The following is a 112,919-nucleotide window of genomic DNA, read 5'->3' as shown; positions in this document are numbered from 1 at the left end:
GCCAACGTGGTGTTCGTGCGCAGCCGGCTGACGCATCAGCCTCTGCTCGATCTCGTGCTGTATTATGCCGGCAATACCCAGAGAGCGGTCAGCCTGCCCGAAGCCGACCTGCTGGCGCCGGAGATGATGGTGCCGTCGCAGCACGGCCTGGACGAACCGCCGCTCCACGCGACGGACGAGGCGCCCGAGCCCGCACATACCGTGTTCGAGGCCCCGCTGTCGGAACGGGAGCCCGACCCCGTCCCGCATGTGGACGCGGCGTTCGATCATGCCGTCCACGCGGAACAGGTTCCGGTGTCCGAAGAACCGATCCGGACCGGCGTCCGCCCCCCTTCCCCCGCGCCTTCCGCGCCGCCGCCGAAGCAGAACTGGTGGCAGCGTCTGCTCGGACTCGGTCATTCCTGATGCGTGCTTCCTTGCGACGGGCCGCCCTGCCGGCCGGCTTCGCGGCCCTGCTGCTTCTGTCCGGTTGCGGCGGCAGCGACGCTCCGCCCACCGTGTTCAAGCAGCCCTCCTACGACTATCTGACCAAGCTGCGCCTGAATGTCGGCCAGGTGCAGATCAACGATCAGATACCGCCGCCGGGCCCGTCCGATCTGTCGGCGCAATCGCCGGTACAACCGGTCGATGCCATGCGCACCATGGCGCAGCAGCGTCTGGTCGCCGCCGGCAACAGCGGCACCGCCGTGTTCACCATCGATCAGGCCGCCATCACCGGCGAGCCGGGCGGCACGCTGAACGGGACGCTGGCGGCGCATCTGGACATTCTCGGTCCGAGCGGCGGCCATAACGGCTATGCGGAAGCGCATGTGCTGCGCCAGTTCGTGCCCGGCGCCACCACCGACAATGACGGTCTCAAGACCCAGCTCTACAATCTGACAAACCAGATGATGAGCGACATGAACGTGGAGCTGGAATACCAGGTCCGCCGCACCCTCGGCGACTGGCTGCTCGATGCCTCCGGCGCTCCCGTGGGCGCCACGGTGGAGCAGCAAAGCCTGGCACCCGTTTCCGGCAGCTCCACCCCCGCCGCCGCGCCTGCTCTGGTGCCGAACTCCAATTCCGTGGGCGCACCGGTGCAGCTCGCCCCCACGAGCACGCTGCCCCCCACTACGACGCCGACGCCCGCTGCGACATCGGCACCGGCGATCGCGGATCCGAACGCGTCCGGCCCGACCCAGCTCGCGCCGCCGCCGCAGAACGTCCCGCCCGCCGCGGCGACGAGCCCGGCGCCCACCACCGGCACATCGCCACCGGCCGGTTTCCTGCGCCTGCCTAACGGCTATCTCGCCCCCGGCGGCGGCACCCCGTAACCGGCATCCCGAAGAGGTTCGGGAACGGCGCCCGGCTGTCCGGGCGCCGTTTTCTTTCGTCGCCCGGACAACCGATGTAAACCGGAGCTCTTGTCCCCGGCATCCGCGCAATCGCGAACAAGGTGCGACGCGCTTCGCCCGCACTCTCGTCTCCGATCACCAGCGCCGAAGGATCCGGCTGCCCGTCACGCGAACGCGGACGGCACACAGGACAGGGCCGATCCGCCGTTCGCGGACCTCAGCACCGTCCTGCGGCGGCGACCGCGCGGATCGCCACCCTCCGGCTCATTTTCCGTCGATGCTGTCCACCACCAGCGTCGGCGTGAGGATCTGCGGCCAGACGATCCCCTCCTTGTGCGGCGGGTAGTAGATGTAGAACGGCACGCCGTCGCGGCCATGCGCACGCAGGAAGCGGGTGATGCCGGCATCGTAGCGGGTCCAGTCGCCCCGCAGCAGCGCCACGTCATGCTGGGCGAACGCCTTGGTCACGGCGCTCGAATGGAACGCCAGACGCTCGTTCACCAGACAGCTCACGCACCAGGCGGCGCTCATATCCACCAGCACAGGCCGGCCGCTCGCCCGCAGCGCATCGAGACGCGCTTCGGAGAAACTCTCCCAGCCCGGATCGTTCGCGGCCTGCTGCGCGCCCGGCTGCAGACGCGCCAGCCCCGGCAGCAGCGCCAGCGCCGCGAACAGGAACGCGACCGCCAGGAAACCGGCGAAACGCGGGCCACGCCGTCCGGGCTCTCCCTGCGCGCTCAACCGCTGGCCGAGACCGAACAGCCAGGATGCCGTGCCCAGCAGAACCAGTCCGGCCACCATCGCCAGCACGCCGGTCGACCCGCCATTCTGGCTCGCCACCCAGACCAGCCAGCCCACGGCGGCGAACATCGGGAAGGCCAGGGCCTGCTTCAGGATCTCCATCCACAGGCCGGGACGCGGCAGCAATCCGGCCAGACGCGGGATCATCGCGATCAGCAGATAAGGCAGCGCCAAGCCGAGACCCAGCACCAGAAACACCACGATCCCCACCAAAGGCGGCGAGGAGAACGCGCCGGCCAGCGCCACGGCCATGAACGGCGCCGTGCAGGGCGTCGCCACCAGAACCGCCAACAGGCCGGTGGCGAAATCGCCGAGATGCCCGCCCCTGGACGCCAGCCCCTGCCCCGCTCCCATCAGGCGTCCGCCGATCTCGAACGTACCCAGCAGGTTGAGCCCGACCAGGAACAGGAGCCAGCCCGTGCCGGCGATCACTGCCAGGGACTGGAACTGGAACCCCCAGGGGATCGCGTTGCCGGCCGCGCGCACCGCCATCATGCCGCCGCCGAGTGCCGCAAAGGCGAGCAGGATACCGGCGGTATAGAACACGGCCGACAAACGCTGCTCGCGTTTCGCCATGCCCGACAGGCGGGCCAGCGACATCGCCTTCATCGCCAGAACCGGAAACACGCAGGGCATCAGGTTCAACACCAGACCGCCCAGAAGCGCGTAGAGCAGCGTCACGGCCAGACCGGTCCGCGCCACCGCCGGACCGGGCTCGGCGGTGGACGGCGCGCCGGGCAGCGCGTTCACCGACGCAAGCCCGGGCCCGCCCGGAGCCGCCTCGACCGAAAGCGCGCTCTGCGTTCCCTTGGAATCGCGCAGCACCACCACCGCACCGAACGGCTTCTTGGGATCGAAGCTGCTGGTCGGCTTCAACGGCACCGTCACCAGACCGGGCTGGATCTCCGCCTTCTGCGCCGCGACCTGATCGATCACGCCGGTTTCCAGCGGAAACACATAGGCGCTGGCGACGGAAGTGGCGGACAAACCGTCGCCCGCCAGGGTGAACACACCCTTGGGCGAGATCCGCGCGGTGAACGGCGAGGACACCGGCGTGTCGGCATGCGCGCGGGCGAACAACGGCGCTTCCGCTGAGGGCGCGGCGTCGCCCGTGGCGGCCGGCAGGGTCAGGGTGAGATCGGCATGATCCGGCACGCACACCGACGAACAGGACAGCCAGTCCGCCGACGCCTTCAGCGTCGCGGGCTCGCCCAGCTTGGCGGACACGGGCGTCAGCGTCATCGGCAGCAGCACGTCGCCGGTATAGCCGTAGCTCATCAGCGGCCCTTCGGGCAGCGCCTCCGGGGTCGGCCAGGTGATCGCATCGGTCTGGCCGGTGGCGCCGCCGCTCGCCGTCACCGTCACATGCGGCGCTTCGCCGGCATCGCCCGGATTGATCCAGTAGGTGTGCCAGCCCGGCTGCAATTTCAGATGCAGGCCGACGCCGAGCGTCTGTCCGGCGCTCCACCCGTCGCGATCGGTCACCAGCGTCGCCACGCCATGCGGCGTGGTGGCGGGCTGGCTTTCGGCGGCGTGTGCGGCGTGTGCGGCGGCGCCGCAGACGAGCAGCAGCGAAAGACCGGCAAGCAGGCGTTGGATCAACTGTGTTCTCCCGACGGGGCGCGGCCGCGATTTTGACACGATCGACCCGGCCCTCATACAGGCGGGATGCCCGACCGATCCACGCCCATGCCCGTTCTGCCGGTGACCGACGCGCTTCCGTCACTGCTGGACACGCTTCGGGACCGGCCCAATGCAGTACTGGTGGCGCCCCCCGGCGCCGGCAAGACCACGCTGGTGCCTTTGGCGATCGCGGGCTTTCTTGGCGCCGCGGAACCCGCGCCGTGGCTCGGCGCGAACCGCATCGTCATGCTGGAGCCGCGCCGGCTCGCGGCGCGCGCGGCGGCGCAGCGCATGGCCTCGCTGATCGGCGAACAGGCCGGCGAACGGGTCGGCTTCCGCACCCGCATCGACAGCGCCGTGTCCGCCGACACGCGCATCGAGGTCGTGACCGAGGGCATCCTGCTCCGCCGCCTGCTGGCCGATCCGATGCTGGACGGGATCGGCTGCGTGATCGTGGACGAGGTGCACGAGCGTTCGCTCGACGCCGACGCGGTGCTGGCCTTCTGCCTCGATCTGCAACGCCAGCTCCGGCCCGAACTGCGCATCCTCGCCATGTCCGCCACCGCGGACACGCGCACGCTCTGCGCCCGTCTCGACGCGCCCGTGGTGGAAAGCGAAGGCCGCATGTTCCCGGTCGAACTGCGCCACGGCCGAGACATCCCGTCCCTGCGCGATCTCGCCGACGGCGCCGCGCGCCTGATCCGCACCGCGCTCGCCGAACAGCCGGACGGCGACGTGCTCGCGTTCCTGCCCGGCGTCGGCGAGATACGGCGCGTGGAACAGTTACTGCGCGACGCAGGCGTGGACGCCGAACTCCTGCCGCTGCACGGCGAGCTGCCGCCCGCGGAACAGGATCGTGTGCTGCGCCCGGCGCCGCCGGAACAGAGACGGCGGCATGTGGTGCTTGCCACCTCCATCGCCGAAACCTCGCTCACCGTGCCCGGCGTGCGCATCGTCGTGGATTCGGGCTGGCGCAGGGTGCCGCGTCTCGATCCGGGCAGCGGCCTGTCGCGCCTGGAAACCGTGCGCGTCAGCCGCGCCGCCGCCACGCAAAGAGCCGGACGCGCCGGGCGCGAGGCCCCGGGCGTCGCCTATCGCCTCTGGAGCGAAACCACCGGACGCAGCCTCGCCCTGCACGACCGGCCGGAGATGCTGGATGCCGACCTGTCCGGCTTCCGTCTGCAAGCCGCCGCCTGGGCCGACAGCATGGACACGGCACCCGAAGCCCTGCCCCTGCCCGATCCGCTGCCCAACGGCGCGTTCGAAGCCGCCGGCGCGCTGCTGCGGGCACTGGGTGCGCTGGACGAAGCCGGCCACATCACCCGCGAGGGCCAGGAGATGGCCCAGCTCGGCGCCCATCCCAGGCTGGCGGCGATGATGCGGGCGGCCGCCAGCCCCGGTGAAGCCGCCCTCGCCGCCGATCTGGCCGCGCTGCTGGAAGAGCGCGACCCGTTGCGCCCGCGTCCCTCCGGCGGCGGGCGTCCGGCCGACCCGCCTTCCGATCTCGCCCTCCGCCTCGACTGTCTGGCCGGGCGCGGCGGAGCGGACGCCGATCGCGGCGCCCTGGCCCGCATCCGCCAAGCCGCCGGCAGCTACAGACGCAGGCTCGGCGTCCGCGCGGAGTCCGGCGGGGATCTGGCCGCCCTGGTCGCCGCGGGCTTCCCGGACCGGATCGCCCAGGCGCGCGGCGAGATCGGCGCGTTCCGCCTCTCCGGCGGCGGCAGCGCCAAACTGCCACGTGGCGACCATCTCGCCGATCGCAAGCTCCTGGCCGTCGCGGCGCTGCATGTGCGCGACGCCGCGCGCATCACCCTGGCCGCCCCCCTGGACCCGGACAACCTGCCGGACGCCCTGCTCCGGCGCACCACCGAACAGGTGGAAAGCGTGCTCGACCCCGCCAGCGGCGCGGTTCTGAGCCGCAAGCGTCGTCGTCTCGGCCAGCTGATCCTGAGCGACCGCACCGTTCCGGCCGACCCGGCGGAGACCGCCGTTCTGCTCGCCCGCGCCGCCGCAAGCCGGATCGCCACCGCAATGGACTGGACCGACGCCGCCCGCCAGTTCCAGGCCCGCGTTGCCCTGCTGCACGGTCTGGACGGCGAGAACACCGACTTGCCCGCCCTGGACGACGACACCCTCGCCGCCACCGTTTCGGACTGGCTCGAACCCGCCCTTTCCGGCATCACGCGCCTCGGCGACCTTCTCGGGATCGACCTGCTCGCTTTGCTGCGGCGCAGACTGGATCACGCGCAGCAGACACGCCTCGACCGCGCGCTGCCGACCCATCTGGCGCTCAAACAGCGGCGCGTCCCGATCGATTACACCGGCCCCGTTCCCACCGCCTCCTCACGGGCGCAGGATTTCTACGGAACCACCGCCCTGCCGGTTCTGGCCGATGGGCGCCTGCGCCTCCAGGTCGCGCTGCTGTCCCCCGCAGGGCGTCCGGCCGCGATCACCGCCGATCTGGCCGGGTTCTGGCGCGGCGGATGGAGCGATGCGCGTCGCGATCTGCGCGGACGCTATCCGCGCCATGACTGGCCGGAAGACCCCTCTGTTGCCAATCCGCCACAGCCCCGTGCAACAGGCGGGTGATCTCGGGATCGTTCTGCGTCTAGGATGACCCGAGAACGCGTTCGAGGTCCGCCCGATGAGCTTAAGCCGCTGCATGCCCAGCTCCGCAGGGCAACCCGCGCGTCATACGATGGCGCTGCTGCTGCTGGCGGGTCTGGCAGCCCCGATCGCGGGCGCGGTTCCGGCCCGCGCCGACATGCCGTTCCTGGTTCAGTCCGGCCCGCTCACCTTCGCGCCGCTGGTGAAGAAGGTGGTGCCGGCCGTCGTCAACATCGCCGTGACGCAGGACGTGGAGGACGACGACACAAGGGTGAAGGTGCCGCCCGCCTTGCGCGGCACCCCGTTCGAGAAGCAGTTCCGCGAACGCATGCGCTCGCGCAAGGAACAGATGCTGGGCGCAGGCTCCGGCTTCGTGATCGACCCGTCCGGCATCATCGTCACCAACAACCACGTGGTCGGTCAGGCGGACAAGATCACCGTCTCGTTCTCGGACGGCACCGAGCTGCCGGCCAAGCTGCTGGGCTCCGACGACCTCACCGACATCGCCGTGATCCAGGTGAAGACCGACCACCCCCTGCCCTTCGTCACCTGGGGACGCTCGCAGGACGTGCAAATCGGCGACTGGATCCTGGCCGCGGGCAACCCGTTCGGCCTCGGCTCCTCGGTGACGGCCGGCATCGTGTCCGCGCGCGGGCGCGATATCGGCGCGGGCCCGTTCGACGACTTCCTCCAGCTCGACGCGCCGATCAATCCGGGCAATTCCGGCGGCCCCTCCTTCGACATGCGCGGCCAGGTGGTCGCGCTGAACACCGCCATCGTTTCGCCCACCGGCGGATCCGTCGGCATCGGCTTCGGCATTCCGTCCGAACTGGTGGCGCCGATCGTCGACCAGCTCCGCACGAAAGGGCATATCGATCGCGGCTGGCTCGGCGTCACGCTGGAGAATGCGCCAGGCGGCGTCGCGATCGTGTCGGTGGACAAAGGCGGCCCCGGCCAGCGCGCCGGCCTGCGCTCCGGCGATCTGGTCACCTCCGTGAACGGCGAACACGTGGACAGCAATCGCGGCCTGATCCGCACCGTCGCCGCCTCCGCCCCCGGCAGCACGATCCGTCTGGCGTTGCAGCGCAAGGGCAAGCCGGTTGAGGTGCTGGTGGTGGTGGGACGGCGAACCGAAGGGCCGAGTTAGAAAGCATCAGAAATGGAAGAAGTGTTTTTTCTTGAAAGAAAGAACCAAAGAACTTTCGTCTGTTTGGCTCCATACTGAGCCACCGCTCCGTACCCAAACGGATAAAAGTCTTTTTGCTTCTTTTTCTTCAGAAAAAGAAGACTTCCCCTTTTCTCACCCCCTCCCACAGGGCAATGATGTAAGTCGAGGACCGAGAATGGCACGGACACTCCTGGTAGCGGCCTTGCTGGCCCTCGCATCCTGCTTCGGCCTCGACCAGCCCGCGCGCGCGGCTGCCCAATCCGCCCCAGCCGAGGCCACACCGGAATCGATCCTCGCCCATCCTGACAGCGTCGAACCCTTCGCCTACGCGCAGCTCATCACCTGGCTCTGGGGCCAGGGACGCCGGGAACAGGCGACGTTCTGGTTCTACGTCATGCAGAACCGCACGCGCCCCTGGGCGCAGGCCGATCACGACGGCGAAGGCAATGGCGCCGCCGCCCTGCGCGCATCGCTCGACGACCAGCTCGGCGCGACCATCAACGGCTGGGTGGCGAGCGATCCCGCGGCCTGGAAACAGATCGTCGACCGGGCGCTTTCCTTTGAGGCGCACCTGCCGTTGAACAAGGCGCGTCCGGAGACCATGACCGAGGCGGCATGGCTCGCGCTCGTGGCCAAGGAACGCGCCGAATACACGGCTGGCGCTCATGCGGCCTTCTCCGGGCTCGATCCCGCGACGGTAGCCGAACAGCGACGCAAGGCCGGGCTGTACAATGGCCCCTTGCAGGACCCCGGCCCGCCACTGCCGGAGGATTGGCGCTAGAAGCGCGACGGCCTCAACCGCTCCCTGCCCCCTCGCCCGCCCAGGGCGCACGCGCCAACTCGCGCGATAGCACCTCGATCACCACCTGCACCCGCTGCGGCCGGAGCGGGTTCGGCGGCATCAGCAGATGCAGCCCCAGCGGCGCGATCGGCCAGTCCGGCAGCGCGGCCATCAGCCGCCCGTCGCGGAGCGCCTGCCAGACCAGGAACTCCGGCAGCAACGTCAGCCCTTCGCCCGCCAGCAGAACCGGCATCACGACATCCGCATTATCCGTCCACAGCCGGACCGGCGGCTGTACGGTTTCCTCGGCCTCATGCGCATGGGTGAAGCGCCACGCGGTGCGGCCGCTGCCGCCGGTGTAGCCGATCAGGCGATGCCGCAGCAGGTCTGACGGACGCTCCGGCATGCCATGCACTGCGAAATAGCCGGGCGCCCCCACCAGAAGCAGACGCACCGAACACAGGCGCCGCGACAACAGCGAGGAATCCACGAGGCTGCCGATCCGCAGGGCCAGATCGAAGCCTTCCGCCACCAGATCCACCTTGCGGTCGCTCAAGGCCAGATCGAGCTCGATCTCCGGATAGGCGCGCAGCAGACCAGGCAGCACGGGCCCCAGATGGGCAATGCCGAACGACAACGGCGCGCTCAAACGAACGCGCCCACGCGGCACACGCGCCTGCTCGGCCGCCTCCTGCTCGACCGCCTCGCCTTCGGCCAGGATGCGCGCGGCACGCTCCAGCGCCGCCTGCCCGGCTCCGGTCAGCGACAAGCGACGCGAGGTGCGCGACAGCAGCGCGAAGCCGAGACGCGCCTCCAGCCGGCCGATCGCCTTGGAGACGGTGGGATTCGACAAGCCCAGCTCCGCCGCCGCGCGCGAGAACGAGCCATGTTCGGCCACGGTGGCGAAGATCGCCCAGGCTTCGAGGTCGGGAAGCTGTCTTGTCATTCCAGGAAACGATGTGATGCCGACGTTTCTGTTCCGTCAATCCACGAGGAAGACCATGTTCCCGTCAACGGGACCGTTCCGGCCCGAACTGGAGTGTTCGAGATGATCGACCGCAGGCCCTTCGCTTCGCTCGGCGGCGCCAACCATGGTTGGCTCGACGCCAAACACCATTTCTCCTTCGCCGGCTACCACGATCCGTCCCGCATGGGCTGGGGTGCGCTGCGGGTCTGGAACGACGATGCCATCGCCGCCGATTCCGGTTTTCCGCCGCACCCGCATCGCGACATGGAAATCATCACCTATGTGCGCGAAGGCGCCATCACCCATCAGGACAGCCTGGGCAACCACGGTCGCACCGAGGCGGGCGACGTGCAGGTGATGAGCGCCGGCACCGGCGTGCGCCATTCGGAATGGAACGCCGAAAGCGAGACCACGCGCCTGTTCCAGATCTGGATCGAGCCGAGCGCGCGCGGCGATGCGCCGTCCTGGGGCGCCAAGCCGTTCCCACGCGGCGAACGCTCCGGCCGGTTCGTGACGCTGGCCAGCGGCATTCCGGGCGACGAAGACGCGCTGCCGATCCGCACCGACGCCCGCATCGTCGGCGCGACCCTCGCCGCCGGCGCCACGGTGGACTACCCGATCACCGCCGATCGGCACGCCTATCTGGTGCCGGCGGTGGGCAGCATCGAGGTGAACGGCGTCCGCCTGGAAACACGCGACGGCGCCGCCATCACCGGCGAAACCGCGCTGCGCATCACGGCCCTCGAGGATGCAGAGCTGGTGATGGTGGACGCCGCCTGAACAGAAGGGACCGCGTCGCGGCCTCTCCACTGGAAATAACAGGACGAGTGTTCTTTCTTGGAAGAAAGAACCAAAGAACTTTTGTCCGTTTGGCTCCATAATACATCAACACTTATACCGAACGGACAGAAGTCTTCTTGCTTCTTTTTCTTCAGAAAAAGAAGATTCTCGTCACGCCCCCCCAATTGCCCTACGCGTTCCAGCGCCGACCCAATCCGCTCAACCCCGCCGCCACCGCCAAGGGCGCCAGAAGCGCACCCGCCCCCGCCAGGGCGGCAAAACCCAGAAGCAGGGCGGCCGCGTTGCGGGTACGGCTGGTGACGTATTCGGCGCCGGGCGGCTTGGTGCGGGCGCCGAACGGCCCGTCGATTCCCGGATCGTCCTCGTCCACGTCATGGAGATTGCCCGGATTGGCCGGAGGCACGGACGGATCGAGCTGCGCGTCCCACATCTGCGCCGCCTTTCTGTCGCCGAGAGACGGCGCCGCGACCTGGATCGCCTGCATCGCCCAGGTCGAGCGGCCCACCCAGATCTCGCGCTCCGGTCTCTCCACTCCATGCAGGATGGCATCGGCGCAGGTACGCGGGTCGAACACCGGGTCCGGCGCGTTCTGCCCGGCACCGGTGTAGTTGCGGGCGCGGCGGAATTGCGGCGTGTTCACCGCCGGCAGATAGACCGTGACGAGCCTGACGCCGCAGCCGTCATGGATCAGCTCGGAGCGCAGACTGTCGGTGAAGCCGTTCACCGCACCCTTCGCGCCGCAATAGGCGGCCTGCAAAGGCGCCGCACGCAGCGCCAGACCCGACGAGACCTGCACGATCACACCGCGATCGCGTCCACGCATCCGCTTCAACGCGGCCAGGGTGCCGAACACAAGCCCGAGATAGGTGACATCGGTGACGCGACGCCAATCTCTCGGCTCGACCGACAAGGCCGGCGAGATCACGGTGGCCATGGCGTTGTTGATCCAGGCCTCGATCGGCCCCAGCTCGTTCTCGATCCGCTCGGCCGCCGCCTCCACCGCGGCGTCGTCGGCCACGTCGCAGCCGATCGTCAGCACGCGGGCGCCCGCCGCTTCCAGCTCACGTGCCGTGCTCTGCAGGCGGGTTGCGCCCCGCGCCAGCACCGCCACGTCCCACCCGGCGCGGGCGAAAGCGAGCGCGGTGGCCCGGCCGATGCCCATGGTGCCGCCCGTGACCACCACCACCTTGTTCGATCGCATCGCAGCCGTTCCCCGTTTTGCCGGACGCTAACGGCAGGAACGGGAAAACGTTCTGCGCTTGTGCGCGGAAGTCGGCATCGCCATCTCGGATGGGAACGGCAGAGGCGTCATCGCATGAAAACCGCATCGATCCTCGCATTCGGAACGCTGCTGGTGTTCGCCGCCCTCCCGGCCCGCGCACAATTCGCCAACAGCGCCGGTCTCGCACCGGCCTCGCCGAACGCGCTGAACATCTCCGGGGCCGGAACCGGGCTCAGCGCCCCCGCCTCCCTCGCGCCCGCGATCGGCCAGCCGGGCCCGAACGCGATCGCCGCCCCACCGACACCGGCCCCGCCGGTTCAGCCGATGATGCCAGGCTACGGCATCGGCGCGCCCGGTCTGCCGAACGGCATGGCGCCCGGCACGATGCTCCCGCCGGGCGCCGTCGCCCGGGAGCGCGCGAGGCAGAATCGGCCGCGCTGACACCGCTCCGGACAACCGGGGATTTCCCCGGTTCCTTCTGCGCCCAGGAACGAAGAAACCCGGGTCCGATCGGGCCCACTGCCCGAACCATGGCCGATCCGTGACCACACGAGGGTAAACGCGTGGCGGCGTTGTTTCCGGCCGCGCACGCTCTTCGCAGGGTGGGTGCAACCGGCTATCGCTGGCGCTTCCGCGTTGCAGCAAGGCCGGCCATGGAATTCAGCACCACCAATGTCGGCCCGCAGAACCCGTCCCGCACGCGCGCGGGCGTGCTGCTCGCCTTCCTGTCCTACATCTTCTATTCGATCAGCGATGCCTCGGTGAAACTGCTGAACGGCAGCCTGCCGCCGTTCGAGGTGGTGTTCCTGGGCGCGCTGCTGGGCGTTCTGGTGCTGCCCTTCGTCCGCAAGCCGGGCGAAAGCTGGGGCGATCTGTTCCGGTTCCGGTCGTGGAAGGCCTGGGTGCTGCGGGCCCTGGCGGCGGTGGCGGGATCGGTGTTCTCCGTGATCGCCTTCACCAAACTGTCCATGGCGGAAGCCATGTCGCTGCTGTTCCTGATGCCGGCTTTCGTCACGATCCTGTCGGTGATCTTCCTGAAGGAACCCGTGGGCTGGCGCCGCTGGACGGCGGTGGTGCTGGGCTTCGCGGGCGTCCTGGTGGTGCTGCGCCCGGGCGTGGAGCCGTTCCATTTCGGGCAGGTCTCGGCGATCCTGGGCGCGTTCGCGGCCGGCGTGACCATCGTTCTGCTGCGAGCCCTGGGGCCGAGCGAGAAGCGGATCTCGCTCTATGGCGCCGGACTGACCGGGCCGATCGTGGCGAGTTTCGTGCTCTGCGCGCCGCATCTGGTGATGCCGACGCCGGTCGAGTGGCTCTGGGTGGTGGGCTACGGTCTGCTGGCGGCGATCGCCAACGTGTTGATGATGATGGCCTCCGAGCGCGCCCCGGCCAGTCTGGTGGCGCCGCCGCAATACTCGCAGATGCTCTGGGCGATCGGGTTCGATTACCTGCTGTTCGGCATCGGCATCGACCTGTGGATGATCGTCGGCTCGATCATCATCATCGGCGCCGGGCTGTTCACCTTCGAGCGCGAGCGCATCCGCCGGCCCCGCTGGTGGAGCCGGCATCCGCTGATCACCCGCCAGTGACGGCGGGTCGATCCGGGATTAAATTACATCGTGTAATTTAATCAGAAGACCTCGCGCACGTTCGGCTCACGATCCCAGATGCGGCCTTCGCTGGCGCGCTTGAGATAGCCTGCCGTCGCCTTGCCGCCGGACAGGGCGACGATGCCCGCATCCGGCTCGACGCCCGCCTTGTCCAGCAGCGGCTGCGCCTCGGCGGTATGGCCGATCACCTTCAGGTGGGCGAAGGCGTCATGCACGAAGGCCACGGCGGCGGCTTCCTTGGCCAGCGTCCTGGCGCCGTCGGCGGAAAGGGCCAGGACCACCGTGTCGAACAGGACGGACGGGCCTCCCGCGAGCTGGAAATCGGCGCGGATGGTGCCGCCGTCGCTGCCCTTGGCGCCGCCGACTTTGGGGGCGATCACCTTGAACATCGCGCCGAGCTTTTCGGCCGCTTTCTCCAGTTCCAGCACCAGGGCGGGATCGGTGCCGTCGGAAACGAGGCAGCCGATCTTGCGACCCTGGAGCGTGGGCTCGAACTTGGCGAGCATGCTGAGCGCCTTGGAAGGCGCGAGGTCGTTACGGGCCGGAATGGCGGCGGGGGCCTTGGGGATGGCGCCCTCATGGCCGAGGCCGGCGGCAACGCGCTTGGCGATGGCCGGATCGACGTTGCCGAGCTGCGCCAGGACGCGCGTGCGGACCGCTTCGGTTTCCACCTTGCTCAGTTCGAAGATGAAGGCGGAGATGATGTGGTCCTGTTCCGGCTTGGTCTGGCTTTGGAAGAATTGCAGCGCCTGGCTGTAGTGATCGGCAAAGCTCTTGGAACGGGCGCGGAGCTTGTCGCCCTCCTCGCGGGCCGGGAAGGAGTTGAAGCCCGCTTTCGGATCGGCGCGTTCGGTGGTGGGTTCCAGCGAGCTCGGGCCGTAGGAGACGCGGCCCTTGGGGATGTTCATCGCCATGTGGCCGTCGCGCTGGAAATTGCGCATCGGGCATTGCGGGCGGTTGATCGGCAGCTGCGCGAAATTCGGCCCGCCGAGGCGGGACAATTGCGTGTCGAGATAGGACTGGTTGCGGCCCTGCAGCAGCGGGTCGTTGGTGAAGTCGATGCCCGGCACGACATGCGAGGTGCAGAACGCGACCTGCTCGGTTTCGGCGAAATAGTTGTCCGGGTTCCGGTCCAGCACCATGCGCCCGACGATACGCAGCGGGATCTGTTCCTCGGGGATCAGCTTGGTGGCGTCGAGAACGTCGAAATCGAAGGATCGGGCGAAATCCTCGTCGAAGAGCTGCACGCCCAGCTCCCATTCCGGGAAGTTTCCGGCCTCGATCGAATCCCAGAGGTCGCGCCTGTGGAAATCGGGATCGCCGCCGCTGATCTTGAGCGCCTCGTCCCAGACCACCGACTGCGAGCCGAGCTTCGGGCGCCAGTGGAACTTGACGTAGGTGCTTTTGCCGGCCTCGTTCAGCAGGCGGAAGGTGTGGACGCCGAAGCCTTCCATCATGCCGTAGGAGCGTGGGATAGCGCGGTCGGACATGATCCACATCAGCATGTGGGTGCTTTCCGGCGACAACGACGCGAAGTCCCAAAACGTGTCATGCGCTGTCTGCGCCTGCGGGAAACCGCGATCGGGCTCCTGCTTGGCGGCGTGGATCAGGTCGGGGAACTTGATCGAATCCTGGATGAAGAAGACCGGGATGTTGTTGCCGACCAGATCCCAGTTGCCCTGCTGGGTGTAGAACTTCACCGCGAAGCCGCGCACGTCGCGCGCCGTGTCGGCCGAGCCCTGGTTGCCGGCGACGGTGGAGAAGCGCGTGAAGACCGGGGTGCGCTGGCCGACCTTGGTGAGCACCTCGGCCCGGGTGAATTCGGCCAGCGAGTCCGTGAGCTCGAAATAGCCGTGCGCCGCGGCGCCACGGGCGTGGACCACGCGCTCGGGGATGCGTTCATGGTTGAAATGGCTGATCTTTTCCATCAGCACGAAATCTTCCATCAGCACCGGGCCGCGGCCGTTGGCTTTGAGGGAATTCTCGTCGTCGGCGATGATCGCGCCCTGGTTGGTGGTCATGGGCGGATGGTCGCCGCCGGCCGGGAGCTGCGTTTCCCCGCCCTCGCCGACATGTTTGAGCAGGGCGACGGGATCGGTGTGTTGATCGGGCATGGGAAAGGAACCTCGAAGCGGAAGCGTCGAGGGGGAAGCGTGCGGGGGCCCGGCGGGTTCATTGGAGACGCGGGGGGTGGGGGGAAGTTTTAAGATTATCCCATTATCAATGCGACGCGATCTCAGCCCGCTGCGATAGAAATTGTAATTCGTCCACGCCCTGCCTCGTTCGCGGTCCATCCCGGCCGGAAAGTCCGGTGCCGTTGCATCTTCGCCCGCACGATCCGCGACAACGCTGCCTGCGCACCCGGCCCGAGACGGCGCCGGACGATGGCCATCTCGGCGAGGCCGTTGGAGTCTTCATCGCGGCACCGTAGTCCTCCGACACGCTCATCTGCCTCGCATGGTCACTTTGTCGGAAGAACCGTCGGACGGCGAAAGGAACACGCCGAGCCGATCCTGTGCACCCTGGACCTGTTGCAGATGCGGGAAGCGCAGATGGCCTCGATAGGGGATCGCGAGGTCTCGGGAACCGTCTCCGGTGCGGACACCGAGAGTGACCGGGGTGTCGGCGGCGGCGTCGGCAGCTTGCAGAAGGGCCGTCGGGGAGAACGGGCGATGGTTCACCGTTTCGATCGTGTCTCCCGGCGACAATCCGGCCCGAAACGCGGGTCCGTCCCAGGAAACGGAATCGACGCGGCCGCCGCGGCGGGCGGCGAGGCCAAGGGAGAACGACAGATCGGTATCGCCGAAGGCTTCCTGCGTGAACACCGCGCTGGGTGTGCGATCGAATACAAGCCGGTAGCCGCCCTTCTCGATCCCGTCGAGAAGGGCGCGCCCGTCATGGGTGTCGAGATGCGCGGCGAGCAGCGTGTTCCAGTCGTAAGGCACAAGATCGTTCAGGACGCGCGGAACGGACGCAATTTCGTAGGTTCTGATGGTGGTCCCGGGATCGTCGCCGCCGAAGAACCGGTGGGCGAAATCGTCGAGACCGATGCGATCCTGCGACCGGGAACGCATGGTCATGGCAACGTCGAGCCAAAGCAGAAGACCGCCGCCGTAGAAATCCTCACGGCGCTGCCAATCTCGATCCGGGATGCTGTGGCCGATCATGTAGATCGGATCGTTCGTGGTATCGGCGAGGGTCTTCCAGACGCGTCCGACCCGGGCCTGCTGGATCGCCGCGTAGGTCGCCAGCAGATCGAGCGCTTCTTCCTTGGTCAGCAAACCTGCACGTGCGGCCAGAACGACTCCCCAGAGTTCAGTTTGTCCTTCGTAAATCCAGAGAGAATCATCACGCTTCGGCGTGTTGAGATCCGGCGTCCAGATGCCTTCGCCCTGACGGGACACACCGTTCCAGGAATGGACGTATTCATGCGTGAACAGAGTTTCGTCGGAGCGCGTGCGATCGGGATTGCGCAGGAAATCAGCCGGCAGGTTGATTTCGCTGGACCGCTGATGTTCCAGGCCGCCATCGGAGATCAGGCGGTCGCTGAGTGAGACCAGCATGTCGTATCGATTGTAATGGCCGAGACCGAACACCTGGTTTGCCGCACGAATACCGGCGCGGAGGTGATCCAGGCGACCGGGCTCCAGAACCAGATCGGCCTCCGTATCCGCGAACAGATCGGCGACGACCGGTTTCAGTGCGCCGGGCGCCAGATCGAGATGCATGACGTGGCTGCCCGCATAAAGCGGGCTGTCCGTCAGCACCTCCAGATCGACGGGAACGAAATCGAGCGTGTCGCCGTGGCGTGCCGCGAGATCGAGGCTCGTTGCGGCTTTGAAGTCCTTGGGCAGGGTGACGGAGGCGCGAACAGGAATGTTCCGGCTGAACCATCCGGCCGGATAAAGCAGGGTCCGGCTCCATGTGACGCTGAGCAGCGCGGGGCTCATCTCGACGGCGCCGGAGGGTGGCGAGATGTATTGGAACGACAGGTCGATCGCACCAACCCCGGACGGCACGTCGAGGTGGAAGGCAGAGGGATCGAGGGCATCGCGCTGCCACGGAATGGGACGGCCGCCGGCCGAGGCGAGCAACCCTGCCAATGCCCAGATCGGCCCGGTGGGGGCGTGGCTGGCGATTTCCCAGCGCGGATAGAACAGGATCATCGGTCCCGGCGCCTGGACCGGAATGGTTTCGTTTACCCTGTAGAGCTTATGGACGATATCGGTGGCATCGACGGCAAGGGTGATGATGCCGCGAAAAGGATGATCGGTCGGGACCGGCAACGGTGCTGGCAAGGGAGCGGGCACCGGACCTGGGCTGGCGTGGACCGGGAAAGGCAGTATCGCCAGAGCGAAGGCAGCGGACGCCAACACACCGGACTGGAGCCAAGCGGCGCGAGATGGCCTCGCGGCATGCTTGGGTAACAGGCCCAGGATCTTCGCGATGGCCATCACAACTGTCTTCTCGCTGGCCCCGAAGGGCGGGGTCAGGCACGGCGACGAGGGACGATAGCGCCCGGCCGCCCGAATGCCGAGATCAGATCTCTGAGCCGGATGGAGACGCCTTCCGGTTGTCGTCTGCCTCGCCGAGGAACGAGCGCAGCAGCGCGTTCACCCGTTCCGGCGCGTGTTGCTGCACCCAGTGCGAGATGCCGGGCAGGCGTTCGATGCGGAGGTCGGTGACGTAGCGGTCGGTGCCGTCGAGGCAGATCGGGTCGAGGGCGATGTCGTTCTCGCCCCAGATCACCAGGGTGGGCGTCTCGATCGGCTGACGGAGCGCGCGCGGATCGCCGAAGCCGAAGCGGCGGACGGCACGATACCAGTTCAACATCGCGGTGGCGGAGCGCCGGTCGGCGAGCTGGGCGCGCAGCGTGCGCATCACCGAGGGATCGACGGAAACGCCGCGGAACATGCCGCGCACGGAGGCGCCGTTGCGTCGGCCGAGCATCCATTCCGGCAGGCGCGGGAGCTGGAAGAAGGCGATGTACCAGGATTTGCGCGCCTGTCTCCAGCGCCTGGCGGCCCGCGCGAAGCAAAGCGGATGCGGCACGTTCATGATCACGAGGCGCTCGAGGGGGCGGACGCGCAGCGCCGCGAAGCACCAAGCGACCACCGCGCCCCAGTCATGGGCGATCAGCACCACCTGCTTCGCGCCGGAGGCGTCGATCAGGGCCGCGACGTCTTCCATGAGATTGGGTAGGGCGTAGTCGGCCACCTCGGGCGGCCTGGAGGAGCGGCCGTATCCGCGCTGGTTCACCGCCCAGACCCGGAAGCCCTGTTCGACCAGGGGGCCGATCTGATGGTGCCAGCTGAGCGCGTTCTCGGGGAAACCGTGCAGCAGCAGGGCGAGCCTGTCGCCCTCGCCTGCTTCGATCAGCTCGAAACGCTGCCCGTTCGCGTCCACGAAACGGGCTGGAAACCTTTCAACGGCTTCACCCATGGTTCATTCCTCCGCACATGGACAGGACGCGCCGGCCGGCGCAGGTTTGCAATCCTGTTTCAGGGAGACATCCACCCCCATGCGTATCCTGCTGGTCGAGGACGACCAGACCGTTCGCGGCTTCGTCGCCAAAGGGTTGAAAGAGGCCGGCCATGTCGTGGACCAGGCCGATAACGGCAAGGACGGTCTGTTTCTGGCCGTAAGCGAAAGTTTCGACACCATCATTCTGGACCGGATGCTGCCCGGCGGCATCGACGGTCTGCATCTGCTGGAAACGATTCGGGCCCAGAACAACCGCACGCCGGTTCTGGTGCTGAGCGCGCTGAGCCAGGTGGATGACCGCGTGGCGGGGTTGAAGGCGGGCGGCGACGATTACCTGACCAAGCCGTTCGCGTTCTCGGAGCTTCTGGCCCGTGTGGAGGCGCTGGGGCGCCGGGGCAAGGGCGAGACCGGGCCTGCGACCCGTCTGGTGGTGTCGGATCTGGAGATGGACCTCCTGTCGCGTCAGGTGAAGCGCGGCGGGCAGAAGATCGACCTCCAGCCGCGCGAATTCAGGCTTCTGGAATATCTGATGCGCCATGCTGGCCAGGTGGTGACGCGCACCATGCTGCTGGAAGGGGTGTGGGATTATCATTTCGATCCGCAGACCAACGTGATCGACGTGCATGTGTCGCGTCTGCGCCAGAAGATCGACAAGCCGTTTCCCGCCGCGCTGATCCACACGATCCGCAACGCCGGCTACATGCTGCGAGACGACTAGCGTGGCGCTTCCCGCGCTCCAGGGGTTCGGGAGCTCGGCGAAACGAAGCGCGCGGTCCAGGCGGAACGACCTGTTCCGGTCTGCCAGCCTGCGTCTGGCGCTGGTCTATGCCGTGCTGTTCATGCTCAGCGCGATCGTGTTCATGTCGTTCATCTGGTGGGCCACCGTGGGGCTGCTGGAGCGCGAGGTGGACGCCGCGATCGTGGCCGATGCGCGCGCCCTGAGCGAACGCTGGATGGAGGGCGGGCTGCCGGCTTTGGCCGACAGCATCCGCCAGCGCGTGGCCAGCAACGTGGACGACGACGCCCTGTATCTGATGGTGGCGCCGGGCGGTGCCACCGTGGCGGGCAATCTCGCCGCCTGGCCGGACGGCGTCACCCGTTCCGACGTGACCTATCAGCTCCGCATCTCCCGGGACGGCTTGCGCAGCCTGGCGGAGGTGGAGGCGTTCGCCCTGCCCGGCGGCTACAAGCTGCTCGTGGGGCGGGACGTGCATGCCCGTGTGATCCTGAAGCGGCTTCTGACCGATACGCTGCTTTGGGCGATGCTGATGGTGGGCGGGCTCGGCCTGTCCGGCGCCTTCGTGGTGCGGTCCTTGTTCCGTCGCATGGTGCGCAACGTGGCGCAGACCACCCGGGCGATCGCGTCCGGCGACCTGACGCAGCGCGTGCCGTTGTCCGGCAGCGGCGACGAGTTCGACCGCGTGGCAGAGACGATCAACCACATGCTGGACCGGATCGCGCGCCTGATGGACGGCGTGCGCCAGGTGTCGAACGCCATCGCCCACGACCTGCGCACGCCGATCACCCGCGCCCGCACCCGCCTGGAGGATGCGGCCCTGCATGCCAGCTCGACCGAGGAGATGCAGGCTGCGATCGAGCGCGCCGTGGCCGATCTGGACGGTGTGACGGCGGTGTTCGAGGCGCTTCTGCGGATCGCCGAGATCGAGGCCGGGGCCCGCCGTTCGGCCTTCGCCGAGCTGGAATTGTCGGCGCTTCTGGACGATCTGGCGGAGCTCTACGGCGCCGTGGCGGAAGAGCGCGGGCTGTTGCTCGAGTTGGCGCCCTCCGGTCCGATCCCCGTCTTCGGCGACCGGCCGCTGATCCAGCAGGCGGTGGCCAATCTGCTCGACAACGCGATCAAGTTCTCCCGTCCGGGCGGCGTCGTGTTCCTGAGCGCGGTGCGCGACGGCCCCTGGGTGCGGATTTCCGTGGGCGATGGCGGCATCGGCATGGCGCCGTCCGAGTTGTCGCGGGCATCCGAGCGGTTCTTCCGGGCGGAAAGCGCGCGCAGCACGCCGGGTTCCGGGCTGGGCCTCTCCCTGGTGCAGGCCGTGGCGCAGCTCCATGGCGGCCAGTTCCTGCTGGAAAAGCGTGCGGACGGAGCGCCCGGTCTGGTGGCGACGCTGTTGTTGCAGGAGCAGCGGCCGCCTTTGCCCGCTCCTGCGGTGCGCGGGGGCGAAGCGCCTGCGGCGCGCCATCGTGACGTGCCGACGGCGCGGGGCGGCGAACAGATGGAAGCGCCGTCACCTGCTCCTCATCCCGACGAAAACAACGCGGCGCTAAAGTCCGAGCCATGATCCGCACCGCCCTTCTGTGCACCGTTCTTCTGTCTCCCGCCTCGGGGGCGATGGCCCAGCCCGATGTGCCGGCCCAAACGGCGACCCAGCCTGCGACACAGGCGCCGATGGTGGTCACCAGCGACACGGACGCGTATTGCGAAACGCTGTCGCACCAGCTGGACGAGCATGCCGATCCGCTGCCGCAGCCGGTGGCCAGTCTGCGCGAACAAGGGCAGCAGATGTGCGCCAACGGTCAGGTGCGGAGCGGGATCAATCGTTTGCGACGTGCGTTGCTCGCTCTCCGGGGCCCGGAGAACGCGCCCAACACCGACACGAACGGAACCAGCCCTCCATGAAACAGATCGTTCTGCCCGCCCTCGTCCTGTTCGGTCTGGGAACCGGTGTCGCCAGCGCTGCCGACACGCCTGACGCGCCGGCCAGCAGCGGCAGCACCCTTCTGCATCTGGGCGTGGTCGGCACCGTGCACGAAACGCCGGATCTGCTGGCGGTGGATCTGGACGGTTCCGTCTCCGCGCCCGATCCGGCGGCGGCGCAGCGCCAGCTCGACACGCGCATGAAGAGCGCGACCGGTGCGGCGTCGGCGGTGAAGGGCGTCGACTGGCGTGTGGCCGGATACGGGGTGGACCAGACCGCCCCGGACGCGAAGACCCGCACGATCTGGACGGCACGCCAGACCCTGCATCTCGAATCCAGCGACTCCGAGGCGCTTCTGGGACTGGTCGCGAAGCTCCAGGCGGCGGGCCTGACGGTGGAGTCGCTGCAATGGGTGCTGTCTCCGGCGCACCAGCAGGAGGCGGAAGCGCGGGCCACCGATGCCGCGTTGAAGATGCTGCGCCAGCGCGCGGAAGCCGCCGCCAAGGCGCTCGGGCTGAAGGTGCAGAGCATCCGCTCGGTGAACCTGCCCGAGCCGGGCCGTCCCCGCCCGATGCCGATGATGCGGATGATGGCGGCGGGTCCGGTGGCGCCGCAGGCGAGCCGCACCGATGCCGATATCAGCCAGGACGCGCAGGGCGAGATCGTCCTGACGCCGTAAGGCCGCCTGTTCTTCGGTGCAGGAAAGAAAGGAAAACGTTCTTTCTTGGAAGAAAGAACCAAAGAACTTTTATCCGTTTGGCGATTTGCCGATCCGGCACGCACGGTTCGGACGGATGGAAGTCTTTGGTTCTTTTCTTCAGGAAAGGACGGGCCGGCGGCGCTTGCGGTCAGTCCGTCGGCAGGCCGAGCAGACCGTCGCGCAGTTCGGCGGATGGGGCGGTGCTGCCGAGATCGGAGTCGAGGATGATGCGTCCGAAATGGGCGTCCGGCACCGAGGTCAGCTTCTGCCCGTCGAGATAAACATCGACGCCGTGGTCGGTGAGCACGAACGTGGAATAATCGCCGGGCTTCACAGGCCGGATCGCCGTCAGCATCTGCTGGAACGCGACCTTGTCGGCATCGGTGCAGGCATGCTTGGCGCAGTAGGTGCGGCTCGACTCCATGTAGAGCTTGTTGAGCTGCGCTTCCGTGCCGGAATGGACGTAGTGGATCGTCAGCACCTTGGGGTAGGGCTGGTCCAGGATGGTGTCGACGTCGGTGCTTTTGCGCGGCAGATAGAGCGCGCCGACATAGCCGCGGATATGCAGGATGGTGAAGGACCGGACGCCGATCCCGTTCAGCACCAGCGTCGTGTTTCCGACCTGCATCGTGTCCGGCAGGGTGACGCCGCCCTTGGTGGCGGCCTTCGCCGGAACCGGCATGCTCCCGACACAGGCGGCCAGCATGAGACTGGCCGGAAGGATTCGAGAAACGGCGCGGCTGCGGATCATGGTCTACTCCCGAAGCGGATCGGCGGCAGGAAAGCCTCTGTCGATCCGATTGGCAATAAACCGGGGGGCGGCGGAGCGTTCCGCAGGCGGGTCCGTTCCGGCTCAGTTCGCCGGGGCCGGCAGGGTTTCCCAGCCCGGGCCGATGATGGCGGCGGAGCGTCGTCCGGCGCCGTCCTCGCGCAGCACCAGCACGTTCTGTTCTTCCAGATAGGCAAGCTGGCGGCGGGCGCGCCCTGCGGAATGGGTGCCGAAGGCGCGGGCGATGTCGGCGTCGTCGGGACAGGGCGCGCGCTCGATCGCGGCGCGCGCGACCAGCAGGAACACCGGCTGCACGTCTTCCGGCAGGGTGGAGGCGAGACGTTCGGCTTCGCGCCAGTCGGCCTTCTCCGCCGCTTCGGGGGCGATGCCTGAGCGGGCCGTGGCGAGGGCACGGCGGAAGCGCGGCATGTCGAGCGCCTCGCGGCCCATGCCCTCGATCCGGCAGCGCACCAGGAAGTCCTGATACAGCACGCCCACGGGGCGGAAGGCGGCATCGGGGTCGCTCAGGATGGCGGCGAGCACGGCGCGGACCTTGCGCGTGTGATCGGCGGCGTCCTCCAGCGTGCGCTGGGCGGGCACGGTTTCGGCGTCCTCGGCCCGTGCGGCCTCGCGCTTGCGGTCGCCATGCGCGGCGAGCTGGGCGAGCAGATCGGGCGGCGGCGGGGCCGGGGCGCGGCGCGTGCGTGCCGGCGCGTCCGGAAGCGGCGTCAGCACGAGTTCGCGCATCGCCTCGGGAGCGGCGACCGGGAGCGGGAGCAGAGACGGGCCGGCGGAGCGGCTGGCGGTCTCCACCGCGCCGATCCGGACCGGCAGCGGTCTGCGCGACAGAGCGGGGCCGAGGGCGATGAACTGGCCGCGTGCGAGATCGCGGAACGCTTCCGCCTGGCGCCGCTCCATGCCGAGCAGATCGGCGGCGCGGGCCATGTCGATATCGAGAAAGGTGCGGCCCATCAGGAAATTGGTCGCTTCGGCGGCGACGTTCTTGGCCAGCTTGGCGAGGCGCTGCGTCGCCACCACCCCGGCGAGACCGCGCTTGCGGCCGCGGCACATCAGGTTGGTCATGGCGGCGAGCGAGGTGCGCCGGGCTTCCTCCGGCACCTCGGACGAGGCCGCGGGGGCGAAGAGCTGGGCCTCGTCCACCACCACCAGCACCGGATACCAATGCTCGCGCGGCGCCTCGAACATGCCGCCCAGGAAGGTGGCGGTGCGGCGCATCTGGTGTTCGGCGTCGAGGCCTTCGAGGTTGAGCACGACGGAGATGCGGTGCGCCCGCATGCGCTCGCCGGCGGCGACGAGTTCGGCCTCCGTGTGGTCGGCGGCGTCGATCACCAGATGGCCGAATCGGTCGCCGAAGCCGACGAAATCGCCTTCCGGATCGATCACCGCCTGCTGCACCCAGGGGGCGCTTTGTTCCATCAGGCGTCGCAGCAGATGCGACTTGCCGGAGCCGGAATTGCCCTGGACAAGCAGGCGCGTGGACAGCAGCTCCTCGAGATCGAGCAGCGCCGGCTGGTTTCCGGACAGGCCTCCGGCTTCGGCGCGGGCGCCGATCTCGATCGAAACGGTCATGGCGGGGGGAATTACAGGGCGGAGGGTGGGCTGAGCAATCGCCGCAAGGAGTCGGTCAGGGGTCCAAAGTGAGCAGGTCGGCGGAAATCCCCCTCTCGTCGATCCGGATCCGGGCGACGGAGATCGGCAGGGTGAAGCGGCGCGGGCCCGCGCTGCCGGGATTGAGGAACAGCACGCCGTCGCGGCGCCCGAGTCCGGGTTTGTGGGAATGGCCCGACACGATGGCGTCGTAGCCTGCCTCGGCGGGATCGAACGGCAGGGTAGCGAGGTCATGGACGACGAGGATCCGCGTGCCGCCCCGGGTGAGCGTCGCTGTGTCCGGGATCGGCGCGCACCAGGGCTGCCGGTCGACATTGCCGCGCACGACGGTGAGCGGCGCCAGGGCGGCCAGGGCGTCAAGAATGTCCGGGCGGCCGATATCGCCGGCATGAATGATCGCGTCGCTGCCGCCCAGGGCGTCGAGAGCCGCGGGGCGGAGCAGGCCGTGCGTGTCGGAGATCACGCCGATGGTAAAAGCGCTGCGGGTCATGGCAGACGACAACGCTCGGGCGTGGTCCTGGCTGCGGTCGATAACGGCTTTGCAATGCCGCGCGGGTTTGTGTAATTTCCGAAAACAACGATTCGAGAGCGTTTATATCGGTCGGTCAATGGATCGGTAGGACGGGTTCGGGGCATCGGCTGATGCCGGAAAGTGGTGGACGGAAGATGTGGAACTCAGAGATCGTCGAGGTGGCCGGGGTGTTCGTGGGTGTCGTTCTGCGCGAGACCGACACGTCGGATTTCCATTTCTTCGCCACGCATGACGGGGTCCGCGATCTGCACGGGTGTCACGCCGACAGCACGCAGCAACTGCGCGACGAGGCGCGCGCGATGTTCAGGCGGCAGCGGCGGCATTGAAACCGTGCCGTGCGACAGATCCGGATCTGACCGATGACGGGACACGGCAACGCACGGCCTGGGCATGGCAGATTCCCTTCGCCGGCGATCCCGTGACCGATGCGGCGATCAAGAAGACGTTTCCCTGCACGCCGACGGGGAGGCGGATCGCCCATGTCGCGCCGGACCGTCTTTTCTTCGGCGGTCCTTACGACTGACGATCGCACGGTTCAGGCGATCGGACCGATCGCCTCGAGCAGGCGCGCATAGACGTCGTCCTCGATCTTCCAGTGCTCGTCGTCCGTCAGCAGCGGCTCGAAGCGCTCGGGATGAGTATCGGAGCGGGTCTTGTCGAAATTGAAATACCGGTGCCCGTAGACGACTTGGGCGCTCGGCAGGCGTGCGAGCACGTGCTCGGTATCGTCCGGCACCAGATACAGAACGACGACGCGGAGCGGTGCCGCACCTTCCTGCGCGCGCCGTTCGATCTCCTGCGCGAACAGCGTGCATTCTCCCGTGCAGTAGGTGCTCTGCGCGTATTGCTGCGTGAGGATGACGACAGCGACCTGCGCCTGCTGGAGCGCCAGGGTGAACAGCGCCTCCCAATCCTCGCGACGTCGGCCGATCGGACGGGTCGGCACCGTACTCCAGTCTCTTTCACCACGGCGGTCCCAGAGCCAGGCGAGCGTTTCCGCTATTTGCGGATGCTGCTCCGCCCGGAGCGGGACCGAGACATTGGCTTGCGGACGCAGGCCGGTGCTTTCGCGATAATCGATCTGTTCGAGGATCGCGCCTTTGGGCGGCAACGGAATGTCGACGTTGTCGAGGTAGTCGTTATAGACGTCGCCGACCTCGTGCAGGCCGTAATGGCGTTTCAGCCTCAACCAGAGCCAATGCGAGAAGGCCCAGCCGTTCTGCGCCATCGCGAAGCTCATGATGATCCTGGTGTTCAACCGCGTGCTCCCGTGATGTTGCCACGACGGACCATACGGCAGGGCGATGCGGCCGCTCAGACCGAACGACGCGCGAGACCGTCAACAAACGCGTGATCGCCCCCCCCCTCCGCAGCGCGTCGCATCGCGTGCGGAGGGTCGATCGGCAATCCGGCTTACGGGAACAGGCCGCGAAGACGCTTGCCGGCGCGGACCTGTTCGACGCCGATCGCCATGGCGGCGGTGCGGTTGGAGACGCGTCGTTCGCGCGCGCGCTGCTGCACGCGCTCGAAGGCGCTGTCGAGCAGCTGTTCGAGCCGGTTGTTCACCTCCGTCTCGGTCCAGAACAGGCGCTGCAGATCCTGCACCCATTCGAAATAAGACACGATCACGCCGCCCGAATTGCAGAGAATGTCGGGGATCACGAAGATCTCGTCGCGCCTCTGGTCGAGCAGAAGATCGGCTTCCGGCGTGGTGGGACCGTTGGCGCCTTCGGCGAGGATGCGGCAACGCAGACGGCCGGCATTCTCCGCGGTGATGACGCGCTCCAAAGCTGCCGGCACCAGAATGTCGCAGCGCTGTTCGAGCAGGGCGGCGCCGTCGATCAGGGAGTCGCGGGAGAAGCCGCGCAGCACGCCTTCGCGGGCGACGTGGCGTTCGATCGCCTCCAGCGGCAGGCCGTCCGGATCGAACAGGGCGGCGGTATGATCCGACAGGCCGGTGATGCGGACGCCGTAGCGGCGGGCGAGCGTGTAGGCGGAAACGCTGCCGACATTGCCGAAGCCCTGCACGATGGCGGTGCTGCGCGCGGGGTCGAGGCCGATCGCATCGCAGGCACGGCGCACCAGATGCGCGACGCCGCGCCCTGTGGCTTCGCGACGGCCCTCGGTGCCGCCGAGGGCGACGGGCTTGCCGGTGACGATCTCGCTGACGGCGTGGCCCTGATGCATGGAATAGGTGTCCATGAACCACGCCATCACCTGCTCGTCCGTGCCCATGTCCGGCGCCATCACGTCGGTCTGCGGCGAGACGAACGGGATCATCTCCTGCATGTAGCGTCGGGACACGGCTTCGAGCTCGCGACGCGACAGCATCGGCGGATCGCAGGCGACGCCGCCCTTGGCGCCGCCATAGGGCAGGCCGGCGAGCGCGCATTTCCAGCTCATCCACACCGCCAGGGCCGCGACCTCGCCCACGTCGAGATTGCCGGAGAAGCGTGTGCCGCCCTTGGTGGGTCCGAGCGTGAGATGGTGCTGGACGCGATAACCCTGGAACACCTTGAGCGACCCGTCATCCATATGCACCGGGATCGACACGGTGATGGCGCGCTTGGGGTAGAGCAGCCGGTCGCGCTGATCGAGCGGGATGTCGAGATGGTCGGCAATGATGCCGAACTGGGTGCGGGCCATGTCGAAGACGGGCCCGGTATAGATGGTCATGGCGGTTCCTTGTTTTCCGCCACGCTCCACCCGCCCGGAGCGGCCGGCAAGTCGGGCGGCGCGTCGCCGCGCGCGGCGACGGCGGGCGGTCGTTCCGGGTCGGGACATGTGTCTGCAAGATACCGAAAGCACGATCGGGCCCGCGGACATGAAAGTGACGGCGCGGAGGGTTTCGGCTTGCCGATCCTTGGTTCTGTTGCGCTCTCGCATCGGATCGAAAAAAGCGCGCTCTCGGTTTCGTGTTCCCCTCCCCGCCCCGGCGCAGGCGGATTGCCGGGCAACGCCTCCAGCGCTCGGCGGTTAAACCGGGATGAACGAGCACGAGATCGGACGCGCCTTCGCCGGGGCGGTGGCGGCGTTTCCGCCCGGGGATACGCTGATCCTGTCGCATGACGATGCGGACGGGCTGTCGTCGTGCGCGATCCTGGCGCGTGCCTTGCGACGCAGCGGACGGAGCGTTCGCACGCGCTTGGTCGGGCGTGGCGAGAATGCGTGGTCGGCGGCGATGCGGCAGGCGCTGGAGCAGTGCGCGCCGGGGTCGCTGGTCGTATCGGATCTCGGATTGCGGGCGCAGGTCTTGTGCGCGGGGACGCCGACGGTGGTGATCGACCATCACGTGACCGATCTCGCGTCCGGCACGGTGGCGGACGGTATGCTGGGCCTGACCGGATACCGAATGGCCGACGTGCCGACATCGAGCCTGCTCGCCTTCTGGTGCGTGCGCGGTCTGGCGTCGGCCGGAATGATCGATGATGCGGACGATCTGTTGTGGCTGGCGGCGATCGGGCTGATCGGCGATCTGGGCGATGGCGGCAGCGTGTTTCCGGAATTCGCGGCGGCGCGGAAGGCTTACGGAATCACGGCGTTGCGCAAGGCCGTATCTCTTCTGAACGCACCGAGACGATCGGGCAGCGGCGACGGTGCGCCAGCGCTCGCGCTGCTGGACAAGGCGGACGGGCCGAAGGCGGTTCTGTCCGGCGTGCATCCCGAGACGGAGAGGCTGCTGGCGGCGAAACGCGAGGTGGCCGAGGCGATGGAGGCGGCGCGCAAGCTGGCGCCGGTCGTCGGCAAGGAGCTTGCCGTGATCAGGCTGCATTCTGCCTGCCAGATCCATCCGCTGATCGCGCAGTCCTGGCGCGGGCGGTTGAAGGACCGGATCGTGATGGCGGTGAATACCGGGTTCCGGCCCGGCTGGGTGCATTTCGCAGCGCGGACGGCGAAGGATGTCGATCTAGTCGCGTTCTTTCGTGACCATGCGCCGGACGGCGCGGACGAGCAGTACGGCAACGGGCATCGCCAGGCGAGCGGCGGGGCATTGCTGATCCCGGTCTGGAACCGGTTCATCCAGGATCTGGGCTTCGGTCCGGAATTGATCGTGAACGAGAGGAAGATGGCGGCATGACGACGCAGACAGGATCGCCGCTTCGGCTCGGTTTTCCGGTGAAGGTGATGGCGCGGCCGGATCTGAAGAGCAACGATGCGCGCCGCTGGCAGAGCGAGCCGCATCTCAAGGTGAGCCTGGAGATGCTCGACGCCGTGCTGGATCATCTCGATCGGCACGATATCCGCATGTATCGCATGTCGTCGGACATCGCGCCGTATGCGACGCATCCCGATCTGCCGCAATTCCACTCCATGGTGGCCGACAGTGCGCCGGAGCTGGCCGCGTTCGGGGCCAAGGCGAAGCGTCTCGGCATTCGTTTGTCGTTCCACCCGTCGCAGTTCGTGGTGCTGAACAGCCCGGACGCGGAGCTGGTGCGCAAGAGCGCCTGGGACCTCGCCAGCCAGGCCGAGATGCTGGATCGGATGGATCTGGACGAGGAGGCCGTCATGGTGATCCATGTCGGCGGCGTCTACGACGATCGCGACGCGGCGCGCGAGCGCTGGGTCAGGGCCTGGCCGACCCTGCCGGAGCCTGTGCGCCGGCGTCTGGTGCTGGAACACGACGATCTGCGCTTTTCCGCCGCCGATGTCTTGTGGATTCACGAACGCACCGGCGTGCGTCTGATCTTCGATCATCAGCATTTCTGGTGTCTGAATCCGGAACGGATGGAAATGCGCGATGCGGTGGAACGCATCCTGAGCACATGGCCGGACGGGCAGCGCCCGAAGCTGCATTTCTCCACGCCGAACAACGGCATGCGCGAGCTGGTGCGCAAGGATCGCAAGACCGGCAAGAACAAGACCGTATCCGTGGCGCCGGTCTGGACCGGACATGCGGATTTCTGCTCGCCGTTCGAATTCGCGACCTTCATGCGTGTGGCGGACGGTCTCGAATTTGACGTGATGCTGGAAAGCAAGGTGAAGGATCTGGCCTTGATCCGTCTGCGCTCCGATCTGGTGCGCTATGCGCCTGATGTGGCGGCACGGTTCGGTTTGTTTGCAGCAGAACAAGAAGAGTTGGAGCGCGAAGAAGAGTCCGTTCTGGAAGAGGAAGCGGCGTGACTTGCCTCATCCGGCCGAGGTCAGGCTCGGCCGGAGCTTGTCATGCGGCATATCGAGCGGCGTGGTGAACCCGAGGGCCTTGCAACGGAATGGCGACGTCGCGGTCGGCTCGTTGCCGGGGTGATAGCCCGTCAGACGGCAATAGAACCAGTGCTCGCGACTATCCTGCCCGATCTCGGTTTTCAGGTAGGCCTGCCCGTTCACCGCGGCCCAGCGTTGCAGATCGGGATCGTTGCTGAGATCCGGAACTTCCATGCCGCACTCATGCACCGTTTCGAACAAAGGCTCGTTGTAGCGTTGTCGCTCGCGGATGCAGCGATCGTCGCTGGTGTAGAGACCGGCCTGACTGGGCCGCGGCGATGGATCGCAGGCGGCAAGCGAGAGACCGGCGAGGCCGAGCAGGGCGAGGGCGGATAGCGGGGCGATCGGACGCATGGGGCTCCTTCGCGCAAACAGCGCTATGGGATCGCCGGTCCAACCGGAAGCGTTCGACGTTGACCGACCGTCTGCCTCATACCGTCAGCGCGGCCGAAGTTTCCTCGCACGACACGGCTTTCAGCGTCAGCGGCGTGATCGCAGCCAGGACACGGCGCCGTCGCCGGCGGCATGGCCGGTGGCGAACGAGGCTTGCAGCAGGTAGCCGCCGGTGGGCGCCTCCCAGTCCAGCATCTCCCCGCACACGAACACGCCCGGATGGTTGCGCAGCATCAACGTCTCATCGATCGCGCCGGCTTCGATGCCGCCCGCGCTCGAAATGGCGCGCTCCATCCCGGCGGCGGCGAAGACCAGCACCGGCACGGCCTTGATGCGCGCGGCCAGTTCCGTGGGGGCGCGGCCCGGCGGTGCGCCGCATTCGCGCAGCAGGCCGATCGCGGCGGGCGACAAGGACAGGGCCTTGCGCAGCGTGTTGCTGAGGCTTTCCCGTCCGCGCACCCGGGCGAGGCGGGCGGCGAGGTCGGCCTCGGTCTGGTCCGGGCGGAGATCGACGAGAAGCGTGGCCGGCGCGCCGGAAGCGACGGCGTCGCGCAGAACGGCGGACAGGCCGTAGACCGCGCCGCCCTCGATGCCGTCCCGGCTCAGGATCAGGTCGCCGCGTGAAGACAACGCGCCGAAGGACAAACGGACATTCTTGAGCGGCGCGCCGGCGAAGCGGGCGGCGAAAACCGGGCTCCAGCCGCAGAAGAAGCCGCAATTGGCCGGGCGGAACGGCGCCACGGCGACGCCCTCCCCGGCCAGAACCGGCGCCCATGCGCCGTCGGAGCCGAGCCGGGGCCAGGAGGCGCCGCCCATGGCCAGCACCACGGCATCCGTGGGGAGAACGCTCTCGCCGGACGGGTCGGCGATGCGCACGCCCCCGTCGGCGAAACCGAGAAAGCGCGTGCGCGTGCGGAAGGAAACGCCCTGCTCGTCCAGACGTCGCAGCCAGGCGCGCAGCAGCGGCGAGGCCTTCATCGCGCGCGGGAACCAGCGGCCGGAGCTGCCGACGAAGCAGGGCTGGCCGAGCGCGTCCGCCCAGGCGATCAGCGCATCCGGGGAAAAGGCGCGGATCGCCGGTTCGAGCCAGGAGCGCGCGGCACCGTAGCGGTCGAGGAACGGCGCGATCGGCTCGGAATGCGACAGGTTGAGTCCGCCGCGCCCGGCCATGAGCAGCTTGCGCGCCGGGCTCGGCATCCGTTCCAGCACGGTGACGGCGGCATGGGGTGCGATGCGCTCGGCCGCCATGAGCCCGGCCGGGCCGGCGCCGACCACGACGACGCGCGGCCGCTCAGGCACCGCGTGCGGTCCCTGCGCGCAGACGGCGTGCGGCCTCGATCATGTCGGCCTCGGGACCGCAGAAGGAGAAGCGGACATAGCGATGGCCGCGTTCCGGGTCGAAATCGATGCCGGGCGTGGCGGCGATGGAGAGGTCGTTCAGCAGCCGGTCGCAGAACACGGTGCTGTCCTCCGGGGTGCGGGCATAGAGGTAGAACGCGCCCTGGGCGGGGGCGACATCGTCCAGCCCCGCCGCCGGCAGGGCGCCGAGCAGATGGGCGCGGTTGCGGCGATAGATCGCCAGCGTTTTGGCGATCTCGTCGCCGGCCTCGAACGCGGCCTCCGCGGCGATCTGCGAGACATGCGGCGCGGAGATGAACAGGTTCTGCTTGAGGCGGGAAACCGGGGCGCGCAGATCGTCCGGCAGCACCACCCAGCCGATGCGCCAGCCGGTCATGCTCCAGTATTTGGAGAAGCTGTTGATGACGATGGCGCTGGGCGAGAAAGCGGCGGCGGTGGCCGGCGGCTCGTTCCAGTTCAGCCCGTGATAGATCTCGTCGCTGATCAGGCGAATGCCGTTGGCGTGGCAGAACCGGGCCAGGGCGGCGAGTTCGTCGGCGGACAGCGTGGTGCCGGCGGGGTTGCAGGGGCTGGCGACGATCAGCCCGTCCGGCAGGCCCTCGGCGGTTTCCGCCAGAGCTTCCAGCATGGCGAGCGTCGGCTGGAAGCGGGTTTCCGGGCCGCAGGGCAGGACCACGGGGCGCATGCCGAGCGCGCGGAGGATGTTGGCATAGGGCGGATAGTACGGGCTGGCCATCGCCACCCGGTCGCCGGGATCGAACGCGGCCAGAAACGCGAGCAGGAAGCCGCCGGACGCGCCCGTGGAGACGGCGATGCGTTCGGGTTCGACCTCGGCGGCATAGGTGTCGCGGTAATGTCGGCCGATGCGCCGTCGCAGCGACGGGAGGCCGAACGCTTCTGTGTAGCCCATGGGTGCTGCGGCGGAGAGCGAGGCGACGGCGGCGCGGACGGCGGTGGCCGGCGCGCCGGTGGCGGGCTGGCCGACCTCCAGCCGGATCACCCTGGGGTCGCCCGGGCCGCGCGCGGCATCGCGTGCGTTGGCGCGCGCCACCACCTCCATCGCCAGAAACGACGGCAGGGCGGCGCCGCTGCCCTGCTTCAGGCGGGGAGCGGCCACCGGATCAGTTGGAGCGCGTGGCGAGTCCGTCGCCGCGCGGATCGGCGGTGGCGGTGCAGTGCTCGGCGCCGCGCGGACAGGCGATGGCGTTGACGCGGCCGGTTTCCGTGACCGGTGCGGCCGGCTGGTCGTGCAGCACGTTGTTGGTGGCCTCCGCCACCGCCTCCGCGGCCTGGTTCTGGCCGGAGCCGGCCACGGCGGCGCGCAGCGTGCCGGCGGACGGGTTCCAGGCGATCGATGCGGCCAGAAGCGGCGGCGGCAGGCGGGCCGGCGAGGCGCCGAGCATGATGCCGGTGGTGCCCGCGACGCGGCCGGTGCCGAACAGGTTGTCCATGGTCAGCGCGCAGGCGACCGCGCCGCCGTTGCGATCCACCACCGCGAAGGAGGTGGAGGCGGGCAGACGGCCGAGCGCGGCGCCGCCGGCGGCGGGCGCGGACAGGAAGGACTGCGCCTCGGCGGCGAGATCGGCATTGCCGCTGCCGGCCGGGTGGGACGCGCGCCACGATGCGACGGCGGCATCGGCGATGCCGGCCGCGGAGCCGCCGTTCTGCAGCGCGCCGAACGCCGCGGCGGCACCCAAGCCGCCATCGGCCGGCGGCGGCAGGAAGGCGACCTGATCCTTGCCGGCGGACACGACCAGCGGCGCGCCGCCGCCCGGAATGGCGTTGCGGATATCGCTGGCCGACACGCCGCCGCGCGCCTGGGCGACGCCGTCGGCATAGGCGCGCCAGAGCAGGCCGGTATAGAGATCGCCGACGCCGGCGATGGCGAGGCGGTCCAGCGTGGCGGCGAGATCGGGCTGGGTGAGCTGGTCGCCGGTCTGCACCGGCGCCCCGTCCGGACGGGCGAAGATCGCCGCGACCTGCTGATCGGCGAAGAGCGGGCCGCGCACCGCGTCGAGATCGTTGGCCAGCGCGCGGGACACGGTGATGCCGGACCGGGCGAGACGGGCAGCAGGCTTCACGAGGTCGTCGAACGACACCGAGCCGTACTGCGCCTGCATCAGGAACAGGCCGCGCGCCGTCATCGGCACGGAAGCGGGACGGCCTCCGGGGCCGGTGGCGTCGGTGCCGGCGACGGGTGTGAACAGGAAGCTCTGCGGCGCCTTGTCGCCAGCGCGCCAGGCAAGGCAGGCGCCGCCGCCGCCGAGCGAGGCGCGGGACGGCAGGGTGACGGCGAGGGCGAGGCCGGTAGCGGCGGCGGCATCGGCGGCATTGCCGCCGCGGGCCAGCACGTCGCGCCCGGCCAGGGCGGCCACCGGCTCGTCGGCGACGACGCTGCCGATGTAACCGGACAGGTAGGGCGAGGGCGGACCGGCGACGAGGTTGCGCACCGACTGCACGCTGCCGCAGCCGGACAAGACCAGCGGCAGGGCGACGGCGCCGCTCAGCAGCCTCCGGGCGAACGGGGTGCGGATCGCGCGACGGGTCGCGGAACAAACGGGCAAAGAAGCCGCGACAGGTTTCGGCACGCCAATGCTCTCCCTTGGACCTCGCAGCCCATAAACGGCTTGGGCCGGGTCGGCAACGTCCGGGCGGGGTCCGGTCCGGCGCGACGGGGCCGGACGCGGTGCGCGGGCGGCGCTGCCGGGGAACCCGGTCCCAAGTGCCGGGGCCGGGAATGCGCACGCACGATCGGAGGAGGCGCTTCGGCCGGAGGGCGGCGTGTGTCGTGTCTTCCCTGCCCACTCCGGGCGGCCATGCTCGCGATCCGGGGCGGGGGCTGCTACATGCTCCGGCGAGACCGTTCGGAGAGTTTTCGCGCATGATCGAGTTCACGCGACGCATCGCCCGCCGCATCGCCGGCTCGGCCGCCCCTCTGGTGGCGCCGGGCGTCGCCGTGCTGATGGCGGCGAGCCTGATCGCGCCCCCCGCCGCCCACGCCGATGCCCCGGACGCGTTCACCCCTGCGCAGCGGGCGGAGATCGTGACGATCGTGCGCAACGCGCTGAAGACCGATCCGACCATCCTGGGCGACGCGATCACCGCGCTGCGTGCGTCGTCCGAGCAGAAGGAGCAGGAGGCGGCCGATCAGGCGGTGAAGGCGAACCAGGCGGCGCTGAGCGGCCAGCCGGGCGACGCGATCGAGGGCAACCCGGCCGGCGACGTGACGCTGGTGGAATTCTACGATCCGCGCTGCCCGTATTGCCGCAAGGTGCTGCCGGATCTGGACAAGCTTCTGCAATCCGACCGCAAGGTCAGGCTGGTGGAGAAGCTGATCCCGATCCTGGGGCCGAACAGCGAGATCGACGCGCGGGCGATCCAGGCCGCGGCGCTGCAGGGCCGCTACGCCGCGCTGCAGCGGGCGCTGATGACCGATAGCGGCGCGCCGGGTCTGGACCGGGTGAAGACCATTGCCGCGCGCGTCGGCCTGGATGTGCCGCAGCTGGTGCGCGACATGAATTCGGAGGCGGTGACCAAGGTGCTGGAGCGCAACGTGGCGCTGGCGAAGACGCTGCACCTGACCGGCACGCCGACCTTCGTGGCCGGCACGGAGATGATCCCGGGCGCCGCCGATTACGGCGACCTGAAGGCGATGGTGGCGACGGCCCGCAAGGGCGGCTGATCGCGGCGCTCCGCGCGTCCCGTCAACCGGGCGGACGCGCGAGGCGGCCCTCGAGATAGGACCGCACCATCGCGCGCAGTTCGTCGCGCGTGCCGGGGCCGCCCGGCGCCTCGCCCGTGTGCAGAGCGGCCATCAGCTTCATGGTGTTGAGAAGCAGGGCGGCGATGTCCGGCACCGTTTCCGGGGCGAGCCATGGCGCGTTGGCCAGCAGCAGCGTGCCGATCTCGTCCAGAAGCCTGCCGCGGAAGGCGGCGCGGATGCTGTCGCCGTCGGGGCGGCCGTCCAGCAGGGCGGAGATCGCCGCGCCGCGCGGGCGCAGGGCGACGAGCTGGTCCAGCAGCGCATCGGCCAGATCGCCGGGCGACAAGGTGGCGGCCTCGGGCCGCAGCGGCGCGAAACTGTCGACGATCAGCGCCAGATAACGCTCCACCAGCGCATCGGCGAGCGCGTTCTTGTCGGGAAAGAAGCGATACAGCGAGCCGATCCTGGCATCGGCGCGGGCGGCGATCTCGGACATGGTCGCGGCGGGGAACCCGCGTTCGCCGATCACCGTTGCGGCGGCGTCCAGCAGGGATGCGACGCGCTGGTGGCCGTCCTGACGGGTCGGCGCCCGCGCGGCGCGCTTCGAAGTTGATTCCATCCTCATCTTTCCTTAAGTTGAGTCTGTCCTCAACTCAACGGGTGTCGCCGGCAGCGCGGCAGCACCCCGAAAGGCCTTATCATGATCGAGCTGAACGCAGCGACCACCGCCCTGATCCTGATCGATCTGCAGAAGGGCATCGTCTCGCGTCCCGTGGCGCCCCGAAGCGGTGCGGATGTGGTGCGGAACGCGTCGGCGCTGGCGCAGCGCTTCCGCGCGGCCGGGGGAACGGTGGTTGCCGTGAACGTCGCCTTCGCCGCCGACGGCAAGGACGCGCTGCGCTCGCCCGTGGACCGCTCGACGATGCCGCCGGGCACCCAGCTTCCGGCCGACTGGGCGGAACTGGTGGATGGCGTGGCCGAGCCGGGCGATCTGCGCATCACCAAGCATCAATGGGGCGCCTTCCACGGCACGGAGCTGGATCTGCAGCTCCGCCGTCGCGGCATCACCACGGTGGTGATCGGCGGAATCGCCACCAACATGGGCGTCGAGTCGACCGCACGCGCCGCGCACGAACACAACTATGCCGTCGTCATCGCGGAAGATTGCTGCGCCGGCCTGTCGGACGAGATGCACGGCTTCGCTTTCAGCAGCATCTTTCCGATGATCGCCCGTGTGTCCGACGTGGCCGGGATCGTTCTTTCTTAAAGGAAAGAACCAGAGAACTTCTATCCGTTTGGCTCCATGCCGAACCATCTGCTCCGCACCAAACGGATAGAAGTCTTTTTGCTTCTTTTTCTTCAGAAAAAGAAGATTCGCCTTTCGATCAGAACAACTCGATATGGCTCTTGAACCCGATCAAGGCCGCATCGTGTAGGTTGGTCTGCGCGTTGGGACGAATGAAATACTGGAAGTCCGGCGCGAAGGTGACGCCGCGCATCACATGGATCTGGTACGTGGCCTCCACGTCCATGGTGCTGGACTGCACGCCGGGAGTGCTGGCGTTGTAGAACTGGTTGCCGTTTCCCGTGATGGGCAGGCCGAGTTCCTGTTGCAGCTCTTCCGTGCGCGTCAAGGCGTGCGGAACCTGCAGATAGTTGAACGCAAGACCGATGCCGTCCTGCGGCCGGGCCTTCCAGAAGCCCCTGTCGAGCACGGCGATCTCGTACTGCTTGTTGCGCGTCGAGCTGCGATCGCTGTTGTGATAGAAACCGCCCAGCAGGATCAGCCCGTCGGCGGCACCCTTGCCGTTGCGCATCAGCATCTGGTCGAACAGCGCCCATTCCGCCGTGGCGCCCTTGCGCTGCAACGGTTTCTGGCCGGTCGCGCCGATCAGGTTGCGATTGATGTCCAGCGTATTGTCGTTGTGGTTCTGGTTGTCGTAGCCGAAACCGAGCTTGTAGTGGCCGGGCAGTTCGTCCCGCCCGAAACGCGGCTCCCAGCCGATTTCGACCGGAAACAGCTGGCCGTTGATCTGCTGCGACGAGAAGCGGAAGCCGGTGCGATAGCCGTTGGTGGCGCTGTAGATGTTGGCTTCGGCGAAGAAGATGCCCGTCTGGATATAGGTGTATTCGGTCGGGCGGACGCGCAGGCGCGTGGCCCAGCCGGCATCCGGATAGGAGGAATGGGTCAGATTGTCCGACGACGCCTTCGGGTTTCCGCAGAAGGAGTTGTTCATGAAATTGCAGTAGAGCGGCGAGGACGAGAAATCGTTCAGGAACGGAATGCGTCCCGCCGTTACGTCGACGCGGCCATGCGCCATGGTCTCCTCACCGTAGGCATAGACCAGATGCACCACGACGTTGCCGCCCGCACCGTAGATTTCCTGCGACGGGTTCAGGTTGTCGCCGAACATGCGGCTGGCGGGAATGCCGTAACGCCCCACCACGACGGCATGAGTCGAGAAACCGGTGATCCCGGCGAGCTGCTGCCAGTCGATATCGTTCTCGAGCGAGTACTGCCCGGCATCGGTGGCGCCCTTGGATGGGCCGGAGACGATTCCGGCGAACTCGTTGGTGTTGTCGAGCAGAACCGCGATGCCGTGACTGCGCAGATAAGGTCCGACGCCGAGCATGTCCGGCAGCAAAGCCTCCGGCTTCGGCAGCGGCGGCACGCTGGACTTCATCACCAGCTCGCCGAGCGGCGTGGACACGCGCTCGCTGGGGTTGAGCGAGGTCTGCGCGGAAGCGGTCCCGATGCCACCGGCAAGAACGGGCAACGTCAGCATCAGGGCGCGTCGGCGCGACAGGGTTGAACCGGACATATCTTCTCCTCCGAGCCGCACCGGTTCGGACCACCGCGACATCTGTCGATCAATATGACCGGGAATTAACGTGAACCGGCCCGACGCGGCTATCGCCTTCGGGCTTTCGCGCGTGGTTTGCGCCGGTCTTGTTGCATCATTGTCGCGCTCTTCGCGTGCCGTTCGGGATGCGTCTGAGTCGCGCGACGTCGCACGGATCGACGTCGCGTGATGACGCCGCTCGCCCAATCGCGCCGCCACGGCTCGTGTTTTTCGAAACCGACGATGCAGAACGGAACGCAGGATCGGACGCGGGAAACGCCACGCTCGCCGCGAGGCCGACAACCGCGCACAGAATGACAATGCCGCGAAAATCGCGCGGCGACGCAACTTTCGCCGCGTGCGCCACGAGACTGCTCAGCGGACGGTGACGCGGACCTCCGGCGCCGACACCGCATCGGTGGTGGCGGTCATGTTGATCTGCGCCGTGCCGGCACCGGCATCGTGGATGGTCTGCGCGACGGGCTCGCCGCCATCGTGCACGGCCTTTTCGATCGCCTTGGCCTGCTGCTCGGCCGTACCCGTGCCGGGCACGACGGTCTGCACGGTGAAAAGCGCATCCGGCTTGCGGGCCAGCGCCTGTTTCACGATGGCTGAAAGATCGGGCTGCCAGCTTTCGGGCGGCGCGCCGAACCGCACCGTTGCCAGAGGCGGGATCGGCCTGGGTGCAGGCGGTGCGGGCGGTACCACCGGCACCGGCTTGCGGTTCGCGTCCGGATCGAAGGTGCGCTGGTCGATCAGCTTGCAGCCGGCGGCGCTCAGCAGCGCGCCGGCGAGCAGGGTCGCGGCGGCGGCGCGAAAGGCCGGGCGGGCGGAACGGAACGCTATGATCTGCATGGCGGCGAAGCGTCGCAGGAACGGGGGACGGCAGCAAGGCCGGGCCGTCATGGAGGCGGAACGACATGCTTCGCCATGCCCTTGCCGCTTGCGCCTCCCCCCGCGGGGCTCGTATCAGCGCGGCCGATGCAGCAGCGTCCCTTGTCGATCCGTTCGCCGACGCCCGCTCTGGTTCCGGCCATCGCCGTGGCGGCGGCCACCCTGTGGCAGCGCTTCCTGCGCTTCGATCCGGCCGATCCCGGCTGGGCGGATCGCGATCGCTTCATCCTGTCGTCCGGCCGGTTTTCCCTTCTGCTCGACTGGCTGCTGGAACAGGCCGGCACGGAGCCTGCGGCCGATGCCCCGTTCGGGCGTCATCCGGCGCGCGAGATCGAGGCGGGTCCGCCCGGCCAGGGTTTCGCCTGCGCCGTGGGGCAGGCGATGGGCGAGCGCGTTCTGGCGGGGCGGTTCGGCCGCACGCTGGTGGATCACCGCACCTGGGTTCTGGCCTGCGAAACCGATCTCGCCGCCGGCGTGTCGTCGGAAGCGGCGGAGCTGGCCGGCCGGATGGAGCTGGAGAAGCTTGCCGTTCTGTACGAACCCGCCGCCGACAGCCGCGCCGAAGGCCGCCAGGACGGGCCGGATGCCGCCACCCGCTTCGCCGCCGCCGGCTGGGCGGTGCGTCAGGTGGATGCCAGCGATCCCGATGCCGTGGCCGGCGCGATCGCCCGGGCGCAACGCAATCGCCGCCCGACGCTGATCGCCTGCCTGCCGGGCGCGGCGCCGCTTCCCCTGCCCGACCTGCTCGGCGACGCGCAGGCCTGGCTGGCGGCGGGGCAGCGCGGCGCCGCGGCGCGTCGCGGCTGGCTGAAGCGTTTGGCCAGGCATCGCATGGCCGCCGAGTTCGACCGGCAGCTTCGCGGGCGGTTGCCGCCGAACTGGTCCGGGGCGATGTCCGCGGGCGCCGGCACCGGGGCGCCCGCCGACACGCTGGACGCGGCCAAAGGCGATCTGTCCGCCCTGTTTTCCACCCTGCCCGAAACCGTGTCGCTGCAATCCGCGACCGGCATCGCCGCGTCGCGGGCGAACGCGGCGCCGGAGCCCGTGGCCGAGGCGGCGGCGGGCGACGCCGGGCTGGTGATCCCCGTGACGACCCATGCGGCGCGGACGGCGTTGCCGGGCACGCGGCATCTGTTCTGCGGCGTGCAGGAACACGGCATGGCGGCGATCAGCAACGGCTTGTCGCTGCATGGCGGTCTGCGCCCCGTGGTGAGCGCGTCGGTGATCTCCATCGACCGGATGCGCCCGGCGCTGCGTCTGGCGGCGCTGATGGAGCAGCCCATCGTGTATCTGCTGGCCGATCAGGTGCCGGACGGCGCGGGCTGGCCGCCCGTGGAGCAGTTCGCCAGCCTGCGGGCGATGCCGCACGTGTTCCTGTTCCGGCCGGCCGATCCGGTGGAGCTGGCGGCGTGCTGGCGCCTGGCGCTGGCCCGCGGCGACGGGCCGAGCCTGCTGGCCTTGTCGGAGCGCGCCCGTTTTCCCGGCTCCCAGGGCAACGCGTCCGAGCCGTCCTGGCGGCACGAGGGCTGCGCGCAGGGCGGCTATGTTCTGGCCGAAGCCGCGACGCGGCGGCAGGCGACGCTGATCGCCACCGGGCCGGAGGTGGCGGCGGCGCTCGCGGCGCGGACGCGCCTGGCGCGTCTGGGCGTCGACACCGCCGTGGTGTCTCTGCCGTGCTGGGAGCTTTTCGCGGACAAGCCGGCGGCGTATCATGCGCAGGTGCTGGGGTCTGCGCCGCGGATCGGCATCGAGGCTGCCTCGGGATTCGGCTGGGAGCGCTGGCTGGGTCCGGACGGGGTCTTCATCGGCATGGACGGTTTCGGCCCCCGTTATCGCGGCGGTCGGAACGACGCTGGGGAGCATCGAGGAATTCACGCCGCAGAGCCCGGATCGTTCGGGCCGCGGCGGGACGGCCGGCCGGAAGGGCCGGTCCAGGCCGGCGCTTCGGCCGGCATCACGTCGGACTGCATTTCCACGCGCGTCCTGGGCCTTCTGGGGCTGCGGGACGCCGACAACCTGAACGGGGAATAGTGTCAATGGCTGTCAAGCTCGCCATCAACGGCTTCGGACGGATCGGCCGTCTGGTTCTGCGCGGCATCATCGAGAGCGGCCGCACCGACGTCGAGGTGATCGCCATCAACGACCTCGGCTCGGTGGCCGACAACGCCCATCTGCTGCGCTACGACAGCGTGCATGGCCGCTTCCCCGGCGAGATCGCCGTGGAAGGCAACACCATCCACATCACCGCGAACGGCCGCAGCTACGCGCCGATCACCGTGTCGGCCGAACGCGACCCGTCCAAGGTGCCCTACCAGGGCGTCGACGTGGCGATGGAATGCACCGGCCTGTTCACCAAGAAGGAAGCCGCGAGCCAGCTGATCACCGCCGGCGCGCGCAAGGTGCTGGTGTCGGCTCCGGCCGACGGCGTGGACGCGACCATCGTCTTCGGCGTGAACCAGGACACCATCACCAAGGAGATGACCGTCATCTCCAACGCGTCCTGCACCACCAACTGCCTCGCCCCGATGGCGAAGGTGCTGGACGACGCGTTCGGCATCGAGCGCGGCTACATGGTGACGATCCATTCCTACACCGGCGACCAGCGCACGGTGGACACGCTGCACAAGGACCCGCATCGCGCCCGCGCCGCGGCGCTGAACATGATCCCGACCTCCACCGGCGCCGCCCGCGCCGTGGGTCTGGTTCTGCCGCAGCTCAAGGGCAAGCTGGACGGCACCGCCATCCGCGTGCCGACGCCCAACGTGTCGCTGGTCTCGCTCGACTTCGTGCCGGGCAAGATCCCCGGTTCGGTGGACGAGGTGAACGCCCTGTTCCGTGACGCCGCCGCCGGCGCCATGAAGGGCATCCTGGTCTACTCGACCGATCCGTGCGTTTCGACCGACTTCAACCACCAGAAGGCGTCCTGCTCGTTCGACGCGACCCAGACGGCGCTGATCGACGGCGGCAAGCTGGTGCGCGTGTGCGGCTGGTACGACAACGAGTGGGGCTTCTCCAACCGCATGGCCGACACGGCCGCCGCGTTCGGAGCGCTCTGATCATGGCCGCAGCCGCACCGTCCTTCCGGACGATCGACAACCTCGACTGTGCCGGCAAGCGCGTGCTGCTGCGGGCCGACCTGAACGTGCCGGTGCGGGAGGGGCGGATCACCGACCTCACCCGCATCGAGCGCCTGGCGCCGACCATCCGCGAACTGGCCGACAAGGGCGCGCGGGTGATCGTGGTCAGCCATTTCGACCGACCGAAGGGCAAGCGCGTGCCGGAGATGTCGCTGGCGCCGGTGCGCGAGGCGATGGCCACCGTGCTGGGTCATCCGGTGCATTTCGCGGCCGACTGCATCGGTCCGGACGCCGAAACGGCGGTGGCCGCGCTCAAGGACGGCGAGGTGCTGGTGCTGGAAAACACCCGCTACCATGCCGGCGAGGAAGCCAACGACCCGGAGCTGTCGCGCGCGCTCGCGTCGCTCGCCGACATCTACGTCAATGACGCCTTCTCGGCGGCGCATCGCGCCCATGCCTCGACCGAGGGCGTGGCGCAACATCTTCCGGCCCATGCCGGGCGTCTGATGCAGGCCGAGCTGGACGCGCTGACGCTGGCGCTGGAGAACCCGGAGCGTCCGGTGGGGGCCGTGATCGGCGGCGCCAAGATCTCCACCAAGCTCGACCTGATCGGCAACATCCTGGCCAAGGTCGACGTGCTGATCATCGGCGGCGCGATGGCCAACACCTTCCTGGCCGCCCAGGGCGTGAATGTCGGCAAGTCGCTGCAGGAAGCCGACATGCACGACACGGCGCGGGCGATCATGGCGCAGGCTGAAGCGCGCGGCTGCCGCATCCTGCTGCCGGTGGATGCTGTGGTGGCCCGCGAGTTCAAGGCCAATGCCGCCAACGACACGGTGGGCATCGATGCCGTGCCGGCCGACACCATGATCCTGGATGCCGGCCCGCTGACGGTGGCGACGCTCGCCGCCGAAGTGGCGAAGCTGCGCACGCTGGTCTGGAACGGGCCGCTGGGCGCGTTCGAGATCGCGCCGTTCGATGTCGGCACCAACACGCTGGCGCGCGCGGTGGCGGAGCTGACCAAGGCCGGTACGCTGCGCTCGGTGGCGGGCGGCGGCGATACGGTGTCGGCGCTGCGCCATGCCGGCGTGGCCGACCAGTTCTCCTATGTCAGCACCGCAGGCGGCGCGTTCCTGGAATGGTTGGAAGGCAAGACCCTGCCGGGCATCCAGGCCCTGACCGCCCTGCGCGGCATCGCCCTGCCGACCTGAACCCGGAAAGGGCGGCGCTCTTCCCGGGGCGCCGCCCGTCCATCGTCGCGAGAACGACGCGGCATTAACCGTTCGGTAACCGGTCGCGGCGTACCCTGCACCGGCATGATCGCCAACTCCTCCCTCCAGTCGTTCTCGGTGCCGGATCGCCCGGCGCGCACCGGTGCGGCCTCGTCCGCCGGTCCAGCCGCTGCTGGCGCGTCCCGTCACGCCAACGCCGACACCGCGCGAAACCCGCCAGAAACGGCGCGCGCCGCCCCGGTTCCGGGCGCGCGCGGCAGCCTTCTGGACCGCTGGGCGTGATCACATTCGGAATCGCCCTGTAACAGATCCTGTTTTCTCGTTGCGGCGTGTCGCGCCATCGCTCACATTGTCGTCATGACCGAAGCGGTTCCCTCCAGCCGGATCACGACCATGCGTTCGAGGCCCGTTCTGCGGCATCTCGCCGCCTTCGCTGCTGCGACGGCGTTGCTCACCGGCTCCGCCTGGGCGTCGTCTTCGCCCGATGCGCTGCCGACGGTGAATATCGGCACGGCGATCCCGGCGGATAGCACCGCACTGCCGTCCGACCCCGCGACCATCGAGGCGCAGCCTGCGCCGGCGGCGCCGAAACCGGTGCGTCGCGTCAGCCGTCTCCAGCTCCAGACCATCGACACCGCCAGCCTCGCCACCGCGATGAGCGATTCCGGAGGCGGCCGCCTGCATGGCACGGTTCCGGTGATCCAGGCGCACGCCACCGCGATGCGTCCGGCACCGCTGCCGGACCAGGACGTGGACGCGCCGGGCCCGGACGCACAGACCCTCGCCGCGCAGCAACAGGCCAGCGTCGGCCCGAGCTTCTACGGCAACAAGGATCATTTCTCCGGCGACGGGTTCTCCGCCGGTTCCAACCTGGAAAGCGACAAGAACAATCGTCGCCGTCCGGGCGGCGGGATGAGCCTGTCGATCCCGATGCCCTGAGTTTCCCGAGGCGCTGAGTTTCCGCTGGCGCCGATCCGCTGATAGGATCGGCCTGCGATGACGGATCCGAGCCAGTTGCCTCCCGAAAGCGCGCCGCCGGTCCTGCCGGTCGCGGAGCGATTGATCGCCGCATTCCTGGCCGGGCCGCCCGGCACGGGCGCGAACCTGACCGGCCCCAGACGGGATATCGACCGGGTCCTGGAACGGATCGGCACGCTGGCCGATCCGGCCCGCCTGCTGCTGCTCCCGGTCATGGCCGCGGCCACGACGCCGCCCGATCTGCGCAGGACGGTGGAACAGGCCCTTTCCGGCCGCCATGACCGGGACACGCGGCTTCTGCTGGCCGTACCGGATGCGGGGCTGCTCTCCGCCGACATGCTGCGCGAGCTGGAACAGGCCGCGGAAGCGGCGCGGCAGCATGGCGGCCTCGTTCTGCTTCTCGGCAGCAACCGCCCCCTTTCGCCGTTGCTGGACGAGGCCGGGCTGTCGCATCTGCACGCCGTCATGCGGACTGTCCTGGACGCGGCGGAAGCCGGGCTCGTCGCCGCACCGCGCCAGGATCTGGTGGCGCCGCCCCGGGAGGAGCCCCGCGCCCTGGTCGCCACCGGGACGCCGCCCGCGCGCCGGCGCTCTTTCCTGACGCTTCTGTTGATCCTGTTGTCGCTGCTGGTTCTGTCGGCCGGAGCCCTGCTGTTGTTCGGGCCGCGCCCGCAGCCAGCACGGCCCGTGCCGCCGCCGACGGAATTTCAGCCCGGCCAGGCCGTGAACCGGTGGGGACGGCATGCCGATCTGCTGATGCGGGCGCAGCCGGGAGACACCCTGCTCTCTCTTTATCAGCGCGTTTATGCCGGTGCCGATGCGCCGCCTTTCACGCAGGTGCAGCAGATGAACCCGTCCGTGGCCCCGGGCGCGCGTCTGGTGTTTCCACCGCCGCGGAACGGGTGGCCGGACAGACCGTAACCAGGCCGAAACGTGGCGTGACGCAATCGTAACGAGCAGGTCAGGCGGCGGAACGGGACATCCGGGCTAGCTTCCTCGCTTCACCGGCCCGAGGAGCCGTTCCATGCGCGTTTCCGCTTCCCTTTTCGGCGCTCTATGCGTTCTGGCGAGCGTCCAGGCGGCGCGCGCCGCGCCCGATCCGGCCCTGTCGCAGGCCGTCGCCTCGCCGGACCGGACGCCGAAGATGATCGCCCGCGATCCGGCGCGGCATCCGGTCGAGGAGCTGAGCTTCTTCGGCGTGACCCCGGAATCGTCGGTGATCGAGATCTGGCCCGGCGGCGGCTACTGGACGCAGATCCTGGCGCCGCTGCTGCGCGATCATGGCCGCTACACCCTCGCCATGGGCCCGCAGGACGGCGACCGGACGGAACGGCATTTCGCCCTGTCGCCGGACTTCCAGGCGATGCTTGCGGCGCATCCGGCCGATTACGATCGCATCCACATCACCAGGCTCGGCGCGCATGACACCGATCTCGGGCCGGCGGACAGCGCCGATATCGTCCTCACCTTCCGCAACCTGCACAACTGGATGGAAGCCGGCGATACGGAAGCGGTGCTGCGCGGCATCCATGCCGTACTGAAGCCGGGCGGCATCCTCGGCGTGGAGGACCATCGCGCCAACACGAGATCGCCGCAGGACCCGAAGGCGGAGAACGGCTATGTGCGGCAGGACTACGCGATCGCGCTGATCGAGAAGGCCGGTTTCAAGCTGGTCGGCACGTCGGAGATCGATGCCAATCCGCGCGACGATGCCGAGCACCCGAAAGGCGTCTGGACCCTGCCGCCGACCTATGCCCTGGGTGCCACGGACCATGCGAAATACGAAGCGATCGGCGAGGCGGACAATTTCGTTCTGAAGTTCCGTAAGATCGGGAACTGAATCTGCCTTTGCTTTCAAGGAGCGATGGAAGATCCGTTCTTTCCTGAAAGAAAGAACCAAAGAATTTTTGTCCGTTTGGGCACTGCCCATGCCGATCAGCCGTGAACCAAACGGATAGAAGTCTTTTTGCTTCTTTTTCTCCAGAAAAAGAAGACACCCATCGTCATCCCAGCACCCGCCGACCTTTATACCGCCTTTACGCTCCCGCTTCGGAACACGCATCGCGCCTTTACGCGGTTCCGCCCTAGTCCGGTGTTCACCATTTCCACCTGAACACCGGTGCACCGTTTCATGGTCGATCTTCTGCTTCTCGTCGCCGGCTCGGCCGGCCTGCTGCTGATGGTGGCCTACGCCTCCTTCTGCGACCGGATCTGAGCCAGGCCATGCTCGATCTCATCCTGGGCGGCATCGTGTCGTCGGCCTTGTTCTTCTATCTGCTCTGGGCGCTGCTGCGTCCGGAAGATCTGTGACGGGAGCGGCATCATGACCGTCTCCGGTCTCGCGCAGATCCTCGTCGTGCTGCTGGTGCCGGCTTTGCTGGCCCTGCCCCTCGGCCGATTCATCGCCCGCATCGCCACTGGCGAACGCACGCTGTTCTCGCCGGTGCTGGCGCCGGTCGAGCGCGGCCTGTTCGCCGCCTGCGGTATACGCGCCGACGCCTCGATGGGCTGGCGCGGCTACGTCTCGGCGCTGATCGCGTTCAGCGTCATGCATTTCGTTCTGCTCTATGCGGTTCTGCGCGGTCAGTACTACCTGCCGATGAATCCGCTGGGTTTGTCGGGCATGTCGCCGAGACTCGCCTTCAATACGGCGATCTCGTTCCTGACCAACACCAACTGGCAGGCCTATGCGGGCGAAACGACGCTGAGCCCGTTCTCGCAGATGCTCGGCCTGACATCGCACAACTTCCTGAGCGCAGCCATCGGCATCGCGGCCGCTTTCGCGGTGTCGCGCGCGTTCCGCAAGGGCTCCGGCGCGAACGGTCTCGGTAATGCGTGGGTCGACATCACGCGAATCACGCTGCATCTGCTGATCCCGCTCTCCGTTCTGGTGGCGATCGCGCTGATCGCGCTCGGCGTGCCGGATACGCTTCAGGCCAGCACCACCGTCACCACGCTCGAGGGCGTCAAGCAGGTGATCGCGCTGGGGCCGGTAGCGCTTCAGGAAGCGATCAAGAATCTCGGCACCAATGGCGGCGGGTTCTTCAATGCCAATGCAGCCCATCCGTTCGAGAATCCCGGCGTACTGTCCGATCTTTTGGAGAACTGGTCGCTGCTGCTGATCCCGTTCGCCATGCCGGTCGCGTTCGGCGTAATCGCCGAACGCGTGCGCGACGGCATCGCGCTGCTGATCACCATGGTCGTGCTTCTGGGTCTGTTCTCCGTGCTGCTCTATGCCGCCGAGGCCGCCGGCAACCCGCTGCTGCACGCGCTCGGCGTTCACGGCAGCAACATGGAAGGCAAGGAGGTGCGGTTCGGCGTCGCGCTCTCCTCCGTGTTCGCGGCGACCACCACCGGCACCTCCACCGGTGCAGTGATCGCGGCGCATGACAGCCTGATGCCGCTGGGCGGTCTGGTCGCCCTGTTCCTGATGCAGCTCGGCGAGGTGGTGCCGGGCGGCGTCGGATCGGGGCTCTACGGCATCGTCGTGTTCGCGATCATGGCCGTGTTCGTGGCCGGTCTGATGGTCGGACGCACGCCGGAATATCTCGGCAAGAAGATCGGTGCGCGCGAGGTGAAGCTGGCCATGCTGGCGGTGCTGATCCTGCCGTTGTGCATCCTGGGCGGCGCCGCGATCTCGCTCTGCACCGCATCCGGTCTCGGCTCGCTCGCCAATGCCGGCCCGCACGGTCTGAGCGAGATGCTGTATGCCTGGACCTCGGCCACGGCCAATAACGGCAGCGCGTTCGCCGGCCTGTCCGCCGACACGCCCCTGCTGGATTACGGCCTGGCCGTCGCCATGCTGCTGGGCCGGTTCGCCTTTCTGGTGCCGGTTCTGGCGATCGCCGGTTCGCTCGCGGCCAAGCCGTCCGTGCCGCCCGGCCAGGGCACGTTCCCGACCGACGGCGCCCTGTTCGTGGGCCTGCTCGCCGGCGTGATCCTGATCCTGGGCGGCCTGCAATTCCTGCCCGCTTTGTCCCTGGGCCCCCTGGCCGAGCATGTCTCCATGCTCGCCGGCCACAGCTACTGATTTTCTGATCCGGACCCGAACCGATGAACGCCATCACCTCCAACGCCGCGCAGAGCGCGTCGCCCATCAGGCTGCTGGACGGCGCCATCTTGCGCCGCGCCGTTCTGGATGCGCTGCGCAAGCTCAACCCGGCCCAGCTGATCCGCAACCCGGTGATCTTCGTCACCGAGATCGTCGCCGCCCTGGTCACGTTCCTGGCCGCGCGCAACGCGATCTTCGGCCATCCGGCCGCGTTCGCCGCCGCCATCGGCGCATGGCTCTGGCTCACGGTCCTGTTCGCCACCTTCGCCGAGGCGGTGGCGGAAGGGCGCGGCCGGGCACGGGCGGAAACGCTGCGACGCGCCCGCGCCGATCTGTCGGCCAAGCTGCTGGTGCGTCCCGACGACCGCGCCCTGTATCGCCCCGTCCCGGCGACGCAGCTTTCCGTCGGCGCCTTCGTGCTGGTGGAAGCGGGCGATCTGGTGCCGGCCGACGGCGAGATCGTCGAGGGCATCGGCTCCGTCGACGAAAGCGCCGTCACCGGCGAAAGCGCGCCCGTGATCCGCGAGGCCGGCGGCGATCGCTCCGCCGTGACCGGCGGCACACGCCTGCTGTCGGACTGGATGATCGTGCGCATCACCGCGGCGCCCGGCTCCACCTTCATCGACCGCATGATCGCGCTGGTGGAAGGCGCCAAGCGACGCAAGACGCCGAACGAGATCGCACTCGACATTCTTCTCGCCGGACTCACCATCATCTTCCTGATCGCGGTCGCCACTCTGGTCGGTTTCGCGCACTACTCCGGCCTCGTGCTCGGCGTGCCGGTTCTGGCCGCGCTGCTGGTGACGCTGATCCCGACCACCATCGGCGGGCTTCTCTCGGCGATCGGCATCGCCGGGATGGACCGACTGGTGCGGTTCAACGTGGTGGCGACGTCGGGACGCGCGGTGGAAGCGGCCGGCGACGTGGACATGCTGCTGCTCGACAAGACCGGCACCATCACCTTCGGCAACCGCATGGCGACCGCGTTCGAGCCGGTCTTCGGCGTGGATGCGCGCATCCTGGCTCAGGCCGCGGCCACGGCCTCGATCGGCGACGACACGCCGGAAGGCCGCTCCATCCTGGCCCTGGCCCGCGACCGCTACGGCATCGTCGCCGAAGCGCCTGCCGACGCCGTCACCGTGCCGTTCTCCGCCAACACGCGCCTGAGCGGGCTCGACGGCGCCGGCCGCTCCTGGCGCAAGGGTGCGGTGGACAGTCTGCTGGCGACGATCGGCGGGGCGGCGCCGGCCGGGTTCGCCGACAGCGTGGACCGCATCGCCCGCGCCGGCGGCACGCCGCTGGCCGTTTCGGAAGACGGGCATCTGCTCGGCGTGATCGCACTCTCCGACGTGGTGAAGCCCGGCATTCGAGAGCGCTTCGCCGCGCTGCGCCGTATGGGCATCCGCACGGTGATGATCACCGGTGACAACAAGGTGACCGCCGCCGCCATCGCCGCCGAAGCCGGGGTGGACGATTTCCTGGCCCAGGCCACGCCGCAGGACAAGCTCGACTATATCCGCCGCGTGCAGGCCGATGGGCGTCTGGTCGCGATGTGCGGCGACGGCACCAACGACGCGCCGGCCCTGGCGCAGGCGGATGTCGGCGTGGCGATGCAGACCGGCACGCAGGCCGCGCGCGAAGCCGGCAACATGGTCGATCTGGACAGCGATCCGACCAAGCTGATCGAGGTGGTGGAGATCGGCAAGCAGTTGCTGATCACGCGCGGCTCGCTCACCACCTTCTCGATCGCCAACGACGTCTCGAAATACTTCGCGATCTTGCCTGCGATTTTCGTGGCCGGTTATCCGGGGCTGGAGGCGCTGAACATCATGCGCCTCCATTCGCCGCAAAGCGCCATCATGAGCGCCGTGATCTTCAACGCGCTGATCATCGTGGTGCTGGTGCCGCTGGCGCTGCGCGGCGTGCGCTTTCGTCCGCTCGGCGCCGCCGCGCTGCTGCGACGCAATCTGCTGATCTACGGCGCGGGCGGTCTGGTGGCGCCGTTCATCGGCATCAAGCTGATCGATCTCGTTCTTTCATTCCTGCATCTGGCGTGAACACCATGCTGTCCTCCCTTCGTCCCGCCCTCGTCATCATGCTCTCCTTCACCGCTCTGACCGGTGCGGCCCTTCCGCTCGCTTTGGTCGGCGGCGCGCAGATCCTGGCGCCGGAAAAAGCCAATGGCAGTCTGGTCTTTCGCGACGGTCAGCCGGTCGGATCGACCCTGATCGGACAGAACGTCACCAGCGCGGGCTTCTTCCATCCGCGCCCCTCCGCCACGGTGGAACCCGATCCCAAGGACAGCGCCAAGACGATCCCGACACCCTATGCGGCGGACAACTCCGCCCCCTCCAACCTGGCTCCAACCTCCAAGGCGCTGATCGACCGCGTGCGCGCCGACATGGCGGCGCTGCACGAAACCAGCGCGCCCGCGGACGCGGTCACCACCTCCGGCTCCGGCCTCGACCCGGCTATCTCACCGGAGAACGCGCTCATGCAGGCCGATCGTATCGCCCAAGCGCGCCACCTCTCCCCGGAACAGGTGCGCGCGCTGATCGCGTCGCACACGCAGGCACCGCTGCTGGGCTTCCTGGGCAATCCGCGCGTGAACGTGCTGGCCCTGAACCTGGCGCTGCTCGACACGTCGCATTGACGCGGGAGCGGCAGTTCTCGCCGCTTTTGCTACAGTACCGTCCCGATGGACCCGACGCGCCCCGATCCTGACCGTCTGCTCGCCGCCGCGCTGCGCGAGCACGAAGGTCGGCTGAAGATCTTCCTCGGCGCAGCACCGGGGGTCGGCAAGACATGGGCTATGCTGGCGCGTGCGCGTGCGCTGCTGGATAATGGCACCGACGTGGTCGCCGGGGTGATCGAAACCCATGGCCGCGCCGGCACGGAGGAGCAGACACTCGGCCTGCCGGCACTCCCGCCGCTGATGCTGGAGGATCGCGGCCGCACCCTGGCCGAATTCGACCTGTTCGGCGCGCTGAAACGACGCCCCGCTCTGCTGCTGATGGACGAGCTGGCACATCACAACGCGCCGGGCGCGCACCATGCCAAGCGCTGGGAGGACGTGCGCGCGCTGCTGGCGGCCGGGGTCGATGTCTGGACCACGCTGAACATCCAGCACGTCGAGAGCCTGAACGACGACGTCGCCCGCATCACCGGCGTGCGCGTGCAGGAAACCGTGCCGGACCATGTTCTGGACGAGGCGGCCGAGATCGAGCTGATCGACCTATCGCCGCAGGCGCTGCGCGAACGTCTGCGCGAAGGCCGGATCTACCGTCCCGAAGTGGCGACGCGGGCGCTGGAGAACTACTTCCGCGAAGGCAATCTGGCCGCCCTGCGCGAGATTGCCCTGCGCCGCACGGCCAGCCGTGTGGATCGCGACGTGCGCGACTGGATGCAGGCGCAGCGCGTGGACGGTCCCTGGCCGGCGGCGGAGCACGTTCTGGCGCTGATCGGACCGGACGAAGCCGGCGAGGCGGTGGTGCGCTACGCCAAGCGCCTCGCCGACGCGCTGCATGCGGACTGGAGCGTTCTGCATGTCGAGCGCGCGCATCAGCCGCCGATGCGACGCCGCTCGCTCGCTCTCGCACGCGAGCTGGGTGCGTCGGTGGAAACGCGCGGCGGGCGCGATCTGGTGGCCGTGGCGCGGGAGGCGGCAGGGCAGCGCAACGCGACCCAGCTCGTGGTCGGACGCGCCCTGCCCGTGCAAGGCTGGCGTCGCTGGCGCACGCTGCTGCGCGGGCGGCGTAATCTGGCCGCGACCCTGATGCGCGCCTTGCCCGACCTGCCGCTGCATGCCGTGCCGACCGCCGCACCGCGCCCCCGGCCGCGCGTCATGGCGACGCGGCTGCGCGGCGGGCGTCCGCTGTTCTGGGTGACGGCGCTGGTGGCGCTGGTGACGGAAGCCGGTCTGCTGGCCGAGCCTTTGCTGCGCGAGGACACGGTCGGCATGCTGTTCCTGGTCGCCGTGGTGGCGGCGGCGCTGCTGGGCGGGCTGGGTTTAAGCCTGTTCGCCGCCGCCCTCGCCTTCCTGAGCTGGGACTTCTTCTTCATTCCCCCCGTGCACAGCATCACCATCGGCAATACGCACGATGCCGTGGGTCTGCTGGTGTTCGCCGCCGTGGCCGGCGTCACCGGCACTCTGGGCGGACGCGTGCGGGCGGAAGCGCGCGCGGCGCAGGCACGGATCGACAGCATGCGACGCGTCGGCGCGTTCGGTCGCGCTTTGTCCGGGCCGGTGGACGAAAACGGGCTGGCGCGCGAGATCGCCAGCCAGGCGGCGCAGATCGCGGGCGAGGCGGTGGTGCTGCTTCCGCCCGACCTTCTGCCCGCCGCCAGCGTACCGCCCGGCACCGAGCTGGACGAGCGCTCGCTGGCCGCGGCCCGGTTCTGCACCGCCAACCGGGTGGAAACAGGGCGCGGCACGCCCACCCTGCCCTCAGCCCTGTGGCGGTTCCGGCTGCTGGAGCCCGCGCATGGCGCGCCGATGGTGCTGGGCGTACGCGGCGCGGATCCGGCCGCGACCGGTGCGGACACGCCGGAGCATCAGGCGCTCGACGTTCTGGCCGATCAGGCGACGCTGGCACTGGACCGGATGCGTTTGTTCGTGCTCGCCGCCGAAGCCAGCGCGATGGAGGACACGCAGAAGCTGCGCACCGCCCTGCTCGGCTCCCTGGGACACGATCTGCGCACGCCGCTGACCGGGATCAGGGGCGCCGCCGACACGCTGCGCGGCGCCTGGGACCATCTGAGCCCGGACACGCGCAACGACCTGCTCTCGGCGATCGACGAGGACGTGGTGCGGATGACGCGCTTCCTGGCCAACATCACCGAGCTGACGCGCCTGGAATCCGGCCAGATCAAGCCGCGCGCGGAAATCGTCTCTCTGCCCGCCGTGGTGGAAGCGGCGATCGCCCGCGTGCCGGGCGCGGCGCAGGCGACCGTGTCGGTGTCGCCCGAGGCGGAAGGGCGCCGCGCCCTCGCCGATCCGGCGCTGCTGGAACAGGTGCTGGTCAACGTGCTCGACAACAGCGCGAAATATTCGCCGCAATGGTCTCATATCGCCGTGCGCATCACAGCACCCGTCCCCGGCGAATTGCTCGTCGGGATCGCCGACGAAGGGGTGGGCGTTCCGGCAGCGGATCTGCCGCATCTGTTCGACAGCTTCTTCCGCTCCACGCGCGGCGACAGGGTGGTGCCCGGCACCGGGCTCGGCCTGGCGATCGCGCGCGGGCTGGTGGACGCCATGGGCGGCCGCATCGCCGCACAAAGCCCGCGCCCCGACGTGCCGCGCGACGCCGCGCCGGGAACCCTTGTCAGCATCAGCCTTCCGGCTGGGGAGTGATCGATCGTAGTGTCACGTATCCTGCTGGTGGACGACGAGAAACAGATCCATCGTTTCCTGGGCCCCGCGCTGGAAGCGGCCGGCTACACCACGGACCATGCCGCGAACGGGGCGGAAGGGCTGCGTCTGGCGGCAGCCCACGCGCCGGCCCTGGTTCTGCTCGATCTGGGTCTGCCCGATCTCGACGGGCAGGAGGTGCTGCGCCGGTTGCGCGGCTTCTCGCCGGTGCCGGTGATCGTCCTGTCCGCGCGCGACCGCGACGAGGAGAAGGTGCGCGCCCTGGACGCGGGCGCGGACGATTTCGTGGAGAAGCCTTTCAGCGTCTCGGAACTTCTGGCCCGCATCCGTGCCACGCTCCGGCGCGCCGGCGACGCGCAGGATGCCGCCCCGCCGCCTTTCCTGCGCGTGGGCGCGGTGGAGATCGACGTGGCGGCGCATCGCGTCTTGGTGGATGGCGCCCCGGCCGGGCTGAGCCCGCGCGAATTCGCCCTTCTGGCCCTGCTGGCGCGCCATGCCGGGCGGGTGATGACGCACCGGCAGATCCTGGTGGCGCTCTGGGGCCCCGCCCATGCCGAGGATACGCAATATCTGCGCGTCTATATCGGCCAGCTCCGGCAGAAACTGGGCCCGGACGGACCGCGCCTGATCACCACGGAGCCGGGGGTGGGGTATCGGCTGGAAGCGTCGGCTTCCTAAAGAAGGAGGAAATCAAGCATCTTCTTTTTCCGAAAAAAAGAAGCAAAAAGACTTCGTCCACTTGAGTTACGAGAACCGACAAGGCACGAAACCAAACAGACAAAAGTTCTTTGGTTCTTTCTTTCCAAGAAAGAACAACTCTTTCCTTTCTCAGACACCAGGAGAAAGTAACAGCGAAGGGCTCTCAAGGCGACAGCTCGTCGAGGCTGCGTCCATTGGTCGAAGGCCCGAAGATGCCGATCCCCAGAATGATGGCCAGCATCGCCGCGGCGATCAGGCAGAAGACCGCCGGCGTGCCGAACGCATCCAGCAACCCCGACACCCAGGACCCGACGAAGACCGCGCTGACACGGCTCCAGGACGCGGTGAAGCCGATCGCGGCAGCACGGAAGCGGGTCGGAAACAACTCCGCCGCATAAGGGTGGAACGTGGTGATCATCCAGTTCAGGCCGAGCGTCACCAGGGCGCCGCTGAGCAGGATCGTCGGCGTTCCGGAAGCGACGGCGAAACCGAAACCTGCAAACAGGATCATGATTGCAGCGGACACGAGCTGCCATCTGCGCTCGACACGTTCCGCCAGCATCATGCCCAGAACGCCGCCAGCCGGCGTCAGGAGCACGATCATCGTGCTGTAGCCAAGCGAATCCACGATGGCGAAACCCTTGCGCACCAGCAGGATCGGCACGAAGGCGGTGAAGCCGAAGACCGCAATGGTCTGGCAGAACTGGAACACGGACAGGATCGCGGTACGCGCCCGGTAGGCGGGCGAGAACATCTCGCGCCAGGGGCGATCGGCGGAACGACGCAACGGCGCGGCGGAACAGGACGGCGGCGGCAGAAACCCGCCCTCCCGGATCGCACGTCGTTCGAGTTCGACCGCGATCCGGTCGGCCTCCTCGTGGCGCCCGCGCGCTTCCAGCCAGAGCGGACTTTCCGGCAATCCGCGCTGCAACACCCAGACCAGGCCCCCGCCCAGAGCGCCGAACAGGACGACGATCCGCCATCCGTCGACTCCGAACGGACGCGACGGCACCAGCAGCGCGGACAGGAACGCCGCTGCCGGCACGGCGGTCAGCACCAGCACGAAGGCGATGCCCATGTAGTGGCCGCGGGCGGAACTCGGAACCAGCTCGGCGATGAAGCTGTCGCTGTTCAGCATCTGCATGCCGACGCCCAGTCCGGCAACGAAGCGGGCCCCGTCGATCAGGACGGGATCGGACAGCACGCCGACCGCCAGTTGCGCCGCTGAATACAGCAACAGCGACCACACGAACACGACGCGGCGCCCGAGCCTGTCGGACAGCGTGCCGAGACCGATGGTCGAGACGAACATGCCGGCGAAGAACGCCGCCAGAAAACTGGCAAACCCACGCGGGTCAAAAAGGCCGTCGCTGCGCAGCGTGAAGATGCCGGAGCGGATCAGCCCGAGCGAGATGAATCCGGGCATGAAGAGTTCGAAGAACTCGAACCAGCCGCCGGACGCGATGCGGAGCACCAGACCCAGCATGTGACGCGATCGCGGCAGCCGATCGATCCGGGCGGCGATGTCGAACCGCTCCTCACCGGCCGGACCCACCGCGTTTTCCTCGGCCACGGGCGAGACTCCTCAGCGCGGAACCGAGGCGCGCGCGATCTGCGACACGTCATCGAGCGTGTCGACCGCCCAACACGAGGCGATTAGCGCCGTGGCGCGGTCGCGTCCGAGCACCGGGTCGGCGAGCCCGTGGAATTTCGCCTCGAGATCGGCGTCGGCCATCGGGCGGGCGAGACTGCCGATCGCATGATCGATCGTGATCGAGCGCGCAGTGCCATCGTGCAGATGCAGCTCGATCCGGGCGGCATCGCTGTCGAGCCCGGGGTCGATGGTCGCCTCCACGCGATCGCGCAGGGCGATCACCGCCTCGTCCAGCACGCGATCGTCGCCGAACTGCATCTCGCCCGCCTCGCCGTCGATCAGGGCGACCGCGGCGCAGTGATAGACGCTGAATTTCCCTTCCAGGCCGGTGCGAGGTGTGCGCTTGCCGGTCAGTTCCAGCACCAGCGGATGCACGAACAGCTGCACCCGCGCGACGCTCGCCGGATCGATCCCCTGCCCGCGAAGCTGCACGCAGCCATCGATGGTCGGGTGGATGACGATGCCGCAGGCGAACGGCTTGTAGCTGTTGCCAAGAACCTCCCAGCGTTCGCCGAGGCCGGACGTGATCTCCTCGTAACGCCTTCCGGCGGACAGGACGTTGCCCCAGCCGCGCCTGGCCTCGATCGCCGAAACGGAGCTGGTGTAGCCGGCGTGAGCCAGAAGGGCCGCGGTCATGCCGTTCTGCGCCGCGCGGCCGGGATGAAAGCTCTTGGTCATGGTGCCGAACATCTCGCGCAAGCCCACCGGCTGGGTCGCAGCGAGCCCGAGCGCCCAGCACAGGCGTTCTTCGTCCAGGTTGAGCAGCCGTCCGATGGCGACGGCCGCGCCGAACACGCCGGCCGTGCCGGTGATGTGCCAGCCGATGTCGTAATGCTCCGGAAAAACGGCATTGCCGATCCGGCATTCGATCTCGACGCCCAGCGCCAGCGCGTCCAGCAGCGCCGCCCCGCTGGTCGGCCGGTGCTCGGCGAAGGCCAGCAAGGCGCTGGCCACCGGGCCGGCCGGATGGATCACCGTGCGCAGATGCGTGTCGTCGAAATCGAACACATGGCTGGCGATGCCGTTCAGCAGCGCCGCATGCAGGGCGTCGACACGCTCGCGACGGCCGAGAACGGTGGCCTCGGGGCGGCCTGCGAACGGAACCAGTGCACGGAGCGCGATTCCGACGGTCTCGTGTGCGCTGCCGCCGATCGCGCATCCGAGCCAGTTCAGAAAGGTTCTGCGCGCCTCGTGCCGCACCGGGTCCGGCAGACCGCCGGGCGGGAATTCCCGAACGAAGCGGGCGATGATCCGGGTCACGGCGGGCTGGGTCATGCGGAACTCCTCCATGACCCAAAATATTGTCTTATTGTCGACAATCTTCAATGCACTGGTGCGTTCGGCGACGGCATCGTACTCTGACGGCATGGAAAGCCTGTCCGAACAGATCGAGACCCTGCGAGCCAGAACGGTGGCGATGCTGGTTCGGGACGAGATCTTGCGGCAGATCAAGGCTGGAGATCTGCGGTCCGGCGATCGCCTGAACGAACTCGGCCTCGCCACCACCCTGCGGGTGAGCCGCGCGCCCGTCCGGGAGGCGATCCGTGGCCTGGAAGAAGCGGGCCTGTTGCGTCAGGAGAAGAATCGCGGCGTCTTCGTTCGGGAGGTTCCGCCGGAGGAGGCAGCGGAACTCTACGCGGTACGGGCCGGATTGTCGGAGATCGCCGGACGCGCGCTGGCCGGGCGACTGGACGGCCCCATGTTGAAGGAGCTCCGCGACCGCGTGGCGATGCTCGATGCGACGACGGACGTGGCCGACTACTACGCCCTCAATCTCGCGCTGCACGACCGGATGGTGGAGATGGCCGGCAACGGCACGCTGCTGGCGCTTTATCGCCGGCTGGTGGACCAGACCCATCTGTGGCGCCGTGGCAGCTTCGATGCAGGGCTGGACCAGTCGAGGCGAGAGCACCACGCAATCCTGGAGGCGCTGGAAGCACACGATCCGGTCGCAGCCGGGACACGCATGCGCGAACACGTCGAATCCGGCCACCGGCGCTCAGTCGCCAGCGCGCCGGAACCGGACGGCCGATAGGGAGCGGTCACTCCTCCGGCTGAAGCGATCCGGCCAGCTTCACCGTGTCGCCCACCAGACCGCGGGCGAACTCGCTGGCGGAGAACGGGCGCAGATCCTCCGCCTTCTCGCCGACGCCGACGGCATGCAGCGGCAGCTTGAAGGTCTCGGCCAGAGACACGACGATGCCGCCGCGCGCGGAGCCGTCCAGCTTGGTGACGACCAGGCCGGTGACGTCCACCAGCTCCTTGAACACGCGCACCTGTTCCACGGCGTTCTGGCCGGTGGTGGCGTCCAGCACCAGGATCACCGAATGCGGCGCGGTCTCGTCGAACTTGCGCAGCACGCGGATGATCTTGGCCAGCTCCTCCATCAGCGCGCCCTTGTTGTGCAGGCGGCCGGCGGTGTCGATCAGCAGCAGATCGGCGTTCTCGGAGCGCGCCTTGCGGAAGGCGTTGAAGGCGAGCCCGGCTGCGTCGGCATTGGGCGGCCCGGAAATCACCGGAACCCCGGTGCGCTCGCCCCAGACCTGGAGCTGCTCCACCGCCGCCGCGCGGAACGTGTCGCCCGCGACCAGGAGCGGCTTCAGCCCCTCCCGGCTGTAGTGCAGCGCCATCTTGCCGATGGTGGTGGTCTTGCCGGTGCCGTTCACGCCGACCACCAGCACCACATGCGGCTTCAGCTCCGGGTTCGGCACGAACGGGATCGCCACCGGCTCCAGCACGCGGGCGATCTCGGCCGAAAGCGCCTCGCGCACGTCGCGATCGGTGACCTCGTTGCCGAAGCGGGTGCGTCGGAAATTCTCGATCACGCGCTCGGCCACGGCAGGACCGAGATCGGCGCCGATTAGCAGCTCTTCCAGCTCTTCCAGCGCCGCGTCGTCGAGACGCCGATGAGTGAAGGCGGCGGCAAGGTTGGTGCCCAGCTTCTGCGTGGAGCGGGACAGGCCTTCCTTGAGGCGATTGAAGAAGCCGAGTGCCATGCGCGATCAGAACCTCAAGCGGAAACGGGCTGAACGGCGCCTGCCGGGGCGCCCAGCGGGGCAACGGCGTCGAGCAGATGGGCGGACACGCCGGACGCGTCGGCGGACAAGGCACGCGCGCGAACGAGCTGGCCGGGCTGCCCGGCCTCATGCTCGAACCGCACCGGCGCGAACTGCTCCGAATGGCCGCCGGTCGGCGTTTCCAACAGCACGTGCAGCGTCTGGCCGAGCAGCGCCTGGTGGAACCGGGCGGCGCTTTCGGCACCGGCCTCGCGCAGACGGGCGGCACGCTCGCGACGGACCGCGACCGGCACGGCGGGCATGCGCGCGGCCGGCGTGCCGGGGCGCTCGCTATACGGAAACACGTGCAGATAGGGCAGCGCGTGGGTGCGGACGAAATCGAGCGTTTCCGCGAACAAGGCGTCGTCCTCGGTCGGGAAACCGGCGATCAGATCGGCGCCGAAGCCGATGCCGGGGCGCAGACGGCGTGCACGCTCGACCACGCGAGCGGCATCCTCGGTCAGATGGCGGCGCTTCATGCGCTTCAGCACCATGTCCGACCCGGCCTGCAGGGACAGATGCAGATGCGGCATCAGGCGCGGCTCGTTCTCCACCAGACGCCACAGATCGTCGTCGATCTCGACCGGATCGAGCGAACTCAGGCGCAGGCGCTCCAGCTCCGGCACCAGTGCCAGAAGGCGGCGGCAGAGCTGGCCCAGCGCCGGCTGTCCAGGCAGGTCGGAGCCGTAGGAGGTGATGTCCACCCCGGTCAGCACCACCTCGCGATAGCCGCCGCGCACCAGAGCGCGCACCTGTTCCACCACGGCGCCGATCGGCACGGAACGCGACGGGCCGCGTCCGAACGGGATGATGCAGAAGGTGCAGCGATGGTCGCAGCCCTGCTGCACCTGCACGAAAGCGCGGGAACGGCCGGCGAACTCGGTGACCAGATGCGCAGCGGTTTCCCGCGCGGCCATGATGTCCGAAACGGCGTCGCCGGACGAAAGAGCGGCCTCGCTCCAGCTTTCCGGCCGGAGCTTGTCCTCGTTACCGAGCACGCGCACCACGCCGGGAAGCTGGCCCCAGCGCGCGGGATCGAGCTGCGCCGCGCAGCCGGTGACGACGATGCGCGCATCCGGCCGGTCGCGATGCGCGCGGCGGATCGCCTGTCGCGCCTGCCGCTCGGCCTCGGCGGTGACGGCGCAGGTGTTGACGATCACCACGTCGTCGAGCCCGGCGGCATGGCCGCGCATCACCTCGCTCTCGTAGGTGTTCAAGCGGCAGCCGAAGGTGAGGATGTCTGGCGCGCTCACGACACGAACGCCCCGGGATCGACGGTGCCGGCGAAGCTGACACGGGCGGGACCGGAGAGATGCACCCCGTCCTCGTCCCAGCGCACGCGCAGTTCGCCGCCATCGGCCAGCACGGTCACGTCGCGCCCGCACAGACCGCGACGGGCGGCATTCACCACGGCGGCGCAGGCGCCGGAGCCGCAGGCGAGCGTCAAACCGGCGCCGCGCTCGAACACGCGCAGGCGCAGACGATCCGGGGCGAGGACGGTGGCGAAGCCGATATTGGCCCCCTCGGCGAAAAGCGGGTCGCGCTCGAAGCGCGGTCCTTCGATGCCGGGGTCGAGACCGGGATCGAAGAAGGTGGCGTGCGGATTGCCCATGGAACAGCCGGCCGGATCGCCCGGCAGCGGCAGATGCAGCGTGTCGGCTTCGCGCGACAAGGGAACGTCCTGCCAATCGAGGCGCGGCGGCTCGAAACGGACCGTCACCTGACCGCCGCCGCCATCCGCATCGGCGGACAGGATGCGCGCGGGCAGACGCCCGGCGACGGTGCGGATGGTGCAGACGGCGCCGGGCACGCCCTTGCCCACCAGCCAGCCGATGCAGCGCGACGCATTGCCGCAGGCGCCGGACTCGGAACCGTCGGCATTGAAGAAGCGCACGAACACGCTGTCCGGCGCCGCATCGCGTTCGATCAGAACGAGCTGGTCGAAACCGATGCCGGTGCGCCGGCAGGCCAAGGCCGCCACGGTGCGCGGCGGGAGCGCGATCGCACGGTCGCGCGCGTCGAACACGACGAAATCGTTCCCCGCGCCGTGCATCTTGTGGAAATCGAGCTGCATGCGCGTCCCTATAGCGGAGCCGCCCCGGCGGAAACAAACGATTGCCGCGCGGGACGGCGTTGCGGGCGACGAACGCGTCCGTCCCGATGAAACCGGGCGTGGCGGCGGTCACGCGCAGGGGGCCGACGCTCCGGGGAGCAGACGCGCCGGGCGCCGTCCGTGACGGATCGCGCCCGAAACCGCTCGCGCATGACGCGCGACGCGGAGCCGTCGGAACGCGGCGCGGTCGCCATGAACCGTCGCGGCACCGGTGACCGTCGCGGCGATCCGGCGGCGGGGTGGACCAACCGTCTCCTGAACGTCGGCTGGCACCCCGTCGCCGCAACCGGCGGTTCTGCCAGGACGAGCCTGCCCGCGTCGTTCCGTCGGGCAACGGGGGAACGCCGAACCGGAGCGAGGGCGCGCCGGGTTGCCAGCCGTGCCGCGCCGGCCAAGGATGCGCGCCCATCGTTCGAGGATCCGCCATGTCCCGCTTCGCCTTCCGTCTGGGTGCTCCCCTGGTTCTGCTGCTGGGCATGGCCGGCACGGCGCTGGCCAATCCGGCCGCGGGCGGCATGGGCAACATGGTGCCGGGCTCGGCCGACGCGCAGATGCGCGACGGCATGAAGCGCATGCAGCAGGATATGCAGGACGCCACCATGACCGGCGACCCGGACCACGATTTCGTGGCGATGATGCTGCCGCACCATATCGGCGCGGTGGACATGGCCAAGGTCGAACTGGCCCATGGCAAGGACCCTGCCTTGTTGAAGCTGGCGCGCGGCATCGTCGCCGCCCAGGATCGCGAGATCGCCTTCATGAAGGCATGGCTGGCCGCGCACCCGGCGAACAAGGACGGGGACGCGAAGGCGATGCCCGGCATGGACATGGGCGGTAAGGACATGGCGGCGCACTAGGCCCGGCCGCCTTCGCCCCGTTTCGGGTCCGGGCTGCGGTCCGACGGGGTGCCGCGTCCCGGCCGGGGCGTACTCCGGCTCGTTTCCCCAGCCCGGATTCTCCAGCATGACCGCCGACATCGACCCGATCGAGACCCTGTCCGTCAGCGCCCTGCTGGCGGCGATGGAGGCGGGCCGGCTGCGTTCAGAGCGGATCGTCGCGCATCTGCTGCGGCGGATCGGGGAGATCGACCCGGAAATCCATGCGGTCCTGGCGATCGCCCCCGACGCGATCGAGCAGGCGCGCAACAGCGACCGGTATCGCGAGCGCCATCCGCCCCGCGCGCTGGAAGGCGTGCCGGTGCTGGTGAAGGACAATATCGAGACGGCAGGCGCGCTGCCGACCACGGCAGGTTCGCTCGCCCTGCTGGGCAACCGGACGAACCGGGACGCGCCGATCGTCGCCCGCCTGCGTGCGGCCGGCGCGGTGATCCTGGGCAAGACCAACCTGTCCGAATGGGCCAACATGCGCGGGGCGCGCTCGGTCAGCGGCTGGAGCGCGCTCGGCGGACAGACACGCAACCCTTACGCGCTGGACCGCTCGCCCTCGGGCTCGTCCTCCGGAAGTGCCGCAGCGGTGGCCGCCCTGCTGGCGCCGCTGGCGATCGGCACGGAAACCGACGGCTCCATCACCATGCCCGCCTCCGTATGCGGTCTGGTGGGGCTGAAGCCGACGGTGGGGCTCGTGTCGCGAAGCCGGATCGTGCCGATTTCCGCCAGCCAGGATACGCCGGGTCCGATGGCGCGCTGCGTCGCCGATGCGGCCCGGATGCTCGACGCGATGGCCGGGTCCGACCCGCTCGATCCGGCCACGAGGAAGGCGGATCGGCGGCGCACGGGCTACGCGGCGGCATTGGGCGCGGAACCGACGCTGTCCGGCAAGCGGCTCGGCGTGCTGCGCTTCCTGGCCGGTCAACATCCCGGCGTGGACGCCGTGTTCGAGGCCACGCTGAAGCGGCTGTCCGGGGCCGGGGCCGAACTGGTGGAGATCGCGACGGTCGAGGGCATGGAGCGGATCGACCGGGACGAGAATCTGGTTTTGCTGACGGAGCTGAAAGCCGGGCTCGCCGCCTATCTCGCCGACAGCCCGGTTCGGGACCAGCCGCAAACCCTCGACGAGCTGATCCGCTTCAACCTGCGGCATGCAGGCCGGGAACTCGCTCTGTTCGGACAGGAACTGTTCGAACGGGCCGAGGCGACGACAGGCGTGCGGGACCCGCTCTATCTCTCCGCGCGCGCGGAGAGCCTGCGTCTGGCCCGGAGGGCGATCGAAGAACCGATCGCCCGGTTCCGGCTCGACGCCCTGGTGGCACCCACCGCCGGGCCGGCCAGGCCGTTCGATCCTGGCCATGGCGAGATCGGCGTAAGAGCGGCCAGCACCCTGCCCGCCGTCGCCGGAATGCCGCATCTGACCGTGCCGATGGGAACGGTGTCATCTCTGCCGGTCGGCCTGTCGTTCATCGGAACGGACTGGTCGGAGGCAACGCTTCTTCGGCTCGGCGATGCGTTCGAAAGATTGCGCCCCGCCCCGCCGCGACCGCCCCTTCCGCCGACCGTGACGGGCAACGCCCCGGGACCGGATTGCGAACCGGATCGGAGGTGACCAGGAACCGGCGCGCCGACGCGCGAGCCGGTTCCGGGTATCTCAGGCCGCGTCGCGACGAACCTGCTGCAGGAACGATCCGACCTCGTCGCGCAGACGGCCGGATTCGCCGCTGACCGCCTCGGTGGCTTCCAGGACGCGCCCTGCGGCGGTGCGGACGGTGCCGGAAGCGACCGTCACGGTGGCGATGTTGGAGGAGACGGTTTCGGTGGCGCCGGACGCCCGGGCGATGCTCCCCTCGATATCGCGGGTCGCCGCATCCTGCTGTTCCACCGCCGCGCTGATGGAACCGCTCATGCGGCTGATCTCGACGATGGTGGCACCGATTCCGGTCACGGCGTCCGCCGCCTCGGCAGCGTTCTGCCGCATGGTCTCCACCAGGGTGGCGATCCCGTCGGTGGCAGTGGCGGTCTGCAGCGCGAGCTGTTTCACCTCCGTCGCCACCACGGCGAAGCCCTTTCCGGCATCCCCGGCGCGCGCCGCTTCGATGGTGGCGTTCAGGGCCAGAAGATTGGTCTGACGCGCGATGCTGCGGATCAGCTCCACGATGGAGCCGATCTCGTTTGCCGAACCGGTCAGCCCGGTGGCGATCACATCGGCCCGGTGCGCCTGATCCACAGCGGAACGGGCAACCGCCTCGGAGCGCGTCACCTGGCCGGCGATCTCGCGGATCGATGCCCCGAGCTGACGCGTCGCCGCCGCCACCGAACGAACGTCGCCCGTGGTCGCCTCGGCGGCATCGGCCACCAGACCGGCCTGCCGGCTCGTGTCTTCCGCCGACCGGGACATGGTGGTGGACATCTCGCGCATCTGTTCGGTGCGCTGCGTCAGTTCGCGCAAGGCCGCTTCCACCCGTCCTTCGAACTGCCGGGCGGCGTCGCCGAGCTGCTGCGCGCGCTGCTCGGCGCGCGTGCCCTGTTCGCGTTCGGCCGTGCGTTGCGCCTCCAGGGCAGACAGCGAGTCCGCGATGGAACGCTGCATGGCGCACAAAGCCCGCAGAAGAGCGCTGGTCTCGCTTCTGCCACGCACGTCGATCTCGTTGTCGAGACGACCGCCGGCGATCGCTTGCGCCACCGCGACGGCACGGCGGATCGGCGGAACGGTGGACAGGAACAGCACGGCCGCACCCGCCAGCATCAGCACAGCGGCGATTGCCAGCGTCAGCATCACGCGGTGATGCGCCTGATGCGACATGGCATCGGCCTGATCGCGCGCGTTCAGCCCGTCATTCGCGTAGTGCTGGGCCAGGCGCTGCATGGTGTGGTCAAGCTTGGCGATGTCCGCGCCGTTCGGCACGCCTGAGCTGGCGGCGAGTGCGCCGATCCCGGCGATGAGTTCCTCCGTCAGCGCCCTGGTCTTCGGCGACACCGATTGGTCCGACGCCACTTTCAGCCGGTCCAGGATCGGCTGCAGCTTGGACCGGTCGGACGGATTGTCCTCGTAGCGGGTGAAATCGGTGCGGGCCTGCCCGGCGAACAACATGCCCCGGAAGCTGTCATCGTACATGTTGATGGCGACGGCGCCCAGAGCCTCGTCCGAGCTGTTGGCGACCCAGCCTATGCCGCCGATGATCCCCAGAAACAGAAGGCAGACGGCCGCGATACGAACGCCGAGGGACATGGCCGGTCCTCAGCGAACGATGACGCGCATGCGCATGCCGGGCGTCAGCGAGCAGCGGATCGTGTATTCGCCGGCATTGACGAAATGGACCCGCAGCACCTTGCCCGGCTGCTGCAGACCCAGATCCTGCGGCTCGCCATCCTCGTCAGTGACGCTCAGATCGTGCGGGATGCCGTCATCGTTGCTCAGAAGCACCCAGTCGCCGCTGGTGACGGCCAAAGTCTGCTGGCTGAACACGTGGTTGGCCTGGCTGACCGGGATCTCGGATGCACGGGCTCCGGTGATGCCGGCGAAACACAGAAAGGCGGCGGCGGTGAGAAGCGGGCGCATCGGTTCGGGCTCCAGGCATCTGTTGCGATGCCGCAAAGCTGACCCACGGAGGTAAGGATTTGGTTAACAAACAGGTCCGAATAGCGAACAAACCGGCGATTGCCGCGTTGTGTGTCCGGAAACCCAGGTAGATCGGACCGGCGGTATGAATCAGACTTTGTTCTACCGGGAATGCCGCTACGTGATCGGCACCGAGAACGATCGCGGTCGCGAATGGACCATCTTTCCCGAGAACGGTCCGAGCGAGGGCGCGGAACGCGGCGTCGCCCGCGGCGAAGGGTTGCGCGGCTCATTCAAGGTCGCGGTACACACCGCCCAGGCGGCCATCGACCGCTGGATCGGCCCCGGCGCCTAGCGGAGCGCTGGTCGCGGGGGAGAACCGCGCGCGGTTTTCCTGGCCTTTTGCGGCAGGGCTCTCTATGTAGCGGCCTCTCGAACCGATTTCGACCGTCTGCCCGAACCGTTTGCCGCCATCGCGGCAAGGCGGTTCCGGGCCTGTCCGCCTCGATGGAATAGCTGCTTCATGCCCTTCCCCGCCACCCATCCTTCCCTGGCCAGCGCTCTCGCGGCTCGCGGCTACGAGGAACCGACGCCTGTTCAGCAGGCGGTTCTGCAGGGTGAAACCGAAGGGCGCGACCTGCTGGTGTCCGCGCAGACCGGCTCCGGCAAGACCGTCGCCTATGGCCTCGCTGCGGCGCCGACCCTACTGGGCGAGGAGGCCAGGTTCACCCGCGCCCAGCGTCCCCTGGCCCTGGTGATCGCACCGACCCGCGAACTGGCGGTGCAGGTGCACAAGGAACTGAGCTGGCTCTATGCCGATGCGGGCGCGCGCATCGTGCCCTGCATCGGCGGCATGGACGTGCGCCGCGAGGCGCGCGCGCTCGAGGGCGGCTGCCATATCGTCGTCGGCACACCGGGCCGTCTGTGCGACCATCTGTCGCGCGGCCGACTCGACCTGTCCGCCCTGCGCGTGGTCGTGCTGGACGAGGCCGACGAGATGCTCGATCTCGGCTTCAAGGACGAACTGGACCAGCTTCTCAGCGCCATGCCGCCCGAGCGCCGCACGCTGCTGTTCTCGGCCACCATCGCCCGCGAGATCGCCAACCTCGCCCGCAAATACCAGCGCGACGCCCTGCGCATCGACACCGTCTCGGGCGCCAAGCAGCACGCCGATATCGAATACCGCGCCGTCCTCGCCGCCCCGCACGAGGCTGAGCAGGCGGTGGTGAACGTGCTGCGCTGGTTCGAGAGCCCCACCGCCATGGTGTTCTGCTCCACACGCGAGATGGTGCGCCACCTCCAGTCGAGCCTGATGGAGCGCGGCTTCACCTCCGTCGCCTTGTCCGGCGAGCTGAGCCAGACCGAGCGTTCGCGCGCGCTGGAGTTGCTGCGCTCCGGCGGGGCGCGGGTCTGCGTCGCCACCGACGTGGCGGCGCGCGGCATCGACCTGCCCGGGCTGGAGCTGGTGATCCATGCCGCCCTGCCGACCGACTCCGCCACCCTGCTGCACCGCTCCGGCCGCACCGGCCGCGCCGGCAACAAGGGCACCTGCGTCCTGGTGGTGCCGCAGATCCGCCGCCGCAAGGCGGAGCAGCTGCTGATGGGCGCGCGCGTGCAGGCGCATTGGAGCTCGGCGCCGACCGCCGACGAGATCCGCGCCCGCGACGGCGAGCGCCTGCTGGCCGACCCGATCCTGACCGAGGAACCGACGCCGGAAGACCAGACCCTGGCGCAGTCGCTGCTGGCCGGCCGCACCCCGGAAGAGATCGCCGCCGCCCTGGTGCGCCTGTATCGCGCCCGCCTGCCCGACCCGGAAGAAATCCGCACCGTCCAGCCCGGTCCGGCGCCACGCCAGAGCACACGCGAGCCGGGAACGCAGAACCGCTACGAGCAGCGCGAGGCGCATCGCGAGCGTCACCCGCGCGTGGCGCAGGGCGGCGGCGAAGGCGTCTGGTTCGGCATGCCGGTCGGCCGCAAGGACAAGGCCGACCCGAAATGGCTGGTGCCGCTGATCTGCCGTCTGGGCGGCGTCACCAAGCGCGATATCGGCCTGATCCGCATCATGGACGCGGAAACGCGTTTCGAGATCGCCCCTGAGATGGCCGAGCGCTTCGCGAGCTGCATTTCCGGCGCAGAGGACGACGAGGTGCGCATCCAGCCGGCCTCCGCGCCGCCGTCCTCCGGCGGCACCCGTCGCAGCGACAGCACCGGCGCTCCGGTGCGTCGCGGCCCGCCCAGCGGCGACCGCCCGCGCAGCGCGTCGCGCACCACCTCGTCGCGCAAGCGCACAGGCTGAGCGGATCGGGGCCGGACACCAGACCGGCCCCGTTCTTTTCAATCGGGGAACGCGGTGGAGCGGGACAGCGCGGCCCAGGCGTCGATCTCGGCGCGCATCGCATCCAGCTTCCCGGTGACCAGCGTCAGCGCATCCTCGCCCAGCAGCAGCCGCGACGGCGGATCGTCCGAACCCACCAGCGTCAGCAACGCCTGCGCCGCCCGGGCCGGATCGCCAGGCTGGCGTCCGCTCTTGCTCCGGCGCGCGTCTCGGATCGGGTCCATCACCGCGTCGTAATCGGCGATCGAGCGTTCGGTGCGCTGCATGGAACGCCCGGCCCATTCGGTGCGGAACTGCCCCGGCGCCAGCGTCGTCACCCTGATGCCGAACCCGGCGACCTCCTTGCCCAGCGCTTCCGACACGCCCTCCAATGCGAACTTGCTGCCGCAATAGAACGCGATTCCGGGCATGGTGATGAAGCCGCCCATGGACGTGACGTTGACGATATGGCCGCGCCGACGCGCACGCATGCCGGGCAGCACCGCCTTCATCACCGCCACGGGGCCGAACAGATTGGCGGCGAACTGCTTCTGCAGATCCTCCAGCGAGGATTCCTCCAGCACCCCCTCATGCCCATAGCCGGCATTGTTCACCAGCACGTCGATCGGCCCGGCCACACGGTCCGCCTCGGCGATCGCGGCCGGGACGGCATCGTATTCGGTCACGTCCAGCCGCACCGCCCAGGCGCGGTCGGAACGGGCGGCGAAGGCGTCCGCATCCTCCTGCCGCCGCACGGTGCCCACCACACGGTGTCCGGCCGCGAGCGCGCCCTCGGCGAAGGCACGGCCCAGGCCGGAGCTGACGCCGGTGATCAGAAAGGTTTTCGCGGTCTCGTCGGTCATGGCAGCATCACTCCCCATCGCTTCAACTATATCATGATATAGATATGCCATGAGCAGACACAAGACCGCGTCCGATCCACGCCCCAGAGGCGATGCCGTGCGGCTGGCGGTGGTGGAGGCTGCGGAACGGCTGCTGCGTCAGGAGCGGCCCGAGTTCTCCATGCGCGACCTCGCCACGGAAGCCGGGGTGAGCTTCGCCACGCCGTTCAACCGGTTCGGCAGCAAGGCGGCGATCATGCGGGCCCTGTCGGAACAGCGGATCGACGCGATGGCAGCCCGGTTCCGGGCCGCGCCGCCGCCGGGCGACGCCGTCGCACGCGTGCTGGCGGCGACGGAGATCGCGACCGCGGTGATGCTGGAAGAGCCCGCGGTGAACCGGGCGGTGATGGGCTGGCTGGGCGCGCCGGGACCGGGCGGCGTGTGGACGCATTCGGCCGCGTTCTGGCGTCTGGCCCTGGCGGACGCGGACGGGCTGCGCGTCCCGGAACAGGCAATGCGGGAGCTTCCGCCGCTGCTGGCGTTCGGCTTTCGCGGGGTGCTGTCGTTCTGGACCGCGGGCGATCTGGCGGATGCGGAACTGGAACACCATGCGCGCGATATGGCGCGGGCGCTGCTGGCGGCTTACGGCTGAGTAAGCCAGAACAAGAGAAATGTTCTTTCTTGAAAGAAAGAACCAAAGAACTTTTGTCCGTTGGAGTATGGGCAAGATACCTCGCCGCACTCCAAACGGACAAAAGTCTTTTTGCTTCTTTTTCTACAGAAAAAGAAGCCCCTTAGTTGTCATCATCCTTCTCGGTAATCTTGAACACCAGATTAATGTGCTGCGCCTGGGCCGCATTGGTCCAGTCGGTGCTGATGCTGGAGCCGATATTGGCCTTCTTGTAGAGACCCTGGATCGCGGTCTGCGCGGCCTGGATCTTCTCGTTGGTGACGGTGTCGCCCGGCTTGATGTTGGCGGCGGCCAGGATGGCGGCGGTCGGGATCTTCTTGTTGCCGGTCACGCTCACCGTGTCGGCGGTGATGCCCACATGCACCACGGTCGGCGCGACCGGGGCCTTCTCGTCGATGATGTAGGTGAGCTGCGCCTTGTTGTGCAGAGACGTCATCTTCTGGGTAATGCCGGCGCCGACATTGTGCTTCTGGTAGACGGCGCCGACCGCGTTGGCGTCTTCCTGCAGCGCCGCGTGATCGACCTTGTCGCCGGCCTTGTACGGCAGGGCAGCCATCAGCTCGTCGGTCGGAACCTGGCTGTTGCCCTGGAAGGTGATCTTGGTCAGCGTGTAGCTGCCCGGCGCGGTCTGCGCCATCGCCGGCGCGGCGAGGCCGGCGGCCAGAAGAGCGGCGGCGCCGGCGCGCAGCGCGTTGGTGCGGGAAAGAGACATCGGTCGAACCTTCTTTCAGTATGAACGGTAGGGCAGGAACTTGCCGCTCATGGTGATCGCCACGCGGTCGCCGTTCGGGTCCGGCTCGCGCTGCAGATCCATGCGGAAATCGATGGCGCTCATGATGCCGTCGCCGAATTCCTCGTGGATCAACGCCTTGAAGGTGGTGCCGTAGACCGACACCAGCTCGTAGAAACGATAGATCAGCGGATCGGTCGGCACTGAACTCGGCAGCGATCCGCGAGAGGGCGGCTCCTGCAACAGCCTGATCTCGAACGGCTCCAGTTCGAGTTCCGCGCCGATCGCCTCCGCCGCCGCCTTCGGCAGCGTCATCTGGCCCAGAAGACCGGCGGTGACGAACTCCTTGCTGAGCTCGGGCGCCAGAGCGGCGAGCCCGGACCAGCTCAGATCGCGCTCGATCTTCAGGCGAACGATCTTCTCCGTGAGCTCGGCGCGCAGGCTCATGATCGGCATACCTCGAACGGGGAACGGAACGGCGGCGAGTTCAACCGCAGGACCGCGCGGCGTCAATCGCCGGACGCGTTCATTCGGGCGCAGGGAACGCGGCGCACGTCGAAATCGCCCCGCAGCAGGGAGTCCTCGCCCGGCGCAGGCGACAACCGCACCAGCTTGACACCGCGCGACGCAAGTTCGGTCATCACCGCCACGGCGTCGTCGCGCACCACCCGCCGGGCGGCGTCACGCCGGGCGAGTTCGAGAATGGCAGCACTTTCCCCTGCCCCATGCAGGATCACGTCGGCCTCGCCCAGCAGACGCAGGGCGCGCAGCGAAAGCAGGTCCGGCACGCCATCGCCGGTCTCGATCAGATGCACCACGCCGCGTTCCGGCAAGGCGCCGCCGGCTTCCGCCGCGTCCAGCGCCGCGCGATAGGCCGCCTCCGCCTCCGCCTCGCGCCCCTCCAGCATCAGGGAGGCAGGCAGCCCGGACAAGGCCTGCTCCAGCATGCGGCGACGTCGCAGGACATCCGGCAGGCGCGCCCGGGTCTCGGCCTGCAGGCGGTCGGCAAGTTCGGCGAGGCGGCCAAAAGCGGGCGGCACCAGGGTCTCGATGCGCGCACGCAGAAGACGCGCCAGAACCGGCGCCGCACCGCCGGAGGCGATCGCCACCTGCAAAGGCGGACGCGACACCACGGCCGGGGTGGAAAACCCGCACAAGGACGGCCGGTCCACCACGTTGAACGGGATGCCGCGCGCGCGGGCCTCTCGCGTCATCGCCAGCAGCGCCTCGTCCGGCGCTTCCGCACCGACGGCGATGCTGCATCCGTCCAGCATGACGGGCGCGAACCGCGACGCCTCGCGACGCAGCGTGGCGCCGCAGGCGGACAGCGTGGCGGCACGCCGCTCCGCCGCCTCGCCGTCGCCCAGCAGAAACGCGACCCGCCCGTCCAGATCCAGAAAGATCGGCAGAAGCGGCGGACGGCGCGTCACGATGCCGGCTCCAGCGTCAGGGCATGGCCGCCGAGACGCGCGGCGACATCGGGGCGGCAGGTCAGCACCAGAATCTGCAGACGCTGTGCGGCCTCGTGCAGAATGTCGAACATCCGGTCCATGCGATCGGCATCGGCGAAGGCGAGCGCATCGTCGAGCACCAGGAAGGACGGGTGATCGCCGGCGGCGAGCATGTCGGCGAAGGCCAGACGCGCCAGGATCGCCACCTGTTCGCGCGTTCCGTGCGACAAGCTGCCGAATTCCTCCGCATCCGCGCCCGCGCCGGGCCGGATCAGCCCGGACACGGCGAAACTGTCGTCGAGCGCCAGATCGGCGCCGGGAAACAAAGCGCGCAGATAGGGCGAGATGCGCCCCATCAACGGCGCCAGGAAGCGTTCGCGCGCCGCACGGTCCGCGTCGCGCAGCGTGTCGCGCAGAAGGGTCAGGATCGCGATCTCGCGCTGGTTGTCGGCCACGATGCGCGCGGCATCCTCGCCGCGCCGCGCCGCCTGTTCGATCTGCTCGTCGAGACCGGCGCCTTCCTCGGCCGCGATGCGTGCTTCCAGACGGGCGATGCGTTCGCGTTCCCGCGTTTGCGCATCGGCACGATTGCGATCGGCCTGTTCCAGACGAAGGATGCGCGCATCGGCCAGCGCCACCGTGCCCTCCGGTGCAGCGGCAAGCAGAGCGGATAAAGCCGTGCTGGCATCCCGATGCGTTCGATCGGCGTCATCGGCGCGCGCCGCCAGCGCGGCGTCGGCCTCGGCTTGTTCGGCCCCGTCCAAAGCAGCGGCGATGCGAATGCGCTCGTTGTCCGCGGTGCGAACACCGAGTTCCGCTTCCGCGAGCGCCGTGCGCGCCGCATCGCGGGCCGCTTCGGGCGCACGCTGGGCATCGCGCGCGTCGCGTTCCGCCACGGACGCCGCCCCTGCCTCGCTCTGCGCGCGCTGCAACGCGTCCAGCAGCGCGGTCTCATCCGGGATCGGCACGATGTCGTTCGCAGGACGCGCCGCCGCCTCGGCATCGCGCAAGGCGGCGAGTCCGTCCGTCCCGGCGGCATGAGCGAGTGCGCGTCTGGCATCCTCCCGTTCGACGAGCAGACGCGCGCGCTCCGCCGCCTGACGCTCGGCCTGTTCCAGATCGGCGCAACCCGCCGCATCGAGCGCCTGACGCAACATGCGTGCACTGTTCTGGGCTTTTTCGATCAGCGCGTCGCGGTCGCCTGCCGCCGGCACGATCTCCACCGAACCGACACCGTCGATCAGGAGCCGCGCAGGACCGTTCAGTTCGACACGCTGCGCCCCCGGCGCCAGCATCGTATCCGACACGCCTTGCCGTTCCAGCGTCGCCGGCACCTGCAACCGGATCGACACCACCGTCGCCTGCGCCAGAAGGGCGGCGCGATCGCCACGATCGGCCAGAGAAAGCTGGCGCAGAACGCCGATCGCCTTTTCGTCCGGTCTGCTCGCGGCGATGCGCGCGGACAAGGCGGCGATGCGGTCGGTCTCGGCTTCGGCGGCACGGAGACGGTCCTGCAAAATCGCGTGCCGGGCACGCCGTGCGGCATCGTCGCGCTGCGTGCGCAGGCGTTCCACCGTGCGTGCAGCCGCGTCGGCGCGCTGCTGGGCCTGGGTGTGCGCGGCACGACCGGCCTCGAACGCGGCGCCGGCCTCGGCGAGACGCCGACGGGCTTCGGTTTCCATCTCCCGCAGCAGCAACAAGGACCGTTCGTTCTTGTCGCGCTCGGTGCGCAAAGCGTCGCGACGGGCGATCTCGTCCAGCGCCTGCTTGCGCTGCTCGGCCGCCAGTTCGACCGCGCCGGTCGCCTGTTTGACGCGGTCGCGCTGGCCCAGAAGCGCGTCGCGCTGGCGCCGCGCCTCGGCCAGAGCGGCACGCCCTTCCGTTTCCAGGCGCGGATCGCTCGCCTGCGCCAAAGCGCGACGTGCCGCCTCCAGCTCCGACAGGTCGTTCTCCAACGCCCGCCTGCGCACGGCCAGAGCCTCGCCGGTCCTGGCGGCATCCTCCACCTCGGCGATGGCGGCCTTGTAGCGGTCGCGCGGGCGGCCGTGCCCGTCGAGACGTTCGGCCAGCTGCGCCAGAACCGGCTTCAACAAACGCGCGATCGCCACGCCGCCGCTGACGGCGCCGAGTTCGGCATCGAGACAGGCGGACAGGGTGGCGCGGGCGCCCTCGCCCAGTTCGGCCTGGGCGAAACTCTGGCCCTGATCCACCAGAAGCGCGTCCCAGATCGACGCCGTCTGCCGCGCCGCGTTGCGCGCGCCGCTCCTGGCTGCGGACACGCCGAGAAGACCGGCCAGCCGTTCCTCCGCCGCATCCGCCTCGAACACGGTGCCGTTCGACACGAAACGCGCCTGCGGACGCGACAGGAACCGCTTCTCGATGCTGTGCGAAACGCCGCCATGCTCGAAGGCGAGCGACACGCTGGGCGCGGTGCTGCCGAGGCGCGGCTGATAGGAGCGGATGGATTCGGTGCGCGAAGTGTGCCGCTCGAACAACACCGCGCGGATCGCCGCCAGCAGGGTCGATTTTCCGAACTCGTTGGGCGCGCACAGGACGTTGAGGCCGTTCCCGATCCCGTCCAGACGCATCGGCCGGTCGAAGCGCCGGAACTGATCGACCGAGAGCGAACGCAGCCTCATGCGCCGGTTTCCTGTCGCGCCAGAAGCAACAGACGTTGCAGCGCGGCGGCGGCGATCCGGTCCGCGCCGGAAGCGCGACCGTGCAGCGCCTCGGCCGCATCGCGCAGGGCGCCGGTGCCGAGCACGGTCAGATCGGTGCCGCCGAGGCTCGGTTCCAGGGCGTCGTCGTCGATGCGGAGCGCACGCAGCGCGCTGCCGACGCCGTCGCGGATGCGCTGCTCGAACCGGAGCTGATCCTCGGCCGACAGCGCGCCGGACACGCGCAGCCAGACCAGAACGTCGCCCGGATCGGCCCCGGCCAGATCGCGCAGGCGGTGTTCCAGCGCATCGATCTCGTCGGCGGAGAACAGGGTCGCGGTCTCGCGATGCCAGTGGAAGCGGCCGACGCGATGCCGGGAGACCACGGGCTCCGCGCCGCCCCCCGCCTCGACCAGCAGCACCGACCCGCCGCCATCGCCGCCGCGATCGAAGCCGTCGGTTTCCGGCGTGCCGCTGTACCAGCTTCGCGCACCGGCCTGGACGGCGCCGTGCCAGTCGCCCAGCGCCAGATAATCGAGGCCGCTGCGCGTGGCGCGGTCCGCGGCGATGCGGTTGGCGCCGTCCTCGGGATCGGAGCCGAAACCGCGTGCGGAGCCATGGGCGAGACCGATGCGCAGCGCGCCGTCCGGGGTCGGCATCGCGTCCAGAACCGCAGTGGGATCGCCGAGCGCATGACGCCGGTCGAGCACAGCGGGAAGCAGCCAGGCCTCACGGCCGGCCGGGTCGGTGCCGAGCAAAGCGGGTTCCGGGGTGGTGTGCAGGTGGATGTTGGCGGGCAGGCCGTGACGGCGCTGCCGGTCCCACAGCCCGCCGGGCAGATGCGGGTCGTGGTTGCCGGGGATCAGGTGCCACTGGATGTCGCCGAACGGGCGCATGCATTCGATCGGCTGGCGCAGCGTGCGTTCGGCGGGCTGGGCCATGTCCCAGACATCGCCCGCCACCAGCACGACGGACACCGCCTGCTCGCGGGCAAGACGGCCGATACGCCGGATCGCTTCGAGCCGCTGCTCCTGCAGAACGCCGAGCGTCTCGTCATCGGCGAAGCGGAACCCCTTGCCGATCTGCCAATCCGAAGTGTGAAGGAAGCGCATGCGTCACCCTACCCCCAACGGACGGGGATGAAAGGGCCCCGACTCTTATCCACAGAATCCGTGGATCGAGTCGGGGGCTTCCATGTGGGCGAAACCGGGATATCGCGGTCCCGACACGGTTTCCGGAGATTCAGTCCCCGCCGCCGGCTGCGATCGCCTTGCGCATCAGGGTCGGCAACGGCTCGGCATCGAGCGCGTCCGGGGCGCGGAGGAAGCGGTTTTCCAGCGCCTCGGCCGGGATGCGGTCGCAACGCGCGGACCAGACGGCGAGGCTGAGGCCGAAATGGGTGAAGACGTGGCGGACGCTGCCGGCGGGGCGCCAGTCGGCCAGGACAGGAGCATGGTCGAGCGCGTCGGCCTCGCTCCAGGGTTCGGGGCGCCAGGGGGTGCCGGGCAGTTCGGACATGCCGCCGAGCAGGCCGCGCGGCGGGCGGGTCTGGAGCAGCAGCCGGCCCGTATTATCATGCACGATGAAACTTATTCCGTGCCGCTCCGGCCGTTCCTTCTTCGCCGCCTTCACCGGCAGGCGCTCGGGCGCCCCGGTCCGTCGGCCGAGACAGGGCTCGCGCCAGGGGCAGAGGGTGCAGGCCGGATTGCGCGGGGTGCAGATCGTGGCGCCGAGATCGAACAGGGCCTGGGCGAAATCGGAGGGGCGCGCCTGCGCCAGCGCGTCGGTCCCGAGGGCTGCGGCGGCGCGGGCGAGAGCCGGGCGGGCGGCGGGCAAAGGCGCCTCGATCGCGAACAGGCGGGCGCAGACGCGCTCCACATTGCCGTCCACCGGCACGGCGGGGATGCCGAAGGCGATGGCGGCGATGGCGGGGGCGGTATAGGCGCCGATTCCGGGCAGGGCGCGCAGCGCGTCGATGGTGCGGGGAAAGCCGCCCAGAGCCGCCACCGCCTTGGCGCAGGCATGCAGGTTTCGGGCGCGGGCGTAGTAGCCGAGTCCGGCCCAGGCACTCATCACCTGCTCGGAGGGCGCTTCGGCCAAAGCCTCGACGGTCGGGAACAGGTCGAGAAAGCGCCGGAAATACGGACCCACCGCCGCCACGGTGGTTTGTTGCAGCATGATCTCGCTGAGCCAGACATGGTAGGGATCGGGCAGCACGCCGGTCTCGGCGCGCCAGGGCAGCTGGCGGCGATGCCGGTCGTACCATCGCAGCAGATCGGCGGCGGCGGGCGCTGCAACGGGAGGTTCGGACGGCATGGCGGGGTCTATGGGCAAGGATGGTCGCGGCAGCAAGCGGGCGCCGGCACAGGCGGACACGCCGCCCGCGCCCGTGCGCAGCCCGTACGGCCCGCGCATGCTGGGCGCCCTGCTGCCGGCGATCACCCGCCCAGCCTTCAAGACGCGCTCGCCTGCCGCGACGCAGCTCATGACCGACTGGCCTGCCCTGGTCGGACCGGCCCTGGCCGCGCGCATCCATCCCAAGCGGCTGAGCGGGGGCACCTTGTTCCTGAGCGCCTCCGGCCCGACCGCGCTGGAATTGCAGCATCAGGCGGCGCAGCTGATCGCCCGGATCAATATCGGCCTCGGGCGGCAGGTGGTGGAGCGGCTGCGCTTCACCCAGGACGGGCTGCCCGCGCCGGGCGTGACGGATTCGCCCCTGGCGCCGGTTCCGGCGCCGGTGCCCGTTGCGGGCGTGGACGGCGCGCTGGGCGAAGCGCTGGCACGGCTGGGGGGACGGATCGCCGCCAAGGGCGGATCGGACGGCTAGAACGTTGCAATCGGGTCATGTCGGCGCGCCCCTGCTTGACGCAACGGGGCTTTGACGGTCTTGCTCCCCCGGAACCCCTGCCTGCCGGAGCCAGTTCGCCGATGAGCCTTTCCCGACGCGCCCTGCTGATCGCCGCTCCCGGCCTGGCCCTTGCGAGCCGGAGCGCGTTCGCCGATGCGCCGAGCGATCCGCTGCTGGGCGAGCGGGCGATCGGGAATCCGAACGCCAAGCTCATCGTGCAGGAATGGTATTCCCTGACCTGCACCCATTGCGCCCGCTTCTCGCAGGTCGTGTTTCCCGAGGTGAAGGCGAAGCTGATCGACACCGGCCGGATCCGATACGTGTTCCAGGACTACCCGCTCGACCAGGTGGCGTTGATGGCCGCCATGGTGGCGCGCGCGCTGCCGACGGAGCGCTACGTTCCGTTCGTGGAGTCGCTGCTGGCGAGCCAGGATCGCTGGGCCTTCGCCCAGGGCGTGGACCCCAAGGCCGAGCTGCAGAAGATGGCGGCGCTGGCCGGCATGTCCGCCGAGACCTTCCAGCACACGGTCGACGATCAGGCGTTGAGCAAGGCGATCATCGCCAAGCAGGATGCGGCGTCGAAGAAGTACGGCATCGATTCCACCCCGTCCTTCATCTTCGGCACCACCCTGTTCTCCGGCGAGATGGATTACGACACCTTCGCGCAGAAGGTTTCCGCCGCCGGGGGCTGATCCCGCCGCCCTTTCCGAACGCGCGCCGTCCATGCCCGTCACGTTCGCCCGGCTGCGTATCGCCGGTTTCAAGAGCTTCGCCGAACCGGTCTCCGTGGAGATCCTGCCCGGCCTGACGGGGATCGTCGGGCCGAACGGGTGCGGCAAATCCAACGTGGTGGAAGCGCTGCGCTGGTGCATGGGCGAAAGCTCGGCCCGGTCGCTGCGCGGCGGCGAGATGGACGACCTGATCTTCGCCGGAACGGCGGGCCGGCCCGCACGCAATCTGGCCGAGGTCGTCCTGACGCTGGAGGACGCGGCCGGCCTCGCCCCGCCGCCTCTGCACGATCAGGCCGAGTTGCAGATCGGCCGTCGCACCGAGCGCGGTTCCGGCAGCGCCTACCGGATCAACGGGCGCGAGGCGCGGGCGCGCGACGTGCAGACCTTGTTCGCCGATCTGGCCAGCGGCGCGCGCTCCTCCGCCATGGTCAGCCAGGGCCGCGTGGCGGCGATCGTCGGCGCGCGCCCGGAAGAACGGCGCTCGGTGCTGGAAGAAGCCGCCGGCATCACCGGTCTGCATGCGCGCCGGCACGAGGCCGAACTCAAGCTGCGCGCCACCGAGGCGAACCTCGCCCGCGCCGAGGATCTGCGCCTCCAGCTGGAAACGCAGACCAGATCCCTGTCCGGCCAGGCGGAACAGGCGGCGCGGTATCGGACGGTGGCGGAAGAGCTGCGCGCCAGGGAAACCGCTCTGCTGGCGGTGCTGCATGCGCGCGCCAACCGTGCCGTGCAGCTCACCGGTGCGGCCCGGATCGAGGCCGAGCGCCAGCGCGTCGCGGCGGAAGGGGCGCTGGAAGCGGCGATCGCCGCCGAGCAGCACGCCGCCGCCGCCCTGGCGCATCCGCGCGAAGAAGAAGCGCTGGCCCGCACCCTGCTGGAACGACGCCGGATCGAGGCGGAAGGTGCCGCGCGCGAAGGCGAGCGCGCCTTGCAGGAATCCGAGGCCGCCGACCGCCGCATGGCGCAGGCGCGCGAGGATTGCGAAGCCGCCGAAGCGCGCCAGGCCGATGCCGAGCGCGAGGTGGAGCGGCTCGGGGGCGAACACGCGGCGCTGGCGGACTCGCGGAACACCATGCCGGCGCGTCTGGCGGAAGCGGAAGGGCGCGGCCTGGAGGCGCGGGCGGCGATCGAGACGGCCGCCGCCGCGCATAGACGCAACGAGGAGAATGCTGCGTCGGCCAGAACGCGCGCGGCGGAGCACCGACGCGACGCGGAGGCCGCGACGAGCCGTTCGGCACGTGCCGACGCGCTGCTGGCGGAGATCGGTGCCGAGCTGGACGAGGTGCGGGCGAACGCGCCGGACGGAAACGCGCTGTCGCTGCTGGAACAGGCGCTTTCCGACGCGCAGCAGGCCGCGCGTGACGCGGAAACGGCGCTGGATGCGGCCATCGCTGCACGGGCCGAGGTGTCGAGGCTGGCGGATGCAGCGCGTCTGGCGGCCGAGGACGCCTCGCGACGCCATGCGGCGGCGCTGGATGCGGAAAAGGACGCCGCCGCGCGCGCCGAACGGCTGGGGCGCGAGCAGGCGACGCTGCGGACCCGTCTGGCGGAGGCGGAAAGCAGGCTGGTGCCGGCGGAACGGCGCGAAACGGCCGACGCAGCGGTGAAGGACGCGGAAACCGCGCTGGCCGAGGCGGTTCGGACGCTGGACGAGGCGGAACGGGCGCGCAGGACCGCCGCCGCCGCGCGCCTGGAGGCGGAGGGTCGCAGCCGGGACGGCGCCCGCGCGCGCGCCCAGGCGGAAGCGGAGCGGAACCGCACGGCGTCGGCGCTGGACCGGGCGCGAAACGAGCACGTCCAGGCCAGGCGCGACCACGAAGCCGCGCTGGCGGCGGCGCTGCCGGACGGCGTTTTGGCGGGCGCTGTGGACGCGCGGCGGAAGGCCGAGGCCGCTTCGTCCGCGGTGAATGCCGCGCTGGAGGCGGCGGAGGCGGACTACAACGCGGCGCAGACGGAGCACACTGCCCAGGGCGAGGCGCTGTCGGCGTTGCGCGACCGATCCGCGCGTCTGGCCGCCGAGGCGGACGGTCTGGCGCAGGCGCTCGCGGCCGGGGCCGATGCGGGATCGCGGCCCTGGGCGCCTTTGAGCGAGTTGCTGGAGGTGCCGTCCGGGCTGGAACTGGCGGTGGCCGCGGTTCTGGCGGACGGGCTCGATGCGGGCTGCGTGCCGGACGCGCCGCAAAGCTGGCAGGCGATGTTGCCCCTGCCCGCCCGCGCCCTGCCGGGCTCGGCCCAGCCTTTGTCGGCGCTGATCGACGCGCCTGCACCGCTATGCCGTGCGCTGGACCGTGCCGGGTTGCTGCCGGAGGATGCGGACGGGAACGCCCTGCACGAGGCGTTGCAGCCCGGCGAATGCCTGGTGACGCGCGCCGGGGCGCTTTGGCGCTGGGACGGGTTCAGGATCGAGGCCGGCCAGCCGAGCGCGGCCTCGATCCGGTTGCAGCAGCGGGCGCGCCATCGCGACACGCTGGCGGCGCTGGCGGAGGCCGATGCGGCGCTGCCGCCTGCCGTCGCCGCGCTGGAAGAGATTGCGCGCCGGCGCGGCGCGCTGAGCGAAACGCTGCAAACGCTCCGCCGGGAGCGTGGCGTGGCGGAGCAGGCGCTGAACGCGGCGCGGCAGCACGAGAACCGGCTGTCCTTGCAGGACGCGCAGAACCGCGCCCGGCTCGAGGCGACGGAGCCGCGACGCAGCCGTGCGGATGCGGCGCTCGCCGAGGCCGAGGCGGCGCGGACGGCGGCGGGCACCGCTCTGGACGCCCTGCCCGCGCAGCAGGCTCTGGCGACGGCGGCCACGGACGCCGCGCGTGCGGATGCGTCGGCGCAGGAGCGGGAAAACGCGGCACGCCGAACACGGGCGGCGGCGGATACGGCGTTGCAGGCGGCGCGCGCCACCGTGGCGTCCCTGGCGGCGCAGCACAGCACGCACGAGACCGCGCGGGGCTCGCTCCTGCCGGCGCTGGAGCGGTTGCGCGAGGAAGGCGCGGCGGCGGACGCGGCTCTGGTCGCGGCGCGCGCAGCGCTGGGCACGCTGGCGCCGGACGCGGCGCGGGACGCGGCGAGCGAGGCGGAGGCGCGGGCAAAAGCGGCGTCCGACGCGGAGCAGGATGCGAGAAACGCGCGCGAAGCGGCCCGGGCGGAACTGGCGTCCCGGATCACGGAGCGTGACCGGATCGCTGCCCTGGGTCGCGAGGCCGAAACGCGGATCGCGGCTTTGTCGGCACGTCGCGCGGCGGCGGAAGCGGAACACAAGGCGGCGGCCGATGCGGTCGCGCTGCTCGAACGGGCGATGGCGGCACTGCCGGATGTGGAGGCTGCCGTCGAAGCGGCGGCGCTGTCGGATCTGGCCTTGCTGGAGGCGCGCGAGGGGGAGCGGGCGGCCACGGAAGCGCGCAGTGCGCTGCTGAGCGAGGCCGCGTCGCTGGAAGCGCGCGATGCGCCGCTGCGGGCGGCGATCGTGGACTGGACACGGCGTCTGGAGGCGGCGCGGACCGAGGCGGAGGACGCCGGGGCACGCCTGCTGGCGGCGCGGGAGGACGCGCAGACGCGCAGGCTCGATCCCGAAGGCGAGATGGCGCGGCGCAGTGCGATCGAAGCGGCATTGTCCGGCGCGGAGGCGCAGCATGGGCGCGCCGTCGAGCGGCTCCAGGCTGCGGAAACGGCGGCGGCCGAGGCCGCGTCGCGGCGCCGGGATGCGGACGCGGCCTCGACCGCCGCGCGCGAAGCGTTGCTGCGGGCGGAAGGGCGCGCGGAACAGGCGGCGGAGATCCTGGCCCGCCTTCTGGCCGACACGCCGGAACCGCCGACGGAGATACCGGCCGATCTGACCGAGAACGCCGAAACCTCCCTGCGCCGGCGCATCGCAGCGCTGGTGCGCGAACGGGACGCGATGGGGCCGGTGAATCTGCGCGCCGATCTGGAGCTGAACGAGGCGACGGCGCGCATGGAAACGATCGTGCGCGAGCGGGAAGAGATCGAAACCGCGATCGCCCGTCTGCGTGGCCAGATCGGCCAGCTGAACCGCGAAGGGCGCGAGCGTCTCCTGGCGGTGTTCGAGCAGGTGGACCGGCATTTCCAGTCCCTGTTCGCGCGCATGTTCAACGGCGGACGCGCGCATCTGGGCATGGTGGGATCGGACGATCCGCTGGAGGCGGGTCTGGAGATCTACGCGCAGCCGCCGGGCAAGAAGCTGGCGACGTTGTCGCTGCTGTCAGGTGGCGAACAGGCGTTGACCGCGCTGTCGCTGGTGTTCGCGGTGTTCCGCTGCAACCCGGCGCCGATCTGCGTGCTGGACGAGGTGGATGCGCCGCTCGACGACGCCAATGTGGGGCGGTTCTGCTCCCTGCTCGGCGACATGGTGCGCGAGGCCGGCACGCGCTTCCTGGTGGTGACGCACCATCAGCTGACCATGGCGCACATGGACCGGCTCTACGGCGTGACCATGCAGGAGCGCGGGGTGAGCCGGGTGTTGTCGGTGGATCTGGCGGCGGCGGCGGCGATGGTGGGGTGATCGAGTCGCCGCAGGTCAGGCGACCATGGACTGGAGGTAAGGCTCCGTTCCGGCGTGATCCCGCATCGCCGCCTGTTCATGCAAACAATCGAAGCAGTCCCGCTCTCCGATGGCGAGCAGGATTTCGCGTCGGCTCAACGGAACACCCGATCGGATCTTGGGCAGCAGCCACGCGGAAACGATCGGGCGGAAGCGGGTCGATGCACGATGGGCGAGATAGAAAGCGGGACTTTTCAGAGCGTGCTGGACAGCCTGGCCGGGCGTTTCCGCGTTGGGAAGGGCTCGCTTCATGCGCTCGTGCCACTGCTCCAGGTCGCGAATTACTTGCGGCGTTTCGACTTCTTCGGGAGTGAGAAACAAGCTGCGCCGCCGCAGCGACGGGAACGTGCGGCTGGTGAACCGGGCGATGAGCGGCGAGAACGCGAAGCCGGACGCGATCGGGAAATACCAAAGCAGCAGGTCGCTCGGTTTCACCCAGCCGCCTGTGGCGGTCAGGATCAAGCCGGCTTTGGCACTGGCAATATGCGAAACGCCCCAGAGCATGCCGATCCAGCAGATGATCCCGAGCGAGGCGAGCCAACCGAACCCTTTCAGGCACTCGCGCCATGGCAATGGAGCATCGTCGCGCTGTTGCGTGCCCCAACTGATGCTTTTTCGCTTGGACCACAGCCAGATGAAGCGGGTGATGAAGGCCATCATGATCGGTGCGAAGAAGAACGAGAACACCGTCTCGATCAGCACCGACCAAAGCAGCTTGTCCTTGCCACCATAGAGCCTGGCGCGATCGGACCTTAGATTGATGGAGACTGCCAGCACGCGCGGCATGAAGAGGAACACCATGGATGAGGCGAGCAGCATCGCCATCGGCAATTGCAACTGCCTGAGACCGCCAATCGAGACATGCGCCTCGTGCAGGAAATTCACCAGTCCAAACGCCGAGACCATGAGGAAGACGGCCCAGAGCGGTGCCGAGACATAGCTCATCGAACCGCTGATCAGTGTTTCACGGTGGATCGGTTTGAGACCACGCAGAAGCACGAAGCGAATATGCTGAAGGTTGCCCTGCATCCAGCGACGTTCCCGCGCGAGGAAGCCCATCAGATTAGCCGGAACTTCTTCGTATGATCCTTGCAGGGAAGGAATGAACCACACCTCCTGTCCGGCGCGTGCCATCAGAGCGGATTCGAGAATATCGTGACTGAGCGGTTTACCGCCCCAGGGTTTCGAGCCGGACAGCTCGGGCAGCATGCAGTGTTCGGTGAAGCTCTGCACACGCAGGATCGCATTGTGGCCGATATAGCTGGCCTGTCCCATATAGATCGCCTGCAGCCCGTAGGAGAACACCGAACCGTAGAGCCGTCCTGCGAACTGCTGCATACGCCCGAACAGGCTTTCACGCAGGATCGGCTTCGGGTTGGTTTGCAGAATGCCGATGCGATCGTTGCCTTCCATCATCTTGACGAGCGAGATGATGCTTTCGCCGTCCATGAGACTGTCGGCATCCATCACGACCATGTAGCGATAGTTCTGCCCCCAGCGGCGGCAGAAGTCGGCGACGTTGCCCATCTTCGAGTTCGAATTGGAGGCGCGATGACGGTAATAGACACGGGCATCCGGCAAAGCGCGGCGCAACTCATGCACCGCCGCTTGTTCAGTGATCCAGTGTTCGGTGGCACGGCTGTCGGACAGCAGCAAGAGGTCGAAGCGCCCGGCGAGATCCGGCCTGTGGGCGGCAATGGACCGCCACGTCGCGGCCATACCGGCCGAAACACGGGCTGAGTCCTCGTGATAGACCGGGAACAGGATCGCGCAGCGCATGTCTTCGTCCGGCTCCGCAGACCGATGCACGGGATGAAACGGATTACGCTCCGGGCCGCGCACCATGTGCCAGGTGCCGAGCATCAGCTTGAAGAAGTTCGACGTCATGAAGAACGTCATCAGGCCGTAGACGATGAGATACAGACGCATCGAAGCAAGCGGCATGTTCTGCGCTTGTAACGCGGAATGCGACAACAACAGGATGCCGATTGTCGATGCGCTGGCCAGAAACAGCGTCACGCGCTGGCGGTGATTGACTGCCTTTTCCCAGCCCAGCTTTTCGGCGGAATCACAAACGATTCCGTGGATTTCGCGCACGTTGCCGCGGCGACTTACCGTCATTGGCGGAGGCAGGACCTGAAGACGCCGAGGTGGAGGTTGCAGCCCCTCACCCGGATGCGCGTCGAGCCACACACGAAGCTCGGCCCAGCTCCGCACTCTCGCGCCGACTCGATTAGCAAGCGCGAGATAGTTCCCAAGGCCAGTAGTCATACCCACACGATCCAAATGGATGGATCCCGCTCCGGCATGGATGCCGGACACGAGACGAACGACATTACTTCGCCAGCAGAGCCGGCATTGCAAAGCCGTAGAGCATGGAGACGACCTTGCTGATCGCAACGGTCGGTGCATCGGATACGTAGATCAGATCGCCATCATGCATAGGAAACCGTCGCGCCGCGATGAGACCAGCGCCGGTCTGCATCGGAAACCGATACAGCACCGGTGTGGCTTGCTTCTGATCGCGAAGCACGAACAAAGCGCGCGAGTCGGCGGTGTTGTCGTTAAGACCGTTGGCGCTGGCCAGTGCATCGGTCAGCGTGGAGCCCTCGGCGAAGTCGTAGGTACCAACCTTCGCTGCGCCACCGCCCAGCAATGCAACCTTCACCGGCGCCGCATCGTCGACCACCAGCGTATCGCCGGGCTGGAGCGGAATGGTGGAGCGCAAAGCCAACGGCGTGGGGAGAGTGGCGACCTGCTGACCCCGGCGCAGAATTTCCACATGCGACGCGGCAACGCCGCGTTCGCGGCTCGAACCGCCGACAAGCGCAGCGGCACCACTGCCAGACGCTTGCGTCAACGCATCAGCGAGGCTCAGTCCGTTCGGCGTCCAGGCCACACGCTTGGGATCACCGACGGCACCGGTGACAAGGATATCTCGCGTGGGCGACTGGACCACTTCCAGCGAAACGGAAGGGCCGACCATGGTGTGCAGACCATTGTAGGCGGCGCTGAGCTGCTTTTCGGCCGCATCCGGCGTCAAACCAGCCAGCACTCTTGTGCCGATATAGGGCAGCGATACCCGGCCATTCTGATCGAGAGTGACGGTGCCCAGATCCTGGCGGGTCGGCGCCGAAGGCAGCACATTTGAACCAGCCCCGGTGGCGGGTACGGCATAGAGCCATAGCGAAACGGCCAGCTTGTCACCGACAGCGAGCGTGTTGCCATTGGCTCTGCCAGGCACTGTTGCCGCTTGTCGCGCAGAAGCGAGACGCGCGGCACGCATGCTTGCTTCGGACGACGCGAGGGTGGCGGCGTAGATCGGCGTCACATCGACCACGGTGACGCCTGGCGTCTGGTCAACCGCTGCCACGCCTGGACCCGTCGACGGAAGAACGGCGCAACCGGCGGAGAACAGGAGCGGCGCCAAAGGCAGCGAGACACTGCGCAAGAAACGGCGGCTCACCGCAGCAGGCTCCAGGCGAGAAGGGAAACCACAAGCACGATCGCGATCCATTCGGCACGATGAGGCAACTCCGGCGTGCTGGGTGCACTCGGCGGACTGACGACACTGAGATAGTAGCGATTCTGCTGTGCGTTCAACTCGGCCTGCTGCGCGGCCAACGTCGCCTGCGTCAGCAGGGCGATGTCGTTGTCGCGTTTGATCGTCAGCTGCTCGTATTGCGCGGCGTCCTGCGCCAGGACCGGGAGAGTAGACAGCGCGCCATCGGCACGCGCGCGAACCGCCTTGATTGCCTTCTCCAGCGCCTGCGTGCCGGGATTGCCGGGAGTGGCCGCCTCGGTTGCGACGCGTTGCGCTTCCAGATCGACCGCCCGAGAGGTCAGAGAAGAATGAAGCTCCAGATCGGCGGCGTAGCGCTCCTTCGGATCGTAGACTCCTTGACGCGAGCGGAACGCGGCGATGGCGGACTCGTCGTCGGCGACAGCCTTCTGAAGTTGGCTCTTCCGCTCTTGCGAGTCGCGAATGCGATCTGCCTCCTGATCATCCGTCATCCGGTCCATATGGACCAGAGATTCGTGCATCAGGTTGGCCACCATCGCTTCGACGAATTGGGAGCTGTAACCATCGGCTTCGATGGTGACGATACCACTCTTCTCGTCGACATCTGCCCGTACCATACGCTGGTAGTATGACCACAGCGCTGTATCGCTAGTGCTGAAGCCGGACCAAAGTCCGCCGAAACGGTCGATGAAATCTGCGGATTCGTAATGCTTCTGAGCCTGCAGCCTGTCCGTAACGGTGCGGAACATTGACCAGGAGCCAATATGCGCTTTCAGCAGATATGATCCGTCATGAGACGAATCGCTACCGACACCGGACAACATCGACGTCAGTGACGTGTTGCCGGAACCCTTTGGACTCGTCACCAAAATCGAAGCGGTGGAACGATAGATCGGCGATGCAATGAATCCAAAATACCCGATCGAAACAAGATTCGGAATCACGAGCACCCAGAGAAACAACGGTCTCCGAAGAAGTGTAGAAATCGATCTTGCGGCCACCAACCTAAACGAACGCTGCGTTACTGTATCCGACATATTATACGAGCCAATGATCCTGAAAGCCTCGATATCGTTTCTAACATATCTTCGTTCTTGTGTCGTCAAGAAACAGGGAAGATAATTCGACTTCATCTCTACGACATTTGGAAAGGTTCCGCGCGGTTCCGGTCATAGACGCAGGCGCCGGCGACCCAGGTGGCGCGTACGGCGCGATCGTCGCCGAGAGTCATCAGGGCGAACAGCGTGTCCTCGATGTCGCCGTTCTGTTCGGTGCGGAAACGCAGCAGATCGGTCGCGCCGGGATCGAGCACGACGAGATCGGCTTCGAAGCCGGAGGCGATGCGGCCGATGCGGTCGTCGAGACGCAGGGCGCGGGCGCCGCCGAGCGTGGCCAGCCAGAAACCCTGGATCGCGCCGAGCGTGCCCCGGCCGACTGCCTGTGCCGTCTTGTAGGCTTCACCCAGGGTCGCGAGCTGGGACAGGCTTGTACCCGCGCCGATATCGGTTCCAAGGGCGACGTTGACGGGGCGGCGTCCGTCCCGGGCTTCGAACAGGCGGAACGCGCCCGAGCCGAGAAAGCGGTTCGAGGTCGGGCAGTGCGCCAGGGCGGCGCCCCGGCGATGGCAGGAACAGAAATCGGCTTCGTCGAGATGGATTCCGTGTCCGAGCACGGTGCGTTCACCGACCAGGCCGTAGCGGTCATAGACATCGAGATAGGACGCGCTGTCCGGAAAAAGCTGTTTCACCCATGCGATCTCGGCGTGGTTTTCCGAGAGATGGGTTTGCACGAACAGATCGTCGTCGCGCCGGAGCAGGTCGCCGGCGGCCTCGAGCTGTTCCGGCGAACACGATGCGGCGAAGCGCGGGGTGACGGCATAGCTCTGCCGGCCGCGCCGGTGCCAGCGACGGATCAGGGCGAGGCTGTCGTCGTGACCTGTGCGGGCCGTGTCGCGCAAGGCCGGAGGGGCGTTGCGGTCCATCAGCACCTTGCCTGCGATCATGCGGGTGTTGGAGCGCTCTGACTCGCGGAAGAACGCGTCCACCGATTGCGGGTGGACGCTGCAATAGACGCAGGCCGTGGTGGTGCCGTTGCGCAGCAACTCGCGCAGGAACAAACCCGCGACGCGCTCGGCATGGGTCTCGTCCGCGAAGCGGGCTTCGGCCGGGAACACGTAGCGTTCCAGCCATTCCAGCAACTGCTCGCCGGGGGCGGCGACCACGCCGAGCTGCGGGAAATGGACGTGCGCGTCGACGAAGCCGGCGGAGATGATCGCGTCGCCGTATTCGTGGAGCGGCGTGCCGGGCGGCAGGGTCTGCGCGAGTTCGGCGTAGGGGCCCACCGACTCGATATGACCGTCGCGGATCAGTACGAGCCCGTCGGGCTCGTACTGGAGGCATGCGGACGGCGGCTGCAGGAAGGGATCGTCGCGGAACCCGACGATCCGTCCGCGCAGCGCCGTGACGGTCACTGGTCTCAGCTCGAACGTGCGCCGCTGGACCGGCGCTGCTGGCCCTGGCCGCTGCGATGACCGCCGCGATGCGCGTCCTGGTGGCCGCCGGCCGGACGGCCGCCGCCACGATGATGGCCGCCGGCGTTCTGGCCGCCGCGATGGCCGCCATTCTGCTGGCCACCACGACCGCGACCGCCGCCGCCCAGGACGGGCGGACGCATGGTGGACGCCGACGCCGCCTCGGAGTGGAACGGGTGGTCCATGAACACCGGCAGGGGCTTGCCGATATCCTTCTCGATGTCGCGCAGCCAGGCGCGCTGTTCGGCATTGCACAGCGACACCGCCCAGCCTTCGCGGCCGGCGCGCGCGGTGCGGCCGATGCGGTGCACGTAGCTTTCCGGCACGTTGGGCAGGTCGTAGTTGAAGACGTGGCTCACCTCGTCCACGTCGATGCCGCGCGCGGCGATGTCGGTCGCCACCAGCACCTTGACCGCGCCGGAGCGGAAGCCGGCCATGGCCCGCTCGCGCGCGCCCTGGCTCTTGTTGCCGTGGATGGCCTCCGCGGCGATGCCCTGCTTGCACAGGAACTCGGCCACCTTGTTGGCTTCGTGCTTCATCAGGGTGAAGACGATGGCGCGCACCACCTTGGGCGACTGCACCAGGGTGAGCAGGGCCTGCTTCTTGTTCTCGTCGTCGACGAACATCACCGCCTGACGGATCTTCTCCACCGTGGTCGAGGGCGGGGTGACTTCCACCGTGGCCGGGTCGCGCAGCAGGCTGGCGGCGAGATCGGAGATGGAGCGCGGCATGGTGGCCGAGAACAGCAGGGTCTGACGATCGGTCGGCAGCAGGGCGACGATGCGGCGGATATCGCGCACGAAGCCCATGTCGAGCATGCGGTCGGCCTCGTCGAGCACCAGCACCTCGACGCAACTCAGGTCGATATGGCCCTGGTTGACGAGGTCGAGCAGACGACCGGGCGCTGCGGTGAGCACATCGACGCCACGGCGCATGGCTTCCACCTGACGGCCCTGGCCGACGCCGCCGAAGATCACGGCGTGCGAGAAACGCATGTGGCGGGCATAGGAGGCGAAGCTCTCGTCAATCTGCATCGCGAGCTCCCGGGTCGGCGCCAGCACGAGAACGCGCGGGCCCTTCGGGGTGTGCGGCACGCGATGCTGCGCCAGACGGTGCAGGATCGGCAGGGCGAAGGCGGCGGTCTTGCCGGTGCCGGTCTGGGCGAGGCCCAGAATGTCGCGGCCTTCCAGCAGATACGGGATCGCGCCGGCCTGGATCGGGGTCGGGGTGGTGTAGCCTTCCTCGCCAAGGGCGCGGAGGAGGGGTTCGGAGAGTTTGAGATCGGCGAAAGTGGTCATGGGTTTGGTGGCGCCTCCCTGGCGCCCGGAGCCTGCGTCACCGGAGGGCAACGGCACGGCTATCGCATAAAACAATGAAGGAATGGCTGACGGACGGTTCGGGTGAACCAGTCGGCCGGGCGATCGCAGGGTGGTGGGTGTCGTATCCGAAACGAGCCGGGCCTCTGCGCCGATCCAGCTGATGTTCAGCAGACGACAGGCGCTGCGCAGGGCACCCACGGCCGCTCACATAGCGACCGGCACACCCGATTGCAAGTGCAGTGCACAATAACGATACGAAAACAAAACGGCCGGCCCTTTCGGAGACGGCCGTGCTGCCTCGTCTCGCCCGATGGGGGCGATTTACTGGAACGGGTAGTAGCGGAAGGAGAACATCAGGATATTCTCGTCGGTGCTGGGATTGCCGCCGACGCCCGGGAAGATTTCCCGCTTGGTGTAGGAGTACTGGAGGCCGGTCTGCATGGTGCCGAAATCGCCCTTCAGGAATTTCCACCAGGTGCCGCCCGTGAACTGGACGATGCCCTTGGTGTTGGCGGCGCAGGAGAGCGTGCTCAGCTCGGTCTCGCAGCCGGCATTGGAGTAGAGCGGGCTGCCGTAACCGTAACCGACCTTGCCGACATTGTAGTCCACGGCGTGCAGGATCTGTTCGGTGCCGACATAGGAGTAGAAGTCGAGCTTCTTGGTGGCGTGGAAGACCAGTCCGCCCAGCGCCATGACCTGCGGCAGGGGCGCCGGCGAGCCGTCGCGGCCGATGGTGGCGTCGACCATCTGCGTCGATCCGTAGCGGCCGATGCCTTCGCCGGCCATCGCCTGGGCGCGCAGTTCGAGGCGCTTGTGGAACAGCGGCAGGGTGAAGCCGCCGCCACCGCCGCCGGCCAGCACGTTCTTGTTGGCGCCGGCGCCCGGGTATTCGACGCGGCTGTGCAGGAAGCGCGCGATGCCGAACAGCTCGTAATGGCCCCAGCCCGGATCGGCCGTGACCTTCGCGATCAGGTCCGGCGCTTCGTCGTTGGAATAGTTGAAGCCGGAGTTCAGCGTCGACCCGTTGCCGGCCAGACCCGGCGTGGTGACGTTGATCGTCGCACCGTGCAGCGAGGTCGTCGTGCTCGCGTAGGAGCTTTCCGGATTTTCGACCGCGAAGCCGATGTCGAACTTGTCGTGGTCGAAACCCTTCACCACGCGCACGCCGATGTTGCGCGTCCAGGTGAAGCCCGGAACGTACTGGGCGTCGATCACCGCCGGCAGGTCTTCGCTGCGACCGGCCATGCCGGCCTTGCCCATGGTCAGCAAGCTCCAGGACATACCGCCGAGCAGGTAGAAGTCGAGATCGGAGCGGTAGTACTGGCCGAACAGCTGACGCTCACGCAGCGTGTAGCTGTTGCTCTCGTTGGAGTTGGAGGTGACGCCGGCACTGTTGAAATCGGCTTCGTAATAGCCGGTCAGCGTGGTCACGCTGTTGGGGTTGCCCTCGGCCATCAGCGAAACGCGGCTCTGACGGGCGGTGCCGCGGAACTCGCTCTGATGATAGTTCGGGCTCTGCGGATACGGGATGCCGGTATTGAAGCTGGACGAGATGTCGGCCGCTTCGTTACGCGAGCGATAGATGCCGGCGCCTTCCAGGAAGCCGCCCAGCGTCACGCGGATGCCGCCGAGCTGGAACTGGCCCTGCTTCAGCTTCGGACCGCTCGGCACGTAGCTCGGGTAGCCAGCGACGTTCATGTACGGCGAACCGTTGGAACCGGCGTAACCGGAATAGGCGGCGTAGCCCGGGGGGGCCGACAACGGCATCGGCGGCAGCGGACGGCCGCTGGTGTCGTAGCGGATCGGGCCCATACGCTCCTGCGCCTCGCGCGCCTGACGCGCGGCGATGGAGGCTTCGCGGCGGGCGGCGACCACTTCCTCGTTCCGCGCGGAGAGGTCGCGCTTCATGTGGGACAGCTGACCCTCGAGCGCGTGGATCTGCTTCTCGATGGCGGAGATCTGAGCCGACGTCGTATCCGCCTTGGCCGGGACGGCGGACACGGCGCCGCACAGCGCTGTCGCAGCCATCAGGGCTGATTTCGGAAATCGTCTTGTCATGAAACCCAACTTTCGTGCGTGCAGGGATTTGCCTGCCTTGCGGACGCGGAACGAATAACGAAAAGGGTTCCGGGACGAAGTGTCGGTTCGGCGAAGGATTTATTGCAGAAATATGTCGTTGCATGACTGCAACGCCATACGTTGTCACCTTTGCCGCGTGGCCCCGATCGCCGTGGCCGGCACCGGCGCGCGCGGAAGCCACACCGCGAAGCGTGCCCCCTGCCCTTCGGTGCTGGTGATGGTCAGCCGTCCGCCGTGCCGGCCGACGATGTGCTTGACGATGGCGAGACCGAGCCCGCTGCCGACCTTGCCGCCCGGTCCGTCCTCGACCCTGTAGAAGCGCTCGGTGAGACGCGGCACGTGATGAGGGGCGATTCCCGGACCGTCATCGGTGACGGCCATGACCACCCCGTCCCCCTGAGGATCGATGCCGGCGCGGGCCGGCTCCACCGACAGCACGACCGAGGTGGGCCCGTCCGGGCGTCCGGCGTATTTCACCGTGTTGTCGAGGAAGTTGAGCAGGACCTGCGACAACTGGTCCGGGTCGGCGGCGACGGGGGGCAGGCCGGTGGCGATGTCCACGGTCAACCGGTGGCCAGAGGCCGCCATCAACGGCTCGTGCGCATCGGCGACGCGGCGCGCGATGACGGCGACCGAGACCAGGCTCGACGGCCGCTCATGCTCGTGCATCTGGATGCGCGACAGGCTAAGCAGGTTGTCGATCAGCCGGCGCATGCGCGTGGCCTGCCCGGACATGATGGACAGGAAGCGGATCCGGGCCGGCGCGTCGTCCGCTGCGGGACCCTGCAGGGTTTCGATGAAGCCGATCAGGCTGGCCAGCGGGGTGCGCAGTTCGTGGCTGGCATTGGCGATGAAGTCGCTGCGCATGCGCTCCACCGCTTCCACCTCGGAGCGGTCCTGCACCGACAGCATCAACAGGCCGCGCCGTGCGACGGAGGGCGTGCTGCCCGCCGCCAGTTCGCAGCGCAGCGACACGCGCAGGGTGCGATGCACCGGCACGTCCATCTGCAGATCGACCTGCGCCGTTCCTCCCGGCGGCAGGGTGCGGATCGCCTGTCCCAGCGCCGGATTGCGCAGCAGCGCCGGCAGGGCGTCGCCGATCTGTTTCTGCGCCGTCTCGTTGATGTGGCGGAGCGTTCCGTCCTGATCCAGGGCCAGCAACGGATGCGGCACCAGATCCAGCAGGGCGGCCAGGGACAGGTTGTGGCCCGGCGCGCCCAGCATGGGGATCGGTTCGTTCGGCGGTGCGCTTTCCGGCGGCCGCCTGCGCCACAAGCTCACGATGGGCGCGGCCCGGACGGAAAGAAAGCCAGCGTCGTCATCCGGTTCGCCCGCGAAAGGTTCAGATCGCGTCCACGTCGAGCGCGTAGCCGGCGGTGCGGACCGTGCGCACCACGTCCTGCTCGTTCGGGCCGTTCAGCGCCTTGCGGAGCCTGCGGATATGCACATCCACCGTACGCGCTTCCACATGGATGTCAGCGCCCCAGACGGCGTTCAGCAGATCCTCGCGCGAGAAGACGCGGCGCGGGTGCTGCATCAGGAACTCGAGCAGACGGTATTCGGTCGGACCCAGATGCACCGGGCGGTCGTTGCGTTGCACGCGATGTTCGGTGCCGTCGAGCACGATGTCGTGGAAGCGCAGCGTGCGTCCGGAGGAGGCCGGCTGGGTGCGGCGCAGGAGCGCGCGCACGCGTGCGGCGAGCGCCTCCATGGAGAACGGCTTGGTGATGTAGTCGTCGGCGCCGGTGTTGAGGCCGCGGATCGAATCCTGTTCCTCGACGCGTGCGGTGAGCATGATCACCGGCAGGTCGCGCGTCTGGGTGCGTCGGCGGATCTGCCGACAGACCTCGATGCCGGAGAGCGAGGGCAGCATCCAGTCGAGCAGCACCAGATCGGGCGCCTGTTCGGCGACCTTGAGCAGGGCTTCCTGGCCGTCGGCGGCCTCGTCCACCTGATAGCCGAGCTTTTCCAGATTGTAGCGCAGCATCACCGCGAGGGAGGGATCGTCCTCGACCACCAGCACGCGCTGGCGGGTTTCGTCTCGTCCGCCCGCGCGTCGGGGTGAAGCGGGAGACGGGACCGGGGAATAGGGTATGGACTGGCTCATGGCGACGGCGTCTCCGGATTGACCGAACCGCGCGGACGCGATGCGGGCAGCATTTCGCCGGTGACGGAGTAGTGCACCCGTTCGGCGATATTGGTGGCGTGATCGCCGATGCGCTCCAGGTTCTTGGCGATGAACAGCAGGTGCGTGCAGGCGCCGATGTTGCGCGGGTCTTCCATCATGTAGGTGACCAGTTCGCGGAACATGGCGGTGTAGATCTCGTCCACCGCCTTGTCGGAGCGCCACACGTCCAGCGCCTTCTCGGCGTCGTTCTGGCCGAGCGCGTCGATGGCGAGACGCAGGCCCTCCTGCACCAGACGGCCCATGGAGCGCAGCCCGCCGAGCGAGATGTCGCTGCCGGTGGGGCCGAGGCGCAGGGAGCGCTTGGCGACGTTGGCGGCATAGTCGCCGATCCGCTCCAGGTCGCTGGTGACCTTGAGGGCGGACACGATCTCGCGCAGGTCCTGCGCCATGGGGGCGCGGAGCGCGAGCAGCTTGATCGCGCGGCTTTCCACCTCGCGTTCGAGCGCGTCGACCTCCGGATCCTGCTCCATCGCCGCCTGCGCGCTTTCGGCGTTGTGGTCGATGATCGCCTGGATCGCGAGCGCGGTCTGGTTCTCGACCAGGCCCCCCATGCGCGCCATCAGGGCGCGGAGCTGGTTGAGTTCCTGCTCGTAGGAGGAAACGATGTGCCTGGGTGCGTCTGGCATGATGATGTTCCCTGCCTCGGATCTCAGCCGAACCGGCCGGTGATGTAGTCCTGGGTGCGCTTCTGCTGCGGGGTGGTGAACATGGCGCCGGCGCTGCCGACCTCCACCAGTTCGCCCATGAAGAAGAACGCGACCTGATCGGCGCAGCGCGCGGCCTGCTGCAGGTTATGCGTGACGATGGCGATGGTGAAATCGCGTTTCAGCTCGTCCAGCAATTCCTCGACGCGCGCGGTCGAGATCGGGTCCAGCGCGGAGGTGGGTTCGTCCAGAAGGATCACTTCGGGGCGGGTCGCGATGGTGCGGGCGATGCACAGGCGCTGCTGCTGGCCGCCGGACAGGGCGACGGCGGAGGCCTTGAGCCGGTCCTTCACCTCGTCCCACAGCGCCACGCGGCGCAGCGCGTCCTCGATGCGGTTGTTCATGTCGGCGCGGCTGAGGCGCTCGTGCAGCTTGACGCCGAAGGCGATGTTGTCGGCGATCGACATGGGGAACGGGGTGGGTTTCTGGAACACCATGCCGACGCGCGAGCGCAGGCGGTTGGCGTCCGTCTGCGGGCCGATGATGTTCTCGCCGTCCATCATCACCGAGCCCGTGGCGCGCTGCCCGGGGTAGAGGTCGTACATCCGGTTGAGGATGCGCAGCAGGGTGGATTTGCCGCATCCGGACGGCCCGATCATGCCGGTGACCTGGCGCTCGGGGAAGTTGATGTTGATGTTCTTGAGCGCCTGCGACTGGCCATAGAAGAAATCGAGGTTCTCGATGGCGATCATGGTGCGGGCGGCCGCGCCGGTCTGCATGTCGACGGCCGGGGCGAGACCGTTGGGCGGGATCGAATGCATGATCAGGACCTGTTCTGGCCGCGCATCCCGATGCGGGCGACGATGTTGATGAAGAGGACGCCGGCGGTGATCAGCAGCGCCGCCGTCCAGGCGAGCTGGACCCAGTCGTCGGACGGGGAGCCGGCATACTGGTAGATGGTGACCGGAAGGCTGGCCATTTCGTTGCCGAGCGACAGCGACCAGTTGAGGTTGCCGAGCGAGGTGAACAGCAGCGGCGCGGTTTCGCCCGCGATGCGGGCCACGGCGAGGAGGATGCCGGTGAGCAGGCCCTTCTGCGCGGCGCGCAGGCAGATCTGGACCACCACGCGCCAGCGCGGTGCGCCCAACGCCGCCGCGGCTTCCCGCATGGCGACCGGCACCAGGCGCAGCATGTCCTCGGTGGTGCGGACCACGATCGGCACCACCAGGATGGCGAGCGCCACCACGCCGGCGAAGCCGGAGAAGTGGTGGAACGGCGCCACCAGGATCAGGTACACGAACAGGCCGACCAGGATGGACGGGGCGGACAGCAGCATGTCCGACACGAAGCGGATCGTGCCGGCGAGCGGCGAGCGTCCGCCGAATTCGGCCAGATAGATGCCGGCCAGCAGGCCGACCGGCGTGCCGAGCAGAGTGGCGAGGCCGACCTGGATCGCGCTGCCGACGATCGGGTTGAGCAGGCCGCCATTGCCGCCTGCGGGCGCAGTGTCGGTGACTAGCGTATGGATGCTGAGCCCGCCGATGCCGTAGCCGATCAGCGTAACGAGGATGGACGCCAGCGCCACCAGGACGATGGCGGTGGCGGCATAGGCGAACACGGTGGCGGCGATGTTGGCGGCGCGCCGGCGGCGTGCGAGCCCGGCGTTCGGGGAGGTCGCGGCGGCCATCAGCCGTTCCTCCGCAGCAGCATTCTGGAACAGGCCAGGGTGATGAAGGAGATCACCATCAGCACGAAGCCGAGCGCCAGCAGGGCGGAGAGCTTGAGGCTCCCGGCGGCGGATTCCGGGAATTCGAGGGCGATCAGCGAGGCGATGGTGTTGCCGGGCGAGAACAAGGAGGCGCTGATGCGGTTGGTGTTGCCGATCACGAAGGTGATGGCCATGGTTTCGCCCAGGGCGCGGCCGAGGCCCAGCATGATGCCGCCGATCACCGCGGTACGGGACCAGGGCAGCACCACCTTGCGCATCACTTCCCAGCGCGTGGAGCCGAGGCCGTAGGCGCTTTCCTTGAGCACCGGCGGCATGGAGTTGAACACGTCGCGCATCACGGCGGCGATGAACGGGGTGACCATCACGGCGAGGATCAGCCCGCCGGTGAGCAGGCCGGTGCCGAACGGCGCGCCGGAGAAGAAAGGATGCAGGAACGGCACCTTGCCGACGGAATGGATCAGGGCCGGCTGCACGTGCTGCGCCATGATCGGCACGATCACGAAGAAGCCCCACATGCCGAAGATGATGGAGGGCACGGCGGCGAGCAACTCCACCGCTGTGCCGATCGGGCCTGCGAGCCAGCGCGGCGCCATCTCGGTCAGGGTGAAGGCGACGCCGAAGGCGAGCGGCACGGCGACCAGAAGACCGATGAAGGACGTGACGAGGGTGCCGAACACCGGGGTCAGCGCGCCGTAGACGTCGCGCACCGGGTTCCAGGCGGAGGAGACGAGGAATTCGAGACCGAAGGTGTGGAAGGCCAGCCAGCCACCGGTCGCCATCACCAGGATGATGCCGCCCAGCAGCACCAGCACCGCCAGACCGCTGAACCGGGCCAGCCCGGCGAAGAGCGGGTCCATCCGGCTCGAAGCCCCTTCCGCCACGGCGGACCGGACCCTGTCAGGGTGTCCGGAGGGAGCGCTTGCACTCATGCGTCGATCGCCTTCCGTTGATCAGGACAGAACCCCGTTTCCGGTCGAACCGGCGACGGGGTTCCGCAAGATTCCCTCGCTTACTGAGCGGAGGGAGTGCCTGCAACGTTGGTCCAGGCATGACGGACGGTGGTCTGCACCTCTTCCGGCAGCGGGACGTAGTTCAGGCCAGTGGCGATCTTGGCGCCGTTCTTGAAGGCCCAGTCGAACAGCTTCAGCACCGCGCCGCTCTGGGCCGGGTTCTTGGCGTCCGTCGGGATCAGCACGAAGGTGGCGGACACGATCGGCCACGCGCCGGCGCCCGGGGTGTCGAGCAGGTCAACGGCGAAGTTCTGGGCGGTGTTCCAGTTTCCGCCGGCGGCGGCCTTGGTGAAGCTTTCGAGGTTCGGGGCGACGAACTGGCCGTCCTTGTTCTTCAGCTCGACCGTGGTCAGGTGGTTCTTGTCGGCATAGGCGTATTCGACGTAGCCGATGCCGCCTTCGGTGTTGCGCACGGTGGCGGCGACGCCGTCATTGCCCTTCGCACCCGCGCCGGCCGGCCAGGCGATGGAGGAGGCCGCGCCGACCTTGCTCTTCCAGTCGGCATTGGCCTTGGAGAGATAGGAGGTGAACACGAAGGTGGTGCCGGAACCATCGGCGCGGTGCACGGGGGCGACCGCGGTGTCGGGCAGCTTCACGCCCGGGTTCAGCGCGGCGATCTTGGGATCGTTCCAGGTGCTGATGGCGCCCGAGAAGAGCTGCGCCAGCACGTCGCCGGTCAGGTGCAGCTGGTTGGACTTGATGCCCGGCAGGTTCACGATGGCGACCACGCCGCCCATGACGGTCGGGAACTGCAGCAGGTGGTTGCTGGCGAGCTTGTCGGCCGCGAGCGGGGCGTCCGAGGCGCCGAAATCGACCGTGCGGGCGATGACCTGGTTCACGCCGGCGCCGGAGCCGATCGACTGATAGTTCAGGGTGACGCCCGTGGCCGGCTTCGCGGCGGCGCCCCAGGCGCCGTAGATCGGCGCGGCGAAGGAGGAGCCGGCACCGGTGATGTCGGTGGCGTGAGCGGTGACCGCACCGAGCACGAGGCCGGAAACCAGGGCGGGAATGGCCGCAAGGCGCAGGGTGGAGCGCATGGAACGAAGCTTCCTTCGGACTGTGCGGCCGCCGGTGTGGCGGCCGTCACCTGGGGCGCTTCCTAGCGAGTGGAGGCGTCACGGATGTTACAGTCTCATGACACTTCGATGACAACCACCCCGTTTGCGAAACGAGTTGGGGGTGGAGCAGGGTGTGTCAGGCGGAACGGCGGCCTTTCTCGAGCTGATCGGACCGGCTCTGCCAGAACTGCATATCGGCCGCCTTGCTGAACATGACGCGCGTACCCTTGCCGCCCTGGCTGAGGCGGATCTTGCCGCCGTTGCGGGCACGGTGATCGGCGATCCATTCCTGAAGCACCGGGTCTTCCTGGGTGCGGCCCTCGAACTCGATCACGCCCACCACTTCCTCGACCTTGTGACGTCTGACCATGGTTGCTTCTCCTGTGTTCGGCGGCCGGAGCGCGCATCGGCGGGGCGGGGCGACGTGGACGCGCCACCGCACGGCGAGATGCCGTGGGGCCCTTCGATGCTGCGATTCGGTGCCTGGTGCTTCGGAACGAATGGACGTCCGGCCGGACCGGGGGCGCTTCCCCTGTCTTCGGCAAGCGCCTGATCTGTCTCCCCTAATTTCGGTGTCCCCAGCAAAATAAGCAACCACTTGGCGGCGCCGGTCGGGTTTAATTTCCCGCAAGTTGCTCAAACGGCACCGAACAACCAGGAGCCGAGCAGCCGTCCCGGCAGCAGGGTGAAGAAGCCCGCCACCACGAGGCTGGCGAACAGGATCGTCATGGTGCGGCGATGGGCGCGGATGTTTCCGCGCATCGCGGAGGCGATTCCGGCCGGCACGGCGACGAGGGTGAGCAGCGAGAGCAGATGGATCGGGCCCCAATGCAGGCCGAGACCGAAGCTGCTGGCGGCGGCACCCAGCATCAGCGCGCCCCAGATCCGGCCCAGCCTGCGATGAAGGCGGTCGCCCTTGCGGTTCAGCATGATGACGATGCCCAGCGGGATCGCCGGCAGCACGGTCAACAGGTGCAGCGCGAGCCAGGGGTCGTGGGGCGCGATGCCGGCTCGTCCGCCACCGGCATGGCGCAGCGCCGCCGCGCCGAGCAGGACCAGCAGCAGCGCCGCGGCGACGGCAAGCAGACGCGGACGCTGGTCCGTGAGGACCGGTGGCGACAGGGCGGGAAAGGCGGACATCGAACGAACTCCGGAACGGGGTTGGTCCGATGATCGCGTCGGCGCGTCGGCGATCCAGCGCGTCTACGCAGGCGGCGACACCGAAAGCGCGAACCGGGTCTGGCGTGCGGACGCGTGCCGTTGGCGAAGCGCGAGCGGGACGCTTCCGCTGAGGCACGCGGGTTCGTAGGTTTCCGGCGACGGGGGCTTCGAGGGACGGTGCTGGAATGATGCGGAATCGACTCGTGTTCGATCTCGCTGTGCTGCTCGGGCTGTCGCTTCTGCTGGGCGTGCTGGGACCGTTCGGCAGCTTCGCCCAGCCTTTGCCGGTGCGGTTGTTCTGGTGGACGGTCTTTCTTCTGGGCGGAGCGCTGTTCTTCCGGCCCGTGGTCGGTGCCGCCCGGGCTCTGGCCCGGCATGGAACCCTACCCCTGCCGCTGGGTCTCGTCCTGGCCTGTCTTCTGGCTGCGTTCCCGACCACGCTGCTGGTGAATGCCGGAATGGCGGGGATGAAATGGGGATCGGTGTCGGCTGGTTCTTTGGCGCGTCTGTATCCGCAGGTGGTGCTGATCGGGCTGGTCGCGGTCGGGCTGCGGGTCCTGGCCGTGAACCGGATGGGCGCCTCGCCGCCGTCGGCACCGGCCGGGGCGACGGAGGTCTCCGTCGCGGTCGGGGTCGCGCCGGCTCCGGATCCGCCGATTCCTACGGCCGGCAGATCAGTGACACCGTTCCTGGACCGCCTGCCTCCCTCCCTGGGACGCGATCTCTTGTGCCTGGAGAACGAGGACCACTACGTGCGGGCGCATACGGCGCGGGGAAGCACGTTGATTCTGATGCGTCTGAGCGACGCCGTGGCCGAGCTGGACGGGATCGAGGGATTGCGGACGCATCGGAGCTGGTGGGTGGCGCGGTCGGCGGTGTCGGAAGTGCGCCGGCGGGAACGGGCGGTGGTTCTGGCGCTGCGCAACGGGATCGAGGCGCCGGTGTCGCGCAACACCGTGCCGGTTCTGCGCCGGAACGGCTGGTTGACCGAGGACGAGGCCTGACCGTGATGTCCCGACGCGGTTAGCGCGGCGGGGCCGGCACCTGCGGCGGCGGACGCAGCGGATCGAGCGTCGGTGTCTGGCCCGGATGCGAGGCCTCCAGGGCGCGGAACTGGGCGACGTTGGCCAGATGCGCGGCAAGCGTAGTGGCGAAGGCGTGACCGCCGGTGCCGTTGGCGACGAAATAAAGCAGCGTGCCCTGGGCCGGATGCGCCACCGCGTTCAGCGAGGCCAGACCGGGCGAACAGATCGGCCCGATCGGCAGCGCCGGAACGACATAGGTGTTGTAGGGGCTCGGCTGCTGCAGATCGCTGCGGGTCAGCGGGCGCGGCAGTGGGCCGAGACCGCCGGATGCGCCATAGGCGACGGTGGGGTCCGACTGGAGCCGCATGCCGTCGCGCAAGCGGTTCTCGAACACTTCCGCCACCAGCGAGCGCTCCGTCGGCAGGCCGGTTTCACGCTCGACGATGCTGGCCAGCACCAGAAGCTGCTCCGGATTCGACAACGGCACGGCGGGATCGCGGCCGGCCCAGACGACGGTGAGTTCGCGTGTCATCGCCGCCTGCATGCGCTCGACCAGCGCAGCGCGGGTGGTGCCGCGCTCGAACGCATAGGTCTGCGGCAGCACCGTGCCTTCGTGCGGGAGGTCGAAGCTGCCTTGCAGGATCGGCGCCTTGGCGACGATCTCGGCGATCTGGGCTGCGGTCAGGCCTTCGGGAATGGTGATCTTGTGCTGCACCGGCCTGGCGTGACGCAGGACGAACAAGGCTTCCGCCATCGACGCATGCGCAGGGAAGTGCAGTTCGGCCGCATGCAGCGGCGCGCCGTGATCGGTGGTGTGCGCCAGCAGCAGGAACAGGAAGCAGGAGAACGAACCGTCGGGAAGGACGCGATCGCGCTGAAGCTCGGTGGCGATCTCGGACAGATGGCCGTGCGGGATGACGAGATCCGCCGCCTCCGGCAGCGGGCCGCTCCGGTTCGCCGCGAAGCGGAGCAGGCCGAAGCCCGCACCCGCCAGCAGCAGAGCGACCAGACACGCGGCCAATATCCGCCGCATCGAACGCAATTTCAGCTCAGACGCCGGAAACGATCAGGCTGGCATTGGTGCCGCCGAACCCGAAGCTGTTGGACAACGCGGTCCGGATCGAACGGCGCTGCGCCTCGTGCGCGACGCGGTCGATCACGCTTTCCCGCGACGGGTTGTCGAGGTTGAGCGTCGGCGGCGCGACGCCGTCGCGGATCGCCAGGATGGAGAAGATCGCCTCGATCGCACCGGCCGCACCGAGCAGATGGCCAGTGGCGGATTTGGTGGAGGACATGGCGAGACCGCGGGCATGATCGCCGAACAGGCGCTCCACCGCATCGAGTTCCAGATCGTCCGCCATGGTCGAGGTGCCGTGGGCGTTGACGTACTGGACGTCGGCCGGGGTGAGGCCGGCATTGGCGAAAGCCTTCTTCATCGCCCGGAACGCGCCGGCATGGCCTTCCGCGGGGGCGGTGATGTGATGCGCGTCGCCGGACAAGCCGTAGCCGACCACCTCGCCGTAGATCTTGGCGCCGCGTGCCTTGGCGTGTTCGTATTCTTCCAGCACCACCACGCCGGCGCCTTCGCCCATGACGAAGCCGTCACGGTCGCGGTCCCACGGGCGGGAGGCCTTTTCGGGCGTGTCGTTGAAGCCGGTGGACAGGGCGCGGGACGCGCAGAAACCGGCGATCCCCAGCGCGCATACGGCGGCTTCGGCGCCGCCTGCGACCATCACCTCGGCATCGCCCAGCATGATGAGGCGCGCGGCATCGCCGATCGCGTGCACGCCGGTGGCGCAGGCGGTAACGGCGGAATGGTTCGGTCCCTTGAACCCGAAGGTGATGGAGACGTGACCGGAAATGAGGTTGATCAGCGCGGACGGGATGAAGAACGGCGAGATGCGCCGGGCCTTGCCCTCATGGACGGTGATCGAGGCTTCGTAGATGGACTGGAGGCCGCCGATCCCGGAGCCGATCATGACGCCGGTGTCTTCCCGGTCCTGTTCGGTCTTCGGTTCCCAGCCGCTGTCGCGCACCGCTTCCGTGGCGGCGACCATGCCGAGATGGATGAAGCGGTCCATCTTCTTCTGGTCCTTGTGGGGGACCCATTCGCCGAGCGTCAGCCTGCCTTCGGCGGTGGGGCCTTCCGGGACCTCTCCGGCCACCTGGGCCGGAAGATCGGACGCATCGAACGCGGTGATGCGTCCGATGCCCGATTCGGAGGCGAGCAAACGGCGCCAGACATTCTCGAGGCCAATCCCGAGCGGACTGGCGATACCCATTCCGGTGACGACGACGCGTCGCCGTGCGGTCCGGTTCGTGTCGATTCTGTCAGACGCCATGTGCCGTATCCTGAAACAAAAGGGATCTGGGCGCGGGAGCGCTCAGGCGGCCTTCTGCTTCTCGATGTAGTCGATCGCATCCTTCACGGTGCTGATCTTCTCGGCGGCGTCCTCGGGGATCTCCACGCCGAAGGCTTCCTCGAAGGCCATCACCAGTTCGACCGTGTCCAGGCTGTCGGCGCCCAGGTCGTCGATGAAGGAAGCCTCTGGGGTCACCTTGCTTTCCTCGACGCCGAGGTGCTCGACCACGATCTTCTTAACCCTATCGGCGATTTCGCTCATCTGTTCTGCTTCCTGTCTGCCCCTGGACCGGGCGGTTTTAACTCGTTCGTCCTCAAGTCTTACGACACCCGCTCCGGACGAAGCTGCGGGCGCTTAGCATGGTTCCCGATCGTGCGCCAAGGCGACATCGAAACGGAAGCCAGGGTTCAACTCATCGCCATGCCGCCATTGACGTGAAGTGTGGCGCCGGTGACCCAGCCGGCCTCGGCGGAGCTAAGATAAACCACTGCGGCGGCGATGTCGTCGGGGGTTCCCATCCGTCCCAGCGGAATGGAAGCGGAAAGCTTCTGCTTCTGCTCTTCCGGCAACACTTCGGTCATCGCCGTGGCGACGAAACCGGGCGACACCACGTTCACCGTGATGCCGCGCGAGCCGACCTCCTGCGCCAGCGCCTTGCTCATGCCGATCAGACCGGCCTTGGCGGCGCTGTAGTTGGCCTGACCGCCATTGCCGGTGGTGCCGACGATGCTGCCGATCGAGATGATGCGTCCGGCGCGGCGTCGCAGCATGCCCTTGAGCGCCGTGCGGGCAAGGCGGAACGGGGCGGCCAGATCGACCTCCATCACCCGCGCCCAGTCCTCGTCCTTCATGCGCAGCGCGAGGCCGTCGCGCGTCATGCCGGCATTGTTGACCAGGATCGAGAGCGGCAGGCCGGAGGCGCTTTCGGCCGCGGCCACCAGCGCATCGGGCGCCGCCGGATCGGACAGGTCGGCGGGGCACACCACGGCGCGCTCTCCCAGCTCGGCCGCCAGCGCGTCCAGCGCCTCGCGTCTGGTGCCGGACAGCGCCACGGTGGCGCCCTGGTTGTGCAGGGCGCGGGCGATGGCGGCGCCGATGCCGCCGGACGCGCCGGTCACCAGAGCGAGCTGGCCGTCGAGCCTGAACATGGAGGGAGGTTCCTTCTGGTGGGAAACGTCAGAGCGCCTTGAGCAGCGCTTCGATCTCGTCGGGGGTTCCGGCCGAACGCGTGGTGGCGTCCGGGGCGATGCGACGCACCAGACCGCACAGCACCTTGCCCGCACCCAGCTCGACGAAACTGTCCACGCCCATGGCGGTCATGGCGGCGACGCTTTCGCGCCAGCGCACCGTGCCGGTGACCTGTTCCACCAGCAGGGTGCGGATGAGATCCGGGTCGGTGGCCTTTGCGGCGGTGACGTTGGCCAGCAGCGGCACGGAGGGCGCGTGGATGGTGGCGCGCTCCAGCGCCTCGCCCATGGCGTCCGCGGCGGGGGCCATCAGCGCGCAATGGAACGGGGCGGAGACGGGCAGCGGCATGGCGCGCTTCACGCCCCGCGCCTTGGCGATGTCGATCGCGCGGGCCACGGCGCCGGCGGCACCGGAGATCACCACCTGACCGCCGCCATTGTCGTTGGCGACCTGGATGCATTCGCTGCGCGTGGAGGCGGCGCCGTCCTCACCCGGCACGGGGGCGGCTTCGGTGCAGATCGCCTGGGCCTGGTCCAGATCCACGCCGATCAGCGCCGCCATGCCGCCTTCTCCGGGCGGCACGGCCTTCTGCATCGCGGTGCCACGCAGGCGGAGCAGCCGCGCGGCCTCGGCCACGCCGAAAGAGCCGGCGGCGGCTAGGGCGGAATATTCGCCGAGCGAATGGCCGGCGACCAGGGTGGCCTTGTCCGCCAGCTTGAACCCGCCCTCGGTTTCCAGCACGCGCAGCACGGCGAGCGACATGGCCATCAGCGCCGGCTGGGTGTTCTGGGTGAGGGTGAGTTCCTCGATCGGGCCGGAGAACATGAGCTTGCTGAGCTTCTCGTCCAGCGCGTCGTCCACTTCCTGGAACACTTCGCGCGCGGCACCGAAGGCGGCGGCCAGATCGCGGCCCATTCCAGCGAACTGGCTTCCCTGACCAGGGAACATGAAAGCGTGCACGGGCATGGGAACATGTATCCAGTTGGGTGGGCGCCGGATGCGGTTCGCACCGCTCCTTTCCCGTATGGGCCAACATCCCGGCGTGTCGAAACATCCGGTATCGGTGCGTGAGATGAAGGACGACCTTACCGGCTGTCAATCTCGCCGCCATTCGGCCCCGATCCGTTTCCCTGCGCTCACCCCTGCTTTTGCAGCACCACCAGCACCTGCGGCAGGCGCGCCGGGTTGTCCAGGAAATCCACCAGACGGAACAGGTGGCCCCATTTCTTGATGATGTAGCCGCGCGGGATCACCGCCTCGCCGTAATGCGATTGCGGATGCGGCGGCTGGGTGGAAGAAGCATGGAGGAAGTGGCCGGCCTCGTAGCGCGTGTTCTCCAGCGGCTCGTCGGTGAAGCTGTCGGCGCAGGCTTCGTACCAGGGATGTTCGAGCTTGATGCCCGATGCGCGCCGGAGACGCATCTCGGCGCAGAAGCCGATGAAACGGCGGCTCTGGGTGGTGAGCAGCAGCAGACCGCCGGGCTTGAGCAGGCGGTGGAACTCCTCGACCCAGCGCAGGCTGAGGAACTCGTCCAGATGGCTGAACACCGACCAGCTCACGACGTAATCCAGCGTTTCCGGCGCCAGCACGGTGGGCGGCACCAGGTTGCAGGACAGGAAATTGAGGTTCGGATTGCAGCGGCGGGCCTCGGTCAGGAAGCGCGACGTGCTGTCGCTGCCGAACAGATTGGCGGGCTCGATATCCTTCATGAACAGGCGCAGCACGCGGCCCCAGCCGCAGCCGAAATCGAGCAGGGTGCGATGCGGGGCCAGCGGCCGGCCGGCATAGGCGCAGTAGTTCTTCACCTCGCGGAAGAACACGTGCGCCTCATGCAGCGAGACCTCGCCGGAATGGCCGTGGATCTCGCGCTGCAGCGCGTCCTCGGGGAAACCCGGCATGCGCACGCCGTCGATCTCGGGCACGCGCAGGGAGGAGATCAGGATGTCGAGCCAGGCCTCGTCGCTCCGGTCCCGGAACGTCCTGTGGAGCGCTTCCGCGCCGAGCGGGCTGTGCATGAGAACGATCCGGCCGAACAGCGGCCCGCATAACTAACGTTTTGTTTTCCGCCTGTCGATCAGTTCGCGACCGAACAGAAGCAGCACGTCCCAGGGCAGCGCCGGCACCTCGCGCAGGCGCCAGCGCCAGCGTCGCAGGAACAGGTGCGAGGCCGGCTCGGGCGGGGGCGGCACAGGCTTCGCGGCGACGCCGGACAGGCGCAAGAGAACGAGGCAGCGCGGCAGATGGTAGGCGCTGGTGGCGGCGAAGACGGGGCCGCGATGGCCGATATCGCGCAGCATGGCGCGCGTGTTGAACACCGTGTCGAGCGTGTCGCTTGCTGCCGCGTCGGTGCGGATACGGTCCGGGGAAACGCCATCGCGCCGGAGGCGCCGGGCCATCACCTCGGCTTCCGCGGGGCCGTGGCGGCCGATCCCGCCGCTGGGGAGATAAAGCGGCGGCACCGGCAGCGTTTCGCCGAAACGCCGTGCGGCGTCGATACGCCGGGCCAGGGTCAGGGTGGGCTCGCCGTCCGGGCGCACCCCGGCGCCGAACAGGATGATCGCCGCCCGCTCGACGGCGGCGTCCGGTTCAGTGCGGGGCACGCAGCAGGATGCGGTTGCAGCGCGACAGAGCGCGCCAGGTCTCGGCCCAGGCGGACTCCGCCTTGGCGCGGGGGATGCCGCGCTCTTCCAGGGTGGACAGGATCGCGCCCACGCTGCGCTCGCCGTCGATCAGCTTGAGGATCGGCCTGGCCAGAGCCGGAAGCGGCACCGGCACCGTGAGCCGGCCGAACGACATCGGCAGGGTGCCGTCGGGGGCGATCTGGTCGGCGACGATGGCGGCGGGCATCTCGCGGGCGATCGGCACGGCGTCGAGGGCGGCGGCGTCCGGGGCCGGAGGCGTCTCGCCACGGCGTACCGCGTAGACGACATGCGTGTTCATGTTGCCGGCGAGGTGTTCGGCCAGCATGGCGCGCTCGGTGTCGCCCAGCGCCTGGGCGCGGGCTCGCAGCCTGGGATCGGGCAGCAGCAGGTCGGGGTCGTAGCGGGCCGGCTCCATCAGCGCGGCGGCTTCGAGCCCGGCGCCGTCCAGCAGCGCCAGGAAGGCGTCGATGGTGTAGGCGCGGTCGCGCGGGTTGAGCAGCAGATCGTAGAGACCGGCATCGCCGCCCTCGAAATGGTCGCCGAAATTGGTGTTGGCGCGCAGCCAGGCGGTGGCGGGCAGATGGCGCATGACGCGTTTGGCGACGTCGAGACGGTCGCGCGGCGCGTCCCCGGCCGGCGCCAGCAGGGCCAGCGCGTCCTGCATCATGTAGACGCCGGTGCGGCCATGCGGCGCATAGACCATGAGGCCCATCGCCCCGCCCGGCGCCAGAGAGCGCTCCAGGCCGCGCAGGGCGGCGGCGGGATCGGGCAGATGATGCAGCACACCGCAGCAATCGATGTAGTCGAACGGGGGGAGATCGTCGGCCGGGAGATCCAGCAGGGAGCGCCGCTCGAACGCGATGTTGCCGAGCCCCCTCACCTGCGCCCGGTCACGGGCGATGCGGAGCGCCGCTTCCGAGCGGTCGATGCAGAGCACATGGCCGGGACGGCCGGCCTGTTCGAGCTGCGTCGCCAGCATGATGGCGGCGTCGCCGGTGCCGCAGCCGGCGATCAGCGCCCGGAGCGGCGCGGAGCTGGGGCGCGCGGCGCCGAAGCACCAATGGTCGATCTCGCGCAGATGGCTGGGGCTGCCGACGAACAGGCGCTTCCGCTCGTCGCGCGGGTCGCGCTCGGGATAGGGGAAGCTCTCGTATTGCGCGCGCAGGCTGTCGTCGCGCGGATCGGCCGGATCAGGCACGCGGGGTCAGCTTTCCGCGCTGCCATGCCTCTGCGGCCTCGTCGGCGGTCATGCCGTCGTTGCGCATGGCGTATTCCAGCGCGCTCACCACCGGGTTGCCGAGGGTGAGTTCTTCCAGCTCGTCCAGCAGGTCGCCGTCGAGCTGGGCGCGCAGGCCCTTGCGGAGCAGCAGCTTGGCTTCGCGACGGCCGCCGAGCGCGCCCTTGGGATCTTCCAGCACGCGCATGCGGCCGCGATGCGCCAGAGCGTGCGGCTGCCAGAGCGGCAGGATCGCCGGGGCGGCGTCTTCCAGCGCCTTGGCGGCGGAGGCGTAGGCGATCTCGTTATCCACCACGTCGAGCACGAACCCGGCGGCGTCGAGGCCGTACTCGCTCATCACGCGGCGGCCATGCGCTTCCAGACGGCGCGACAGGACGATGGTGCGGTCGATGGCGGCGGCCTTGTCGCCGGCGAGGTCGGCGATCGAGTCCACGCCCGGCAGGGCGGCGTCGGTGGGCACCGCCCAGAGCAGCATCGGGCGGTAGAGCACGCCGCCCAGGATCTCCATGTGGTCCGGATCGGCCCAGGCGGCGTCGATCTCCGGCAGCCAGGCGGTGGCGAGCAGGTCGATGCGGCCGCCGGCGATGTGCTTGATCATGGTTTCGCGATTGGCGGCGACCATGGCCACTTCCATTTCATGGGCTTCCAGGACGCGCAGCACCGCCGCGGCGGCCGCCTCGTGCTGGCGGCTGTCGAGATGGCCCAGAGTGATGCTGTGGAAGCTCATGAAGAAAACGGTCCCCTCGACGCGCCGGCAACAAATACCGGACCGTTGCAGCAGCAACGCGCTCCGACTGCAAGACGCGCGCGCGCCGGTCTGGGATCAGCCGGGCATGAGGCCGACGGCCTGGAGCAGCAGTACGACGTTCAGGAACAGCACGAAAGCGGCCATGCAGCCGGCCAGGACGAGCAGGCGGCGCGACATGCGGAAGCGGCCCATGATCGCCGGATCACGGCTGAACATCAGCAGGGTGATCATCGGCACGGGCAGGACGAAGCTGAGCACGACCTGGCTCCAGACCAGGGTCTGCGTCACGTCCGCGCCCAGGCCGATCACCACGAAGGCGGGCAGCATGGTCAGCACGCGGCGCACCCAGACCGGGACGCGAAAGCCGACGAAGCCCTGCATCACCACCTGCCCGGCCATGGTGCCGACCACGGAGGAGGACAGGCCGGATGCGAGCAGAGAGAGCAGGAAGATGAAGGCTGCGGCGCGGCCGAGCAGGGGGTCGAGCATGCGATAAGCGGCGGCGATGCTGTCGATGTCGGGATGGGCGGCATGGAAATGCGCGGCGAGCACCACCATCGCCATGTTGACCAGACCGACCGTGGTCAGCGCCAGCACCACTTCGCGGTCGGAGAAGCGCACGGAGCGGGCGCGCTCGGCGTCCGAGCGCGGCGCGGGGCGGTCCCGGAACAGGGCGGAATGGAGATAGATCGCGTGCGGCATCACCGTGGCGCCGACCAGGGCGATACTGAGCGAGACGGCGGCGCCGTCCGGCAGGGAGGGCACGAGGCTGCCACGGATGGCGGCGGGCCAGTCCACCGGCACGATCAGCAGTTCCAGCGCGTAGGACACGCAGATGATCGCCACCAGCGCGCCGATCGCGCGTTCGATCGGGCGGAAGCCGCGCCCCTGGAGTTGCAGCAGCGCCATGGTGCCGACGCCCATCGCGACCATGCCGACCATGAGCGAGCAATGCGTGAGCAGGCTGACGCCGAGCGCGCCGCCGACGAATTCGGCGAGGTCGGTGGCCATGGCGGCGATCTCCGTGCCGATCCACATCAGGATGGAGGGCGTGCCGGGAAAGCGCTCGCGTGTGAGTTCGGCGAGGTTGCGGCCCGACACGATGCCGAGTCTGGCCGCCCAGCACTGGAACAGCATGGCGATCAGGTTGGACAGCAGCACGACCCAGAGCAGCGCATAGCCATAGCGCGCGCCGGCCTGGATGTTGGTGACGTAGTTGCCCGGATCGACATAGGCGACGGAGGCGACCACGGCGGGGCCGATCACGGACAGGAAGGCGCGCCATCCGTTCGGCGGGGCGGACGTCTCCGGGCTCTGGCGGGTGGCGGGACGCAGCGTGTCGGTCAAGCAGGCATTCCGGCGGGATGTGGCTGCGGCGGATTTTGTAGCCATGGCTACATTTCGTCAATCGGGGGTGAAGTGCGATTCCGGCGGGAGGCGCTATTATCGTCGCCGTCATGAGCCGCCCGCCCCCGACCGACGAAACAGACGCCGCGCCCGAACCGGGCGCCCTCGCCGCCCATCTGGACCGGGCACGCGGCGCGCAGATGCGGGTGCTGCTGGAGGATTACGTCGAGCTGATCGACGATCTGGCCGGCGCCACGCCGGAGCGCGCGCCGATCGGCCCGACCGTTCTGGCGCGGCATCTGGGCGTGTCGCACGCCACGGTGATCAAATGCGTGGCGCGTCTGTGTCGCGAAGGGCTGGCGAGCAGCGAGCCCTATCGCGGGGTGATTCTGACCGAGGCGGGGGCGGCTTTGGCGGACAAGGTGCGTCGGCGGCACCGGCTGGTGGTGGCGCTGCTGCGCGCCGTGGGTGTGCCGGATGCGGATGCCGAAGCGGATGCGGAGGGGATCGAGCACCATGTCTCGGACGGGACATTGGCGGCGTTCGAGCTGTTTCTGGAGAAGGGAAAGGGCTCTGCCCTTTAGAACCCGCCAGAGGCGGAGCCTCTGGACTCCAGGTGTTCAGAGTTTGCCCAGGTTCCGGAAGGCCAGGACTAGACGCATGTGCGGGGCGAGCAGGCGCGGCGGCAGAGTGGGCAGGTGGATGCGGATCGCGTCGAGGCGCTTGGAGGGCGGCAGAGCCGCGAACGGCGTCCGCGCCCCTTCCGCGCCGTCGCTGCGCGCGTAGGAGCGGGCCACGGCCTCGACCAGATCGGGCGGGACCGAGTCGAGCAGGGCAAGCTGCGCCTGCGGCAGAACCTTGTCGCGCAGCGGGCCGGACAAGGTGCGCTGCTCCGCCACCTTCGGCGGCTCCCACGGCTTCAGCCTGGAGAGCGGAAACTCGACCTCCACCCCGTTCGGCTGCTGCACATAGCCGATGCCCGCGTCGATCTCGACGAGGATGCCGGAGGTGGAGTTGTCGAGGGTGGAGACGCGGTCGCCGATGGTTAGTGGGGGCATGGGAACTCCAACCTACAGAACACAAAATTCTCAGATTTAGAAAGCAAGGAAACATATCACCGCATAATTAGATTAACTTATCAAAACATGTATATATAAGAAATGATAATATTATTGCTGTTGCGGTTATGGCAATCCATTTCGTCCAAACAAAGATCGCCTCCCCTCTTTTAACTCTATTCCATTCAAACTTAAGTAGCTTACTTGATTGTTTTAGAAATTTCTGCTCAATTGGCCCAATGTTTTCTGGTGTTATTTTTTCATTGTCTTTCGCCAGATTCTCAAATTCTTTCATCGCCTTCAATAGCATTTTTGCTGGCTTTTCTGTAGAATTTATCCGAAGTCTTATTCCATGGCTTGCCTCGTTCAGAAGTTTGTATGAGGATATGAGATCTGGGTTATTAATAATTCCAGCTTTCTTCTGACGAACAGCATCAGATATAGTATTGATATTGACCAAATATGTTACTAAGCATTTTCGCAACTCATCGATCCAAGGTTGTCGAAATTCCGATACCTTTTGCTCTTTAGATATTATTATTCCAATTATGGAAACAATACCAGCAACAAAAGCAGCCCCTACGGCGCCAATGCTCAAATCCACGACCTGACCCTCTCTCCACTTTTCCTGATCCACATTCTAGCATATTTGTAACGACGTCATAATGGTTATACCTTCTATATGAAACTTTGAACCAGCATGGGAATCATTGATGTCCGAGTCTCTCTCGTTTCATTTTGAGGGCGCGCTTGCTGAAAAGCACAGAATGGACTTTTACGAATCCGCGCGCTTCCAATATGCCGCAGCACGACTGTTAGTAAAACTTGCGCAGTTTCGACATATAGGCAGATTTCAACAAAAAATAACAAAGGTTTCTAACATTGGGATAGAGCTTGTTGAGCAGACCAAGGGTTCATTCAATATAAATGTAGAAGCTCCAAGCCAGAGAGAAGGTTCAGAACAATTTGCAAAACTCTCCTTGTCAGATTTGATAGCTTACGTCAGTGAAAGGATAATAGCGAAAGTTGACCAAACAGAAATCTCTACTGCAGAACTAGAAGTTCTTGATGGAACAACACAAGATACTGCACAACGCATTGGCTTCGAACCAGATTCAAATCCAGAAACTGGAGCTGAGATATTCCGTTTATCAGATATTGCAAAGCGCAGAATAGCAGAGACAAATAGAGAACAATTATTGCTTGAAAGCGGCGCATCAATATCTAAGATAGATCCCGCTAGAGCTCAAAAATTAACATCGATGGCCGCCCCCCTTATCAGCGAAATGGCAACCGCCCTCCGCCGAAGCGCCAACAGTCTTGAGATATACGATAATTCAAACAGCAGAAAGAATACCATATTGTTTCTGGATAGAAGGATGGCGGAGGAAATTGAGACATCAAAAGTTGATACAGACATAACAACAATACTAGGGGATATTGTTCAATTTAATAAAGACAACGGGTGGGGAAAGCTACGAATAGAAAGTGGATCCAAGATTGTCAA

101 protein-coding genes (2 of these 101 cut by a window edge) are annotated in these 112,919 nt (G+C 68.3%); 42 read left to right on the top strand and 59 right to left on the bottom strand.

Annotated elements, in window-relative coordinates; all coding sequences use genetic code 11:
• A protein-coding gene (locus tag ACZ5BM_RS12785) for a hypothetical protein (RefSeq protein ID WP_498908455.1) crosses the window boundary here: on the top strand, window positions 1-405 show its end. It extends 654 nt beyond the left edge of the window; the window shows 405 of its 1,059 coding nt (coding positions 655-1,059); its start codon lies off the left edge, out of view; its stop codon occupies window positions 403-405.
• Window positions 405-1,313: a hypothetical protein gene (locus ACZ5BM_RS12780; RefSeq protein ID WP_498908454.1), complete on the top strand. Its 909-nt coding sequence runs from the start codon at window positions 405-407 to the stop codon at window positions 1,311-1,313. Before ACZ5BM_RS12785 ends, ACZ5BM_RS12780 begins: the two co-directional genes overlap by 1 nt.
• A gap of 285 nt (window positions 1,314-1,598) precedes the next feature.
• On the opposite strand, the gene ACZ5BM_RS12775 is transcribed toward ACZ5BM_RS12780, so the two are convergent.
• Window positions 1,599-3,737, bottom strand: coding sequence for a protein-disulfide reductase DsbD family protein (locus ACZ5BM_RS12775; RefSeq protein ID WP_498908452.1), 2,139 nt, complete (start codon window positions 3,735-3,737; stop codon window positions 1,599-1,601).
• A gap of 87 nt (window positions 3,738-3,824) precedes the next feature.
• On the opposite strand from ACZ5BM_RS12775, the gene hrpB reads away from it, so the two are divergent.
• From hrpB to ACZ5BM_RS12760, 3 genes are all read left to right on the top strand, one after another.
• On the top strand, window positions 3,825-6,347 hold the full coding sequence (hrpB, locus tag ACZ5BM_RS12770; RefSeq protein WP_498908451.1) for an ATP-dependent RNA helicase: 2,523 nt from the start codon (window positions 3,825-3,827) through the stop codon (window positions 6,345-6,347).
• 73 nt (window positions 6,348-6,420) lie between these two features.
• Window positions 6,421-7,512: a trypsin-like peptidase domain-containing protein gene (locus tag ACZ5BM_RS12765; protein WP_498908449.1), complete on the top strand. Its 1,092-nt coding sequence runs from the start codon at window positions 6,421-6,423 to the stop codon at window positions 7,510-7,512.
• Between the two features lie 196 nt (window positions 7,513-7,708).
• Window positions 7,709-8,314 (top strand): hypothetical protein, encoded by a 606-nt coding sequence (locus ACZ5BM_RS12760; protein WP_498908448.1) that lies wholly within the window; start codon window positions 7,709-7,711, stop codon window positions 8,312-8,314.
• A gap of 13 nt (window positions 8,315-8,327) precedes the next feature.
• Here the strand turns inward: ACZ5BM_RS12760 and ACZ5BM_RS12755 are convergent, their stop codons facing one another.
• Window positions 8,328-9,260, bottom strand: coding sequence for a LysR family transcriptional regulator (locus ACZ5BM_RS12755; RefSeq protein WP_498908447.1), 933 nt, complete (start codon window positions 9,258-9,260; stop codon window positions 8,328-8,330).
• A gap of 102 nt (window positions 9,261-9,362) precedes the next feature.
• On the opposite strand from ACZ5BM_RS12755, the gene ACZ5BM_RS12750 reads away from it, so the two are divergent.
• A complete protein-coding gene (locus ACZ5BM_RS12750) occupies window positions 9,363-10,061 on the top strand; it encodes a pirin family protein (RefSeq protein ID WP_498908445.1) in 699 nt (232 codons plus the stop codon).
• A gap of 190 nt (window positions 10,062-10,251) precedes the next feature.
• Here ACZ5BM_RS12750 and ACZ5BM_RS12745 read toward each other — a convergent pair whose 3' ends face one another.
• Entirely contained in the window at window positions 10,252-11,283 is a 1,032-nt protein-coding gene (locus tag ACZ5BM_RS12745) for an SDR family oxidoreductase (protein WP_498908443.1), read from the bottom strand.
• A 114-nt stretch (window positions 11,284-11,397) separates the two neighbouring features.
• Here ACZ5BM_RS12745 and ACZ5BM_RS12740 point away from each other — a divergent pair, with 114 nt between their 5' ends.
• Both ACZ5BM_RS12740 and ACZ5BM_RS12735 read left to right on the top strand, forming a co-directional pair.
• Window positions 11,398-11,745 (top strand): hypothetical protein, encoded by a 348-nt coding sequence (locus tag ACZ5BM_RS12740; RefSeq protein WP_498908442.1) that lies wholly within the window; start codon window positions 11,398-11,400, stop codon window positions 11,743-11,745.
• A 212-nt stretch (window positions 11,746-11,957) separates the two neighbouring features.
• Complete coding sequence (locus tag ACZ5BM_RS12735) at window positions 11,958-12,890, top strand: DMT family transporter (protein ID WP_498908439.1); 933 nt, start codon at window positions 11,958-11,960, stop codon at window positions 12,888-12,890.
• Window positions 12,891-12,931: 41 nt separating this feature from the next.
• Here the strand turns inward: ACZ5BM_RS12735 and ACZ5BM_RS12730 are convergent, their stop codons facing one another.
• The 3 genes from ACZ5BM_RS12730 to ACZ5BM_RS12720 all read right to left on the bottom strand — a co-directional run bounded on the left by ACZ5BM_RS12730 (window position 12,932) and on the right by ACZ5BM_RS12720 (window position 18,353).
• The gene (locus ACZ5BM_RS12730; RefSeq protein ID WP_498908437.1) at window positions 12,932-15,025 is read right to left on the bottom strand and encodes a catalase; all 2,094 of its coding nucleotides are present in this window, start codon (window positions 15,023-15,025) and stop codon (window positions 12,932-12,934) included.
• Between the two features lie 330 nt (window positions 15,026-15,355).
• Window positions 15,356-17,209 carry a M61 family metallopeptidase gene (locus ACZ5BM_RS12725; RefSeq protein WP_498908435.1) on the bottom strand — a complete coding sequence of 618 codons (1,854 nt, stop codon included), beginning with the start codon at window positions 17,207-17,209 and terminating at the stop codon, window positions 15,356-15,358.
• Window positions 17,210-17,450: 241 nt separating this feature from the next.
• Window positions 17,451-18,353, bottom strand: coding sequence for an alpha/beta fold hydrolase (locus tag ACZ5BM_RS12720; RefSeq protein ID WP_498908433.1), 903 nt, complete (start codon window positions 18,351-18,353; stop codon window positions 17,451-17,453).
• A 79-nt stretch (window positions 18,354-18,432) separates the two neighbouring features.
• Here ACZ5BM_RS12720 and ACZ5BM_RS12715 point away from each other — a divergent pair, with 79 nt between their 5' ends.
• The 4 genes from ACZ5BM_RS12715 to ACZ5BM_RS12700 all read left to right on the top strand — a co-directional run bounded on the left by ACZ5BM_RS12715 (window position 18,433) and on the right by ACZ5BM_RS12700 (window position 21,728).
• Window positions 18,433-19,113, top strand: coding sequence for a response regulator transcription factor (locus ACZ5BM_RS12715; protein WP_498908432.1), 681 nt, complete (start codon window positions 18,433-18,435; stop codon window positions 19,111-19,113).
• Between the two features lie 121 nt (window positions 19,114-19,234).
• Window positions 19,235-20,692: a sensor histidine kinase gene (locus tag ACZ5BM_RS12710; protein ID WP_498911618.1), complete on the top strand. Its 1,458-nt coding sequence runs from the start codon at window positions 19,235-19,237 to the stop codon at window positions 20,690-20,692.
• A complete protein-coding gene (locus tag ACZ5BM_RS12705) occupies window positions 20,689-21,030 on the top strand; it encodes a hypothetical protein (RefSeq protein ID WP_498908431.1) in 342 nt (113 codons plus the stop codon). The genes ACZ5BM_RS12710 and ACZ5BM_RS12705 overlap by 4 nt, the downstream gene beginning before the upstream one ends.
• Entirely contained in the window at window positions 21,027-21,728 is a 702-nt protein-coding gene (locus ACZ5BM_RS12700; RefSeq protein ID WP_498908430.1) for an SIMPL domain-containing protein, read from the top strand. The genes ACZ5BM_RS12705 and ACZ5BM_RS12700 overlap by 4 nt, the downstream gene beginning before the upstream one ends.
• Window positions 21,729-21,897: 169 nt before the next feature.
• Here ACZ5BM_RS12700 and ACZ5BM_RS12695 read toward each other — a convergent pair whose 3' ends face one another.
• From ACZ5BM_RS12695 to ACZ5BM_RS12685, 3 genes are all read right to left on the bottom strand, one after another.
• Complete coding sequence (locus ACZ5BM_RS12695) at window positions 21,898-22,500, bottom strand: chalcone isomerase family protein (protein WP_498908429.1); 603 nt, start codon at window positions 22,498-22,500, stop codon at window positions 21,898-21,900.
• Window positions 22,501-22,602: 102 nt separating this feature from the next.
• Entirely contained in the window at window positions 22,603-24,108 is a 1,506-nt protein-coding gene (locus tag ACZ5BM_RS12690; protein ID WP_498908428.1) for an ATP-binding protein, read from the bottom strand.
• Between the two features lie 55 nt (window positions 24,109-24,163).
• Window positions 24,164-24,637, bottom strand: coding sequence for a metallophosphoesterase family protein (locus tag ACZ5BM_RS12685; RefSeq protein WP_498908427.1), 474 nt, complete (start codon window positions 24,635-24,637; stop codon window positions 24,164-24,166).
• 176 nt (window positions 24,638-24,813) lie between these two features.
• Between ACZ5BM_RS12685 and ACZ5BM_RS12680 the strand changes: the two genes are divergently transcribed.
• A complete protein-coding gene (locus ACZ5BM_RS12680; RefSeq protein WP_498908426.1) occupies window positions 24,814-25,005 on the top strand; it encodes a hypothetical protein in 192 nt (63 codons plus the stop codon).
• A gap of 209 nt (window positions 25,006-25,214) precedes the next feature.
• On the opposite strand, the gene ACZ5BM_RS12675 is transcribed toward ACZ5BM_RS12680, so the two are convergent.
• Together ACZ5BM_RS12675 and ACZ5BM_RS12670 are read right to left on the bottom strand one after the other, a co-directional pair.
• Window positions 25,215-25,937 (bottom strand): hypothetical protein, encoded by a 723-nt coding sequence (locus tag ACZ5BM_RS12675; RefSeq protein WP_498908425.1) that lies wholly within the window; start codon window positions 25,935-25,937, stop codon window positions 25,215-25,217.
• A 155-nt stretch (window positions 25,938-26,092) separates the two neighbouring features.
• Entirely contained in the window at window positions 26,093-27,355 is a 1,263-nt protein-coding gene (locus ACZ5BM_RS12670) for a Glu/Leu/Phe/Val family dehydrogenase (protein WP_498908424.1), read from the bottom strand.
• Window positions 27,356-27,665: 310 nt separating this feature from the next.
• Between ACZ5BM_RS12670 and ACZ5BM_RS12665 the strand changes: the two genes are divergently transcribed.
• Both ACZ5BM_RS12665 and uvsE read left to right on the top strand, forming a co-directional pair.
• Complete coding sequence (locus ACZ5BM_RS12665; RefSeq protein ID WP_498908422.1) at window positions 27,666-28,757, top strand: hypothetical protein; 1,092 nt, start codon at window positions 27,666-27,668, stop codon at window positions 28,755-28,757.
• Window positions 28,754-29,800, top strand: coding sequence for a UV DNA damage repair endonuclease UvsE (gene uvsE, locus ACZ5BM_RS12660; RefSeq protein ID WP_498908421.1), 1,047 nt, complete (start codon window positions 28,754-28,756; stop codon window positions 29,798-29,800). The genes ACZ5BM_RS12665 and uvsE overlap by 4 nt, the downstream gene beginning before the upstream one ends.
• 6 nt (window positions 29,801-29,806) lie before the next feature.
• Here uvsE and ACZ5BM_RS12655 read toward each other — a convergent pair whose 3' ends face one another.
• The 4 genes from ACZ5BM_RS12655 to ACZ5BM_RS12640 all read right to left on the bottom strand — a co-directional run bounded on the left by ACZ5BM_RS12655 (window position 29,807) and on the right by ACZ5BM_RS12640 (window position 34,167).
• Window positions 29,807-30,235: a hypothetical protein gene (locus ACZ5BM_RS12655; protein WP_498908420.1), complete on the bottom strand. Its 429-nt coding sequence runs from the start codon at window positions 30,233-30,235 to the stop codon at window positions 29,807-29,809.
• A 126-nt stretch (window positions 30,236-30,361) separates the two neighbouring features.
• Window positions 30,362-31,573, bottom strand: a complete 1,212-nt coding sequence (locus tag ACZ5BM_RS12650; RefSeq protein ID WP_498908418.1) for a Rossmann-fold NAD(P)-binding domain-containing protein — start codon at window positions 31,571-31,573, stop codon at window positions 30,362-30,364.
• Window positions 31,566-32,750, bottom strand: a complete 1,185-nt coding sequence (locus tag ACZ5BM_RS12645) for a pyridoxal phosphate-dependent aminotransferase (protein ID WP_498908416.1) — start codon at window positions 32,748-32,750, stop codon at window positions 31,566-31,568. The genes ACZ5BM_RS12650 and ACZ5BM_RS12645 overlap by 8 nt, the downstream gene beginning before the upstream one ends.
• A gap of 4 nt (window positions 32,751-32,754) precedes the next feature.
• Complete coding sequence (locus ACZ5BM_RS12640; RefSeq protein ID WP_498911616.1) at window positions 32,755-34,167, bottom strand: gamma-glutamyltransferase; 1,413 nt, start codon at window positions 34,165-34,167, stop codon at window positions 32,755-32,757.
• 347 nt (window positions 34,168-34,514) lie between these two features.
• Between ACZ5BM_RS12640 and ACZ5BM_RS12635 the strand changes: the two genes are divergently transcribed.
• On the top strand, window positions 34,515-35,315 hold the full coding sequence (locus tag ACZ5BM_RS12635; protein ID WP_498908415.1) for a DsbA family protein: 801 nt from the start codon (window positions 34,515-34,517) through the stop codon (window positions 35,313-35,315).
• A gap of 22 nt (window positions 35,316-35,337) precedes the next feature.
• Here the strand turns inward: ACZ5BM_RS12635 and ACZ5BM_RS12630 are convergent, their stop codons facing one another.
• Window positions 35,338-35,955: a TetR/AcrR family transcriptional regulator gene (locus ACZ5BM_RS12630; protein ID WP_498908414.1), complete on the bottom strand. Its 618-nt coding sequence runs from the start codon at window positions 35,953-35,955 to the stop codon at window positions 35,338-35,340.
• An 81-nt stretch (window positions 35,956-36,036) separates the two neighbouring features.
• On the opposite strand from ACZ5BM_RS12630, the gene ACZ5BM_RS12625 reads away from it, so the two are divergent.
• Window positions 36,037-36,603: a cysteine hydrolase family protein gene (locus ACZ5BM_RS12625; RefSeq protein ID WP_498908413.1), complete on the top strand. Its 567-nt coding sequence runs from the start codon at window positions 36,037-36,039 to the stop codon at window positions 36,601-36,603.
• A gap of 118 nt (window positions 36,604-36,721) precedes the next feature.
• Here ACZ5BM_RS12625 and ACZ5BM_RS12620 read toward each other — a convergent pair whose 3' ends face one another.
• Together ACZ5BM_RS12620 and ACZ5BM_RS12615 are read right to left on the bottom strand one after the other, a co-directional pair.
• Window positions 36,722-38,158: a carbohydrate porin gene (locus ACZ5BM_RS12620; protein ID WP_498908411.1), complete on the bottom strand. Its 1,437-nt coding sequence runs from the start codon at window positions 38,156-38,158 to the stop codon at window positions 36,722-36,724.
• Window positions 38,159-38,554: 396 nt separating this feature from the next.
• Window positions 38,555-39,034 (bottom strand): hypothetical protein, encoded by a 480-nt coding sequence (locus ACZ5BM_RS12615; RefSeq protein WP_498908410.1) that lies wholly within the window; start codon window positions 39,032-39,034, stop codon window positions 38,555-38,557.
• A 126-nt stretch (window positions 39,035-39,160) separates the two neighbouring features.
• Here ACZ5BM_RS12615 and ACZ5BM_RS12610 point away from each other — a divergent pair, with 126 nt between their 5' ends.
• From ACZ5BM_RS12610 to ACZ5BM_RS12550, 13 genes are all read left to right on the top strand, one after another.
• Entirely contained in the window at window positions 39,161-41,104 is a 1,944-nt protein-coding gene (locus tag ACZ5BM_RS12610) for a transketolase family protein (RefSeq protein ID WP_498908409.1), read from the top strand.
• 5 nt (window positions 41,105-41,109) lie between these two features.
• Window positions 41,110-42,129 carry a type I glyceraldehyde-3-phosphate dehydrogenase gene (gene gap, locus ACZ5BM_RS12605; protein WP_498908408.1) on the top strand — a complete coding sequence of 340 codons (1,020 nt, stop codon included), beginning with the start codon at window positions 41,110-41,112 and terminating at the stop codon, window positions 42,127-42,129.
• Window positions 42,130-42,131: 2 nt separating this feature from the next.
• Window positions 42,132-43,361 (top strand): phosphoglycerate kinase, encoded by a 1,230-nt coding sequence (locus ACZ5BM_RS12600; RefSeq protein ID WP_498908407.1) that lies wholly within the window; start codon window positions 42,132-42,134, stop codon window positions 43,359-43,361.
• Window positions 43,362-43,466: 105 nt separating this feature from the next.
• Window positions 43,467-43,664: a hypothetical protein gene (locus tag ACZ5BM_RS12595; RefSeq protein ID WP_498908406.1), complete on the top strand. Its 198-nt coding sequence runs from the start codon at window positions 43,467-43,469 to the stop codon at window positions 43,662-43,664.
• A 111-nt stretch (window positions 43,665-43,775) separates the two neighbouring features.
• Window positions 43,776-44,321 (top strand): hypothetical protein, encoded by a 546-nt coding sequence (locus ACZ5BM_RS12590; protein WP_498908404.1) that lies wholly within the window; start codon window positions 43,776-43,778, stop codon window positions 44,319-44,321.
• Window positions 44,322-44,378: 57 nt separating this feature from the next.
• Window positions 44,379-45,281, top strand: a complete 903-nt coding sequence (locus ACZ5BM_RS12585) for a hypothetical protein (RefSeq protein WP_498908403.1) — start codon at window positions 44,379-44,381, stop codon at window positions 45,279-45,281.
• Between the two features lie 103 nt (window positions 45,282-45,384).
• Window positions 45,385-46,200, top strand: a complete 816-nt coding sequence (locus ACZ5BM_RS12580; RefSeq protein ID WP_498908401.1) for a class I SAM-dependent methyltransferase — start codon at window positions 45,385-45,387, stop codon at window positions 46,198-46,200.
• 383 nt (window positions 46,201-46,583) lie between these two features.
• Window positions 46,584-46,670 carry a K(+)-transporting ATPase subunit F gene (gene kdpF, locus ACZ5BM_RS12575; RefSeq protein WP_498911614.1) on the top strand — a complete coding sequence of 29 codons (87 nt, stop codon included), beginning with the start codon at window positions 46,584-46,586 and terminating at the stop codon, window positions 46,668-46,670.
• Between the two features lie 13 nt (window positions 46,671-46,683).
• The gene (gene kdpA / locus ACZ5BM_RS12570) at window positions 46,684-48,390 is read left to right on the top strand and encodes a potassium-transporting ATPase subunit KdpA (RefSeq protein WP_498908400.1); all 1,707 of its coding nucleotides are present in this window, start codon (window positions 46,684-46,686) and stop codon (window positions 48,388-48,390) included.
• A gap of 23 nt (window positions 48,391-48,413) precedes the next feature.
• The gene (gene kdpB, locus ACZ5BM_RS12565) at window positions 48,414-50,468 is read left to right on the top strand and encodes a potassium-transporting ATPase subunit KdpB (protein ID WP_498908399.1); all 2,055 of its coding nucleotides are present in this window, start codon (window positions 48,414-48,416) and stop codon (window positions 50,466-50,468) included.
• Between the two features lie 5 nt (window positions 50,469-50,473).
• The gene (gene kdpC / locus ACZ5BM_RS12560) at window positions 50,474-51,064 is read left to right on the top strand and encodes a potassium-transporting ATPase subunit C (protein ID WP_498908397.1); all 591 of its coding nucleotides are present in this window, start codon (window positions 50,474-50,476) and stop codon (window positions 51,062-51,064) included.
• Window positions 51,065-51,109: 45 nt separating this feature from the next.
• Window positions 51,110-53,764: a KdpD family sensor histidine kinase gene (locus ACZ5BM_RS12555; protein ID WP_498908395.1), complete on the top strand. Its 2,655-nt coding sequence runs from the start codon at window positions 51,110-51,112 to the stop codon at window positions 53,762-53,764.
• A 9-nt stretch (window positions 53,765-53,773) separates the two neighbouring features.
• Window positions 53,774-54,460, top strand: a complete 687-nt coding sequence (locus tag ACZ5BM_RS12550) for a response regulator transcription factor KdpE (RefSeq protein WP_498908394.1) — start codon at window positions 53,774-53,776, stop codon at window positions 54,458-54,460.
• Window positions 54,461-54,644: 184 nt separating this feature from the next.
• On the opposite strand, the gene ACZ5BM_RS12545 is transcribed toward ACZ5BM_RS12550, so the two are convergent.
• Window positions 54,645-56,054, bottom strand: a complete 1,410-nt coding sequence (locus ACZ5BM_RS12545) for an MFS transporter (protein ID WP_498908393.1) — start codon at window positions 56,052-56,054, stop codon at window positions 54,645-54,647.
• A gap of 12 nt (window positions 56,055-56,066) precedes the next feature.
• Entirely contained in the window at window positions 56,067-57,410 is a 1,344-nt protein-coding gene (locus ACZ5BM_RS12540) for an MmgE/PrpD family protein (RefSeq protein WP_498908392.1), read from the bottom strand.
• Between the two features lie 13 nt (window positions 57,411-57,423).
• Between ACZ5BM_RS12540 and ACZ5BM_RS12535 the strand changes: the two genes are divergently transcribed.
• Window positions 57,424-58,170 carry an FCD domain-containing protein gene (locus ACZ5BM_RS12535; protein ID WP_498908390.1) on the top strand — a complete coding sequence of 249 codons (747 nt, stop codon included), beginning with the start codon at window positions 57,424-57,426 and terminating at the stop codon, window positions 58,168-58,170.
• A gap of 7 nt (window positions 58,171-58,177) precedes the next feature.
• Here ACZ5BM_RS12535 and ftsY read toward each other — a convergent pair whose 3' ends face one another.
• The 3 genes from ftsY to dapF are packed head-to-tail and all read right to left on the bottom strand — an operon-like array spanning window position 58,178 to window position 61,265.
• Window positions 58,178-59,131 (bottom strand): signal recognition particle-docking protein FtsY, encoded by a 954-nt coding sequence (ftsY, locus tag ACZ5BM_RS12530; RefSeq protein ID WP_498908389.1) that lies wholly within the window; start codon window positions 59,129-59,131, stop codon window positions 58,178-58,180.
• Window positions 59,132-59,145: 14 nt separating this feature from the next.
• Window positions 59,146-60,444 carry a MiaB/RimO family radical SAM methylthiotransferase gene (gene mtaB / locus ACZ5BM_RS12525; RefSeq protein ID WP_498908387.1) on the bottom strand — a complete coding sequence of 433 codons (1,299 nt, stop codon included), beginning with the start codon at window positions 60,442-60,444 and terminating at the stop codon, window positions 59,146-59,148.
• Entirely contained in the window at window positions 60,441-61,265 is an 825-nt protein-coding gene (gene dapF, locus ACZ5BM_RS12520) for a diaminopimelate epimerase (RefSeq protein WP_498908386.1), read from the bottom strand. The genes mtaB and dapF overlap by 4 nt, the downstream gene beginning before the upstream one ends.
• Before the next feature lie 464 nt (window positions 61,266-61,729).
• On the opposite strand from dapF, the gene copM reads away from it, so the two are divergent.
• Complete coding sequence (gene copM, locus ACZ5BM_RS12515) at window positions 61,730-62,161, top strand: DUF305 domain-containing protein (protein ID WP_498908384.1); 432 nt, start codon at window positions 61,730-61,732, stop codon at window positions 62,159-62,161.
• A gap of 106 nt (window positions 62,162-62,267) precedes the next feature.
• The gene (locus ACZ5BM_RS12510; RefSeq protein ID WP_498908382.1) at window positions 62,268-63,803 is read left to right on the top strand and encodes an amidase; all 1,536 of its coding nucleotides are present in this window, start codon (window positions 62,268-62,270) and stop codon (window positions 63,801-63,803) included.
• A gap of 42 nt (window positions 63,804-63,845) precedes the next feature.
• Here ACZ5BM_RS12510 and ACZ5BM_RS12505 read toward each other — a convergent pair whose 3' ends face one another.
• Both ACZ5BM_RS12505 and ACZ5BM_RS12500 read right to left on the bottom strand, forming a co-directional pair.
• Entirely contained in the window at window positions 63,846-65,423 is a 1,578-nt protein-coding gene (locus tag ACZ5BM_RS12505; RefSeq protein ID WP_498908381.1) for a methyl-accepting chemotaxis protein, read from the bottom strand.
• A 9-nt stretch (window positions 65,424-65,432) separates the two neighbouring features.
• A complete protein-coding gene (locus ACZ5BM_RS12500; protein ID WP_498908379.1) occupies window positions 65,433-65,753 on the bottom strand; it encodes a cupredoxin domain-containing protein in 321 nt (106 codons plus the stop codon).
• A gap of 145 nt (window positions 65,754-65,898) precedes the next feature.
• Here ACZ5BM_RS12500 and ACZ5BM_RS12495 point away from each other — a divergent pair, with 145 nt between their 5' ends.
• The gene (locus tag ACZ5BM_RS12495; protein ID WP_498908378.1) at window positions 65,899-66,108 is read left to right on the top strand and encodes a hypothetical protein; all 210 of its coding nucleotides are present in this window, start codon (window positions 65,899-65,901) and stop codon (window positions 66,106-66,108) included.
• Between the two features lie 168 nt (window positions 66,109-66,276).
• Complete coding sequence (locus ACZ5BM_RS12490) at window positions 66,277-68,049, top strand: DEAD/DEAH box helicase (protein ID WP_498908376.1); 1,773 nt, start codon at window positions 66,277-66,279, stop codon at window positions 68,047-68,049.
• Between the two features lie 38 nt (window positions 68,050-68,087).
• Here the strand turns inward: ACZ5BM_RS12490 and ACZ5BM_RS12485 are convergent, their stop codons facing one another.
• Entirely contained in the window at window positions 68,088-68,930 is an 843-nt protein-coding gene (locus ACZ5BM_RS12485; RefSeq protein ID WP_498908374.1) for an oxidoreductase, read from the bottom strand.
• 49 nt (window positions 68,931-68,979) lie between these two features.
• On the opposite strand from ACZ5BM_RS12485, the gene ACZ5BM_RS12480 reads away from it, so the two are divergent.
• A complete protein-coding gene (locus tag ACZ5BM_RS12480; protein ID WP_498908372.1) occupies window positions 68,980-69,561 on the top strand; it encodes a TetR/AcrR family transcriptional regulator in 582 nt (193 codons plus the stop codon).
• Window positions 69,562-69,703: 142 nt separating this feature from the next.
• Here ACZ5BM_RS12480 and ACZ5BM_RS12475 read toward each other — a convergent pair whose 3' ends face one another.
• The 6 genes from ACZ5BM_RS12475 to ACZ5BM_RS12450 form a co-directional block, all read right to left on the bottom strand.
• A complete protein-coding gene (locus tag ACZ5BM_RS12475; RefSeq protein WP_498908370.1) occupies window positions 69,704-70,312 on the bottom strand; it encodes a POTRA domain-containing protein in 609 nt (202 codons plus the stop codon).
• Between the two features lie 15 nt (window positions 70,313-70,327).
• Window positions 70,328-70,777: a cyanase gene (gene cynS / locus ACZ5BM_RS12470; protein ID WP_498908369.1), complete on the bottom strand. Its 450-nt coding sequence runs from the start codon at window positions 70,775-70,777 to the stop codon at window positions 70,328-70,330.
• A 62-nt stretch (window positions 70,778-70,839) separates the two neighbouring features.
• Window positions 70,840-71,760 (bottom strand): precorrin-2 dehydrogenase/sirohydrochlorin ferrochelatase family protein, encoded by a 921-nt coding sequence (locus tag ACZ5BM_RS12465; RefSeq protein WP_498908367.1) that lies wholly within the window; start codon window positions 71,758-71,760, stop codon window positions 70,840-70,842.
• Complete coding sequence (locus tag ACZ5BM_RS12460; RefSeq protein ID WP_498908365.1) at window positions 71,757-74,420, bottom strand: AAA family ATPase; 2,664 nt, start codon at window positions 74,418-74,420, stop codon at window positions 71,757-71,759. The genes ACZ5BM_RS12465 and ACZ5BM_RS12460 overlap by 4 nt, the downstream gene beginning before the upstream one ends.
• Complete coding sequence (locus tag ACZ5BM_RS12455; RefSeq protein WP_498908364.1) at window positions 74,417-75,550, bottom strand: metallophosphoesterase family protein; 1,134 nt, start codon at window positions 75,548-75,550, stop codon at window positions 74,417-74,419. Before ACZ5BM_RS12455 ends, ACZ5BM_RS12460 begins: the two co-directional genes overlap by 4 nt.
• Window positions 75,551-75,680: 130 nt before the next feature.
• On the bottom strand, window positions 75,681-76,754 hold the full coding sequence (locus ACZ5BM_RS12450) for an A/G-specific adenine glycosylase (RefSeq protein WP_498908362.1): 1,074 nt from the start codon (window positions 76,752-76,754) through the stop codon (window positions 75,681-75,683).
• Here ACZ5BM_RS12450 and ACZ5BM_RS12445 point away from each other — a divergent pair.
• From ACZ5BM_RS12445 to ACZ5BM_RS12435, 3 genes are all read left to right on the top strand, one after another.
• The gene (locus ACZ5BM_RS12445) at window positions 76,753-77,265 is read left to right on the top strand and encodes a DciA family protein (protein ID WP_498908361.1); all 513 of its coding nucleotides are present in this window, start codon (window positions 76,753-76,755) and stop codon (window positions 77,263-77,265) included. The two genes, ACZ5BM_RS12450 and ACZ5BM_RS12445, sit on opposite strands and share 2 nt — an antisense overlap.
• Window positions 77,266-77,366: 101 nt before the next feature.
• Window positions 77,367-77,978, top strand: coding sequence for a thioredoxin domain-containing protein (locus tag ACZ5BM_RS12440; protein WP_498908360.1), 612 nt, complete (start codon window positions 77,367-77,369; stop codon window positions 77,976-77,978).
• Between the two features lie 31 nt (window positions 77,979-78,009).
• A complete protein-coding gene (locus ACZ5BM_RS12435) occupies window positions 78,010-82,524 on the top strand; it encodes a coiled-coil domain-containing protein (RefSeq protein WP_498908359.1) in 4,515 nt (1,504 codons plus the stop codon).
• Between the two features lie 15 nt (window positions 82,525-82,539).
• On the opposite strand, the gene mdoH is transcribed toward ACZ5BM_RS12435, so the two are convergent.
• The 15 genes from mdoH to ACZ5BM_RS12360 form a co-directional block, all read right to left on the bottom strand.
• Window positions 82,540-84,885 (bottom strand): glucans biosynthesis glucosyltransferase MdoH, encoded by a 2,346-nt coding sequence (gene mdoH, locus ACZ5BM_RS12430; protein WP_498908357.1) that lies wholly within the window; start codon window positions 84,883-84,885, stop codon window positions 82,540-82,542.
• Window positions 84,886-84,898: 13 nt separating this feature from the next.
• Complete coding sequence (locus ACZ5BM_RS12425; RefSeq protein ID WP_498908356.1) at window positions 84,899-86,029, bottom strand: polysaccharide biosynthesis/export family protein; 1,131 nt, start codon at window positions 86,027-86,029, stop codon at window positions 84,899-84,901.
• Window positions 86,026-87,048 carry a KpsE/RkpR family capsule polysaccharide export protein gene (locus tag ACZ5BM_RS12420; RefSeq protein ID WP_498908354.1) on the bottom strand — a complete coding sequence of 341 codons (1,023 nt, stop codon included), beginning with the start codon at window positions 87,046-87,048 and terminating at the stop codon, window positions 86,026-86,028. Before ACZ5BM_RS12420 ends, ACZ5BM_RS12425 begins: the two co-directional genes overlap by 4 nt.
• A 173-nt stretch (window positions 87,049-87,221) precedes the next feature.
• Entirely contained in the window at window positions 87,222-88,556 is a 1,335-nt protein-coding gene (gene guaD / locus ACZ5BM_RS12415) for a guanine deaminase (protein ID WP_498908353.1), read from the bottom strand.
• A gap of 5 nt (window positions 88,557-88,561) precedes the next feature.
• Window positions 88,562-89,914 carry a DEAD/DEAH box helicase gene (locus ACZ5BM_RS12410; RefSeq protein WP_498908351.1) on the bottom strand — a complete coding sequence of 451 codons (1,353 nt, stop codon included), beginning with the start codon at window positions 89,912-89,914 and terminating at the stop codon, window positions 88,562-88,564.
• A gap of 342 nt (window positions 89,915-90,256) precedes the next feature.
• Window positions 90,257-91,963 carry a hypothetical protein gene (locus ACZ5BM_RS12405; protein WP_498908350.1) on the bottom strand — a complete coding sequence of 569 codons (1,707 nt, stop codon included), beginning with the start codon at window positions 91,961-91,963 and terminating at the stop codon, window positions 90,257-90,259.
• A gap of 174 nt (window positions 91,964-92,137) precedes the next feature.
• Entirely contained in the window at window positions 92,138-93,238 is a 1,101-nt protein-coding gene (locus tag ACZ5BM_RS12400) for a sensor histidine kinase (protein ID WP_498908349.1), read from the bottom strand.
• A 118-nt stretch (window positions 93,239-93,356) separates the two neighbouring features.
• Entirely contained in the window at window positions 93,357-94,121 is a 765-nt protein-coding gene (phoB, locus tag ACZ5BM_RS12395; RefSeq protein WP_498908347.1) for a response regulator, read from the bottom strand.
• Window positions 94,118-94,828: a phosphate signaling complex PhoU family protein gene (gene phoU / locus ACZ5BM_RS12390; protein WP_498908346.1), complete on the bottom strand. Its 711-nt coding sequence runs from the start codon at window positions 94,826-94,828 to the stop codon at window positions 94,118-94,120. Before phoU ends, phoB begins: the two co-directional genes overlap by 4 nt.
• 23 nt (window positions 94,829-94,851) lie before the next feature.
• Window positions 94,852-95,625, bottom strand: a complete 774-nt coding sequence (pstB, locus tag ACZ5BM_RS12385; RefSeq protein WP_498911612.1) for a phosphate ABC transporter ATP-binding protein PstB — start codon at window positions 95,623-95,625, stop codon at window positions 94,852-94,854.
• A 44-nt stretch (window positions 95,626-95,669) separates the two neighbouring features.
• Window positions 95,670-96,533 (bottom strand): ABC transporter permease family protein, encoded by an 864-nt coding sequence (pstA, locus tag ACZ5BM_RS12380; protein ID WP_498908345.1) that lies wholly within the window; start codon window positions 96,531-96,533, stop codon window positions 95,670-95,672.
• On the bottom strand, window positions 96,533-97,504 hold the full coding sequence (gene pstC / locus ACZ5BM_RS12375) for a phosphate ABC transporter permease subunit PstC (RefSeq protein WP_498908343.1): 972 nt from the start codon (window positions 97,502-97,504) through the stop codon (window positions 96,533-96,535). The genes pstA and pstC overlap by 1 nt, the downstream gene beginning before the upstream one ends.
• A gap of 80 nt (window positions 97,505-97,584) precedes the next feature.
• Window positions 97,585-98,622, bottom strand: coding sequence for a type 2 periplasmic-binding domain-containing protein (gene pstS, locus ACZ5BM_RS12370; RefSeq protein ID WP_498908341.1), 1,038 nt, complete (start codon window positions 98,620-98,622; stop codon window positions 97,585-97,587).
• A gap of 157 nt (window positions 98,623-98,779) precedes the next feature.
• Window positions 98,780-99,013 carry a hypothetical protein gene (locus ACZ5BM_RS12365; protein WP_422863794.1) on the bottom strand — a complete coding sequence of 78 codons (234 nt, stop codon included), beginning with the start codon at window positions 99,011-99,013 and terminating at the stop codon, window positions 98,780-98,782.
• Between the two features lie 266 nt (window positions 99,014-99,279).
• Window positions 99,280-99,783 carry a DUF2306 domain-containing protein gene (locus ACZ5BM_RS12360; protein WP_498908340.1) on the bottom strand — a complete coding sequence of 168 codons (504 nt, stop codon included), beginning with the start codon at window positions 99,781-99,783 and terminating at the stop codon, window positions 99,280-99,282.
• 206 nt (window positions 99,784-99,989) lie between these two features.
• On the opposite strand from ACZ5BM_RS12360, the gene ACZ5BM_RS12355 reads away from it, so the two are divergent.
• Window positions 99,990-100,808: a LytTR family DNA-binding domain-containing protein gene (locus ACZ5BM_RS12355; RefSeq protein WP_498908338.1), complete on the top strand. Its 819-nt coding sequence runs from the start codon at window positions 99,990-99,992 to the stop codon at window positions 100,806-100,808.
• Between the two features lie 19 nt (window positions 100,809-100,827).
• Here ACZ5BM_RS12355 and mltG read toward each other — a convergent pair whose 3' ends face one another.
• From mltG to ACZ5BM_RS12305, 10 genes are all read right to left on the bottom strand, one after another.
• Entirely contained in the window at window positions 100,828-101,862 is a 1,035-nt protein-coding gene (mltG, locus tag ACZ5BM_RS12350; protein ID WP_498908336.1) for an endolytic transglycosylase MltG, read from the bottom strand.
• A gap of 16 nt (window positions 101,863-101,878) precedes the next feature.
• Complete coding sequence (fabF, locus tag ACZ5BM_RS12345; protein WP_498908334.1) at window positions 101,879-103,171, bottom strand: beta-ketoacyl-ACP synthase II; 1,293 nt, start codon at window positions 103,169-103,171, stop codon at window positions 101,879-101,881.
• Window positions 103,172-103,213: 42 nt separating this feature from the next.
• Window positions 103,214-103,453, bottom strand: a complete 240-nt coding sequence (locus ACZ5BM_RS12340; RefSeq protein ID WP_422863791.1) for an acyl carrier protein — start codon at window positions 103,451-103,453, stop codon at window positions 103,214-103,216.
• Between the two features lie 146 nt (window positions 103,454-103,599).
• Window positions 103,600-104,340 (bottom strand): Rossmann-fold NAD(P)-binding domain-containing protein, encoded by a 741-nt coding sequence (fabG, locus tag ACZ5BM_RS12335; protein WP_498908332.1) that lies wholly within the window; start codon window positions 104,338-104,340, stop codon window positions 103,600-103,602.
• A gap of 28 nt (window positions 104,341-104,368) precedes the next feature.
• Window positions 104,369-105,346, bottom strand: coding sequence for an ACP S-malonyltransferase (fabD, locus tag ACZ5BM_RS12330; RefSeq protein ID WP_498908330.1), 978 nt, complete (start codon window positions 105,344-105,346; stop codon window positions 104,369-104,371).
• A 170-nt stretch (window positions 105,347-105,516) separates the two neighbouring features.
• Window positions 105,517-106,395, bottom strand: a complete 879-nt coding sequence (locus ACZ5BM_RS12325) for a class I SAM-dependent methyltransferase (RefSeq protein ID WP_498908328.1) — start codon at window positions 106,393-106,395, stop codon at window positions 105,517-105,519.
• 33 nt (window positions 106,396-106,428) lie between these two features.
• Window positions 106,429-106,980 (bottom strand): YdcF family protein, encoded by a 552-nt coding sequence (locus tag ACZ5BM_RS12320; RefSeq protein WP_498908326.1) that lies wholly within the window; start codon window positions 106,978-106,980, stop codon window positions 106,429-106,431.
• Complete coding sequence (locus ACZ5BM_RS12315) at window positions 106,967-108,220, bottom strand: class I SAM-dependent methyltransferase (RefSeq protein ID WP_498908324.1); 1,254 nt, start codon at window positions 108,218-108,220, stop codon at window positions 106,967-106,969. The genes ACZ5BM_RS12320 and ACZ5BM_RS12315 overlap by 14 nt, the downstream gene beginning before the upstream one ends.
• The gene (locus tag ACZ5BM_RS12310) at window positions 108,213-108,986 is read right to left on the bottom strand and encodes a glycine betaine ABC transporter substrate-binding protein (RefSeq protein WP_498908322.1); all 774 of its coding nucleotides are present in this window, start codon (window positions 108,984-108,986) and stop codon (window positions 108,213-108,215) included. The genes ACZ5BM_RS12315 and ACZ5BM_RS12310 overlap by 8 nt, the downstream gene beginning before the upstream one ends.
• A 96-nt stretch (window positions 108,987-109,082) precedes the next feature.
• Window positions 109,083-110,354, bottom strand: coding sequence for an SLC5/6 family protein (locus tag ACZ5BM_RS12305; RefSeq protein ID WP_498908321.1), 1,272 nt, complete (start codon window positions 110,352-110,354; stop codon window positions 109,083-109,085).
• Between the two features lie 110 nt (window positions 110,355-110,464).
• Between ACZ5BM_RS12305 and mntR the strand changes: the two genes are divergently transcribed.
• Window positions 110,465-110,938 (top strand): manganese-binding transcriptional regulator MntR, encoded by a 474-nt coding sequence (mntR, locus tag ACZ5BM_RS12300; RefSeq protein ID WP_498908319.1) that lies wholly within the window; start codon window positions 110,465-110,467, stop codon window positions 110,936-110,938.
• Window positions 110,939-110,974: 36 nt separating this feature from the next.
• On the opposite strand, the gene ACZ5BM_RS12295 is transcribed toward mntR, so the two are convergent.
• Both ACZ5BM_RS12295 and ACZ5BM_RS12290 read right to left on the bottom strand, forming a co-directional pair.
• Window positions 110,975-111,412, bottom strand: a complete 438-nt coding sequence (locus tag ACZ5BM_RS12295) for a hypothetical protein (RefSeq protein WP_498908318.1) — start codon at window positions 111,410-111,412, stop codon at window positions 110,975-110,977.
• Between the two features lie 67 nt (window positions 111,413-111,479).
• Complete coding sequence (locus tag ACZ5BM_RS12290; protein ID WP_498908317.1) at window positions 111,480-112,016, bottom strand: hypothetical protein; 537 nt, start codon at window positions 112,014-112,016, stop codon at window positions 111,480-111,482.
• 109 nt (window positions 112,017-112,125) lie between these two features.
• Here ACZ5BM_RS12290 and ACZ5BM_RS12285 point away from each other — a divergent pair, with 109 nt between their 5' ends.
• Window positions 112,126-112,919, top strand: partial view of a hypothetical protein gene (locus ACZ5BM_RS12285; protein ID WP_498908315.1) — the 5' portion only. The gene runs 160 nt beyond the window's last position; 794 of the gene's 954 nt are visible here — the first part of the coding sequence; its start codon is at window positions 112,126-112,128; its stop codon lies off the right edge, out of view.

This window comes from Lichenicola sp. GTC18331 (assembly GCF_055386855.1).
This window is presented reverse-complemented; position numbering and strand designations above follow the sequence as displayed.

What these genes read in the sequence shown, in the direction of transcription:
- ACZ5BM_RS12780 (WP_498908454.1), top strand. Translation starts at nt 405, where the DNA reads ATGCGTGCTTCCTTGCGACGGGCCGCCCTGCCGGCCGGCTTCGCGGCC.
- hrpB (WP_498908451.1), top strand. Translation starts at nt 3,825, where the DNA reads ATGCCCGTTCTGCCGGTGACCGACGCGCTTCCGTCACTGCTGGACACG.
- ACZ5BM_RS12765 (WP_498908449.1), top strand. Translation starts at nt 6,421, where the DNA reads ATGCCCAGCTCCGCAGGGCAACCCGCGCGTCATACGATGGCGCTGCTG.
- ACZ5BM_RS12760 (WP_498908448.1), top strand. Translation starts at nt 7,709, where the DNA reads ATGGCACGGACACTCCTGGTAGCGGCCTTGCTGGCCCTCGCATCCTGC.
- ACZ5BM_RS12755 (WP_498908447.1), bottom strand. Translation starts at nt 9,260, where the DNA reads ATGACAAGACAGCTTCCCGACCTCGAAGCCTGGGCGATCTTCGCCACC.
- ACZ5BM_RS12750 (WP_498908445.1), top strand. Translation starts at nt 9,363, where the DNA reads ATGATCGACCGCAGGCCCTTCGCTTCGCTCGGCGGCGCCAACCATGGT.
- ACZ5BM_RS12745 (WP_498908443.1), bottom strand. Translation starts at nt 11,283, where the DNA reads ATGCGATCGAACAAGGTGGTGGTGGTCACGGGCGGCACCATGGGCATC.
- ACZ5BM_RS12740 (WP_498908442.1), top strand. Translation starts at nt 11,398, where the DNA reads ATGAAAACCGCATCGATCCTCGCATTCGGAACGCTGCTGGTGTTCGCC.
- ACZ5BM_RS12735 (WP_498908439.1), top strand. Translation starts at nt 11,958, where the DNA reads ATGGAATTCAGCACCACCAATGTCGGCCCGCAGAACCCGTCCCGCACG.
- ACZ5BM_RS12730 (WP_498908437.1), bottom strand. Translation starts at nt 15,025, where the DNA reads ATGCCCGATCAACACACCGATCCCGTCGCCCTGCTCAAACATGTCGGC.
- ACZ5BM_RS12720 (WP_498908433.1), bottom strand. Translation starts at nt 18,353, where the DNA reads ATGGGTGAAGCCGTTGAAAGGTTTCCAGCCCGTTTCGTGGACGCGAAC.
- ACZ5BM_RS12715 (WP_498908432.1), top strand. Translation starts at nt 18,433, where the DNA reads ATGCGTATCCTGCTGGTCGAGGACGACCAGACCGTTCGCGGCTTCGTC.
- ACZ5BM_RS12710 (WP_498911618.1), top strand. Translation starts at nt 19,235, where the DNA reads ATGCTCAGCGCGATCGTGTTCATGTCGTTCATCTGGTGGGCCACCGTG.
- ACZ5BM_RS12705 (WP_498908431.1), top strand. Translation starts at nt 20,689, where the DNA reads ATGATCCGCACCGCCCTTCTGTGCACCGTTCTTCTGTCTCCCGCCTCG.
- ACZ5BM_RS12700 (WP_498908430.1), top strand. Translation starts at nt 21,027, where the DNA reads ATGAAACAGATCGTTCTGCCCGCCCTCGTCCTGTTCGGTCTGGGAACC.
- ACZ5BM_RS12695 (WP_498908429.1), bottom strand. Translation starts at nt 22,500, where the DNA reads ATGATCCGCAGCCGCGCCGTTTCTCGAATCCTTCCGGCCAGTCTCATG.
- ACZ5BM_RS12690 (WP_498908428.1), bottom strand. Translation starts at nt 24,108, where the DNA reads ATGACCGTTTCGATCGAGATCGGCGCCCGCGCCGAAGCCGGAGGCCTG.
- ACZ5BM_RS12685 (WP_498908427.1), bottom strand. Translation starts at nt 24,637, where the DNA reads ATGACCCGCAGCGCTTTTACCATCGGCGTGATCTCCGACACGCACGGC.
- ACZ5BM_RS12680 (WP_498908426.1), top strand. Translation starts at nt 24,814, where the DNA reads ATGTGGAACTCAGAGATCGTCGAGGTGGCCGGGGTGTTCGTGGGTGTC.
- ACZ5BM_RS12670 (WP_498908424.1), bottom strand. Translation starts at nt 27,355, where the DNA reads ATGACCATCTATACCGGGCCCGTCTTCGACATGGCCCGCACCCAGTTC.
- ACZ5BM_RS12665 (WP_498908422.1), top strand. Translation starts at nt 27,666, where the DNA reads ATGAACGAGCACGAGATCGGACGCGCCTTCGCCGGGGCGGTGGCGGCG.
- uvsE (WP_498908421.1), top strand. Translation starts at nt 28,754, where the DNA reads ATGACGACGCAGACAGGATCGCCGCTTCGGCTCGGTTTTCCGGTGAAG.
- ACZ5BM_RS12655 (WP_498908420.1), bottom strand. Translation starts at nt 30,235, where the DNA reads ATGCGTCCGATCGCCCCGCTATCCGCCCTCGCCCTGCTCGGCCTCGCC.
- ACZ5BM_RS12635 (WP_498908415.1), top strand. Translation starts at nt 34,515, where the DNA reads ATGATCGAGTTCACGCGACGCATCGCCCGCCGCATCGCCGGCTCGGCC.
- ACZ5BM_RS12630 (WP_498908414.1), bottom strand. Translation starts at nt 35,955, where the DNA reads ATGGAATCAACTTCGAAGCGCGCCGCGCGGGCGCCGACCCGTCAGGAC.
- ACZ5BM_RS12625 (WP_498908413.1), top strand. Translation starts at nt 36,037, where the DNA reads ATGATCGAGCTGAACGCAGCGACCACCGCCCTGATCCTGATCGATCTG.
- ACZ5BM_RS12620 (WP_498908411.1), bottom strand. Translation starts at nt 38,158, where the DNA reads ATGTCCGGTTCAACCCTGTCGCGCCGACGCGCCCTGATGCTGACGTTG.
- ACZ5BM_RS12615 (WP_498908410.1), bottom strand. Translation starts at nt 39,034, where the DNA reads ATGCAGATCATAGCGTTCCGTTCCGCCCGCCCGGCCTTTCGCGCCGCC.
- ACZ5BM_RS12610 (WP_498908409.1), top strand. Translation starts at nt 39,161, where the DNA reads ATGCAGCAGCGTCCCTTGTCGATCCGTTCGCCGACGCCCGCTCTGGTT.
- gap (WP_498908408.1), top strand. Translation starts at nt 41,110, where the DNA reads ATGGCTGTCAAGCTCGCCATCAACGGCTTCGGACGGATCGGCCGTCTG.
- ACZ5BM_RS12600 (WP_498908407.1), top strand. Translation starts at nt 42,132, where the DNA reads ATGGCCGCAGCCGCACCGTCCTTCCGGACGATCGACAACCTCGACTGT.
- ACZ5BM_RS12595 (WP_498908406.1), top strand. Translation starts at nt 43,467, where the DNA reads ATGATCGCCAACTCCTCCCTCCAGTCGTTCTCGGTGCCGGATCGCCCG.
- ACZ5BM_RS12590 (WP_498908404.1), top strand. Translation starts at nt 43,776, where the DNA reads ATGCGTTCGAGGCCCGTTCTGCGGCATCTCGCCGCCTTCGCTGCTGCG.
- ACZ5BM_RS12585 (WP_498908403.1), top strand. Translation starts at nt 44,379, where the DNA reads ATGACGGATCCGAGCCAGTTGCCTCCCGAAAGCGCGCCGCCGGTCCTG.
- ACZ5BM_RS12580 (WP_498908401.1), top strand. Translation starts at nt 45,385, where the DNA reads ATGCGCGTTTCCGCTTCCCTTTTCGGCGCTCTATGCGTTCTGGCGAGC.
- kdpF (WP_498911614.1), top strand. Translation starts at nt 46,584, where the DNA reads ATGCTCGATCTCATCCTGGGCGGCATCGTGTCGTCGGCCTTGTTCTTC.
- kdpA (WP_498908400.1), top strand. Translation starts at nt 46,684, where the DNA reads ATGACCGTCTCCGGTCTCGCGCAGATCCTCGTCGTGCTGCTGGTGCCG.
- kdpB (WP_498908399.1), top strand. Translation starts at nt 48,414, where the DNA reads ATGAACGCCATCACCTCCAACGCCGCGCAGAGCGCGTCGCCCATCAGG.
- kdpC (WP_498908397.1), top strand. Translation starts at nt 50,474, where the DNA reads ATGCTGTCCTCCCTTCGTCCCGCCCTCGTCATCATGCTCTCCTTCACC.
- ACZ5BM_RS12555 (WP_498908395.1), top strand. Translation starts at nt 51,110, where the DNA reads ATGGACCCGACGCGCCCCGATCCTGACCGTCTGCTCGCCGCCGCGCTG.
- ACZ5BM_RS12540 (WP_498908392.1), bottom strand. Translation starts at nt 57,410, where the DNA reads ATGACCCAGCCCGCCGTGACCCGGATCATCGCCCGCTTCGTTCGGGAA.
- ACZ5BM_RS12535 (WP_498908390.1), top strand. Translation starts at nt 57,424, where the DNA reads ATGACCCAAAATATTGTCTTATTGTCGACAATCTTCAATGCACTGGTG.
- ftsY (WP_498908389.1), bottom strand. Translation starts at nt 59,131, where the DNA reads ATGGCACTCGGCTTCTTCAATCGCCTCAAGGAAGGCCTGTCCCGCTCC.
- dapF (WP_498908386.1), bottom strand. Translation starts at nt 61,265, where the DNA reads ATGCAGCTCGATTTCCACAAGATGCACGGCGCGGGGAACGATTTCGTC.
- copM (WP_498908384.1), top strand. Translation starts at nt 61,730, where the DNA reads ATGTCCCGCTTCGCCTTCCGTCTGGGTGCTCCCCTGGTTCTGCTGCTG.
- ACZ5BM_RS12510 (WP_498908382.1), top strand. Translation starts at nt 62,268, where the DNA reads ATGACCGCCGACATCGACCCGATCGAGACCCTGTCCGTCAGCGCCCTG.
- ACZ5BM_RS12505 (WP_498908381.1), bottom strand. Translation starts at nt 65,423, where the DNA reads ATGTCCCTCGGCGTTCGTATCGCGGCCGTCTGCCTTCTGTTTCTGGGG.
- ACZ5BM_RS12500 (WP_498908379.1), bottom strand. Translation starts at nt 65,753, where the DNA reads ATGCGCCCGCTTCTCACCGCCGCCGCCTTTCTGTGTTTCGCCGGCATC.
- ACZ5BM_RS12495 (WP_498908378.1), top strand. Translation starts at nt 65,899, where the DNA reads ATGAATCAGACTTTGTTCTACCGGGAATGCCGCTACGTGATCGGCACC.
- ACZ5BM_RS12490 (WP_498908376.1), top strand. Translation starts at nt 66,277, where the DNA reads ATGCCCTTCCCCGCCACCCATCCTTCCCTGGCCAGCGCTCTCGCGGCT.
- ACZ5BM_RS12485 (WP_498908374.1), bottom strand. Translation starts at nt 68,930, where the DNA reads ATGACCGACGAGACCGCGAAAACCTTTCTGATCACCGGCGTCAGCTCC.
- ACZ5BM_RS12480 (WP_498908372.1), top strand. Translation starts at nt 68,980, where the DNA reads ATGAGCAGACACAAGACCGCGTCCGATCCACGCCCCAGAGGCGATGCC.
- ACZ5BM_RS12475 (WP_498908370.1), bottom strand. Translation starts at nt 70,312, where the DNA reads ATGTCTCTTTCCCGCACCAACGCGCTGCGCGCCGGCGCCGCCGCTCTT.
- cynS (WP_498908369.1), bottom strand. Translation starts at nt 70,777, where the DNA reads ATGAGCCTGCGCGCCGAGCTCACGGAGAAGATCGTTCGCCTGAAGATC.
- ACZ5BM_RS12460 (WP_498908365.1), bottom strand. Translation starts at nt 74,420, where the DNA reads ATGAGGCTGCGTTCGCTCTCGGTCGATCAGTTCCGGCGCTTCGACCGG.
- ACZ5BM_RS12455 (WP_498908364.1), bottom strand. Translation starts at nt 75,550, where the DNA reads ATGCGCTTCCTTCACACTTCGGATTGGCAGATCGGCAAGGGGTTCCGC.
- ACZ5BM_RS12445 (WP_498908361.1), top strand. Translation starts at nt 76,753, where the DNA reads ATGGCGGGGTCTATGGGCAAGGATGGTCGCGGCAGCAAGCGGGCGCCG.
- ACZ5BM_RS12450 (WP_498908362.1), bottom strand. Translation starts at nt 76,754, where the DNA reads ATGCCGTCCGAACCTCCCGTTGCAGCGCCCGCCGCCGCCGATCTGCTG.
- ACZ5BM_RS12440 (WP_498908360.1), top strand. Translation starts at nt 77,367, where the DNA reads ATGAGCCTTTCCCGACGCGCCCTGCTGATCGCCGCTCCCGGCCTGGCC.
- ACZ5BM_RS12435 (WP_498908359.1), top strand. Translation starts at nt 78,010, where the DNA reads ATGCCCGTCACGTTCGCCCGGCTGCGTATCGCCGGTTTCAAGAGCTTC.
- ACZ5BM_RS12410 (WP_498908351.1), bottom strand. Translation starts at nt 89,914, where the DNA reads ATGACCACTTTCGCCGATCTCAAACTCTCCGAACCCCTCCTCCGCGCC.
- ACZ5BM_RS12405 (WP_498908350.1), bottom strand. Translation starts at nt 91,963, where the DNA reads ATGGCTGCGACAGCGCTGTGCGGCGCCGTGTCCGCCGTCCCGGCCAAG.
- ACZ5BM_RS12400 (WP_498908349.1), bottom strand. Translation starts at nt 93,238, where the DNA reads ATGCTGGGCGCGCCGGGCCACAACCTGTCCCTGGCCGCCCTGCTGGAT.
- phoB (WP_498908347.1), bottom strand. Translation starts at nt 94,121, where the DNA reads ATGAGCCAGTCCATACCCTATTCCCCGGTCCCGTCTCCCGCTTCACCC.
- phoU (WP_498908346.1), bottom strand. Translation starts at nt 94,828, where the DNA reads ATGCCAGACGCACCCAGGCACATCGTTTCCTCCTACGAGCAGGAACTC.
- pstB (WP_498911612.1), bottom strand. Translation starts at nt 95,625, where the DNA reads ATGCAGACCGGCGCGGCCGCCCGCACCATGATCGCCATCGAGAACCTC.
- pstA (WP_498908345.1), bottom strand. Translation starts at nt 96,533, where the DNA reads ATGGCCGCCGCGACCTCCCCGAACGCCGGGCTCGCACGCCGCCGGCGC.
- pstC (WP_498908343.1), bottom strand. Translation starts at nt 97,504, where the DNA reads ATGAGTGCAAGCGCTCCCTCCGGACACCCTGACAGGGTCCGGTCCGCC.
- pstS (WP_498908341.1), bottom strand. Translation starts at nt 98,622, where the DNA reads ATGCGCTCCACCCTGCGCCTTGCGGCCATTCCCGCCCTGGTTTCCGGC.
- ACZ5BM_RS12365 (WP_422863794.1), bottom strand. Translation starts at nt 99,013, where the DNA reads ATGGTCAGACGTCACAAGGTCGAGGAAGTGGTGGGCGTGATCGAGTTC.
- ACZ5BM_RS12360 (WP_498908340.1), bottom strand. Translation starts at nt 99,783, where the DNA reads ATGTCCGCCTTTCCCGCCCTGTCGCCACCGGTCCTCACGGACCAGCGT.
- ACZ5BM_RS12355 (WP_498908338.1), top strand. Translation starts at nt 99,990, where the DNA reads ATGATGCGGAATCGACTCGTGTTCGATCTCGCTGTGCTGCTCGGGCTG.
- mltG (WP_498908336.1), bottom strand. Translation starts at nt 101,862, where the DNA reads ATGCGGCGGATATTGGCCGCGTGTCTGGTCGCTCTGCTGCTGGCGGGT.
- fabF (WP_498908334.1), bottom strand. Translation starts at nt 103,171, where the DNA reads ATGGCGTCTGACAGAATCGACACGAACCGGACCGCACGGCGACGCGTC.
- ACZ5BM_RS12340 (WP_422863791.1), bottom strand. Translation starts at nt 103,453, where the DNA reads ATGAGCGAAATCGCCGATAGGGTTAAGAAGATCGTGGTCGAGCACCTC.
- fabG (WP_498908332.1), bottom strand. Translation starts at nt 104,340, where the DNA reads ATGTTCAGGCTCGACGGCCAGCTCGCTCTGGTGACCGGCGCGTCCGGC.
- fabD (WP_498908330.1), bottom strand. Translation starts at nt 105,346, where the DNA reads ATGCCCGTGCACGCTTTCATGTTCCCTGGTCAGGGAAGCCAGTTCGCT.
- ACZ5BM_RS12325 (WP_498908328.1), bottom strand. Translation starts at nt 106,395, where the DNA reads ATGCACAGCCCGCTCGGCGCGGAAGCGCTCCACAGGACGTTCCGGGAC.
- ACZ5BM_RS12310 (WP_498908322.1), bottom strand. Translation starts at nt 108,986, where the DNA reads ATGAGCTTCCACAGCATCACTCTGGGCCATCTCGACAGCCGCCAGCAC.
- mntR (WP_498908319.1), top strand. Translation starts at nt 110,465, where the DNA reads ATGAGCCGCCCGCCCCCGACCGACGAAACAGACGCCGCGCCCGAACCG.
- ACZ5BM_RS12295 (WP_498908318.1), bottom strand. Translation starts at nt 111,412, where the DNA reads ATGCCCCCACTAACCATCGGCGACCGCGTCTCCACCCTCGACAACTCC.